This window comes from Acidiluteibacter ferrifornacis (assembly GCF_009909615.1).
Classification (GTDB): domain Bacteria; phylum Bacteroidota; class Bacteroidia; order Flavobacteriales_E; family Vicingaceae; genus Acidiluteibacter; species Acidiluteibacter ferrifornacis.
Map to the genome: position 1 here is coordinate 334 of NZ_WWNE01000005.1, position 115,343 is coordinate 115,676.

At 35.2% G+C, this 115,343-nt stretch carries 95 protein-coding genes, 2 tRNA genes and 2 pseudogenes (1 of these 99 running past the window's edge); 58 read left to right on the plus strand and 41 right to left on the minus strand.

Translation table 11 applies throughout. From position 1 onward, the window contains the following. The 4 genes from GQN54_RS04335 to GQN54_RS04350 form a co-directional block, all read right to left on the minus strand. A partial coding sequence (locus tag GQN54_RS04335; protein WP_207554821.1) for a ligand-binding sensor domain-containing protein occupies nt 1–1,677 on the minus strand: 1,677 nt, incomplete at its 3' end. 72 nt (nt 1,678–1,749) lie between these two features. Continuing rightward, entirely contained in the window at nt 1,750–2,091 is a 342-nt protein-coding gene (locus GQN54_RS04340) for a hypothetical protein (protein ID WP_160632294.1), read from the minus strand. A 209-nt stretch (nt 2,092–2,300) separates the two neighbouring features. Then, nucleotides 2,301–2,374: transfer RNA gene (locus tag GQN54_RS04345), tRNA-Arg, on the minus strand. Between the two features lie 96 nt (nt 2,375–2,470). Then, a complete protein-coding gene (locus GQN54_RS04350) occupies nt 2,471–4,438 on the minus strand; it encodes a tetratricopeptide repeat protein (RefSeq protein ID WP_160632295.1) in 1,968 nt (655 codons plus the stop codon). Nucleotides 4,439–4,597: 159 nt separating this feature from the next. On the opposite strand from GQN54_RS04350, the gene GQN54_RS04355 reads away from it, so the two are divergent. The 6 genes from GQN54_RS04355 to GQN54_RS04380 all read left to right on the plus strand — a co-directional run bounded on the left by GQN54_RS04355 (nt 4,598) and on the right by GQN54_RS04380 (nt 12,118). Further along, nucleotides 4,598–6,577, plus strand: a complete 1,980-nt coding sequence (locus tag GQN54_RS04355) for a tetratricopeptide repeat-containing sensor histidine kinase (protein WP_160632296.1) — start codon at nt 4,598–4,600, stop codon at nt 6,575–6,577. Further along, on the plus strand, nt 6,577–8,517 hold the full coding sequence (locus GQN54_RS04360) for a tetratricopeptide repeat-containing sensor histidine kinase (RefSeq protein ID WP_160632297.1): 1,941 nt from the start codon (nt 6,577–6,579) through the stop codon (nt 8,515–8,517). The genes GQN54_RS04355 and GQN54_RS04360 overlap by 1 nt, the downstream gene beginning before the upstream one ends. Nucleotides 8,518–8,641: 124 nt before the next feature. Next, nucleotides 8,642–8,863, plus strand: coding sequence for a response regulator transcription factor (locus GQN54_RS04365; protein ID WP_160632298.1), 222 nt, complete (start codon nt 8,642–8,644; stop codon nt 8,861–8,863). Between the two features lie 41 nt (nt 8,864–8,904). Beyond that, complete coding sequence (locus GQN54_RS04370) at nt 8,905–10,023, plus strand: WD40 repeat domain-containing protein (protein WP_160632299.1); 1,119 nt, start codon at nt 8,905–8,907, stop codon at nt 10,021–10,023. Nucleotides 10,024–10,040: 17 nt separating this feature from the next. Next, the gene (locus GQN54_RS04375; protein ID WP_160632300.1) at nt 10,041–10,409 is read left to right on the plus strand and encodes a hypothetical protein; all 369 of its coding nucleotides are present in this window, start codon (nt 10,041–10,043) and stop codon (nt 10,407–10,409) included. A gap of 32 nt (nt 10,410–10,441) precedes the next feature. Then, nucleotides 10,442–12,118, plus strand: coding sequence for an outer membrane protein assembly factor BamB family protein (locus GQN54_RS04380; protein WP_160632301.1), 1,677 nt, complete (start codon nt 10,442–10,444; stop codon nt 12,116–12,118). A gap of 45 nt (nt 12,119–12,163) precedes the next feature. On the opposite strand, the gene GQN54_RS04385 is transcribed toward GQN54_RS04380, so the two are convergent. Then, nucleotides 12,164–12,799, minus strand: coding sequence for a DUF1801 domain-containing protein (locus tag GQN54_RS04385; protein WP_160632302.1), 636 nt, complete (start codon nt 12,797–12,799; stop codon nt 12,164–12,166). A gap of 205 nt (nt 12,800–13,004) precedes the next feature. Then, entirely contained in the window at nt 13,005–13,523 is a 519-nt protein-coding gene (locus GQN54_RS04390) for a 3'-5' exonuclease (RefSeq protein WP_160632303.1), read from the minus strand. 67 nt (nt 13,524–13,590) lie between these two features. Here GQN54_RS04390 and GQN54_RS04395 point away from each other — a divergent pair, with 67 nt between their 5' ends. Beyond that, nucleotides 13,591–13,878, plus strand: a complete 288-nt coding sequence (locus GQN54_RS04395) for a hypothetical protein (protein WP_160632304.1) — start codon at nt 13,591–13,593, stop codon at nt 13,876–13,878. Between the two features lie 57 nt (nt 13,879–13,935). Here the strand turns inward: GQN54_RS04395 and GQN54_RS04400 are convergent, their stop codons facing one another. Then, complete coding sequence (locus GQN54_RS04400; protein ID WP_160632305.1) at nt 13,936–14,079, minus strand: hypothetical protein; 144 nt, start codon at nt 14,077–14,079, stop codon at nt 13,936–13,938. 227 nt (nt 14,080–14,306) lie between these two features. On the opposite strand from GQN54_RS04400, the gene GQN54_RS04405 reads away from it, so the two are divergent. The 4 genes from GQN54_RS04405 to GQN54_RS04420 all read left to right on the plus strand — a co-directional run bounded on the left by GQN54_RS04405 (nt 14,307) and on the right by GQN54_RS04420 (nt 17,329). Beyond that, nucleotides 14,307–14,816, plus strand: a complete 510-nt coding sequence (locus GQN54_RS04405) for a DinB family protein (RefSeq protein ID WP_160632306.1) — start codon at nt 14,307–14,309, stop codon at nt 14,814–14,816. Next, nucleotides 14,809–15,138, plus strand: a complete 330-nt coding sequence (locus GQN54_RS04410; protein ID WP_160632307.1) for a tRNA-binding protein — start codon at nt 14,809–14,811, stop codon at nt 15,136–15,138. Before GQN54_RS04405 ends, GQN54_RS04410 begins: the two co-directional genes overlap by 8 nt. Before the next feature lies 1 nt (nt 15,139). Then, the gene (locus GQN54_RS04415) at nt 15,140–15,973 is read left to right on the plus strand and encodes an MBL fold metallo-hydrolase (protein ID WP_160632308.1); all 834 of its coding nucleotides are present in this window, start codon (nt 15,140–15,142) and stop codon (nt 15,971–15,973) included. A gap of 309 nt (nt 15,974–16,282) precedes the next feature. Further along, on the plus strand, nt 16,283–17,329 hold the full coding sequence (locus GQN54_RS04420; protein WP_160632309.1) for a nucleoid-associated protein: 1,047 nt from the start codon (nt 16,283–16,285) through the stop codon (nt 17,327–17,329). A gap of 5 nt (nt 17,330–17,334) precedes the next feature. On the opposite strand, the gene GQN54_RS04425 is transcribed toward GQN54_RS04420, so the two are convergent. Further along, nucleotides 17,335–17,691 carry a DUF779 domain-containing protein gene (locus GQN54_RS04425; protein WP_160632310.1) on the minus strand — a complete coding sequence of 119 codons (357 nt, stop codon included), beginning with the start codon at nt 17,689–17,691 and terminating at the stop codon, nt 17,335–17,337. Between the two features lie 451 nt (nt 17,692–18,142). Continuing rightward, nucleotides 18,143–19,642: an aldehyde dehydrogenase family protein gene (locus GQN54_RS04430; RefSeq protein WP_160632311.1), complete on the minus strand. Its 1,500-nt coding sequence runs from the start codon at nt 19,640–19,642 to the stop codon at nt 18,143–18,145. A 163-nt stretch (nt 19,643–19,805) separates the two neighbouring features. Between GQN54_RS04430 and GQN54_RS04435 the strand changes: the two genes are divergently transcribed. Both GQN54_RS04435 and GQN54_RS04440 read left to right on the plus strand, forming a co-directional pair. Beyond that, nucleotides 19,806–20,726 carry an AraC family transcriptional regulator gene (locus GQN54_RS04435; protein WP_160632312.1) on the plus strand — a complete coding sequence of 307 codons (921 nt, stop codon included), beginning with the start codon at nt 19,806–19,808 and terminating at the stop codon, nt 20,724–20,726. A gap of 233 nt (nt 20,727–20,959) precedes the next feature. Beyond that, nucleotides 20,960–21,163: a hypothetical protein gene (locus tag GQN54_RS04440; RefSeq protein WP_160632313.1), complete on the plus strand. Its 204-nt coding sequence runs from the start codon at nt 20,960–20,962 to the stop codon at nt 21,161–21,163. An 89-nt stretch (nt 21,164–21,252) separates the two neighbouring features. On the opposite strand, the gene GQN54_RS04445 is transcribed toward GQN54_RS04440, so the two are convergent. The 16 genes from GQN54_RS04445 to GQN54_RS04520 all read right to left on the minus strand — a co-directional run bounded on the left by GQN54_RS04445 (nt 21,253) and on the right by GQN54_RS04520 (nt 38,940). Beyond that, nucleotides 21,253–22,107 carry a ChaN family lipoprotein gene (locus tag GQN54_RS04445; RefSeq protein ID WP_160632314.1) on the minus strand — a complete coding sequence of 285 codons (855 nt, stop codon included), beginning with the start codon at nt 22,105–22,107 and terminating at the stop codon, nt 21,253–21,255. Between the two features lie 7 nt (nt 22,108–22,114). Then, complete coding sequence (locus GQN54_RS04450; RefSeq protein ID WP_160632315.1) at nt 22,115–23,077, minus strand: HmuY family protein; 963 nt, start codon at nt 23,075–23,077, stop codon at nt 22,115–22,117. After that, the gene (locus GQN54_RS04455) at nt 23,074–25,353 is read right to left on the minus strand and encodes a TonB-dependent receptor (protein ID WP_160632316.1); all 2,280 of its coding nucleotides are present in this window, start codon (nt 25,351–25,353) and stop codon (nt 23,074–23,076) included. The genes GQN54_RS04450 and GQN54_RS04455 overlap by 4 nt, the downstream gene beginning before the upstream one ends. Before the next feature lies 1 nt (nt 25,354). Then, nucleotides 25,355–26,416: a hemin-degrading factor gene (locus GQN54_RS04460; RefSeq protein WP_160632317.1), complete on the minus strand. Its 1,062-nt coding sequence runs from the start codon at nt 26,414–26,416 to the stop codon at nt 25,355–25,357. 21 nt (nt 26,417–26,437) lie between these two features. After that, nucleotides 26,438–27,280 (minus strand): heme ABC transporter ATP-binding protein, encoded by an 843-nt coding sequence (locus GQN54_RS04465; protein WP_160632318.1) that lies wholly within the window; start codon nt 27,278–27,280, stop codon nt 26,438–26,440. Continuing rightward, complete coding sequence (locus GQN54_RS04470; protein ID WP_207554822.1) at nt 27,280–28,320, minus strand: FecCD family ABC transporter permease; 1,041 nt, start codon at nt 28,318–28,320, stop codon at nt 27,280–27,282. Before GQN54_RS04470 ends, GQN54_RS04465 begins: the two co-directional genes overlap by 1 nt. Further along, nucleotides 28,313–29,209, minus strand: a complete 897-nt coding sequence (locus GQN54_RS04475; RefSeq protein ID WP_160632319.1) for a heme/hemin ABC transporter substrate-binding protein — start codon at nt 29,207–29,209, stop codon at nt 28,313–28,315. Before GQN54_RS04475 ends, GQN54_RS04470 begins: the two co-directional genes overlap by 8 nt. A 74-nt stretch (nt 29,210–29,283) precedes the next feature. After that, nucleotides 29,284–30,540, minus strand: a complete 1,257-nt coding sequence (locus GQN54_RS04480) for a T9SS type A sorting domain-containing protein (protein ID WP_160632320.1) — start codon at nt 30,538–30,540, stop codon at nt 29,284–29,286. Between the two features lie 162 nt (nt 30,541–30,702). Then, entirely contained in the window at nt 30,703–31,458 is a 756-nt protein-coding gene (locus GQN54_RS04485; RefSeq protein ID WP_160632321.1) for a tetratricopeptide repeat protein, read from the minus strand. Beyond that, nucleotides 31,455–33,254 (minus strand): BatD family protein, encoded by a 1,800-nt coding sequence (locus tag GQN54_RS04490; protein WP_160632322.1) that lies wholly within the window; start codon nt 33,252–33,254, stop codon nt 31,455–31,457. Before GQN54_RS04490 ends, GQN54_RS04485 begins: the two co-directional genes overlap by 4 nt. 4 nt (nt 33,255–33,258) lie before the next feature. Next, on the minus strand, nt 33,259–33,996 hold the full coding sequence (locus GQN54_RS04495) for a tetratricopeptide repeat protein (RefSeq protein WP_160632323.1): 738 nt from the start codon (nt 33,994–33,996) through the stop codon (nt 33,259–33,261). Continuing rightward, entirely contained in the window at nt 33,993–35,033 is a 1,041-nt protein-coding gene (locus tag GQN54_RS04500) for a VWA domain-containing protein (protein ID WP_160632324.1), read from the minus strand. Before GQN54_RS04500 ends, GQN54_RS04495 begins: the two co-directional genes overlap by 4 nt. Nucleotide 35,034: 1 nt before the next feature. Continuing rightward, nucleotides 35,035–36,030 (minus strand): vWA domain-containing protein, encoded by a 996-nt coding sequence (locus tag GQN54_RS04505; RefSeq protein ID WP_160632325.1) that lies wholly within the window; start codon nt 36,028–36,030, stop codon nt 35,035–35,037. A gap of 8 nt (nt 36,031–36,038) precedes the next feature. Then, entirely contained in the window at nt 36,039–36,998 is a 960-nt protein-coding gene (locus GQN54_RS04510; protein WP_160632326.1) for a BatD family protein, read from the minus strand. Next, the gene (locus GQN54_RS04515) at nt 36,998–37,876 is read right to left on the minus strand and encodes a DUF58 domain-containing protein (protein ID WP_160632327.1); all 879 of its coding nucleotides are present in this window, start codon (nt 37,874–37,876) and stop codon (nt 36,998–37,000) included. Before GQN54_RS04515 ends, GQN54_RS04510 begins: the two co-directional genes overlap by 1 nt. A 44-nt stretch (nt 37,877–37,920) precedes the next feature. Beyond that, nucleotides 37,921–38,940, minus strand: coding sequence for an AAA family ATPase (locus tag GQN54_RS04520; protein WP_207554836.1), 1,020 nt, complete (start codon nt 38,938–38,940; stop codon nt 37,921–37,923). A 124-nt stretch (nt 38,941–39,064) separates the two neighbouring features. Here GQN54_RS04520 and GQN54_RS04525 point away from each other — a divergent pair, with 124 nt between their 5' ends. The 4 genes from GQN54_RS04525 (at nt 39,065) to GQN54_RS04540 (ending at nt 42,445) form a co-directional block, all read left to right on the plus strand. Then, entirely contained in the window at nt 39,065–39,517 is a 453-nt protein-coding gene (locus GQN54_RS04525) for a GNAT family N-acetyltransferase (RefSeq protein ID WP_207554823.1), read from the plus strand. Nucleotides 39,518–39,598: 81 nt separating this feature from the next. Further along, the gene (gene rffA / locus GQN54_RS04530; protein ID WP_160632329.1) at nt 39,599–40,738 is read left to right on the plus strand and encodes a dTDP-4-amino-4,6-dideoxygalactose transaminase; all 1,140 of its coding nucleotides are present in this window, start codon (nt 39,599–39,601) and stop codon (nt 40,736–40,738) included. Continuing rightward, entirely contained in the window at nt 40,738–41,655 is a 918-nt protein-coding gene (locus tag GQN54_RS04535) for a glycosyltransferase family 2 protein (RefSeq protein WP_235932972.1), read from the plus strand. The genes rffA and GQN54_RS04535 overlap by 1 nt, the downstream gene beginning before the upstream one ends. Before the next feature lies 1 nt (nt 41,656). Continuing rightward, a complete protein-coding gene (locus GQN54_RS04540) occupies nt 41,657–42,445 on the plus strand; it encodes an acyltransferase (protein WP_160632331.1) in 789 nt (262 codons plus the stop codon). A gap of 85 nt (nt 42,446–42,530) precedes the next feature. On the opposite strand, the gene pckA is transcribed toward GQN54_RS04540, so the two are convergent. Further along, nucleotides 42,531–44,141 (minus strand): phosphoenolpyruvate carboxykinase (ATP), encoded by a 1,611-nt coding sequence (gene pckA / locus GQN54_RS04545; protein WP_160632332.1) that lies wholly within the window; start codon nt 44,139–44,141, stop codon nt 42,531–42,533. A 244-nt stretch (nt 44,142–44,385) separates the two neighbouring features. Here pckA and GQN54_RS04550 point away from each other — a divergent pair, with 244 nt between their 5' ends. The 26 genes from GQN54_RS04550 to GQN54_RS04675 all read left to right on the plus strand — a co-directional run bounded on the left by GQN54_RS04550 (nt 44,386) and on the right by GQN54_RS04675 (nt 74,293). Next, nucleotides 44,386–45,726, plus strand: coding sequence for a hypothetical protein (locus tag GQN54_RS04550; protein ID WP_160632333.1), 1,341 nt, complete (start codon nt 44,386–44,388; stop codon nt 45,724–45,726). Beyond that, nucleotides 45,719–46,834 carry an acyltransferase family protein gene (locus GQN54_RS04555; protein WP_160632334.1) on the plus strand — a complete coding sequence of 372 codons (1,116 nt, stop codon included), beginning with the start codon at nt 45,719–45,721 and terminating at the stop codon, nt 46,832–46,834. Before GQN54_RS04550 ends, GQN54_RS04555 begins: the two co-directional genes overlap by 8 nt. After that, nucleotides 46,831–47,955, plus strand: a complete 1,125-nt coding sequence (locus GQN54_RS04560) for an acyltransferase family protein (RefSeq protein WP_160632335.1) — start codon at nt 46,831–46,833, stop codon at nt 47,953–47,955. The genes GQN54_RS04555 and GQN54_RS04560 overlap by 4 nt, the downstream gene beginning before the upstream one ends. An 18-nt stretch (nt 47,956–47,973) precedes the next feature. Further along, a complete protein-coding gene (locus tag GQN54_RS04565; RefSeq protein WP_160632336.1) occupies nt 47,974–49,422 on the plus strand; it encodes an oligosaccharide flippase family protein in 1,449 nt (482 codons plus the stop codon). Further along, the gene (locus GQN54_RS04570; protein ID WP_160632337.1) at nt 49,422–49,928 is read left to right on the plus strand and encodes an acyltransferase; all 507 of its coding nucleotides are present in this window, start codon (nt 49,422–49,424) and stop codon (nt 49,926–49,928) included. The genes GQN54_RS04565 and GQN54_RS04570 overlap by 1 nt, the downstream gene beginning before the upstream one ends. Before the next feature lie 4 nt (nt 49,929–49,932). Further along, nucleotides 49,933–51,195 (plus strand): glycosyltransferase family protein, encoded by a 1,263-nt coding sequence (locus tag GQN54_RS04575; RefSeq protein ID WP_160632338.1) that lies wholly within the window; start codon nt 49,933–49,935, stop codon nt 51,193–51,195. A 4-nt stretch (nt 51,196–51,199) separates the two neighbouring features. Then, nucleotides 51,200–51,922 (plus strand): class I SAM-dependent methyltransferase, encoded by a 723-nt coding sequence (locus GQN54_RS04580; RefSeq protein WP_160632339.1) that lies wholly within the window; start codon nt 51,200–51,202, stop codon nt 51,920–51,922. An 8-nt stretch (nt 51,923–51,930) separates the two neighbouring features. Further along, the gene (locus tag GQN54_RS04585; protein WP_160632340.1) at nt 51,931–53,067 is read left to right on the plus strand and encodes a glycosyltransferase family 4 protein; all 1,137 of its coding nucleotides are present in this window, start codon (nt 51,931–51,933) and stop codon (nt 53,065–53,067) included. Further along, nucleotides 53,043–53,780 (plus strand): class I SAM-dependent methyltransferase, encoded by a 738-nt coding sequence (locus GQN54_RS04590; protein WP_160632341.1) that lies wholly within the window; start codon nt 53,043–53,045, stop codon nt 53,778–53,780. Before GQN54_RS04585 ends, GQN54_RS04590 begins: the two co-directional genes overlap by 25 nt. Beyond that, nucleotides 53,777–54,643 carry a glycosyltransferase family 2 protein gene (locus GQN54_RS04595; RefSeq protein ID WP_160632342.1) on the plus strand — a complete coding sequence of 289 codons (867 nt, stop codon included), beginning with the start codon at nt 53,777–53,779 and terminating at the stop codon, nt 54,641–54,643. The genes GQN54_RS04590 and GQN54_RS04595 overlap by 4 nt, the downstream gene beginning before the upstream one ends. A gap of 1 nt (nt 54,644) precedes the next feature. Further along, nucleotides 54,645–56,507: an asparagine synthase (glutamine-hydrolyzing) gene (gene asnB / locus GQN54_RS04600; RefSeq protein ID WP_160632343.1), complete on the plus strand. Its 1,863-nt coding sequence runs from the start codon at nt 54,645–54,647 to the stop codon at nt 56,505–56,507. Between the two features lie 201 nt (nt 56,508–56,708). Next, complete coding sequence (locus GQN54_RS04605) at nt 56,709–60,131, plus strand: PKD domain-containing protein (protein WP_160632344.1); 3,423 nt, start codon at nt 56,709–56,711, stop codon at nt 60,129–60,131. Between the two features lie 8 nt (nt 60,132–60,139). Beyond that, complete coding sequence (locus tag GQN54_RS04610) at nt 60,140–60,715, plus strand: non-canonical purine NTP diphosphatase (RefSeq protein ID WP_160632345.1); 576 nt, start codon at nt 60,140–60,142, stop codon at nt 60,713–60,715. A 36-nt stretch (nt 60,716–60,751) separates the two neighbouring features. After that, the gene (locus GQN54_RS04615) at nt 60,752–61,855 is read left to right on the plus strand and encodes a YncE family protein (RefSeq protein ID WP_160632346.1); all 1,104 of its coding nucleotides are present in this window, start codon (nt 60,752–60,754) and stop codon (nt 61,853–61,855) included. Between the two features lie 138 nt (nt 61,856–61,993). Continuing rightward, nucleotides 61,994–62,173 (plus strand): hypothetical protein, encoded by a 180-nt coding sequence (locus GQN54_RS04620; RefSeq protein WP_160632347.1) that lies wholly within the window; start codon nt 61,994–61,996, stop codon nt 62,171–62,173. Nucleotides 62,174–62,306: 133 nt separating this feature from the next. Next, entirely contained in the window at nt 62,307–65,852 is a 3,546-nt protein-coding gene (dnaE, locus tag GQN54_RS04625; RefSeq protein WP_160632348.1) for a DNA polymerase III subunit alpha, read from the plus strand. A 94-nt stretch (nt 65,853–65,946) separates the two neighbouring features. Next, the gene (trxA, locus tag GQN54_RS04630) at nt 65,947–66,264 is read left to right on the plus strand and encodes a thioredoxin (RefSeq protein ID WP_160632349.1); all 318 of its coding nucleotides are present in this window, start codon (nt 65,947–65,949) and stop codon (nt 66,262–66,264) included. 148 nt (nt 66,265–66,412) lie between these two features. Beyond that, entirely contained in the window at nt 66,413–67,339 is a 927-nt protein-coding gene (locus GQN54_RS04635) for a DUF58 domain-containing protein (RefSeq protein ID WP_160632350.1), read from the plus strand. Between the two features lie 91 nt (nt 67,340–67,430). Then, nucleotides 67,431–67,504: transfer RNA gene (locus tag GQN54_RS04640), tRNA-Asp, on the plus strand. A gap of 355 nt (nt 67,505–67,859) precedes the next feature. Beyond that, on the plus strand, nt 67,860–68,426 hold the full coding sequence (locus GQN54_RS04645; protein WP_160632351.1) for a DUF3332 domain-containing protein: 567 nt from the start codon (nt 67,860–67,862) through the stop codon (nt 68,424–68,426). 271 nt (nt 68,427–68,697) lie between these two features. Beyond that, on the plus strand, nt 68,698–69,150 hold the full coding sequence (locus tag GQN54_RS04650; protein WP_160632352.1) for a hypothetical protein: 453 nt from the start codon (nt 68,698–68,700) through the stop codon (nt 69,148–69,150). Between the two features lie 142 nt (nt 69,151–69,292). Next, nucleotides 69,293–70,093: a DUF2797 domain-containing protein gene (locus GQN54_RS04655; protein WP_160632353.1), complete on the plus strand. Its 801-nt coding sequence runs from the start codon at nt 69,293–69,295 to the stop codon at nt 70,091–70,093. Beyond that, the gene (gene mqnB / locus GQN54_RS04660) at nt 70,090–70,746 is read left to right on the plus strand and encodes a futalosine hydrolase (RefSeq protein WP_160632354.1); all 657 of its coding nucleotides are present in this window, start codon (nt 70,090–70,092) and stop codon (nt 70,744–70,746) included. The genes GQN54_RS04655 and mqnB overlap by 4 nt, the downstream gene beginning before the upstream one ends. After that, on the plus strand, nt 70,746–71,591 hold the full coding sequence (locus tag GQN54_RS04665; protein ID WP_160632355.1) for a menaquinone biosynthesis family protein: 846 nt from the start codon (nt 70,746–70,748) through the stop codon (nt 71,589–71,591). The genes mqnB and GQN54_RS04665 overlap by 1 nt, the downstream gene beginning before the upstream one ends. Nucleotide 71,592: 1 nt before the next feature. Next, nucleotides 71,593–72,558 carry an ADP-glyceromanno-heptose 6-epimerase gene (gene rfaD / locus GQN54_RS04670; RefSeq protein WP_160632356.1) on the plus strand — a complete coding sequence of 322 codons (966 nt, stop codon included), beginning with the start codon at nt 71,593–71,595 and terminating at the stop codon, nt 72,556–72,558. Nucleotide 72,559: 1 nt separating this feature from the next. Then, nucleotides 72,560–74,293: a hypothetical protein gene (locus tag GQN54_RS04675; RefSeq protein WP_160632357.1), complete on the plus strand. Its 1,734-nt coding sequence runs from the start codon at nt 72,560–72,562 to the stop codon at nt 74,291–74,293. A 48-nt stretch (nt 74,294–74,341) separates the two neighbouring features. Here the strand turns inward: GQN54_RS04675 and GQN54_RS04680 are convergent, their stop codons facing one another. Together GQN54_RS04680 and GQN54_RS04685 are read right to left on the minus strand one after the other, a co-directional pair. Beyond that, nucleotides 74,342–74,674 carry a MerR family transcriptional regulator gene (locus GQN54_RS04680; protein WP_160632358.1) on the minus strand — a complete coding sequence of 111 codons (333 nt, stop codon included), beginning with the start codon at nt 74,672–74,674 and terminating at the stop codon, nt 74,342–74,344. A gap of 12 nt (nt 74,675–74,686) precedes the next feature. Further along, nucleotides 74,687–75,658, minus strand: a complete 972-nt coding sequence (locus tag GQN54_RS04685) for a M23 family metallopeptidase (RefSeq protein ID WP_160632359.1) — start codon at nt 75,656–75,658, stop codon at nt 74,687–74,689. Between the two features lie 149 nt (nt 75,659–75,807). On the opposite strand from GQN54_RS04685, the gene alaS reads away from it, so the two are divergent. The 4 genes from alaS (at nt 75,808) to GQN54_RS04705 (ending at nt 83,444) form a co-directional block, all read left to right on the plus strand. Beyond that, the gene (gene alaS / locus GQN54_RS04690) at nt 75,808–78,417 is read left to right on the plus strand and encodes an alanine--tRNA ligase (protein ID WP_160632715.1); all 2,610 of its coding nucleotides are present in this window, start codon (nt 75,808–75,810) and stop codon (nt 78,415–78,417) included. Nucleotides 78,418–78,747: 330 nt separating this feature from the next. Next, complete coding sequence (locus tag GQN54_RS04695; RefSeq protein ID WP_160632360.1) at nt 78,748–81,564, plus strand: OmpA family protein; 2,817 nt, start codon at nt 78,748–78,750, stop codon at nt 81,562–81,564. Between the two features lie 598 nt (nt 81,565–82,162). Continuing rightward, nucleotides 82,163–82,612 (plus strand): hypothetical protein, encoded by a 450-nt coding sequence (locus GQN54_RS04700; RefSeq protein ID WP_160632361.1) that lies wholly within the window; start codon nt 82,163–82,165, stop codon nt 82,610–82,612. Between the two features lie 175 nt (nt 82,613–82,787). Next, nucleotides 82,788–83,444, plus strand: coding sequence for a carboxypeptidase regulatory-like domain-containing protein (locus GQN54_RS04705; RefSeq protein WP_160632362.1), 657 nt, complete (start codon nt 82,788–82,790; stop codon nt 83,442–83,444). Between the two features lie 30 nt (nt 83,445–83,474). Here the strand turns inward: GQN54_RS04705 and GQN54_RS04710 are convergent, their stop codons facing one another. Continuing rightward, entirely contained in the window at nt 83,475–83,762 is a 288-nt protein-coding gene (locus GQN54_RS04710) for a putative quinol monooxygenase (protein WP_160632363.1), read from the minus strand. Then, nucleotides 83,752–84,540, minus strand: coding sequence for an SAM hydrolase/SAM-dependent halogenase family protein (locus tag GQN54_RS04715; protein WP_160632364.1), 789 nt, complete (start codon nt 84,538–84,540; stop codon nt 83,752–83,754). The genes GQN54_RS04710 and GQN54_RS04715 overlap by 11 nt, the downstream gene beginning before the upstream one ends. 253 nt (nt 84,541–84,793) lie before the next feature. Here GQN54_RS04715 and GQN54_RS04720 point away from each other — a divergent pair, with 253 nt between their 5' ends. Both GQN54_RS04720 and GQN54_RS04725 read left to right on the plus strand, forming a co-directional pair. Continuing rightward, the gene (locus GQN54_RS04720; protein ID WP_160632365.1) at nt 84,794–85,795 is read left to right on the plus strand and encodes a PhoH family protein; all 1,002 of its coding nucleotides are present in this window, start codon (nt 84,794–84,796) and stop codon (nt 85,793–85,795) included. After that, complete coding sequence (locus tag GQN54_RS04725) at nt 85,792–86,736, plus strand: phosphoribosylaminoimidazolesuccinocarboxamide synthase (protein WP_160632366.1); 945 nt, start codon at nt 85,792–85,794, stop codon at nt 86,734–86,736. The genes GQN54_RS04720 and GQN54_RS04725 overlap by 4 nt, the downstream gene beginning before the upstream one ends. 349 nt (nt 86,737–87,085) lie before the next feature. Here GQN54_RS04725 and GQN54_RS04730 read toward each other — a convergent pair whose 3' ends face one another. Then, on the minus strand, nt 87,086–88,537 hold the full coding sequence (locus GQN54_RS04730; RefSeq protein WP_160632367.1) for a T9SS type A sorting domain-containing protein: 1,452 nt from the start codon (nt 88,535–88,537) through the stop codon (nt 87,086–87,088). A 143-nt stretch (nt 88,538–88,680) separates the two neighbouring features. Here GQN54_RS04730 and GQN54_RS04735 point away from each other — a divergent pair, with 143 nt between their 5' ends. The 9 genes and pseudogenes from GQN54_RS04735 to GQN54_RS15610 all read left to right on the plus strand — a co-directional run. Then, nucleotides 88,681–89,130, plus strand: coding sequence for a MarR family winged helix-turn-helix transcriptional regulator (locus GQN54_RS04735; RefSeq protein ID WP_160632368.1), 450 nt, complete (start codon nt 88,681–88,683; stop codon nt 89,128–89,130). Then, nucleotides 89,130–89,681: a nitroreductase family protein gene (locus GQN54_RS04740; RefSeq protein ID WP_160632369.1), complete on the plus strand. Its 552-nt coding sequence runs from the start codon at nt 89,130–89,132 to the stop codon at nt 89,679–89,681. Before GQN54_RS04735 ends, GQN54_RS04740 begins: the two co-directional genes overlap by 1 nt. A 96-nt stretch (nt 89,682–89,777) precedes the next feature. After that, nucleotides 89,778–90,836 (plus strand): branched-chain amino acid aminotransferase, encoded by a 1,059-nt coding sequence (locus GQN54_RS04745; RefSeq protein WP_160632370.1) that lies wholly within the window; start codon nt 89,778–89,780, stop codon nt 90,834–90,836. Nucleotides 90,837–90,969: 133 nt separating this feature from the next. Further along, the gene (locus GQN54_RS04750) at nt 90,970–92,823 is read left to right on the plus strand and encodes a DNA topoisomerase IV subunit B (RefSeq protein ID WP_160632371.1); all 1,854 of its coding nucleotides are present in this window, start codon (nt 90,970–90,972) and stop codon (nt 92,821–92,823) included. 18 nt (nt 92,824–92,841) lie between these two features. Beyond that, nucleotides 92,842–95,622 carry a DNA gyrase/topoisomerase IV subunit A gene (locus GQN54_RS04755; protein WP_160632372.1) on the plus strand — a complete coding sequence of 927 codons (2,781 nt, stop codon included), beginning with the start codon at nt 92,842–92,844 and terminating at the stop codon, nt 95,620–95,622. Next, complete coding sequence (locus GQN54_RS04760; protein ID WP_160632373.1) at nt 95,622–96,239, plus strand: rhomboid family intramembrane serine protease; 618 nt, start codon at nt 95,622–95,624, stop codon at nt 96,237–96,239. The genes GQN54_RS04755 and GQN54_RS04760 overlap by 1 nt, the downstream gene beginning before the upstream one ends. A 1-nt stretch (nt 96,240) precedes the next feature. Next, nucleotides 96,241–97,065, plus strand: coding sequence for an aminotransferase class IV (locus GQN54_RS04765; protein WP_160632374.1), 825 nt, complete (start codon nt 96,241–96,243; stop codon nt 97,063–97,065). Between the two features lie 219 nt (nt 97,066–97,284). Continuing rightward, complete coding sequence (locus tag GQN54_RS04770) at nt 97,285–107,676, plus strand: beta strand repeat-containing protein (RefSeq protein ID WP_160632375.1); 10,392 nt, start codon at nt 97,285–97,287, stop codon at nt 107,674–107,676. Between the two features lie 283 nt (nt 107,677–107,959). Beyond that, nucleotides 107,960–108,101: pseudogene (locus tag GQN54_RS15610) on the plus strand (IS110 family transposase); the annotation flags it as partial. Between the two features lie 114 nt (nt 108,102–108,215). Here the strand turns inward: GQN54_RS15610 and GQN54_RS04775 are convergent. The 10 genes and pseudogenes from GQN54_RS04775 to GQN54_RS04820 form a co-directional block, all read right to left on the minus strand. After that, a complete protein-coding gene (locus GQN54_RS04775) occupies nt 108,216–108,578 on the minus strand; it encodes a hypothetical protein (RefSeq protein WP_160632376.1) in 363 nt (120 codons plus the stop codon). Between the two features lie 534 nt (nt 108,579–109,112). Then, entirely contained in the window at nt 109,113–109,754 is a 642-nt protein-coding gene (locus tag GQN54_RS04780; protein WP_160632377.1) for a hypothetical protein, read from the minus strand. A 157-nt stretch (nt 109,755–109,911) separates the two neighbouring features. Then, nucleotides 109,912–110,454, minus strand: coding sequence for a hypothetical protein (locus GQN54_RS04785; RefSeq protein WP_160632378.1), 543 nt, complete (start codon nt 110,452–110,454; stop codon nt 109,912–109,914). 290 nt (nt 110,455–110,744) lie between these two features. After that, nucleotides 110,745–111,335, minus strand: coding sequence for an aspartyl/asparaginyl beta-hydroxylase domain-containing protein (locus GQN54_RS04790; RefSeq protein WP_160632379.1), 591 nt, complete (start codon nt 111,333–111,335; stop codon nt 110,745–110,747). 20 nt (nt 111,336–111,355) lie between these two features. Then, nucleotides 111,356–111,814 carry a hypothetical protein gene (locus tag GQN54_RS04795; protein ID WP_207554824.1) on the minus strand — a complete coding sequence of 153 codons (459 nt, stop codon included), beginning with the start codon at nt 111,812–111,814 and terminating at the stop codon, nt 111,356–111,358. A gap of 182 nt (nt 111,815–111,996) precedes the next feature. After that, nucleotides 111,997–112,674, minus strand: coding sequence for an MBL fold metallo-hydrolase (locus GQN54_RS04800; RefSeq protein WP_160632380.1), 678 nt, complete (start codon nt 112,672–112,674; stop codon nt 111,997–111,999). An 82-nt stretch (nt 112,675–112,756) separates the two neighbouring features. Next, complete coding sequence (locus GQN54_RS04805; protein WP_160632381.1) at nt 112,757–113,221, minus strand: YkgJ family cysteine cluster protein; 465 nt, start codon at nt 113,219–113,221, stop codon at nt 112,757–112,759. Nucleotides 113,222–113,490: 269 nt separating this feature from the next. Next, nucleotides 113,491–113,844 (minus strand): T9SS type A sorting domain-containing protein, encoded by a 354-nt coding sequence (locus GQN54_RS15570; RefSeq protein WP_317163951.1) that lies wholly within the window; start codon nt 113,842–113,844, stop codon nt 113,491–113,493. Further along, a pseudogene (locus GQN54_RS04815) lies at nt 113,766–114,926 on the minus strand (LamG domain-containing protein); the annotation flags it as partial. The gene GQN54_RS15570 and the pseudogene GQN54_RS04815, both read right to left, overlap by 79 nt. A 242-nt stretch (nt 114,927–115,168) precedes the next feature. Then, nucleotides 115,169–115,343, minus strand: the final stretch of a protein-coding gene (locus GQN54_RS04820) for a GNAT family N-acetyltransferase (RefSeq protein WP_160632383.1). It continues 317 nt past the right edge of the window; 175 of the gene's 492 nt are visible here — the last part of the coding sequence; its start codon lies beyond the right edge, outside the window; it ends in the stop codon at nt 115,169–115,171.

The following is a 115,343-nucleotide window of genomic DNA, read 5'->3' on the forward strand; positions in this document are numbered from 1 at the left end:
AGCAGTAACATTGGTTGCCGAGCTTGTCGCATTATTGATGGTCAAATTCAAAGTAATTACAGAATCACAACCTGCAGCATTTTGGATGGTATCGTTATACAATCCTGTAGCAGTATAAGTCATGCTGTTTTGCGCCCAAGTGTAAGTATCGCAAGCAACTTGTATATCAGTAGAATTTGAGCTTGAGCATTCGCTATATTTAGCAACAAAAGCGCTTATGCCAGTACTAGAATAGTAAGCAGTAGCTTTAGATGGATCAAAATCAGAGTTTATTCCATTAAAGTATCCTACAATGTTTATATTGTTTGATTTGTCCATTACTAGGGAATAGATATACTCATTACCCATACCACCCAAACTAAAAGCTTCTAAGTAGTTGCCATTTGGGCTATATTTAGATATGAATGCATCGTTATTACCGGCAGAGGTTATGATTGCAGAATTATTTGAAAAATCAAAATCCACTGTTCCATAGAAAGAACCAGCAATTGTAATATTGCCAGAACTGTCTAAAGCAATAGAGCTTGCAATGTCATTACTATAAGGATTACCAAAACTATTAGCCCAAAGTAGATTTCCATTATTATCATATTTGGACAAGAAAACATCCATATATCCTAAACTAGTTAGATTTTTAGTATTACTCGAAGGGTCAAAGTCAGCAATCCCCTTAAAATGACCTGTCATATAAGTATTTCCTTGGTTATCTATAACCAAGTCTCTACTTTCGTCGTCATCGATTCCACCCATACTTTTAGCCCAAATGATATTTCCATTTGAATCGTATTTGGCCAAGAAAATATCTTGACTAGGAAATCCATTTAATTTAATTGAGGATATTAAGTTTGTATTTGATCCGGATGGATCAAAATCTGCTATTCCATGAAAGTAACCAGTCAGATAAATATATCCGGCATTGTCAATTGATACTACTTTCCCTACATCACTATAATTTCCACCTAAACTAATAGCCCATTTATTTTGACCATTGGAATCATATTTTGCAAGAAAGGCATTACCACCTCCTGTATCATAAATATTTGAATGCGAGGATGAAGGGTCAAAATTAGCTAATCCGACAAATTCTCCGGTTATATATACATTACCAATTGCATCTAATGCTATAGAATGGCTATTGTCATATTTATCACCACCTAAATTATTGACCCAAACTAAATTTCCATTTGAATCGTATTTAGCTAGAAATGCATTGTAAAAAGCAGAAGTTCCCCCGGAACCAACTTGAGCGGTGAGAACATGGGAACTCGAAGAAGGGTCAAAATCAGCTGAAATTTGATAGAAACCTGTAATATATATATTTCCGAAAGCATCAACTGATAAGGCGTTAGCTTGGTCACTTCTATCTCCTCCCATATTAATCGCCCAAATATAATTTCCATTTTTATCGTATTTCGCTATAAAAATATCAGAGCTTGGTGTTCCTGTATAACTGGTTGTAGAGGTTAAGTTTGCAACAGATGTTGAAGGATCAAAATCAATTGTACCTGAAAAATAACCGGTTAAAATGGAGTTGCCTAAATGATCAATTGCGATGGAATATGATAGACTAGATGAATTCGTCCCTTGCAGTACATTTGCCCATTTAAATGCAACATTATTTTGTGCTATGGAGCATACATTTAATAGCATGGCTATTATGACTAATTTTTTATTCATTTTCTATTATTTTGATATGGAATTCAAAAGTATTGAAATTATAAAATAATTAACATACCGATAAATGCGTATTTATTCGGATAAATTTACCTTTTGTTTTATAAAACGCATTTTCGCTATTTCTTTTCCTTGATTGTAATGAAAAATAGAAGAATCTAAATTTGAAGCTTCCCACATAATTCCCAAACTTTTATTCAACTCCATTTTTAATGAGTCATTTTCAGTTTGAAGAAGGACTTTTTCAAAAGAGTCTATTTTCTCGTGGTTTTGACCAAGAATTAGATTAGCGTTTATTAATAGAAAGAGGACTAAAAACACTCTGATTAGAATGTTTTTAAAGTAAATGTGCCCTCTTCTTGCTTTTAAAAAGAAAATGAATTGGACAATAGGTGAAAAGCGAAGATTGAGAAACATTGAGGGTAAAAGTAGCTATTTTCTGAAAAAGATTAACCCAGCCATTTGAAGGGGGGAGATAGTCAATTAAAGGGTTAACCAAAAAAGAGCAAGAAACCCTTATTCCACTATTGAAGTAGTTATTAATCTCTTTGTCTTGAGTGGGAGTCGTCAATATTAAGGGACATAAAAAAATCCCAAATCGTAAACAATTTGGGATTTTAAAAGAGTGACCTCGGAAGGATTCAAACCTTCAACCTCCACAGCCGTAATGTGGTGCACTATTCAGTTATGCTACGAGGCCATTTTCGAAGCGCAAAACTACAAAAAATATTAAATGCATGCCAATTGTTTTTATTAAATTGAAAAGATAAATGAATACAATCCTAATGAAAAGGTATTATACGGGAAATTGGCTGCGGTTTAAATTAGGGTTTAGTTGAACTGCAGTATCAAAGCTGCTTTTGGATTTGTCTATTTCTCCTATCTCATAATAATTTAACCCTAAATTTAAGTAATACTGAGAATTATTCGGAGAAGATTGAATTGCATTTTCAAGAATATCAATGCTTTTGGAGAACTGCTTATTCAATGATAAAGCAGTAGTTAGGTTAATAATGATATCTGCATCATTTGGCTTCAAATTGTTAGCTTGATCTAAATATTTTATGGCCTTTGGAAGGTTGCTGAGCTGTTGTCCATAAATATTTCCAATTAAAAAATAGATGGCTGCGGGCTCAATTGAATGCATAACATACTCTTCATATAGCTTAACTTTTGTGGAAGGATCTTCCACCTTGCCGATTACAAATTGAATGTTTTGATGAGCATTACTATGAGAAGGATTGATTGTGAGAATGTCGTAATAATACTTTAGTGCTTTGTGAGGAGATTTAGATAATTCATATTGGGCATTCCCCATTAATAATTTAGGGTCTATGTATTCAGGGTAAATATCAATAGCTTTCTGCAAGTGAGCTATTGATTGCATTAATAATTGTTGTTTTTCAACTGGGTTGTGGGTTGATTGTGCTTGCTCTAGCAATAAACCTCCTGCCATTGTTTGGCTTTTAGCACCATTAACACTTGTTTTTGCGTCTATTGTCGCCAAAACTAAATTACTCTTCCAAACTTGATTTCTACTTATGGTTTTCCCTGAGTATGCTAAGAGTATACCGAATAGAATACCTATCGCTATGTTTTTATTTTTGAGTAGTTTATGACTGTCTAATAACAGAAAATGGGCTAAAATAATACAAAATCCTAAAGAGGAGACATATATAAATCGTTCATTCATGAACACTCCAATTGAAAAGAAAAGATTGGAAGAAATACTTAAGCTCAATCCGTATAGAATTATTCCAAAGGCGTAAATGTTTTTCTTTATCAACCCCTTGATTGAAAAAAGTATCAAGCTGACATAAACAATAACGCTCCATATTACTATTGGGTTGGTGAAACTAACGATAGGAATATGTTTCGGATAATAATCGTAGGTAAGTGGATGTGGGAAGAATAATAATGCGATATACTTCCACAAGGTAAAGATTATTGTAGCATATTTATCTGAAGTAGAGGCTTCTAAAAACGGGTCATTCATTAGGTTGTCAGCAACAGCATCTATAAACATACTACCAATTACCTGCCCTCTAATGAGGTACCAAATGGCGGCGATAGTGAATAAGCTTCCGAAACTAATGGACAATAGTTTCCAATTGTTAGTTCTAAAAAAATAAATCGTAACAGGAATTATCGCTAAAAATGTGATGGCTGTTTCTTTGCTTAGTAGTGCAAAAAAATAACAACCCATTGCGATAACTAGATAAACCCAATTTCGGTAATCAATGTATTTAAGAAGGAAATAAAGAGAGGCTAACACCCCTGTAAATGATAAAATCTCATCACTACCTTTTATATTGGCTACTACTTCTGTATGTATAGGATGGGCAATAAATAGTAAAGTAATTATTGCAGCTAGTAAATTCTGAGATTGTTTTGGAATACGCTCTTTAAATAGTTGTAAAAGTACCTTAAACAATAGGAGGACGTTCGTTAAATAAAAAAGTACAGTGAATAAATGAAATACTTTGGCATTCATTCCGAAAACTTGATGAATCAATGCGAAAACGGCAATAGATAGCGGTCTGTATCGTCCACCTGAAACTAAGCTTTTTTGTTGTCCATAGAAGCCGACCATTGATTCTGTTGAAAAAATCGAAGGAATGCCGGAAAGACCTTGCTTCACGAAACTATTCTCTGTGATTACAATGGAATCGTCTAACACAAAGTCATGGTTTAGAGTATTCCCATAAAGTAAGAATGTAAATACAATAAAAACACCTAGGTATAATGATGTTGAAACGTTCATGAATTTCATTCAGTCAAAGAAACAAAAAAACAATTGTATCGGGAATAGTATTTGATAAAATCATTGAAGAGACGTATTTGACTACGTTGATTACCGTATTTTTTCTTAAATAGGAGCTTTCTGTTTTTCGAAAGGGATTGATTTTTATATTTTCGGAGGATGAAACGCATTATATACTTTATTCTATCATTATATCCTTTGCTCGCAGTAGCCGGAAATGAACAAGTAAGAGATAGTATAAAACAGTTGATAAGAACGTCAATGACAGAAGCTCACCGTATCAATCAATATGTGGCTCTTTCTAAAGCTTTCATTGATGTAAATATTGACTCTTCAGAATATTATATAAAAATTGCCTATCAAAATGCAATTGATATTGACTATGAAAAAGGAATTATTGCCACTCTTAACATTAAAGGTAACATTTTACAACGAAGGGGAAAACTAGATGAATCCATGCAAATGTATGAAGTCGCTAAGAAGATGGCATTGAAGAATAACGATGATTCTAGTCTGGCTAAGATTTTAAATAACATCGGAATAATTCATAATAACAAAGGAGAATTTAATAAGGCTTTAGAGGCCTATTTTCAAGCATTGGATTATGAAAAGAAAATTAATCATAAAAGAGGTATAGCAGAGGCATATAACAACATCGGAGTAGTTCATTACTACCTGTCCGATATGGAGAATACCTTGTTATACCTTAAAAAGTCTTCTGAGATTTCTAAGGAAATCGGCGATTTAGAAATATTGAAGAAGGGATTGATTAATATAGGTGCCATTCACAGATATAGAGGAGAGTATGATGAAGCGTTATCCAATTATTATGAGGCGTTAGAAATTTGTGAAGTTTTAGGAAATCATGCTGACATGAATACGAGTTGGCACAATATTGCAGAGGTTTACTCTTTGCAGCACCGATATAAAGAATCAGAAGAGTATTATAGAAAGGCACTCGTATTCAATCAGAAGTTTGATAACAAAAACGGTTTAGCATTGGAGTATAACAATATTGGAAGTCTTTATTTAAAACAAAATCGATATAAAGAAGCCAAAGAATATTTTGAAAAAGCATTGACAATTAGCCGAGAGGCCGGATATAGAAAACTAAAGGAGGATATATACGATGGTCTAGCCAATCTGTATGCCAAGCAAAATAATTTCGCTAAGGCATTTGAATATTCGCAAATGTATATCAAGTTAAAAGACAGTATTCTTAATGAGGAGAACTCCAAAAATATAGCGGAGTTACGCACTAAATATGAAACGGCTGAAAAAGAAAAGCTGTTGGCAGAAGAAAAGGGAATGACTGCTATATTAAGGTCTGAAAAAGCTGAAGCCGAGCTTGAAACTGTAAATAGGAACAAGTGGATTATCTTTTTAGCATTAATCATGATAGCCGCGAGCATGGTGTTTTTAGCAATAGTTCAGAACAATAAGCGAAAAGCACAAGCAGAAATTGATGCCGCAATAATCGAAGAAAGGGATCAAGGAGTGAATGCTGTTATTCAAGCACAAGAAGAAGAAAGGAAACGAATTTCAAAAGAACTTCATGATGGAATTGGACAACAACTGAGTGGTTTAAAAATGGCGTTTCAACGATTAGAGGATCGATTAAATCAAGAGATACCTCACCGAAAGGATGAAATTAAGAGATTGGTATCGATTATTAGTGATTCAGCAGATGAAGTAAGGACAATTTCTCATCAAATGATGCCAAGGGCATTAACGGAGGAAGGGTTATTGCCGGCAATAGGCGATTTGTTGACTAAAAGTTTAGAGCCTTTAGATATCAAACATGATTACGAACATTATGGTATTTCAGGGCGATTGGAAGAAAGAATTGAATTGAGCCTATACCGTGTTCTACAAGAATTAATTAACAATATTATAAAGCATGCAGAAGCTACGGAAGTGAATGTGCAACTTTTTAAGAACGGTGATCGTATTATTTTAATGGTTGAAGATAATGGAAAGGGTTTTGTTTCTGATTCAAAATCAGATGGACATGGGTTGCTTAATATAAAAAGTCGGATAAACTCATTGGGAGGTGATGTTAATTATACTCCAAGTCCAAATCATGGAACTGTGGTAACTATTAGAATACCTCTTTCTAAAGTACAAAATTACGCTTGATGAAAAGATACTTTCTTCTTCTGTTTTGTTGGTATATGGTCGGATACGGTCAAACTCATGTCGCAAATTTAGATAGTGTTTTATCAACGATGAAAGGATTGTCTGATAGTGCGAAAGTAGATAGTATGATTCAGGTTTCAAGATTCATAGTAAGAAATCATTCAAATGGAGAAGGGTTAGCTTATGCTTTGTGGGCACACCAAATGGGAGTAAAAAAGGGATTTACTGATTTAATACCGAAGGCTCGATTTTATATAGCTAATAATTATGAAAATAAGGGAGTTATAGATAGCACTATTAAACATTATAACCTAGCGCTCTTAGAATCTAAAAGCACGAAGCATCAAAATTGGTATGGCTACATATTTAACAATATCATTGTAGCATTACAAAAGAGAGGGCGATACGATGAAGCCCTTGCTGTAGCCTTTGAAGGATTAGAAATGGCAAGAACTCTGCAGGATACCTATTACATTGCTCGTTTTTATTCAGATATTGGATACATTCACGATCGATTAAATAATTTTTCAGAATCTATAAAATGGCAAAAAAAGGGCATCGGACTTTTTGATTTAATTGGAGAAGACGTTAAAAAACATTTTGCGATATCCAGAATTGGAATCGCCTATGACGAATTAGGAGATTATGATTCAGCTCACTACTACAATCAAATCGCTTTACAATTTTTTACAGCAGAGAACTCTATCAAAGATATTGGAATGATAAAGTCTAATATTGGAAATACCTATCTCAAAGAAAATAATTGGAAAATGGCATTGGATTACTTAAAAGATGCTTACGAAATCAATTACATTACAGGGGATAATTTGGCGCTAAGTATTACGGCGATTAACCTTGGTAGGGCCAATAAAGAAATAGGTAATATTTCTAGAGCTAAGAGTCTATTTTCTGAAGGTATTCGTTTGTCAAAAGCTTTGGACGATTTAAAATTTCAATCAGAGGGGTATTATTCTTATTATGATTTGTTTGAATCACTGCAGCAATACGATTCAGCTTTGTTTTATTTTAAATGGTACAAAGTGTTAGAAGATAGCCTCTATACTTTAAAGAAGTCTGAACAAATTGCAGAGCTAATCACTAAGTATGAAACCAAAGAAAAGGAACAGCAAATTGAACTTCAAGAATTAACCTTAAAAAAACAAGAAGCTCAGATTGTTTCCAATCGATGGTTGAACTTTTTATTGATAGCATTGTGTGTTCTTGTGATTGTAGTATCAATTGGGCTTTATCTTAGATATATAGGAAAAAAAGATGCCGAAATACAACGAATGCTGATTGAAGAGCAAGAAAAAGGGTTAAATGCGGTCATCACAGCCCAAGAAGAAGAACGAAAGCGCATTTCCAAAGATTTGCATGATGGAATCGGTCAACAATTAAGTGGGTTAAAAATGGCATTTCAAAAAATGCTAAGAAACTGGAGTTTCAATAATCCTGAAGAGCGAGAAGAATTAAATCGACTCACTGAAATATTAAGTGAATCAGCCGATGAAGTTCGATCTATTTCTCATCAGATGATGCCCAAATCTCTTACTGAGCTTGGGATCGTTTCTGCATTAGAAGACTTGCTTTCAAAGAGCTTGGGAATGGTAGGGATTGAATATGAATTCGAGCACCATAAGGTAACAGATCGTGTGGAGGAGCAAATTGAAGTTACAATTTATCGCATAGTTCAAGAATTAATCAATAATATTATCAAGCACTCCAATGCTCAAATGGTGCACATTCAGTTATTCAAAAATGCAGGAAAAATTATTCTCATAGTAGAGGACAATGGAAATGGTTTCGCTGAAAATTCTACTGAAAAAGGGCATGGTTTGTTGAACATTAAAAGTAGGTTGAATACAATTCATGGGGAGGTAAATTATGCACCAAGCCCTGCTAGTGGAACCATTGCAACCATTCGGATTCCTATCAATTGAATCAATATTTTCATTTCTAAACATTAGCCTAATACGGTAAAAGTCGTAGGTAAAATCGGTTGATTCCTCTATTTAAATCAACTTAGAATCTATGGTACTTCGTGTAGAATAAATTTTTAATCTCATGAAGAAAGAAGTAAAGCAAGAAATGGAGGTTCTAACTGCTAGGGAAACAGAAGTTTTAAAGCATATTGCTAATGGTTATTCAAATACTGAAATTGGAAAAAAACTTCAGATTAGTCATCGAACAGTAGATTCTCATCGAACAAATATTCGAAATAAATTAGGAGTGCACAACCTAGCACAAATGATTAAATACGCTTTAAAAGAAGGTATTGTAGATTAATGAAGTCTGAACAGATTCACTTACAAAATAGCTTTAATACAATGAAAATTCAGCTAGTTTATAGTTTGTTGCTTTTGTTTCCTGTCTTTTCGATTGGTCAAAATATTAATGAACAGTACGATAAATGGGCAGTTACAGAAGATGTCATAAACATCACAGGGATTGATCTTTCCCCAAATGGAAAAGAAGTGGCTTTAGTCGGGGGGAAGATGGATGCGATATACTTATACGATCATGTTAACCGAAAGCTGTTGCGAAAAATTCCAATGGATAAGGATTATAGCGGTTATAGAGTAGAGTATTCATCTAATGGCAATTATTTATTACTGCAAGAAAGAGTTACAGAATATTATTCCACCAAAAATTCTCGGGCCGGAGGTTATGCTGTAATAGATTTGAAGTCAGATAAAATAATTCATCAGTACAAAATGATTAATGATTTGAAGATCTCATTCGATGAGAAATACCTTATTGTACTGGATAATGGAACGTTAGAAATAAAAGAACTCTCAAGTGGGAAAACGATTCAAAAATTTAAACCTGAGGGGGCGACAAATGCTGTCGCTATTAGTCCAAACGGAGAAGATCTAGCAGTAGTACAGAAACCTAACAAAGCTGATATAAAAATGTTAGTCGACCGTAAAATGAACAAAAAGTCGATTAAGGCGGCTGCTAAATATAAGTTCTTGATTGCTATCTACGACTTCAAAACTCAAGAATTAAAAAGTGTAGTGCCTGAGTTTTATGACAATATAAGCATGCTTAAATACACTCCTGATGGGGAAAAACTTTTGAGCTTTAATATTGCTCAAAATTCTTACGTCAATGTAGCACTGCCTCAGTCAAATTATGAACCAACTAGAGAATCCTATTTAGGAAGAAGTACCACTCAACCTGATTTTCAATACGATTTTAGTGGTAATTATTTCGGGATAGCTACTGTAGAGAAGTTTCCTGCAATTAATATTTATCATGTTGGTAGTGGCTCAATCACTGATCAGTACGATACTCAAAATAAAATATGGAAAAGTGCAAAGCTTAATTTTTTTGCGGGAACTAACGCAAGTTTCATATTTACTCCTGATGGAGAATACGCCATAATAGCTTATGGTAATTCATTGATAAAATGGAGATATAACCAATACAATCCCAATAATTAATGCCTAAATCGACAATCATGAAAACCATATTGAGATTCTTATTTAGCATACTACTTCTGCTTTCACTTAATATCACATATGCACAAAAGAAACCTTATTACACGGAGCAAGAACAAGTAGTAGAAGCCGCTCGAAACGCATTAAATAATGCTGTGGAGTCTGGAGATTTTAAAGAGTGGGCAATAAAAAATAACATGAAAGGTAGTTTCACTTTTAACCTCACCATAGGAGGTACGAAAGGAGAAGTATATACTATCAATGCGCTAGAAAGAACGGGAGAGGTAAAACAGCAGAATACATTAAAGGATTATGTCAAGTCCATGAGATTCCCATTTAAGATGCCTAAGAATCGTAGCTATCAATTTGAATATGAATTTAATTTTTAATCAAATCAACTATAATTAATAAACCAATTGTTATGAAAAAGCAACTATTAATCATTTCAGGATTAGTCTCAATGAGCATAGGTGTATATGCTCAAGAAGATATGAAAGAAGCATGGACCCAAAAATACGATCACAAAACCGAAAGAGTTGGTACAGGCTTAGAAGGTGAAGGAGAAGTAAGTTACATCGCTACAGATAAGGAGATTACTGTGTTTAAAACGAGTAACGGGGATGTTGTATGGACCAACAAGTTTAAAGAGATAACTCCTAACCTTAGAAAAATTGACGAGCTGATACCATTTTGGGCCTCAGATGCCATGTTCTTATTTGACAAGAAGGTTGGTAAAGATAAATTAGCAGTGATAAGCCTCACTTCAGGTAAGGTTTTATGGGAAAGTGAAAAATATCAAGGTCTTACAGATGGTGCGATTAGTTATCTACCTGAGAAAAAGGGATTTTTATTATCCTTATCTGATGGGTTAGTATTTGTCGATGCTGTGACTGGAGAGGAGAAATGGGAAACCAAACAATTTGTAGGGGCTATTGGACAGTATATTTATGAAAATGGAGATATCGTCGTAATTAATGTTGCGCCTTCACATTTAATGTCTTTATTTAAAGCATTCAGAAATCAAATTGCGCGAATAGACCTAGACAATGGAAATATTAAATGGACAGCCAAATATAACGGGATAGCTGAAAAGAAAGTTATTACTAAAGAACGTGTTTATGATTTGACTAGAAAGGGAGATAAGTTATTTTTAGAGTTAAATGGAATTCAAGTTTTTGATTTTAATACAGGAGCTACTTTATGGACCGCGACTTATGATGCAACACCAGACGTAAAGAAACCTAAAACCGTTCGATATGGAGGTAGTGTATCTGGATATGTTAAAATTGGAGTGTATGAAACTACCGCCAAACCCGTAAGAGTAGGTAATGATGTTTACATTGTAGAAACTACTCAAAAAAGAGATCAAAAAATCAAGAAGTATGATGCAAATACAGGAAAGTTAATCTGGCAGAGTCCTGAAATTAAAGGAGCGAAATGTATTCCAAACTTGTTTGTGAAAGACGATAAAGTGATTATTCAAATAGGAGGAGTGGTAGAATATCAAGGTCGATACATGAGCGTGTCTAAAGATGCGAACACAGGAACCACTACTTGGACCTATACCGATAAAGTTTATTATGAAAATGTAAAACCAAATGGTTTACAAGCATTTAATACGAGCGATGGAACTTTAGCTTGGGATACAGAGCGATTTAAAAAAGGTATTACCAACTCATTTTCAGAAGGAGAAAATATCTATGTGAGTAGCGGTAAGGCCTTGTATTCAATAAAAAGTGCAGACGGAACTGTGAATTATGAAGTTGATGTAAAGAATGGTGGGGTTGGAAATGCAACTCAAATTCGTAAACATAAGGATAAGATTATTGTTATAGGAGAGAAAGGGGTTTCTGCTTTTAATCAAGTAGATGGCTCATATCAATATGGAAATAAATACAAAAGGTCTGAACCTGTAAAACAAATTGATAACATCTTATTGATGGTAACAGAAAACAATGATTTCGCAGCTTTTAACTTGGACGACTGTTCGTATGTTAAATACAATGCGAAAAAGGACTCTCAGCAAGAATTAAGTGAGGATGGAAACTTTGTTTGGGCGTATGAGAAAAAGGATGTAACAAAGTTAAAAACGCGCTAGTGTTTATGTCCTTAGGACGAGGTGTTGGGGCGCCTCGTCCCTTTTTTATAGATATTTATGTGATCCATCACAACTGGGCATTCGTTTAGATTGACCACAAATACAATCATGAATACCGATACCGTCTAAAATACGTTGTCGGTATTTTTCTATTCGATCTATTCTAGTTTTAGATTGTTTCGCACTGGAGAAGTACAAATGGTAGCCTCTCTGCCTTCCTGGAGTCAATGCTTCAAACGCTTCTTTAAATGCCTGGTTCTCATTCATCTTGTCTTTTAGTTCATCAATTAGATCCAGGTGACTACTTTTCTTTTTGTTGACTTTTATGCCGGCTTTTTCTACTTCAATAGATTCAAAAATATAAGTCTTTATGGTGTCTAACTGATTTGTAATTTCTTGAACCGAAGTAAATTTTAAATACCTTACAGATTGTGAGTTTTCACCAGGAGCTACTAAAAGTTTTTCAGTGTCTTGGAGTAACACTCCTTTTAAAAAACTTAATGCGATGAAACCTTTAAAACCAGCAATCATCATCATATTTGACTTTTTATATGTATAACACGGATTGCCCCACTTTAACTCTTCAGTGAGTCCGCACTCTAGTAATATCTTTTGAAGTAAAAGATATTCATCTTGCCATTGATTTGCACGCTGAATAAAATCGTCAACTTTTGGATGCATCGCTTTTGGTTTTAGCTATAAAACTATAAATTTTATCCAACTTGATAAGCTTATTATCTTAATCATTAACACCCTAATAATTCTCCTATTCCAAAGAAAACTGCTAGCCATATTAACCCTTTGATCAAGAAAAATAAAAAACCAGCGACTCCTATTCGCTTTAACCAAGATTTTTTAGGGGATGTAGAAGGTTCAGTTTTCATTTTTAAATTAATTGAGCAATTTCAGTAGGGTTTTCTTTTAGTATCATCTCGAATAACTGAACCGTTGCAGCAGCATCACCCTTGGCCCTGTGTCTTCCTTTAAGTTCAATTCCAAGATCTTTACACAGCTTTCCTAAACTATAAGATGGTCTATATGGTATGTATTTTCTGCTGAGGACAACAGTGCACAAATGCTTACGTTCGTATTTATAACCTAAACTTTTAAATTCTTCTTTGATATAGGAATAATCAAATTTAGAATTATGAGCGATAATGGTGGCTCCTTGAGTGATTTGAACAATTTCTTTAGCCACTTCATAAAACTTGGGGGCATCTTCTACCATATCATCAGTTATCCCGGTTAATTTCTGAATGAATGGAGGAATTGGTATTTGAGGATTAATTAAGGTAGAAAATTCTCTAATTACTTTCAAACCATCATGTATAAAGATGGCTATCTCAGTTATTTTTCCTTGTCTAGCATTCCCGCCTGTAGTTTCTATGTCAATTATGGCAAACAATCCGTATTTTTGTGCAAATTTATCATTTAAGAATGAATTGATTGATTAAACATTTAAAACTTTAGATATGTCGAGTAAAAGAGAATTAAAAGAATCCATTAAATACAGAACCAACTTATTGATGGAGGATGCTTTTTCATACACATTGAACCACCCCGGAGACAATGATAAGAAAGCAGATGAATTAATAGATACTATAGCAGATAAGTGGTTTGAATTGGTAGCGAAAGTAAATCATTACCCACGAAATGGAAAGCGAGCTGAAGTGAAAAAATACTTTGCAGGAATTAAGTCAGAACTAGATGAGTCTGCTGAAAAATTCAATAAAGAAATAGATAAATTGTATAAGAGCTAATTGCCAAAATACAAGTATAAAAAAAGTCTCAATATCAATTATTGAGACTTTTTGTTTTTACATTGGTACTATTTTTAAATCTGGATACCTTGGGAGCCATATTTCCAAGGCCTTTTCATCTTTTACGTATATGATGGTATTTCGATCTAATTTTACTTTAATTTTTGGCTGTAATACTTTTTCTTTTTTACCTTTCGCCATGTCTATATATTTGTTTGTCGTAATATAATTATAATTTTTAAATATACCATAAAAAATATGCACGCATAATAATTAGTTGTTAAAGTTCCTTAATGCTGTTTTCAAGAATTAAGAATATGGCAATCATAGTATAGCGAGTAGCATTAAAATTTGGTAAAGAATTTCTCTTTTGACTAGTCGAATAAATGGAATGGTCTTAACTTTCGGAATCAAAATATAAGAGAATTATGAATAAACCCAACTTAGATCAAGTTGCCGATTACTATCATAAATACATAAAATTGGTTCCTGATGGTGATTTTTATAATCTAATGAATAATAATGTTTTATTGCTTAAAAAAGCGTTAGCAAAAAACAAGAAAGGAGCAGATTATGCATATGCAGAAGGGAAGTGGACCATCAAAGAGATAGTGAGTCACCTTATTGATGTGGAAAGGGTGATGATGAATAGGGTGCACGCTTTTGTTAGAGGAGAAAAAAATCCAATCGCAGGTTATGATCATGATGCTTATGTGGCTGATGCGGATCTTTCTAATAAATCATTGGAAGGCCTTATCAATGAGTTTGAATTGATACGTAAAGCGAATTTGGCGATGTTTCAAAATTTTTCTGAATTAGAATGGGAAAGAGGCGGAATAGCTAATAATGTTCAGTTTACAGTTAGGGCAATAGCATATATAATGATTGGGCATGTAATTCATCATGTCAATGTGTTAGAGGAGAGGTATTATGATTGATTGGAATGATTTTGAAAAAGTAGATATTCGAACAGGTACAATTGTATCTGCAACAGTTTTTGAAAAAGCGAGAAAGCCAGCTTATATTCTACATATCGATTTTGGTGAATTAGGAATAAAGAAATCCTCTGCACAAATTACTTCTCACTATTCTACTGATGATTTAATAGGGAAACAAGTTATAGCTGTTGTAAACTTCCCAGCAAAGCAAATAGCCAATATTCAATCGGAATGTTTGGTACTAGGAGCAGTTGAGGAGGATGGTAAAGTGGTGATTCTACAAACAGAACGACCAGTAAAAAACGGAATAAAAATTAGTTAGCATGAAAATATATCCAATAGAGACAGGAAATTTTAAATTAGACGGTGGAGCCATGTTTGGTGTTGTTCCCAAAAGTTTGTGGTCGAGAACGAATCCCGCCGATGAAAATAATTTATGTACTTGGGCCATGCGATGCATGCTCATTGAAGATGGCGAGCGATTGATATTAATCGATAATGGAATTGGTGAGAAACAGTCGGAGAAGTTTTTCAGTCACTATTATTTGCATGGAAGTGCTACTCTGGAGGACTCCATTACCAAATTGGGCTTCGGTTTGGATGAAATTACTGATGTGTTTTTAACCCACTTGCATTTTGATCATTGTGGTGGTGGAATTAAATGGAACCGTGATAAAACAAAATTTGAAGCGACATTTAAAAATGCCAATTATTGGACGAATCGCAAACACTGGAAGTGGGCAACTGAACCCAATGCTCGTGAAAAAGCTTCTTTCTTGAAAGAGAATTTGATGCCGATGCAAGAGTTAGGGCAGTTGAAGTTTGTAGAAGATGGATTCGATGCTTTTGAGATTTTTTATGCCAATGGACATACAGATGCCCAAATGATTCCATTAATTGATTACCAAGGCAAAAAGTTGGCTTTTATGGCTGATCTATTGCCTTCTGCAGGTCATGTGCCTTTACCTTATGTGATGGGTTACGATACTCGTCCTTTGTTGACTTTGGATGAGAAGAAGTTGTTTTTAGGGCGTTGTGCTGATGAAGAGATTTTTATGTTCATGGAGCATGATGCTACCAACGAAATCATAACTGTTCAGAACACAGAGAAAGGTGTGCGGTTTAAAGAGTCGTTTCAATTTAATGAGGTGTTTTAAAGAAGTATTGATCGTTTTATTTTAACCACAAAGGGCGCAGAGGTTTTCGAAAAGTTCGCAAAGTGATGGACATTGAGAATTTGGGACTGTGCCATTCAATACCATTCAAAAGATTGTTGACATTTTCTATTTAATCAAAGGGAAAAAGGAATCGAAAAGTAAATTCATTGATTTAAGTCTTGCTTTTAACACCTAGCTTCTTGCCTCTTTTTTTAACCACAAATTGCACAAAGAGATGTACAAAGTTCACAAATCCCCCTTCCAAACCTTACTTTTGAATTCGGAAAAAATTTCAAGCGCTATTCAACTATGATCAATCACATCAATTCAGAAATAAAAGAGCTTTCTGTACACCAAGTCGGTAATAAAGCCAATGAAGAACCATTAAATTTTTCTTTTGAGTCGATAGACGTAGAAGATGAAACACTACAAGGGTTATTGCAACAATATTTCCTAAAGCCTTTTACAACGGAGGAGTTTTACAACTTTACTTTTTCTAATGGAGAGTTTGAATTGAATCCATTATACAGTTATGCGACATCTATTTTTGAAGAAGAACGGTCATTTCATGATAACACCAAGAAAATAGCACAGTACTTATACGATGTGTCGAATCATCCGAATATAAAACCAGGAGATTTGTTTGTTGCCAAATTGGATGGCATTCGTTTAAATGATCAGGAAGTAGATGTAATTGGAATTTTTAAATCGGAGAACAAGCACTCGTTTATTCAGATTAATGATACTGAAGATAGCTTAACCATCAATTATGAAAGTGGGATAAACATTGATAAACTGGACAAAGGATGTTTGATTTTTAACAGAGACAAAGATCAAGGATATCGAGTGTGTATTATCGATAAAGCGAATAGAGGAGAAGAGGCACATTATTGGAAGGATTTGTTTTTAAACATTAAAACCTGCAACGATGATTACCACAATACCAAGGAGTTTTTGAACATAGCTAAGAGTTATGTGACCGATAAAATGTCGGATGAATTCGCGGTGGATAAAACTGATCAGATTGATATTTTGAATCGTTCTGTAGAGTATTTCAAAACCAAAGAATCCTTCAACAAAGAAGAATTTGAAGAAACCGTTTTTCAAGATGAGAATGTCATCAATTCATTCCGATCGTTTGATAATAATTACCGGACGGAGCACGAGATGGAAATTAAAGACGAATTTGACATTTCGGGGCAAGCGGTAAAAAAGCAGCAGCGCCTGTTTAAAAGTATCTTAAAACTGGATAAAAACTTTCATGTTTACATCCATGGAGATAAAGATTTAATTGAAAAAGGAGTAGAATCCGACGGACGTAAGTTTTATAAAATCTATTACGAGAAAGAGGATTAATTCATTCAATAGTTTCCTAAGGCTTTATTTTCTTCATCGGTTAATAAACGAGATTGGATTATAAAGCGCAAACCTAGCGGGATTTCTAAAGAAAAACTAGCTCCTCTTCCTGTGGTAACATCTACAGTAAGGTGAGTGTGTTTCCAATATTCAAATTGGTCTTTGTTCATGTAGAAGTTTACGCCTCCAACTTCTCCCAATAGAATATCGCTTTCATCGAGGTACATGTCCTCTTTTTCAAAAATCATAGGAGCGGATCCATCGCAGCAACCGCCACTTTGGTGGAAAATGAGCTCACCGTGTTTTTCTTTCAATTGTTGAACTACTTTAAGAGCTACTTCTGTAATTTCGATTCGTTTCATAATGAATAGCCTTTTAAAATAAAGGCTGAATAACAATCTATTCAGCCTTCATTTATAAATTGGATATTGAATGATTAGTGTCCGATAAAATATAAAAAACAAACTAGATATCAAGATGTATCTTAATCAATACATAAGTCTTTTAAAATTATAATACAATTTAATTGGTGTTAAATAAGACTTACTTTTTTTGATTTAGATTTTTCATTTTTTTGTCCGCCAAAAAACGAAACAAAAAAAGCTCGACCTTTGAATTTTTATTTCCTCCAAATTTTATAAATCCTAAGTTCAGCCGGGTGATCTCCAATCACAGATTGGAGCTTCCCGGTTTCTCTAAGAATTTATTTCATTTTCCAAAAACAAAAATTCAAGGGACAACATTAAAATTAGCATTCGTTTTTTATTCAAAATTTTTAATCGGACAACAATGAAATAGGATATTGAATAAAAATTAAAAGAACCCTAATTTATTTTTATCGTAAGAGATCAACATGTTCTTGGTCTGACGATAGTGATCCATCATCATCAAATGGTTTTCTCTACCGAAACCCGATTTCTTGTATCCACCGAAAGGAGCATGCGCAGGATAAGAATGGTAACAGTTTACCCAAACTCTACCAGCTTTTATGGCTCTTGGAATTTGATACAATTGATGGGCATCTCTAGTCCAAACGCCAGCTCCTAAACCGTATAACGTATCGTTTGCAATTTCTAACGCTTCCGCTTCGTCCTTAAATTTAGTTACACAAGCTACAGGTCCAAAAATCTCTTCTTGAAACACACGCATTTTGTTGTGTCCTTCTAATAACGTAGGTTGAATGTAAAAGCCATTGGCTAAATTGCCGCTTAACTTACTCGCAGCACCACCTGCCAATACTTTTGCACCTTCTTCCACTCCGATTTTCAAGTAAGATTGAATCTTCTCGTATTGGTCGTTTGAAGCCTGAGCACCTACTTGTGTATTTACATCGTAGGGGTTGTCCTGAATAATGGCTTTGGTTCGTGCAATTACACGCTCCATAAATTTATCGTAAATGTCTTCCTGAACCAATATACGAGAAGGACACGTGCACACTTCTCCTTGGTTGAATGCGAACAATACCGCTCCTTCAATGGCTTTGTCTAAGAAGGCATCGTCTTCGTCCATTACTGAGTTAAAGAAAATGTTTGGTGATTTGCCACCTAATTCCATGGTAACTGGATTTAGATTTTTAGAGGCATACTGCATAATCAATTGTCCAGTGGTGGTTTCTCCTGTAAATGCTACTTTATCCACTCTTGAACTTGATGCCAATGGTTTTCCTGCCTCAGGGCCAAAACCGTGAACAATGTTTAATACTCCCGGAGGGAATACTTCTGCAATTTTTTCCATTAATAAAGTCGCTGAAGAAGGAGTTTGCTCTGCTGGTTTCAAGACCACACAGTTTCCTGTAGCCAATGCTGGAGGAAGTTTCCAAGACAACATTAATAATGGGAAATTCCATGGAATAATTTGACCAATCACACCAAGTGGTTCTTTAATATTCATTGAAAGGGTATTTGAGTCGAGTTCACTCGCTCCGCCTTCTTCTGCACGAATACACGATGCAAAGTAGCGCCAATGATCAATTGAAAGAGGTACATCCGCATTCAATGTTTCACGAATGGGTTTTCCATTGTCGCAAGTTTCTACTAATGCAAACTCTTCTAGATTCGCCTCTATAATATCGGCCACTTTATTTAACAAAGCGGAACGCTCAGTTACGGATGTATTTCCCCACGCTTCTTTGGCTGCATTGGCTGCATCTAACGCCAATTCTACATCTTCTTTCTGTGAACGAGGATACTTTGCAATGAATGAATTGTCAATTGGCGATGTATTCTCAAAATATTGACCACCGATTGGAGCAACGAACTTTCCGTTGATGAAGTTGTGGTAGGTGTCTTTAAATTGGGGTTTTGAATAACTCATAATATGGTATTTTTAATAGTTAGTATTGTTGCTTTATTCTCTTCAATGATTCAAGAAATAAGCTGCCAATAAAAATAGTCCAACCATTTTTTGATTAATTGAACGTATTTATTATTAAATTGAACAGTTCTATCATATTTCGATCAAAATTATTTAAACACTTATGAGTCAGTTGTTAAGTTTGCATCATCACCAAAGGAAGTTGAATCAGTTGGTAGAGAACAGAACAGTTTATAGTGCTGAATTTGCAGAACTGAACATCTTTGAGACTTATGAAGTAGCCGATAAAGTGGCTCTGACATTCGATTTTCCGGTGATAGCAAGTATGCTAACTGGCAAAAAAATAATGCACATTGATGGATTGGAAAGCTTTGATTTTTATCCGGGTCAATCGGTAGTGATGCCTACCCGAAAAGAAATGGTAATCGATTTTCCTATTGCCACTAAATCTGATCCAACACAGTGCTTGGCCTTAGGGATTGATACTAGTAAAATCAATGACATTGTACTCCATTTTAATCAACATACAGCGATAGAAGAAGAAAATGGAAATTGGCAGTTGGATAATTTTGCTTCTCACTTAACCAATAACACTGCAGTAAACCATTTGGTAGAACGATTGGTGTATACATTTACCAACAATAATAAGTCAAAAGATGTATTGTTGGATTTGATGATTCAAGAGTTGGTGGTGCGATTACTACAAACAAAAGCGAAATCCATTATTTTGAATGATCGGGAGAATATGTTGACCGACACTAGAATGGGGATGGTGATTAAATACATACGTGAAAATTTAACCAAGAAGGACCTATCAGTGGAGCAATTGGCTGAAAAGGCATGCATGAGTGCTTCCCATTTTCATAAGAAGTTCAAGAACACTTTAGGTTTCTCTCCAATCGATTACATCAACTCAGAGAAGATCAAGTTTGCAAAAAGCATGATCAAACGAAACAAGAAACTGCAAATAGCTGAGGTGGCTTTTAAATCAGGATTTAATAATGTAAGCTACTTTAACCGACAGTTCAAAAAGATGGAGTTGATGACGCCACAGCAGTTTAAGAAGTCGGTGATGGCTGATTAAGGGTTAATTCTTTCTAAAAGGCATTCCATTTCACCGAATATCTCCAAAAAGCGCTATTTTCTGACGAAAATGGACATTTTTTGTTTTCAGAATTTCAATTTATTCTAATTTCTTCGAAACATCCTTTCAATAAAACTGGAGGTTGTAGAGTGGAAAGTAAACAATAATTATACTTCTTATTATTAATTAGTTACTTCTTTATTTTTGTATTCAAAATTTATTAAATTAATATTATGAAACTAATTAAAGTAATGCTCCACTTTGAGCCACAAGAAAATTATTCTAGCAACCACGAATTTTTTTTGAATCCAAATCAAATTAAATTTATAGATCCTGAAGACGGAAATATCTTTTTAGTCGATAATGAAATCCAGGGAAGAACTATTATCCAATGCAATGTTGTTGAATATTCTGATTATTTATCATTAACTGAATAGACTCAAAATAATTATTTTCTGATTTGTGTCAACTTTTAATGGAAAGAGCACATAATTCTAAACTAAAAAATAAATTAGAATTATGTGTTCTAATACGTCTCCGTCACATCCTCATCGACCACAATAATAAAGTCGGCTTTTTGTTTGGCTTTGGCTGATAACTCGTAAACATTAGCTTGTGTTACAGTAGTTATCGTCAAGTAGTTTAATTCCGGTTTTTGCAATTTCAAATACCACAAAATACCTTGGTAATCATCAGAATGATAAGCGCCGTTGTAATGAATGAACGTGCTGTTTGAGTTATAGTTGGCTAAGATAAAATGGGCCATGGTGGCATCTTTTAGCGCCTGTGCTCTAGGAAGATTATCTCCGCCGTGTCCGCCCATCATTTTTAACATTTCTACGTATCCACTCAACGAAGAATCATAAGCAATTGGCAAAGGAGCAATCCATGTTTTTTCTAAATCAGAAATAGAATCCAAACTGCCAAAACCACCTTTGTACACTTTAGAAGCATAACGGCGGGGCACATTTGTCGCTATAAATGGAAACTGCTTGCTTTTGGCAAAGTCCACTAACGGTTGGTAATCTGTTCTGAAATTGTTCCACAAACGTGCAGTAGTATCTAATCCTTTGGCATCAATAGAATCGGAGAGGTAAAGATTCAGTGGTTCTTGATTGTCGGCTTCAAACATTTCTGCTCCTACAGTTACTGCTTTTGTTTCAGCAATACTTTTCAATACTTCCAACTCTAACCAATGCGAAATGGCATTATTGTGCAATTCTCCAAATAAGATGATGTCGCTTTTATCGGCTGCTTTTACCAACTTTTTATAAGTGGTCTTTTTCCCTTTGGCGGTATAAATTTGATAAGCATCCATTTTCTGTGCAACAGATGCATGAACAAGAAGGATCGTGAAAATACTGGTAAGAATCGCTTTCATATTTTTCTTAAAGTCGTTTGAATTCAAAGGTAGGAGTTCCTTTTATTCCATTGTCGTCATAAAAGTCTAAAAAGTGCAATTTGTAGGTATATCCTTCATTGTCATTCAAAATAAAAACATGTTCTGGATAAATGGTAAAGGTATTGTCATTCAAATCAAAGTATTTCCATTCGTAGCCAATGGCATCTTGATCGGTAGAAAAGGTATACGCTGAGGTTGATGCTAAATCAATTGTTTTAAAGGCAGTAGTTCTGTCTTCGGCTACTTTGGTTCGGTAAGGATTCAACAATACTCCAGTTACTAAATAGGGATTGATTGGATCGTAAAAAATGTGGGTGTATTGTGTGAAACAGATGTCGTATGCTGTTTTTAAGGGTTCAATTTGAATTGGTGTGTGATTGGTAAACGAATAAGCGATTCGGTTATAGAGGTCATTCTTTGCAACAGTTGCTTCATGAAAATCCGAACCATCGAGTTTCGCATATTTAAACGAATAGATTCCATCTTTGATGGTGAGGAATTGGATTTTAATCAATCCCATAGATTTGCCTTTTGGCGTATATCCTCTATCAATCACAATTACTTTATTGTGGTTTTCCCAATTGCCAATCGCCAAGCTATCTTTTATTCCAGTTTGATGATCACTTTTAAAGGTAAGTCCCGAGGTAGAGGTGAGGCTATTGAAATCAGAAGTAGGACTAATGGCAGCTTTTGCAGCCAATCCACTGTTTAAATAAATGAAATTACTGCTATCGCTCGCATCAAAAGATATGTCCCAATCGGTCTTCAAGTTTCGACTAACTTCTGTGTTTGTGCCCAAGTCAAACCATACTTGGTCTGCATAGGTTTCCGTCATATTCACTGAATTTATGATGACTTCACCTTCAGTAACTGGCGCAGCCAAAGGCAATTCTTCTTGCTCGCAGGCAATCAATACGAGCGCAATTATCGGGAATATGATTCGTCTCAATTTTTAGAAATTTGAAGGTTTAACTTAAGAAATAGCGTTCTTCCTGTTCCCACAGAAATGGATGATCCTGAACCGCCGTGTGCATTGTTGCTCGATAAGGTGGAGTTCACTTGCTGCACATCAAATATATTTTTTACGCCTAGGCCCACTTGAAAACGTTTCTTGAAAAATTGTTTAGAAACAGTGGCATCAAGCAATTGGTAGCTTTCAATGGTTTGTTTTACAATTGCTCCATCGGTGTTGTATCCAAAGCTTGGCAACTCTCCTTGGTGCTTGAAGTAGGCAGAAAGGGTGAGTTGAGGTTTTTTAAAGACGTAAGAGGCATTGGCCATAAATTCTGCAGAATAGCTGAATTCATCCACTGAAATGTCGTCTGAAAGGTCATTGTATCGACCAATGTAAGAAGCGCCTAGGTTGACTTTTAGCGCATTTCTGATGAAAGAAACATTTGCAGTTGCTCCTTGCGTTTTGTTTTTACCAATGTTCACATAAATGGCGGTGTCGCCACTGGTAGAAACTTGAGCGAAGTCGATTAAGTTGGTGATGTCGTTGTAAAACAAATTGATCGAGCTTTTTATCAATACTTTTTGAACTAACTTTTTATGAGAAATACTCAAGGAATAGTTATCTGACTGTTCTGCTTTTAAATCTGAATTCCCAAATAAACTGTGATTCACATCGTCAAAGTTGAAATACAATTCTTTCAACGTTGGAGCTCTGAAACCTTGAGCGTAGGAACCTCGGAAGGTAAAAGGTCCTTTTACATATTTCAGATTTAAGGAAGGGGTCACTGGCATATCGTATTTGGTATTGTATCCGTATCGAACGCCCGGTTTTATCACAAAATCTTTAAATGGGGAAAGTTCTGCTGTTGCAAAAAATGCATAATCGCCTAATTGCTGTTCATTGTCTTCGATTCGTTTACCGGTGGCCAATTCAAAGTTGAGGTCGTAGCCCAATTCATAATTGATCCATTTATCGGCATGAGTGGTGGTAATGCTACCTCTCGACATCAACAACTGATAATCGGTGGTGTCTTGTAAATCATTGGTAGCGGTTTCTTCAATCAATTGTTGTTCGAGCGTAGTTAAATCCTTCAAGTAGGCTTCTTTTACTCGGCGATAATCGTTGAACGCAGCGATTACATTTATCCGTCTATTTTGACCCACTTTCCCATTCAACGACAAGGAATTGTCCCAACGTTTAGTGTGGTAATAATCGTCAAAAGCAACGATGGTTGTGGCTTTTGTTCTTGGTATTCCAAGATTGGTGATTTCTTCATTAAAGTATTCGGATTTGAATCCGAGTTGCATTTTTTTGAATTGATAGAGGTATTGGATTCGACCAAAGTACTGCTCTTTGGCATTCCATTGATCCACTCGATTGCTATCCGCTAACTCTTGATCAAACGAAGGGAAAAATTCATCGGATGGCTTCCATCCGTCAAAGTAATTTCTTCCACCAGAGATGCGCAGGTGTTGGTTGGGTTTAATTTTAAAGGCAGTATTTACATTGAAGTTGTAGGTTCCTATATTTTCGGTGTAGGTAGTAATTCCTACTGTCATTTTTTGAGCTGATTCTTTTTTGGTGATGATATTGATTGTTCCGGCAAGGGCATTACTTCCGTAGTTTACACTCAAAGGCCCTTCCACAATCTCGATGCGTTCCACATCATTTAAATTGATCTGACTTAAGTCGATTTCTCCATCCAAGCGACCAATCACAGGTACGCCATCGATTAATATTTTTACATTTTGTCCGCTCAAGCCCTGAAGACTCATGCCTGAACCTAAAATGTTGTCATTAGATATTCTGATGTTTAATTCATTGGTCAGCACATCTTTCAAGGTAACGGCCGCCATGCCTTCTATTTTTTCTCTACCAATAACATGTACTTTGTGTACCGAATGGTCTTGGCTTCCAGGAGCATATTGGGCCGTGACAATCACTTCATTAATGGAGTAGTTGGCTGGTTGTAATTGATAGGTATAGTCTTTTCCTGATTCGATGGTATCGGATACTGTTTGATAGCCAATAAAAGAGACATGAATCATCAAATTCGAATTTCCATTGAGCACGGAATTGGGGATGGTGAAAAGTCCGTTATTATCGGTAGAAAAGGCAAGAGGAGTCGCCTCCTCTTGCTCAATTTGAATGGTGGCTCCAACCAATGGCGACTTATTCTCGGAATCTATAATGGAAATGTTTTGCGCATTAACGAATTGCAAGTTGATCAATATAGCCAACGAAAAGACGATCCATTGAAATCCATTCATATTAGTTATTCAATTTTAATTTGTTTTCAACTTCTTGAACGATTGCTCTCCATTCTTCCAATTCTGGAATGCCTGGTTTTCTTTTTCCAAAAAGTTGAGCGATTTGATTTCCTTTTTTGTCGAAACATTCTAAGGCGGTTACAGTGCCATCTTCAGAAGGTTTTCTAACAATCCATGAGTCAGCAATAGAAGACTCTTTAACATGTAGATTAAAATCAGGATCCAATACATTGAACCAATCTCCATGATCCATTAATTTCTTCACAGGTCCTGTATGGATTTGAATCATACCTGGATTTCCAACAAATACCATGATTGGAGTTTCTCTTTCAGCTGCCGTTGTTACCACCTCTCTCAAAGCGTTATTCGAAACTTTAACCGCATAATTTCCTTCTGGAGCTAATCGCAACGCTTGCGTTCTAGTTAATCCATTCTTTCTCAATAAACCGAAAAAATGATGGGTGTCAGTTAGGTTTCTCCAACCTTCCTGGAAAGAAGCGACGTCAATTTCGCTATCTGCTTTTTCTGCTGGTAAAGCTGCTTTTGGCTCTGTAATTATAATGGAAGACTGATCATCTGATTTATATTTTTCAACGATTTGATCAAAAACTGCATCATTACTCAACGGTGTCAGGTAAATTTTATGGATGGCTTCACCGTCTTTGGCAAAAAACTGTAAACTTTTTCTTGGTTTCTCTTCTGCATTTTCAACTACTGCGAATGCTGAACCCCAACTAGCAAAGAAGATTCTCAAATCAATGTCTTCGCCAACGAACAGGCCAACATGGGGATTCTCCAATGAGGGATTCAAGTAAACGCCTTTTCGTTCATGAACTACATCGTCATTTCTCGTCAATGCCATTACTTTGCCTAGAGCTTCTACTTCAGCTAGAATTGCCGTAAACTCTGGTTTTAATCGAGTTACATTTTCGCCACAGTTCAAAGCCAATAACTCAACTTCTGTAACATTTAATTCGTCAGCTGCATTTCTAATTCTTAATTGTGGTTTAAGTTGTTTTAAAACTTCCCATTTTTCTTTTAGTGAAGATGTTTGTGTTTCCATGGATTTTATATTTAGTGTGTATTATATTGTTAAAGAGACTTCATGTCCTTGCACTGTTGGATTAAATTTTTGATACATTTTGCCATAACATCCAAAGTATACCACTGGGCAGTTGTGGTAAGGATGCTGATCTATTTTTACTCTCAATTCATAGCAAGAGCTGATTAATTCTTCGTTTAAAACTTCTTTTGCTGTTCCGAAGGCCAATTGATTTCCGTTTTTCAACAACAGAATTTTATCGGCATATTGTGCAGCCATATTCAAATCATGCAATACCAATAAGGTGACGTTTCGGTCTTCCGAGAATTGCTTGATTCGCTGTAGCATCAAGTGCTGATGATGAATGTCTAAGTTGTTTAGAGGTTCATCTAAAAGCAGTAGCTTATTGGTGTTTTCAGTGTTATTGAGTTGAATTTGAGCAAATACTCTAGCGGTTTGAACCCGTTGCTTCTCTCCACCTGAAAGGGTTTCGTATGATCGATCTGCAAATTTTTGCATATCCGTAAACTCCAATGCCTTTTCAACTGCTTCAAAATCTTGCCGACTAGGTTGATTGTTAAAGTGAGGATATCGGCCCATCAATACTACTTCCCGCACGGGGAAATCATAACTCATCTGAATTTGTTGCGTAAGCACTGCTCTTTCCAAAGCCATCTCATCAGACGGAAAATCGGTGATCAATTGATCTTTCCAAAATACTGAAGACGAAGGGAGGGTTCCACTGATGGCTTTTATTAACGTAGATTTTCCTGCACCGTTAGGTCCAAGAATGGCAATCAATTCTCCCGGCTTTACTTCAAAACCAATTTTGCTTAATAGTTGCTTTTGGCCAACTGCTATCGATAAGTCTTTAATTGCTAACATCAGAACGTAGATTTTTTTTGTTTCAACAAGAGGTAAAGAAAGATAGGAGCACCGGCTAATGCAGTGATAATGCCGATTGGAATCTCTGCAGGCGCTACTATTGTTCTAGAGAAATTATCTGCCCAACACAACAATAATGCACCTGCTAGGGCAGAGGTAGGCAATAAGAATCGATGGTCAGATCCGCCAACTAATCGTAGAATATGAGGAACCACTAAACCTACAAAGCCAATCATTCCGCAAAAGGCAACCGCAGTTCCTACGGACAAAGCCGTAAATATGACAACTCTTCGTTTTAGTTTTTCAGTGTTGATTCCAATGTATGCTGCTTCTTGTTCTCCAAGAGCCAATGCATTGAATTGCTTGTGCAATGGAAGTATGAAAATTAGTGTCAAAATAGTACAAGCTCCAACAATCAAGACATTGTACCAAGTAGATCCGCCTAAACTTCCCATGGTCCAAAAGGTCAATGTTCGCAACTGCACATCATTTGCTAAGTAAGTCAATAATCCTGTTCCAGCTGCAGCCACTGCATTTATGGCAATTCCCGAAAGGAGCATGGTCATTACATTGATTTTCTTTCCTTCTTTGGCTATTCTAAAAATGAATACGATCACGACAATGGCACCAACGAAAGTAGCCACAGAAAGCAAGGACAAGCCTGCAAAAGAATAGCTCGAAAATAAAGTGTCTCCGGCTAAAACAATTACAATGGCTGCTGCCAACATGGCTCCGGAAGAAATTCCAATAATGGTTGGGTCAGCTAAGGGGTTTCTGAATAAACCTTGAAGCGCTGCTCCGCATAATGCGAGAGAGCTGCCAATGAATAAACTCATTAAAACTCTAGGTAGGCGAATTCCCCAAAGAATGGCATTTTGCTGAAACAGTTCAGTGGGGTTTTCTTGACCGGTGAATTTATTGGTCAGCAATGAAATAAATTGATCAAAAGAAATAGAAACTGATCCGATGTTGATCGATACGAAAAACGATACAATCAGAGCAGCAACTAATCCTAAAGATGTGATACGCTTTTTATTCAACGGTAATTGATTTGAATTTTTGATTCAGCTCTAGTGCTGCTTTTCCTACTCTTGGGCCGAAACCTGCTAAGTACTGACCTTCTAAAGCGAAGAATTGATTCTTTTTAGCTGCTGTTGTTACTGCAATAGATGGAATTTGTTGGATTCCGTCCGCACCTTGTAAGCTGTTCATTCCAGATTCAAAAAGGATGATTAAGTCTGGGTTAGCCGCTACCATTGATTCTGCAGTTAATGGCTTGTATTCTTCAAAATCATTGGTTCCATTGATTCCTCCAGCCAATTGAATCAGTTGAGCTACTGAAGTGTTGCTTCCACCAACCATCATGTTTCCAACGCCTCTTGCGTAAATAAACACAGCTGTTGGTTGAGATGTAAGTGGCTCTAATTTAGAAATGTCTTCATCAATAGTGGCATTGATTTGAATAGCAGTTTCCAATTGGTTCAATTCTTTTGCAATGGTTTCAATCAGCTTTTTGGTTCCGTTAATAGAATATTCTTGCTCTACTAATAAGGTTTTGACTCCTGCTGCTTCCAGTTGCTGAACGAGTTCTGCTTTTATTTCGTCTTTTTTTGCAATCACTAAATCTGGCTGCATGGAGATAATACCTTCCGCTTGAACACTCGTGATGTGACCTAACTTCGGCAAACCTTGAATAGCTTCCGGATAAGTACTGGTGATGTCCGTTCCTACTATTTTATCGCCTAATCCTAGCTCAGCAACTATTTCACTTACTACGCCACTTAACGTGACTATTCGTTGGTATTCTTTTGTTTCAACTTGCACTATTTCTTCCTTATTTCCTTCTGTTGAAGTAGTTGGTGAGTCACAAGAGGCGAATCCAAGTATTAAAAGGATTACTGCTAAAAGAAAGGGTGTTTTATAGGTCATTTTTTTAAATTTTAAAAAGTCAGGCGGAAAGTATATTCCCACCTGACTGATACACACTAATTATTAATCTATTTTTATTGAACAATTAATTTTTCAGTCACAGCACCTTTTGAGTGCGTTAACCGAATAAAGTAGACACCTGTTTGCAGACGAGGTATTGAAATTTGATGTTGATCAAAAGAAGAATTGATTTGTATATTCTCTTCCGAAACCAATTGTCCATTCATAGAGATGACACTTAGTTGTGCATTTGAAATTCCTGAAGGCATATCAGCAACTATAGAAATAGATCCTTCTGCTTTTGCGGGGTTTGGATAGATGTAAAACTGTCCGTTTTGAGCTGTATTCTCTTGGATAGAAGTGGTGGTTAGTTTCTGCTTCGAGAAATAGAAGTTCCCATTTCCACTTCCACCAAATCCTGTCATTACCACTTTCCAAACTGCGCTATCTTGTGTCTTTACAAAATATACAGTACTGTCATCGATTAAGTAAGAAAACGTTGCAAAATCAAATGATTTCCAATCGTATCCGATTGTCGCGAAGTCCGTATTGAAAGTATGGTTGCTGTAATTTTGATAGGTGGAAACATCGTTAACTGGATAAACCTTTACTGCTTCAACTCCTATATTTTGAACAATTCCTGAAACTCCATAAGGCGTTGGAATGAATGTGGTGTATTTAGTAAATACTAAATCCCAACTGTTGCTCATCGGCTCAATGTCGATAATGCTATCGTTTGCAATAGAGTAGTAGCCGAAATTCTTTCCTGTGAAGTGGGCTTTGGTCAATACTTTATTGACCATGTTTGATCCATTTAAATCAGCCACTTTAAAGTAGTATTTTCCACCGGCTAGTTGCTCTATCCAAATTTTCTTGATTTGTCCATTTGCCATTTTGGCGATATATAGACTATCACCAGTTACATAATGTGTCACTTGGTTGTACTTTCCCCAACCTAAATCAAATGGATCACTTGAAAGTGTGCCGTTGAAAGCTCCTCGATTCCATGATTTGTCATCATTATAGGTTGCTGTCCAAGACGACATTCCCGTTGTATCCATGGTTGCCCAGGCAGAGGTGTCACCATTGGGATAGATATAAAGTTCTGCCCCATTAGCGGTGTTGAACAAGATCGGAGCAGAGAATCCATTGATTTGGAAACCCATGTCCCAATCTGCGGAAGCATTTGTCGAAACAGTTCCATTTTCCAAACTGTACCATGCTTGGTTGGTATATCCTGCACCAATTGATGCTGAATCATCTGCTAATTGTGCTTTTGAAGTGTTTGAGAATAGGAAGGCGAATGATCCTAGTAGTAAAATTTTTTTCATGTTGATTTTGTTTGCTGCTATTCTTATTTAAATTCATTCTAAATAAGGTGCTGCAAAGATAGCTTCAACAGAAAGTTGCTGTCAATCGCCTATTCGTGGTATTCGTGTACCCTTTGTGTGGTATTTTGATTCTACCCTCTATGGGGTATAGATGGTGGGAAATTAGATCTCTCTAATGTCATTCTCTTTGATCCATCCTTTATTCCCGTTTGGAAGCGCGACATTTCTCCATTCGTTGGTAGATTCCAATAAATGTACTTTTGTTCCTTTGTGTAATACAAATAAAACAGTTCCACTTTCACCTGGGGCACTTTTAATACTAACAGTAGGAGTGAAAATGATGGCTGCTTTGGCTTCATTGGAATAATTGTGTTGTTGATAGCCGAAGAAGTAGCAAATAATGGCCATTAACAAAACTGCTGAAGCACCAAAAAAGCCTATTCTTCTGATGATTGACTTATTTGCCAATAAATAGAAAAGTGCTAACATTAAACTAGTAAATAGTAAGAAAGTAGCAATAATTCCCCAAGAATCGGCAGAGTTTAAATTGATAATTTGCTTCCACCATCTATTAATCACTAATTCTCTAGCAGGTTCTATTTTATCTGTGGTTTTGGCGTATGCTAACTTTAAGTTTTGTTTCACGTCTTCATTTGACGGGTCAATTTTTAAAGCTTTCTCATAGTGAAGTATCGCTGAAGGAATCTCATCCAATTTATAATGAGCATTCCCAATATTGAATTGCAGGTTGAACCCATTAATACCGGCTTTCTCTAATTCATAATAGACTTTTAACGCTTCTTCATAGTTCGCTGATTCATAGAGTTCATTCGCCTTTTCAAATTGCGCTTCAAATTGATTTCCTGCAAATAAGCTCACGGAAACGAATAAGGTTAGTGTGAAGAGTATCTTTCTCATTTGATTTGGTTTTCAATTTTACTAATTAATTCAATCGAAAGCTGATACATTTCTTCTGCTTTCAGGTCAGAGCTTGGTGCATATCTGGCCATCTCTGCATCATCAATTAATTTTGCAACTGATTGGATGTCCTCTTTGGCAACATTGGTTCCATTCAATTGGTCAAGTATTTTTTCTTTAGATAAGTCTGCTTTTGGGATACTCAATTTGTCGGAGAAGTAATTGAGCACAGCTACTCCAATTTCTTGATAAAAAGAAGTTAAGTCATTGTTGGATAGGTGTTTTTTAGCGCTAGCCAAACGTTTAGTTGCCATTTTATTGGCCTTATTTTTTTTCAATAATACTTTATTGCTATTGAGCGCATCAAACTTTGATTTATACCAAATCCCACCACCTAATAATAAGAAAGGGAGAATCATTAAGAAATAGAATAAGCTAGATCCAAAGAAATGCTCGTTTTCATCTGTTAAACCATCAGCGGAACGTTTGATATGAATAATGTCATTGTCTAAGAGTGCAATTTCTTCTTTATTAGAAGGAGTGTAAGCAACCACTTCTTTCCCATCTCCCTTCAATACTTTCAGTTGTATGGGATTGGTTGATGCTTGTTTGTATGACTTACTAGCTAAATCAAAATAGCTAAAAGTAAATGCTGGTATTGTAAAATCACCTTCATGTCTAGGGATAATTAAATACTCAAACTCTCTGCTACCTGATATTCCGCTTAGATTCGTGGCAAATTTATCGTTTACTTTTGGGTCATACACTTCAATGTCAGGCTGAGTAGGAAGTTCAGGAGAGGGGAGAAGATGTAGATTTCCTTTACCTCCAATGGTGATTTTTAGGTTAATTGCTTCATTGGCCTTCACTTCTGTTTTATTGACTGTCATTTCAGCGGTAAATGAACCTACAGCACCATTAAAGTCAGCAGGTTGGCTTCCTGAAAGTGGTTTAACATTTATTTTTATTGGTTTACTTTTCAGTAAAACTTCTTTATTTTCAATTGCTCCACCAAACATTTGTTCAAATACACTTCTCGCTTGCCCGGTTCTAACTTGATAGATAGCATTTATCTCAATTGGATCAATTTGTAGTTCTCCTGAGCGCTGAGGATAAAGTATGGAACTTTTTAGTTCTAAGGTGGTATACTGCTTTCCGTTGAATGTTGCAACATCTTGTTTTAATTGGCTATCATATAGAGATTTGATGTCTTTGCTCCAAAATCCATTTAGATCAGGGGTTTTATTAACAGCTAAATTTGCCAATGTTTGACGGGTGTATAAAACATATCGAACGGTGATTTTCTCACCCACAAAAGCAGAAGTTTTGTCGGCATCTACCAGAATAAACATGGACTCAGAAAGTGCATTGGCTTCTTTACGCTGTTGCGCTTCACGTTCCTTACGCTCTTGTTCTGCATTTTTTTGAGAAACATTTATTTGTATAGGCTCCGTTGTCAATACTTCATCTCCAATATCACCTTTGGCAACACCTATTTCTAGATCTCCTTCCTCAATGGCTTGAATAACGTATGATATAGAGCTAACATTACTAATTCTACCATTAACATTTTGTTGTCGATAGGATTGCATGGGGCCTTGTAGTACTTGAAAACCCCTAAAGTCAGGAGGTGTGAAGCTTCTTAGGTTAGCATTGGTTGTAAAAGTTACTTGAATACGTTCACCTAATGAGATAGCTGTTTTACTCACCGTAGCTTTGAAGCTGACAGAGCTTGCCGTGGCGTCAAAAGCGACTCCAACAAGGAGAATAAATAGATAAATAACACTCTTTTTCATCTTCTTACCAGTCCTTTTCAATGTTTATTTTTACCGCTTTCTTTTTCTTCTTTTGCAATTCTTGCTGTACTTCTTGTTCTCTATTGTTTAAGTTCTCCAGCATTCGTTCAGCATCTTGCTTAGACATTTCATTTTCCTTCTGCTGCTGTTCTTGCTGCTCTTGTTCTTGCTGTTCTTGTTGTTGTTCCTGCTCCTGCTCCTGTTGTTCCTGCTCTTGATCTTTTTGTTCTTGCTCCTGATCTTGTTTTTCCTCTTCCTTTTTTTCCTCTTCCTTCTTTTCTTCGTCTTTTTGTTCTTCTTGCTGCTGTTGTTGTTCTTGCAACATTTGTTTTGCGTATGCGTAATTGTAACGCGTTTCTTCGTCCTTAGGTTGATTAATTAAAGCTCTTTTGAATGCTTCAACGCTTTCCTTATACTTTTCAGTTTTCATGAAAGTGTTTCCTAAGTTATGATATGCACGAGCTTTATCCTTTTTATCTTTTGCTGCTTGTGCCGATCGGTCAAAATATTGAGCTGCTTCTTCAAACTTTCCTTCACGGTATAATGCATCTCCTAAATTATACATGGCCTTATCAGCCGATGGATTTATTTCTAGCGCTTTTTTATATTGCTCAGCAGCTTCAGTGTATTTGTTTTGTTTGAATAATTCATCTCCTTTACGCATAGCAGAGTATTCGCTTTGTGCAAATAAGCCACTGCTTGAAATTATTCCAACAAATAGTATGTAGAGGTGCTTTTTCATGATTCTTTTTCCTCAAATAATTTCACTTTTTCTATCCATTTTGGTTTGCGTTCTGATAAAATAACATCTATGAATAATAAGAAAAACGCAATCCCAAAGAAAATTTGATATCGGTCTTCAAAATCGGTAAATATTTTACTATCGTATTCCTTTTTTTCTAAGCTACTTAGCTCTTGCATAATTTGTGGAATACCCGCACCGGAATTGGTTGCTCTGAAATATTGCCCATCACCAGCCATTGCTATTTCTTGAAGCATTTCTTCATTCAAACTACTAACCACCGTATTTCCTTCATTATCTTGCCTAAAGCCATTTTGTCGTCCATTTTTAAACACAGGAATAGGTGCACCTGATGGACTACCCATTCCTACAGTAAATACCCTGATTCCAGATTTTCTAGCTTCTTCTGCTGCTGCAATGGCATCATCTTCATGGTTTTCGCCATCAGTCAAAATAATTAAAGCTCTATTTTTGGCTTCTTCTTTCGGGAAGGAGTTGATGGCTAAATCAATTGCTGCCCCAATAGCAGTACCTTGTGTTGGAACAATATTATTATCAATAGTTTGTAAAAATAATTTTGCTGCTGAATAATCGGAAGTCAAGGGTAATTGAATATATGCTTCACCTGCAAAAACGATCATCCCAATTCTGTCACTTTTCAATCGTTCTATCAAACGTTCCATCGCTAATTTAGCTGCAGTTAATCGATCCGGAGATAGGTCTTGTGCCATCATAGAATTGGAAACATCAATGGCCACCATTAGTTCTAATCCTTCTGCCTTAACGTTTTCTTGTTTTGTTCCAATTTGTGGGTTTGCTAAACCAATGACTATGAATATAAAAGCCATTAGAGATAAGTAGAATTTGGCATTTGCCTTTACTTGCGAACGATTAGGAATTAATTGTTGCATTCTTAGGTTTTCTCCAAATCGTTGTCTAGCATTTTTTTGCCAGCGTCGATATAGAATGAATAACAACAGTATCAATGGCACTAGAGCCAATCCCCAAAGGAAATAAGTATGTTCAAATCTAAACATGTTAAGTAATGGATTTAAATACAGTTGTTTTGAGCACTATTGCTAATAAAAGACTGATGGATGCAATTAACGCAAACGGAAGAAACTCTTCCTTTTTTCTTCGGTATTCAGTAACTTCTATTTTGGATTTTTCCAATTGGTCTATTTCTTCATAAATGGCTGCCAATTTTCTATTATTTGTAGCTCTGAAATACTTTCCACCTGTAGTTTTTGCGATATCTGTTAACGTTTTTTCATCGATTTTTACATCTACCATTTCATATCTGCTTCTTCCAAATGCATCTGTTACAGGAAATGGCGCTTTTCCATTTGTTCCCACTCCAATTGTATAAACCCTAACCCCAAATTCTCTTGCAATTTCGGCAGCGGTTAAAGGAGGAATGCTGCCTGCAGTATTGCTACCATCTGTCAATAGTATAATTACCCGACTTTTAGCATCACTTTCTCTCAGTCGATTGACAGCAGTTGCTAATCCTAAACCTATAGCAGTTCCATCCTCAATCATTCCATTTTTAACGTCTTTAAATAGGTTAATAACCACAGAATGATCCGTGGTCAAAGGACATTGTGTAAAACTTTCGCCACTATATACTACCAAACCAATTCGATCTTGAGGTCTCTCTTTGATAAAATCAATTGCTACCTCTTTGGAGGCTTCAATTCTATTGGGTTTTAAATCTTCTGCCAACATAGAGCCTGAAATGTCAAAAGCAATCATGATATCAATACCTTCTGTGACTACATTTTGATAGCTTAAGGATGATTGTGGACGTGCTAAAGTAAAGATGATGGCTGATAAACAAATGATTTCTAGAATAAATGGAGTGTGCCTCATTAACACTTTTATGGATTTATTATGAGGGTTTATCCAATTTAAGCTAGAGAATTTTAAGTCTGCATTCTTTTTCTTTAAACGTAAAAAATACCATAGCAACGCAATAGGCAACAAAGCAAACAATAAGAAAAAACTTGGGTTTGCAAATTGAATATTGTTCATCCACTCTATCATGACTTCGCCTCCTCCTCTTTGTTTGATTCAGGTTCAATCAGTTTTGTATTTTCAATAATTGCATTGGCCTCTTTGATTACCATTTCATTTTCAGATGCCAATGGTTTTTCTTTGGCGAATTTTACCATGTCTGCAATCATTAAAATTTTGATCAGTCGTCGTTTTTCAGCCTCATTAATATCTGTAAATCTCAATGCAGTGATAATTTCATCTGAAGTTTGCTCTAAGGCATGAATCTCAAACCGTTGTTCCAAATACTCCCTCAAAATATGTGTCAGTTCTGAGTAGTACTCTTTTGTTTTGTCTTGCTGCCATAGCTTTTTACTTTCTAATTGTTTTAAAGCCTCTAATGCTGATATGTGGGGAGGAATACTCGGCTTGATAATTTCTTTGATTTTTTCAACTTTGGGTTTATTCTTGAAATAGTATATTAAAATTAAAATCAATCCAATAAGCAGTAATCCACCCAAAAAATATGGCCAATAAATTTTGAAAAATTCTTTAAATGAAAATGGTGTTTCATTAATGTTTTTGATGTCTTTAATATCAGCTTCTGCTTCAATGGTTACATTAGAAACTTCTAGCATTAAAGCTTTAGTTTTAAAATGCTCTCCATTAATGACAAACTCAAAAGGAGGAATAGGGTAGTAGCCACTGTCCCAAGCTGTAATAGTCAATCTTTGAGATAGCTTTTTATATTTAACATCTGCTTCGTATGCCGTATCTATCTCCTTAATTTCAACAATTTCAATTCCTCCGTATAAAGTATCTTTAAGAGTGGGGAATACAATATCTGAGCCCGCTAAAAAAGTAGCTTCTAGATAAATGTCAGTTTGTTCTCCTACTTTTATTTTGCTGGTATCGATAGTAGCTAAGACGTCGTTAACACTTGATTGAGCAAAACCAATTATGCTCAACATCATAAAGGAAAAGAATATAAAAACTTGCTTTCTCATTATCTTCTGAATTCTCTTCTTTTAAATAAATTCATTAAAGGACCAACGTATGATTCGTGAGCAGGTATGTTGGCAACATCAACTCCACTTTTTCTAAAAATTTGCTCCAGCATTTTTTTACGCCTTAGAACTTCTTTTTTAAAATCCAATCGTACTTCTTTGTCACTGCTATTGATCCACTTTTGTATACCTGTCTCTGCATCTCTCAATTGAATTAAACCTACATCGGGTAATTCTTCTTCGCGGATATCGTAGATGTTTAAGGCTACTAAGTCGTGTTTATTATTCGCCATCTTTAGGCTGTCTTCAAATTGATTATCGATAAAGTCAGAAATGAGAAATGCAGTACATTTTCGTTTAATCACTTTATTAAAATAGCTTAATGCTTCTTTGATACTTGTTCCTGAGCTTACTGGTTTGAATTCAAGTAGTTCTCTAATAATCATTAGAATGTGGCTTTTTCCTTTCTTAGGAGGAATAAATTTTTCAATCTGATCACTAAAGAAAATAACGCCTACTTTATCGTTGTTTTGAATAGCAGAAAATGCTAAAACAGCACAGATTTCAATAATTTGTTCTTGCTTGGTTTTAGATTGAGTACCAAATTCTCCTGATCCACTGACATCGACAATCAGCATTACAGTCATTTCACGTTCTTCTTCGAATACTTTGATATAGGGCTTATTGAATCTAGCAGTTACATTCCAGTCGATGGTTCTAATTTCATCGCCTGGCTGATACTCTCTTACCTCGCTAAACGCCATACCTCGCCCTTTGAAGGCCGAATGATATTCGCCAGAAAATATCTGATTAGAAAGACCTTTCGTTTTTATTTCAATCTTTCTAACTCGCTTTAATAGAGTTTTTGTATCGGTCATTAATGCTGTAAATTGATGAATTAATAATTAGAGAGGACTAACTACTAGGGAACTTCTACGGCATTTAATATTTCGTTAACAATATCTTCGCGGCTAATTTCTTCTGCTTCTGCTTCGTAGGTTAATCCAATTCTATGGCACAAGACATCTTTGCAAATGGCACGAACATCTTCAGGGATGACATAGCCTCTTCTTTTAATAAAAGCATAAGCTTTTGCAGCCAATGCTAGACTAATACTAGCTCTAGGGGAACCTCCAAAACTTATTAAGTCTTTATAGCGCTCTAAACCATAATCTTGTGGATATCTGGTGGCAAATACAATGTCGATGATATATTGTTCGATTTTTTCGTCCATGTAGACTTCTCTAACGGCCTCTCTGGCTCTAATGATGTCATTAGGACTAATAACTTTACTTGCTTTTGGCATTCCAGCTTGCGCCAAATTGCTTCTAACAATCATTTTTTCTTCTTCCCTTTTTGGATAATCCAATACCACTTTTAGCATAAATCGATCAACTTGGGCTTCTGGTAAAGGGTATGTACCTTCTTGCTCGACTGGGTTTTGAGTGGCTAAAACAAGAAATGGTTTAGGTAGCTTAAAAGTTTCTTCTCCAATAGTGATTTGTTTCTCTTGCATAGCTTCCAATAGTGCACTTTGTACTTTGGCAGGTGCTCGGTTTATCTCATCAGCCAAAACAAAGTTGGCAAAGATGGGACCTTTTTTAATGGAGAATTCTTCTTTTTTCTGACTATAAATCATTGTACCTATAAGGTCGGCAGGCAATAAATCAGGGGTGAATTGAATTCTACTAAATTGTGCATCAACGCATGTAGCCAAAGTATTAATAGCTAAAGTTTTTGCAAGCCCTGGAACACCTTCCAATAATATATGTCCATCAGCAAGTAATCCAACTAAAAGGCGCTCCACCATGTATTTTTGGCCAACAATGACCTTATTCATTTCAAGGGATAATAAATCTACAAATGCGCTCTCCTTTTGGATTTTCTCATTAATTGATTTAATGTCTGCAACTTGGTTTGCAGGCGTAGCGGTAGTTTCCATACTATTTGATTCTTCCATATTATCAACTTATTTTTGATGTGGACTAAATTATATATAGAGCCCGCAAACCACTGAATATAGGCTGTTAAATATTGTTAACACCTCTCTTGACTTAACATTAATTATGGTTAAACCAGAAATGAGTGAAAGAATGCAAATTTTAAGGTTGATGGATAGCGATTTTCAAGAATTGAAAACTGCTTTTTCAATTAGAAAGAAAGTTTTTGTTGAAGAACAGCGGGTATCTGAGGCCGACGAATTTGATGAATTTGAAAAGGAATCCCAACACTATTTATTAAAAATAGATGGTAAACCAATTGCTACTGCTCGTTGGAGATTTATAGGTGACAAAATAAAGTGTGAGCGATTTGCAATGCTTTCAGAGTATAGAAACAAAGGTTTTGGGAGTGAATTATTGAGTGAATTGATTAAGGATGTGAAGGGTAAATCTGATAGGGTTTACTTGCATGCACAGCTAAAAGCAATACCTTTTTATAAACGATTGGGTTTCATCAAAGTTGGGGATCAGTTTACTGAATGTGAGATTGAGCATTATATGATGATACTTTCGAAATGAGGAAAAAAGATGAAAACAATTGTCTTTTATTTGAATATCTTTAACCCAATATAGTAAGTCAATAAGGAATTATTACAACAGATGCCTGACCGAATACCATTCAATAAACCCTATTTCACAGGGAAAGAAACGGAGTATATTGAAACTGCAGTAAAGTCAGGGCATATTTCAGGTAATGGAGAATATACCCAAAAGTGTCATCAGTTCTTCGAAAGTAAGTGGGGGATTAAGAAGGCTCTATTAACCACTTCATGTACTGATGCGTTAGAAATGGCTGCGATTTTGCTAAACTTACAAGCAGGAGACGAAGTAATAATGCCTTCATTTACTTTTGTTTCAACAGCAAACGCTTTTGTTCTGAGAGGGGCTAAAATTGTGTTTTGTGATAGTCGAGAGGATCATCCTGGTATGGATGAAAATACCATCGAAGCATTAATTACAGAGAAAACCGTTGCAATTGTTCCGGTTCACTATGCTGGTGTAGCATGCGACATGGAAAAAATCATGGGTTTAGCAAAAAAGCATGGATTGTTTGTCGTAGAAGATGCCGCACAGGCAATTGACAGTTATTATACTTTTTCAGATGGAACAACTAAAGCATTGGGAAGCATAGGCCATTTAGCAGCTTTCTCGTTTCATGAGACCAAGAATATTATTTCAGGAGAAGGAGGGATGCTTGCTATTAATGATGAGCAATTTATCAAAAGGGCTGAAATCATTTGGGAAAAAGGCACCAATCGTTCAGCTTTTTTTAGAGGAGAAGTCAATAAGTATGGATGGGTAGATATTGGGTCTTCTTTTCTACCTTCAGAGGTTATTGCAGCTTTTTTATGGGCACAATTAGAGAATTTAGAATCCATTCAAAATCGAAGGAAAATTATATGGGAGAGGTATCATTCATTATTGCACAATTATTTTAATTTGATAACAATTCCGAAGTATGCCACTAATAATTTTCATATATTTTACATCAATTGTAATTCAAATATTGAGCGATCAAAGTTGATTAAAAAATTTCGTGAATATAATGTAATTTCAGTTTTTCATTATTTGTCATTACACAGTAGTCGTTATTATAAGAGTAAGCACGATGGTCGAGAATTGGTCAATTGTGACAGATATTCCGATTGTTTATTAAGGTTGCCTTTATTTTTTGAACTCACCGAAATGGAGCAGAATAAGGTTGTTGAGATTATTAAAAACTTTATAAAAGAGAATTGATGAAGTTTTCAATTGTCATACCCTGTTATAAAAGTAGCAACACATTGATCGAATTGAAAAATAGATTAATAGATGTCATTACTCCTTTATCAGCAGATTTTGAGATTATTTTAGTGAATGATGGAAGTCCTGATGATGATTGGGAGATCATTAGTAATATGGCTAAAAATGACAGTCGTATTAAGGGCATAAACTTTAGTAGAAACTTTGGTCAACACTATGCGATCTCTGCTGGACTAGAAATTGCAAAAGGGGAGTGGATCGTGGTTATGGATGGAGATTTACAAGATAGACCAGAGGAAATTGCTAATTTGTATAAAAAGAGTCAAGAAGGATATGACCTAGTTACCGCTAAAAGAGTTTTACGAAAGGATGCATACATTAAAAAAATGTTTTCGAAATTATTTTATTGGCTGTTTGGATATCTTACTAATACCAAGTACGATAATACTGTAGCTAATTTTGGAATTTATCATCAAAAGGTCATTCATGCTTTAATACAGATGAAAGACAAAATTAGGGTGTTCCCAATTCTCATTCAATGGGTAGGTTTTAAAGGAACCAGTATAGAAGTAGTTCATAACAAAAGACAAAATGGGGTATCTGCATATACTTATAAAACCTTATTTACTTTAGCATTCGATATAATAGTTTCATTTTCGAATAAACCTCTTATGTTGATGGTTAGATTAGGAATAGTGATTTCTATTTTATCATTTTTCGTTGGAATTTATTACATATATTCTTATTTGGAAGGGGAGATTTTAATCTTGGGTTTTGCAAGTATTATCATATCTATTTGGCTTTTATCTGGATTAATTATCTTATTCCTAGGTGTATTAGGTATATACTTAGGGAAAGTGTTTGACGCATCAAAAGATAGACCAACCTATATTATTAAAGAAAAGCTAAATTAATATGTCTTCTCCTAAAATTCTTGCAGATTACCTAGAAATAGGAATAAATACAATTATAGAGCCATCCGCTGTTATAAGAGGCATAAATGGAAATGCAAAAAGAATTATCATCGGAGATAATGTATATATAGGGGAAAGTGTTCAAATTATTTGTGATGACTTTGAAATGGGTGATTACGGTAAGATACATCACCATACTAATATTCACGGATATAAACCTTGTAAAATAGGGCATAATATATGGGTCGGTCAATATTGTATATTGGATACTATTGGTGGATTGACTATTGGAAATAACTGTGCTGTAGGTGCACAAACCCAGCTCTGGTCACATATTAAGTTTGGTGATACATTGGAGGGATGTCGTTTTTTGAGTGATAAACCATTGTCAATAGGAGATGATGTCTACTTTAGTGGTAAATGCGTAGTATCACCAGTTAATATTCAGGATAAAGCCATGGCCTTAGCAGGATCGGTGATTACTAAAGATATGGAGTTTAATACGATTTATGCAGGCGTTCCTGCAATGTCGGTTACTGACAAATTAGGGTATCAATTTGATACAATTTCGGTTGATGATAAGTATAAAAAAATGATAGAATATCTGTCTCATTCTGGGGTGAATACATCAAAGATTAAAATAGTGAGAGAAAGGAGTGAGGCAATTTTAGAGGATAATATTTCTTATTTTATAGTAGCTACTCGTGAGTACACTAAAAAGCTATCCGATGAAGAAATTTTTTTTATGAAGTTTTTGTTGCCTGAAAAGGCAAAGTTTACGCCTTTATAATAATTATGATACAGTGGTTGTTGAATCAAAAAAGGGTAATCCTATTTAATAGAATTACCCTTTTTATTGGAATGAAATTTATTTCTTAACTAACAACAGATTTTGGAGAACCAGCCATAATTTCTTCATTAGCATATTCTTCATATTTAGTAAAGTTCTTAGCAAAAGAATCAGCTAAGGTGTTTGCTTTTTTATCATAAGCTTCCTTATCTGCCCAGGTGTTTCTTGGACTTAAGATTTCACTTGGAACATTTGGACATTCAGTAGGCATCGCTAAACCAAACACTTCATGAGTATTATAGTCTACGTTGTCAAGTTGGCCTTCTAAAGCTGCAGTAATCATCGCTCTGGTATACTTTAAACTCAAACGTTTTCCGGTACCATAAGCACCACCAGACCAACCAGTGTTGATTAGCCAAACTTTTACATTGTTTTCACGCATTTTATTACCCAACATCTCAGCATATTTTGTTGGATGCAATGGCATAAATGGTGCTCCAAAACAAGCAGAAAAAGCTGTTGTTGGCTCAGTAATTCCGGCTTCAGTTCCAGCTACTTTCGCTGTATATCCTGAAATAAAATGATACATCGCCTGACCTGGAGTTAATTTGGAGATTGGAGGTAACACTCCGTATGCATCACATGTTAAAAAGAAGATATTTTTTGGGGCAGGACCTGCCGACCCATCTTGAATATTGTCAATATGATGAATTGGGTATGAAACTCTTGTATTTTCAGTTTTTGAAGAGTCCAAAAAGTCAACTTCAGCTGTGCCATCAACGAAATTGATGTTTTCTAGAAGTGCTCCAAATTTGATTGCATCAAATATTTGTGGTTCATTTTCTCTTTTTAAGTCGATGCATTTTGCATAACATCCACCTTCAAAATTAAACACAGAATCATCGTCCCAACCATGCTCATCATCACCGATTAATCTTCTATTTGGATCAGATGATAAAGTCGTTTTTCCAGTTCCTGAAAGTCCAAAGAATACTGCAGTATCACCATCCTTACCAACGTTAGCAGAACAGTGCATTGAAAGTACATTCTTTTGGTGTGGTAAAATAAAGTTCAAGGCAGAGAATACTCCTTTTTTGATCTCACCGGTATATCCAGTTCCACCAATTAAAAGGATTTTTTTGCTGAAGTTCATCACCGCGAAATTGTGTTGTCTTGTTCCATCAATTTCTGGATCAGCCATAAATCCTGGAGCACAAATAATTGACCATTCTGGATCAAAATTCATAATTTCTTCATGGGAAGGTCTTAGGAACATGTTGCTAGCAAATAGGTTAGACCAAGGAAATTCAGTAACAACCCTTAGGTTCATTCTATATTTTTCACTTGCACAAGCGTATGCGTCTCTAACATAAACTTCACGGTTCGCTAAATAAGCTGTTACTCTATTGTAAAGATTATCGAACTTATCGGCATCAAACTTAATATTGATATCTCCCCACCAAACTGCATCCTTTGTAATTTCATCCATAACAATGAATCGATCCTTAGGAGAACGTCCCGTGAACTCACCGGTGTCAACGGCTAGAGCACCTGTCGAGGCTAAAGCACCTTCTCCTCGGATAATAGTGTCTTCAATCAATTGAGCAGGTTCTAGGTTCCAAAATGCAGCTGATACATTTGTCAATCCCAAAGAAGCAATGGAAGCATTTTTGGCTTTTAATCCAAATTCTGTCATAAAATTTATGTTTTGATTTCTAAGAATAACAGAAACGTATTTCTAAGTTTATATTTCTGTTAATTGTTTTACTTTAAAAATAAAAGATATTTAACACTACAAAAGTAATCCAAGTTTTTAGAAATAAGAAGGTTTTTTTCTACTTTTTGGGTACTAGATATTAACTGGGAGATGGTGATAAACTAGAAGTTTATACCATTATTCATTATTATTTTTGCACATTTGCCAATCTTAAAGAAACGATATGTTAACCCTTTTTGATGGAATTATTGGATTGTTTTATGCTCTTATAATATTAGGAGCAGGGTGGATTTATAAAAATAATCAGCTGCTAAAAGGATACACTAATTATCGGTTTTATTTCCCCTCATTATTTGTGCACGTTTTTGGAGCTATTGGGTTTTGTCTTGTTTATGGTCTCTATTATGGGGGAGGAGATTCTTATTACTATTTCCGTGGTGGGGAAAGTTTGGTTAATATGTTTTTTATGTTTCCCTTAGATACGCTAAGTGTATATCCATATAATATTAGTGATTTACCTGATAATTTAAAGTATATCACTACTTGGTTAGGAGGAGAGAATGGAGAGGATGCATTCTTGACCATGAAGCTTGCTTCAATATTTTGTTTATTGGGTTTAAATAGTTTTATTGGAGCAAGTATTATTCTTTCATTCGTAAGTTTTTTAGCTAATTGGAAATTATTTAAAGTAATAAACTCTTCATTGTTAGCTTCTAATATTATTGTTCCAAAATTATATTATCTATTGTTTATTCCATCATTACTCTTTTGGGGTACAGGAATATTGAAAGATACATTCGTTTTTATTTTTCTGGTATTTATTTTTAATACAATAGTAAACTATTTTAATCCAACCTATAAAGTTGGAAAACTTAAAGGAATTTTAATACTCATCGTATGTATAATAGTCGGAATATTTATGCTAAAATTAAAGGCTTATGTGTTTTATAGTTTTATAGTTTCTCTAGCTATCTCTTATTATAATCGAATAATTGGAGTTTCAGCGTTAAGTGCATCTAATAAGGTGTTTGGGTACTTCATAAATTTCTGCTTTATAGGACTTATTGTTGGTTTAACTACTTTAGGTTTTCAATCTTTCCAAAGTGAAATACTTAGGGCACAAGAAGAAGCCTTATCAATAATTCAAGGATTTCATTCATGGCATACAGTTTTAGGAGGCTCTAGCTACAGTTTAGGAATTACTGAATATACTTTTTTTGGTATTCTTAGTAAAACTCCTTTAGCTTTTTTAGTGACTTACTTTGGACCATTTCCATGGCAAGTTAAATCTCCAATAATGTTGTTTACCGCTCTCGAAAGTTATATTTTCTTTATTCTATTTATTAGAGTTGTTTGGAAGGACAGATTTGGGTTTATATCAAAATACAAAAGGAACAATATATTTCTATTTTCTATCATATTTTCACTAATTTTTGGGTCTATGATCGGAGTTACTTCATATAATTATGGAGCACTAGCTAGATTTAAAATACAATCTTTGCCATTTTTTCTATTATGGTTGCTTAGCTTTTATAAACCTGAAAAAAATCGGAGAATTGGCTAAGAACGTAATCTATTTTAAGGGATTAAATGGAATTCGTGCGATTGCAGCAGTTAGTGTGCTTTTATCACATATAACTTTAGCATTGTCAAACTTTGGCCTTAAATCAAATTTGTTAGGATACACGGATACAGGAGAGACAAAAACGCTCGATTTAGCAGGCTACGGAGTTACAATCTTTTTTGTTTTGAGTGGTTTTTTAATTACATATTTACTTCTTGTAGAGAAAGAGCAAACTTCGACCGTCAGTATTAAAAAATTTTATTGGAGAAGATTGTTGAGGATATGGCCATTGTATTTTAGTTATCTATTCTTATCGTTATGTATTGCTATCTATTTTGATATCTCGGTAAATAGTAGTTCGGTATTTTATTACATAATTTTTTCAGCCAATGTACCCTTCATTTTGGGAACTTCATTACCGTTTTTGTCTCATTACTGGTCATTAGCTGTCGAAGAACAATTCTATATATTTTGGCCATTTTTTTCACTTTTTCGTGTTAAAGTTATGCTAATGCTTTCAGTTATTATTATAATTATCCTCATATGGACAAAAGGTTTTTTACACATTTATCACCCCAATTCTTTACTAGAAACAATTATTCATGTCAGTAGATTCCATTGTATCTTGATAGGAGCAGTTGCAGCAATGTTATACTTTTTAAAGCATAAACTTTTTATATTGCTTACTACAAGTAAACTTAGTCAACTCTTAACATGGATGTGGTTAATATTTATTGCATTAAATAAATTCCATATTGCATCTTTTCTAGACAATGAATTGGTTTCTATATTTGCTGTGTTATTAATAATGAGCCAAATTTGTGAAGCCCCGCTATTGTCCATGGAAAATAGATTGTTTAATTTTTTGGGAACTATCTCTTTTGGACTTTATGTGTATCATCCATTATTAATTTATTTGCTTTCTAAGGTGTTGATTGTGAGTAATTCTGAGAGCGTGTTATGGACTATTATTGTATATCTACTTTGCACGTTATTGACAATTATTGTTGCTCAGATATCATTCAAATATCTAGAGCAGCCTTTTTTGAAGTACAAGAAAAAGAAATATACAATTGTTGGGAGTGCTAGAAATGCAGATCGATTATGAACTCAACACCAAAGATTTATTTTAGCGGACTTGATACAATAAGATTCGTGGCAGCACTTATGGTCTTTTTGGGGCATACAATTTCAAACTCCTTTACTAAACTAGGGATAGAAGTAGAATCATTTAGCTATAAAATTTTGTCTATATTTTCAAGTGGAGGTACAGGAGTATCAATATTTTTTGTGCTCAGTGGGTTTCTGATTACTTATTTAATAATCTCGGAAATCGAACATGGGAAATTTAGTTTGAAGAACTTTTATATTAGGCGAACATTGAGGATTTGGCCACTCTATTATGCTGTGGTAATATTTTCTTTTTTTCTTTATCCTGGATTAAAGATTTTGATTAATCAAAATCAACCTCTAGCGAGTCAAGTTTTATATCATCTGACGTTTCTCAGTAATTTCGATGTAATAAATGTTTACCAAAACTCATTAGGATTAGAGGCAATGTCTCAAAACATTACATGGTCGGTTTCAATCGAAGAGCAATTTTATTTATTTTTTCCATTAATCTTTTTTTTACCCATAAAAGGGTGGGGGTGGTGTATTATAGTACTAATGACAATATCGTTAGTGTTTAGATATGTTAATCAATCAAACTCGATTATATTGTATTATCATACACTATCGGTACTGCCAGATTTATTGACAGGAAGCTTATTTGCTTATTTGATAAGTATAAATAAAAAGATTTATACGTTCTTTGAAAGTACTAAAGTTATGTTTCATATAACCGTACTCTTAATATTCTTTGCAATAATGGTGTTGGATAGTTACATCGAGAATTGTGAAACATTTTTCCGGTTTATAAAGGGGGTAATTGTTGGGTTAATTGTTGTGACACAGGCGTTATCTTTAAATAAGTCCTGGTTTAATTTTGCTAAATGGAAGTTTGCAGACCGATGGGGAAAGCGCTCTTATGGGATCTATATGCTCCATCCTATTTGTATTACATTGATTGATGTGTTCTATAGATTGATTGGATACAATTATACCTCAACTTTTTCAAAACATCTATTCGTTGTGCTCTTAACTTTAATTTTTACACTTGCGTTAAGTGAGATTAGTTACAGAAATTTAGAAATGAAGTTTTTATCGTACAAAAATAAATTTAGATAGTTTCACTCCTCAAAGAAAATGCAAAAACTTACTAAAGTATTCACCTTAGCTTTCGGACAAGGGCTTAACATAATTGTTAACTTACTTTTCTTACCATACATGGCTAGGGTACTAGATTATCAAGAGTATGGAACTTACGGTCAGGTTTTGCTTATTGTCTCTTTTATAGCTGCATTATTATCATTCGGATTGCCTCAAATTATCTATGTTTATTTAGCTAATGCTGATGACTCTAAACGCATATCTGTCTTTAATTCTTGCTTGTATGGTTCGGCTTTAATTGGTCTTGTTGGAGGTATTTTACTTATCTCATGTAGTTCTCTTTTTTCTTTATGGTTTAATAATGAAGGGTTAACTATTTTATTGCAGTTGTATTCATTATCCCTTTTATTTATTCTTCCTTTTAATTGTATTAACTCTTATTTTATTTTTTTGAATAAAGTTAAGATTAGTGCGATAATTGCAGTAGTCACTAATATCTTAAAAGTAGGATTTGTCATAACTGCTATTCATGTTTTCCATTCAGTCTATATTGCAATTTTTGGTGTGCTATTAAGTGAAATAATTCAACTCACAATAGGGGTAATCATTTCTCGAAAAAGCATCAAATTTAAATTTGATTTTATTTTAATTAAAGAACTATTAAAGAAAGGATTTCCACTTGGCCTTACAGGTGTGTTAGGAGCAGGGATTTTATACGTGGATAGTGCAATGATAAGCAGCATTGAAGGAATTAAGCCTTATGCAATATATAGAAATGGAGCGATTGAAGTGCCATTTATATCAACATTATATGCATCTATATCAGCAATAGTTTTACCTGAAGTTGCTAAATTATTTCAAGAAGCCAATTTTGATAGGATTCTTGATTTAAAGAAAAAGGTAGTCATGAATTCAATGATGTTGACCTATCCGGTACTGATTTTTTTATTATTCAATTCACATAATATTATTGTTACCTATTTAGGAGAAATGTATAAAGAGAGTGCAATTGTATTTGCGGTATTTAATTTAACTCTTCTAATAAGGATAACTAATTATTCAGATATTTTAATTTCTGCTAATAAATCAAAGGTCATTTTGAAAATATACCTTCTGACCTTTTGTATTAATATTATGCTCAATTACCTTTTAATTGTTTCTTTTGGAATTGTTGGAGCGGCCATCAGTACAGTGATAAGTTTGTTTGTTTTAGCTGCTTTACAACTAGTAATTTCACTGCAATTAATTAAGAAGCGGCTTACTGATTTATTCGATTTTAAGATGCTTTTATTAATGATATCTTTATGTGTTGTACTAGCATTAGTTTTAAAGTGGATTTTTAGCAGTAGTGGTAAGTATACATTTTTATTTTTCGGTGGGATTTATTTTCCAATTATCTATTTAATCTTGCTTAGATTTGACTTTTTTTCAATGGATATTATTAAACAGTTAATTCCGAAGTTTTTGTTCAGGAAAAAAGGATAATGGGATTAAAAATATTTTTTTTCAAATGGTTTGGACAACCATACTATAAAGACTTGCCATTCGGGCTTTTAGTCGCAAACTGGTTTTTTCAACGCATTCTTCTAATTAATTCTGAAGTGCCATTCCTAGTGAATTTTACAAGCAGAATAAAAGGGTATAAGAATATGCAAATTAGTAAAGATGTTTTTGCAAGTTTTACAAATTCTGGTGGCCTATACGTAGTTGCTTTTGATGGAGGAGTTATAAAAATCAATGAGCGTACAATTATTGCTCCTAACGTTGTAATAAATAATGCCAATCACGATCTTGAAAACAGAGATAAACATCATGTTAAGAATATTATTATAGGTTCTAATTGTTGGATAGGAGCAAATAGTGTTATTTTAGGAGGTACTGTATTGGGAAATAATGTAACAGTTGCAGCAGGTAGTGTTGTGAATAAGGAATATCCAGATAATGTTGTGATTGGAGGGGTTCCTGCCAAAGTCATAAAAACTTTAAAATAGCTAATTGAAAATACTTATCATTTCATATTACTATCCACCTTGTAATAGTATTGCAAGCTTAAGGCCTGTTTCATGGGCGAAAGAATGGACTAGTATGGGGCATGAAGTCACTGTGGTTACGCGGAATTGGGAAGAGACTGACAATAAATGGCCCCGATTTATTGCATCTTCTAAAGAAAAAATAATAAAGGTTTCATTAGATAACGGATTTAAAGTGTTGAGTTTACCATATGAGTCATATAGTTATCTTAAAAGCAAACTCTTACGGAAGATAAACTCAGTGCTAAAATTATTAAATGGAGATTTTAATTATGAAATTGAATTAAAGGAATTTTATAAAGGAATTAGAGATGAAATTAAGGTGGAAACTCCTGATTTAATTGTGGTTACGTCTCCACCTTTGGGCCTGGTCAAGCTAGGGTATAGAATTGCTAAAGAGTTTGATTTGAAATATATAGTAGATTTTAGAGATTATGAGAATCATTTTGTCTTAAATCAACAACCCAAATTATCAATTCCTGACAGAATTAACCTCCATATAAAAAAGTGGTATTTAAAGAAATGGTTAAAATCGGCCAGTCTAGTTTCTGTTGCATCCAAAGAGTTCGCAACTTACTTTTCTAAAAACGGAATAACAACAAAAGCCTTGGAATTTACCAATGGTTTTGAGCCAGATTTATTCAATTCGATTCAATATGAACAATCTGATAAATTTACCATTTCTATAATCGGTTCTATTCTTAATAATCAAGAAGTGAATATTTTTTTAGATGGATTCAATAAGTTTATTACGAAATGTGATTCAGCTAATGTTCAAATTAATTTTATTGGAGGGAAAAATATTCCCGAAATGGCGGAAAAATGGGAGAATCGAATTCCATCAACACTTTTGCATTTAACTGAACGAATTGACCGTAAGAAAGCTTTAGAGATTGGTAAGAACTCAACTCTATTATTCTATCCTGGCTGGAAAAATTACAAGGGGATGTATTCAGGAAAAATCTTTGACTATCTTGCATTAAAGAGGCCAATTTTAATAGCGCCTTCTGATAATGATGTAATTGAGAGATTGATATTAGATACTAAATCTGGTGAAATTGCCAATACAGCAGAAGAAGTTAGTCGCTATTTACTAACACTATATTCCGAATGGAAAAGTAATGGAAGTGTAGCCTATCATGGCAATTCAGAAAAAATTAAAGAATATTCTAGAAGCACAATCGCAAATAAAATGGCGATTAAAATTAAAGAAGCAATAAATTTGTAAAACAATGGGATTAAAGTTTACAAGAAAAAAGGAGCATTTTTTCTTACTTTCATTGCTCTATCGATTAGCAAAATTAAACCCACTTTCTCAAAAGAGGAGATTGAAATTATACTTGGAGCTGACGTGGATTTTTGATCGATTTGCCCATTCGGAGGCTATGGCATTTTATGAAATCTCGAAGAATCCCGTAAGGATAAATACTCTAAACTTTTTAAGTTCTGAGCTAAAACCAGATTATAAGGTTTTAGATATAGGGTGTAATAGAGGGGACTTAACTAATTTGATCGCTGAACATGTATACAGAATAACTGGAGTAGACCACGATACAAATGCTATAAAGAGTGCAAAGTTAAATTATGGTAATACAAATATTCAATTCATTAATGGGGACGCATTAGAGCATGTTAAGAATGTTTCAGAAAAATATGATCTTATTATTCTTTCCCATATTCTAGAACATATTGACAACCCTATCTCATTTTTAAGAGCTTATATCCCGTATTCTAAATATATATATATAGAAGTCCCTGACTATGAGAAGTCCTATCATAATGTTTTTAGAAAAGATGTAGGAGCCGTACTTCAATTTACAGATAATGATCATATTTCGGAATTCGATAGAGAAGAAATAGAGCAAATTTTTGAAGAACTGTACTTGGTGATTTTAAGAAAAGAGTTTAGGCATGGAGTAATGCGTTATTTCTTGAAATCAAGTGAAGTAATTTAAATTACTAGATGATGGTATTGCAAATTATCTCCGACACTAATAAGTCACTAGCTTTTGAAATTATTGCCGACGGATTTAAGCGTAATCATATTAAATGCCACTACATCCTTATACAAGAAAAGGATTCTGAATTTTCAAGGTATTTATCAAGTATTGGAGTTGAGTATACAATAATTGGGCTTAAGAATAAAGCGGGTATACTTAAAACATTTATTAAAATAGTGAAAGTTTTAAGTAAGAATAAACCAAAAATAGTACATACACACCTACGAACAGCAAGTATATTAGGACTCTTAGCTGCAAAATTAACACGCATTCCTATTCGACTACATACTAGACACCACTCAACCTTAAACTTTAACTATTATCCAAGTGGGGTGAAGTATGATAAATTGATAAACCTACTCTCGACACACATAATTTCAATTTCTGATGTAGTTACCAATGTACTAGTAGAAAAAGAAAAGGTAAATGAGAAGAAAATAACTGTCATACCACATGGAATACATTTGGAACGGTTTAAAAATGTTCCTCAAAAAAGAATTGACCTACTTCAAGAAAAGTACCATTTGAAAACCCATAAAGGTCCTTTTATAGGTGTAATTTCTAGGTATATTGAATTGAAAGGAATTCAATATATAATTCCTGCATTTAAGAAATATAAGGCTATTTACCCAGATGCGCATCTAGTTCTAGCAAATGCTATTGGAGATTATAGTGATGAAGTTAGGTATTTGTTGAGAACTCAATTAAAAATAGGTGATTATACAGAGGTAGTCTTTGAGAGTGATTTGTATGCTTTCTACCAATTATTTGATATTTTTATACATGTACCTGTAGATGAAAATGTAGAAGCTTTTGGGCAAACATATATTGAAGCCTTGGCAGCTGGTATACCTTCCATTTTTACTTTATCTGGAATAGCTAATCAAATTATAACGGACAATTATAATTCAATTGTAGTTTCTTTTTGTTCTTCAAATGCTATTTTTGAGGCATTAATTGAATTGTCCGAGGATAAAGATAAAAGGGATAATTTAATAGTAAATGGATTAAAAACAGTTCAGGACTTTTCCGCAGAAAAATATGTTCAGAATCATATAAAACTATATCAAGAACTATGTCATCAGAACGTCAAGAATTAAATGTGATAAGTCCGTGGTGGGGCGAACATATACACAGGTACAACGAAGTGATCAATCAATTGAATGGAAATGAAAAAATTTTGGATATTGCTTGTGGTACTGGATTTGGCTCTAATTTGTTAGCATCTAAAGTTAAAGGAAGTGTAATAGGAGGAGACTTGTCATCAGAAACCATTGAACTCTGCCAGAATTCTTGGAACGCAAAGAATCTGTCATTCCAAGAAATGGATGGAACTCAATTGAAGTTTGAAGACAATACTTTTGATGTAGTGGTGTCTTTCGAAACAATCGAACATACAACAGCTTTTAATGAAATGATTTCTGAGTTTAAGCGCGTAACAAAGAAAGGAGGTAAAATCTATATTTCTACACCCAACAAATTAATAAATAGTCCAACAGGTATAGTTACCAACCCATTTCATACTCAAGAGTGGTATTATGATGAATTCAAAGAATTAATTCAACATCACTTTGATAACTATCAGCTGTATGGTCAAAAATATGTGAGGTATAAGAATGGAGGTATTGCTCAAAAGGTTGAGAATATCTTATACAAACGCGGGGTGAGAAAAATTCCTATTAAGATTCAGGACAAAATCATGAATGTTTTTGGACAGCCCTCTATGTATCCAACAGAGTTGGATTATGAAATGGTGAGCAATTCAAATGAAATTAGTGAATGCAAAACCTTTTTTCTAATAGTGGAAGTATGAATAAACCGCTGATTAGTATAATTATACCTTGTTTTAATGCTGAGTTGTATATAAAAGAGACACTTGAGTCGATTTTAATCCAGACAGAACAAGACTTTGAGATAATAGTGATTAACGATGGTTCTTCTGATAATACTGTTTCGATAATTGAAGAGATAAAGGATGATAGAATAAAATTAATTAATCAATCTAATTCAGGTGTTTCTATTGCAAGAAATAATGGACTAGAACAGTCAAGCGCTAATTACATAGTATTTTTTGACGCAGATGATTTAATGACCCCAAAATTCCTGAGCGATAGAGTAGAGGTACTTCAAAAAAATAATGAAGTAAGCTTCGTATACTCTGATGTAATTTCATTTAAAGGATTCAATCGTAATGATAAACTCAGTCAGGTTCGAGGTGCTGGAAACAATCTCGAAGAAGAAATTTTGTTCTACGATTCTTCTGTAAGCACTTGTCCATCTAATTATATGTTAAGGAAGTCAGACTTATCTAAATACTCTATTTCATTTAATCCCAATTTATCAAGTCATGCTGACCGCTATTTTTTATTGGAACTGAATAAATGTAAATTGAGGAGTAAATATATAAATACCAGCGATAATTGCTTATTGTATAGGGTTCTGGACAATAGTATGTCGCATCAATTATCAATTGGATTAGCAAATGATGCTGAATTATATTACAAAGAGTTGGAGCAGAATAGTATAGTATCCAATTCTTTACTGAAGAAGGCTCTATCTAAGGGATATTACATTATTGGTGCAACCTATTTTAAACTAGGAATGAAGGTGAAGGCTATTCAATATTTGATCAAGGGATTCACTTTAGCTCCTCGTTACTTTATGAAACTTTTTTGATATGTGTGGAATAGCAGGATTCATAAATAAAAGTTGGAGCGAGAAGGAATTGCGTAGAATGAATAACGCTATCGCACATAGAGGGCCTGATGCAGAAGGGATTTATTATGATAAATCAGTTGGCATAGGGTTAGCTCACAGGCGTTTGAGTATCCTTGATGTAACAGCTAGCGCTAATCAACCTTTCTATAGCAGGTGTGGTCGGTTTATAATGGTTTATAACGGAGAAGTTTACAACTTTAAAGAGTTAGAATTAGAATTGGAAGAGGGGGCCGGTTTTAAAGCGACCACCAACTCAGACACAGAAATTATTCTAGAGGCTTTTACCTTGTGGGGGACGCAATTTGTGGAAAAGTTAAATGGGATGTTCGCTATTGCGATTTGGGATACAATCGACAGAAAATTAAATATTTATCGTGACCGTATAGGAATCAAACCAATATACTACTACATAAAAGATGGTGTTTTTGCATTTTGCTCAGAAATGAAAGGAATTTTTTCCATACTGAATTCTGAGGAGTTAACCATCAATTATGCTTCAATAACCGATGTATTGCACTACGGTTACACACCTTCAAATGCAACAATATATAATGAAATTAAAAAGGTTCCTGCAGGATGTGTTCTTAATATAGATCTTAGTGGTAAAATAGAATTGTTGAGTTTTTGGGATATAAATAATGCTATCGAACCTTCAACGAAGTTAAATGAATTGATTGTTAAGAAGGAGTTGAAAGAGCTTTTAATTCAGTCAGTAAAATCTCAATTGGTATCAGATGTGCCATTGGGTTGCTTTCTGAGTGGTGGCATTGATTCTAGTTTAGTAACTTCAATTGCTCAAAGTGTTGCAGACCAGCCAGTCAAAACATTTACTATTGGTTTTAAAGAGTCCGCGTCTGATGAAAGTAAGTATGCAAAACAGATATCAGAATATCTAGGAACTAATCATACTGAATTTATTTTGTCAGAAAAGGACGCAATTGATCAAGTTGAGAAGTTACTTTCGATTTATGATGAACCATTTGGTGACTCATCTGCTATTCCTACTTTATTAGTTTCTCAAATTGCAAAGAAGGAAGTTACAGTTGTGCTATCAGGGGATGGTGGAGATGAACAATTTCTAGGCTACGGAATGCATTTGTGGTCAAAACGACTGGATTCACCCATATTTAAGAAGCTAAGAAAGCCGATAATTTCAGCAATTCAATTATTCGGTAATGATCGTTTGAAACGTGGTAGCATGGTGATGGATTATCCCAATGAACAAACAAAACGAAGTCATATCTTTTCTCAAGAACAGTACTTATTTTCTCAAAAGGAGATTCAAGAGTTGCTTGTTGTGCCAAATAAAGGTAGTCAACTACAAGAAAATTGGGAATTGGCAAGAAAACTAAAGCCAATGGAAGCTCAAGCTTTTTTTGACTTCAAATATTACCTTAAGGAGGATTTATTGGTTAAAGTTGATAGGGCATCTATGCATCATTCTTTAGAAGTAAGAGTGCCATTACTTGATCATAACTTGTTAGAATATACCGTAAATATTGACGAGTCTTTAAAATATAGAAATGGAGAGAGTAAGTATATTCTAAAAGAGGTCTTGTACGATTATCTACCAAAAGAATTGTTTAATCGACCTAAAAAGGGCTTTTCTATTCCATTAGCTAAATGGTTGAAATCTGATTTAAGTTATCTAATTGATAACTATTTGAAAGAAGAAATAGTTGTGAAATCAAATATTGTGAAATGGAATGAGGTAAGTGAATTAGTTAAGCGATTCAGAAATGGAGAAAACCATTTATACAATAGAATATGGATTTTAATACAGTTGCATCACTTCCTGAGTCAGGAAAGACAAATTTCATAGAATCCCATAATTTTATTTCGATAATTAGTAGTTAGTTTAGTTTTTCTAAATTTAGTCGTGGACTCATTTCGTTTTTGAAAGGGTCATTAGTAATTTATTAAATCGGTTAAAGTTTTTGACTATTAAACGTCTTTAATTCATTTTAAACAAGTTTCTTTCACAAATTTAATATTCTTATTTTTGATTTATATCCATTCAAATATGAGAAGAGTCAAGCTAAATGAGGTTTTATTAATTATAATTATTTTCTTTTTCTTTTCATCTCATGCCCAAAATAGATTAACTTCAATCTCTCCAACTCAGAGCTCAGTTGTTTTTTCCGATAAAGTAAGTTTAAGTTGGAATAATTTTTATGGAGATGCTAATCAGCTTTTAATTTCAAGCGACTCATTATTCTCAAATATAGTATACGCCTCTACTATTAACAATAAAACTAAAGATACAATTACCATATTGAATACAGGGAAGTATTTTTGGAAAATTGTAACTTATAGTTTAGGTCAAAAAATAGATAGTTCTATAGTAAATAATTTCACTTACAGTGATATTTATAAATTATCCGGACTAAATCTATTCTTTATCTCTGACTCAGGAATATCCGTAGATGTTAATGACCAGGTTTTTCAATGGAAAAACTTAGTGGATACTACTAATCATGCAAATCAAACAAACGCTTCATTGTCACCACTTTTTATAGATTCAATTACAGCCCTAAATAATAAACCTGTAATTAGGTTAGATGGTGTTAATGATGTATTGTTTATAGACTCCTCATTTGTTATTACCGAAATCTATTCAGTTTTCAATTGGGGAAACAATACTGTAACCTTTAATAAAAGTTATGCTGGGTTATATACTGCTCAAAACTATTCTAGTTACATGATTGGAACTGGACCTAGTGCAACGAATGCATTAGTTTCAGATTTTTTTACTTTTAGAATTAATGGGAAAGCAGGTCCGGGGTTTTTACCATTGAATAATTACAAGTTAGTACATGGTTTCAGATCTAATCCTATTAGTGCGCCTAGTTTGCAAATAGGTAAAAATAGAACTGTTCCTACTCATTGGAAGGGAGATGTAGCTTCACTTATCGGATTTTCCTCACCCCTAAACGATTCCCTTCGAAATATCGTGAATAAATACCTCTGCCAAAAATATTCCAATACGCTCTCACTTGGCGCTGATATCTTTGTTCCTTATGGTTTCTGTGATACATTAGTTCAAGTAGATACTAACTTTATTTCTTACCGATGGAGCAATGGAGATACGACAAGTGCTTCCCGATTGACCCCAGGTAATACTTATCGATTAACGGTCATTAATAAGTTTGGTTGCAGTTATACCGATGAGATTTATGTGACTACTCCGGTAAAACCTAAGAATGGTGCAACTTTGTGCTTAGGTGAAACTTATATTTGGAATACAGCGCTTTCCAAGACGGACTACAGTTTTTTATGGAGTAACTTTTCTACAGATTCTGTGCTGCTGATTAATCAACCTGGCGATTACTTTGTTCGTATTACAGATACAAACAATTGTTATTACGATTCAGATACAATTACAATTAATTATGATTCTACGCTTGCAAATGCATCACTAGGACCTGATACTGCTATCTGTCTAGGGTATGAAATCGGCTTGCAGAATCCACCTGTTGGTATTACTTCTTATTTGTGGAATACCAACCAAACAATTCCTAGAATAGTTCCACAGTCCACAGGATTATATTGGTTGGAAGTTACTGCAAATGGTTGTACCAAGAGAGATAGTATTTTTATTACCATTCGTGGTGACGCGCCAACAGCCGATTTTATTGCCAATGATGTTTGTTTTGGAGATAGTATTGATTTCTTAGATGTTTCAATTAATCCATCTTTAGGAATTATCAATCAATGGCGATGGAGTTTTGGAAATACACAAGGTAGTCAGCTTCAAAACCCCACAGTGTTATACGACTCTGTAAAAACCTATACCGTTTCATTGTATGTAGAAACAGACGCTCAGTGTTCGGATTCTATTTCAAAAACAGTAACCATTAACCCAAATCCTAAAGCAGGCTTTTATAATAGTTTAGCCTGTAAAGGAGATTCTGTATTTTTTACAGATTCATCTTCCATTACTTCAGGAAGCATTCAGTATTGGAGGTGGAAGTACAATGATTTGAATCAAAGTCCGGATACTAGTAGATTACAAAATCCTGCAACAGTTTTTAGTAACGCCCAAAATTTTCCAATTCAACTAATTGTCACCTCAGATTTAGGCTGTAAGGATACGCTAATCCAGAATTTAAAAGTAAATGATTTACCAAGACCCGACTATGTCTTTACCGGAAACTGTTTAGGAGATTCTACTACTTTTACGAACTATTCATCCTATCCTCAAGGTACAACCTTAAAGTCCATCAGTTGGAATTTTGGAAATAATTCTACTTCAACTAGAATTAATCCAACTATATTTTATTCCACACCTAAGATTTATTTGGTGAAACTTGAGACTGAGCTCAACACAGGATGCAAGGCAACAATTCAGCGGCAATTCGAAATGAATGATAAGCCTGTAGCCAATTTTAATACATCAGAGTTTTGTTTGAAAAATTTCGGGCAAGTGAATGATTTAAGTACCGTAACAAGAACCACTTTGAGTTCATGGAAATACCATTTAAATCAAGTGGGTGGCTACAAAGATTCCGCTTTCATCCAAAACCCTAGTTTTAAGTTGACAACTTTGAATAAATTTGAATTGATTCAACAGGTAACATCACTCAAAGGATGTAAGGATACAGCTTCAAAAGTAATACAGGTAAGGAACAATCCTAAGGCATTATTTAACCTTCAGACCAATACAGGTGGGGCTCCATTTGAATTAAAGTTTGATACAATTACACCTTCTCATAACTACGAATGGTCATTTGGAAATGGAGACTCGGCTTTTGTTTATCGACCGACTTATGTCTACCAAGATACCGGGATATATTCAATTAAACTGTTTTTAAGGAATGAGTTTGGATGTATTGATTCAATGAAAAGGTCAGTGAACGTAAAAATCCCTAACCTGAATCTGTTGTTAGATACTATTGTAGTAGATCAAACCAATAACCTAGTGAGGATTGGGGTGGTATTGATTAATACAGGCAACAATGAGATCAACTCAGTTCGAATGAGTGCCAATTTAAATTCTAGTTATCGAATAGAAGAAACTTGGAAGGGGCAGTTGTTCCCCAATGATTTTGTTTATACAGAATTTACTTCGTCAGTCTCATTAGGGGCTTCAGGAATAAATGATTTTACATGTGTTGAAATCTTAGCTGTTAATGACATGAACGACTTAGATCTTTTAAAAGATGAGGTTTGTGTTAAAGGGACTGGACCTCGGTTATTTTTAAAAGGATATCCAAACCCCACAGAGAATAATATGACAGTAGAAATGGTAATCCCTAATGAAGGAACCGTTACTGCAAAGGTATATGACAATAAAGGCAGAGAGCAATTTCGTTTATTTGATGAAGAGCGATCAGAAGGGTTTTATCGATTTGAAATACAAAGTGCAGTCTTAAATGCAGGAATATACTATCTAATTGTCGAATACAAGGGGGCTACATATAAATTGCCTTTTATAAAAAAATAGGTTTAGAAATGGAGTTGATTTTTGCTACTCATAATGCGAATAAGGTTAAAGAAATTAAGAATCAATTGGGTGAAGGATTTAATGTCAAAAGCCTCAATGAGATCAACTTTTTAGAAGATATTCCTGAAACTGAAAATACGCTTGAAGGGAATGCATTGCTCAAAGTTCGTGCAATTCATAAGCAAACGGGGTTGAATTGCTTTGCTGATGATACAGGACTTGAAGTAGAAGCGCTGGATGGTGCACCAGGAGTTTATTCCGCTCGATATGCTGGAGAGTCTTGTGATGCTAACGACAATATGGATCTAGTATTGGAAAACCTTAGAGGAGAGGTCAATCGTTCAGCCCGTTTTAGAACCGTAGTTGCACTGATAATAGACAATCAAGAATATATTTTTGAAGGAGTTTGTGAAGGTGAAATTCTTCACACAAAAACTGGAAGAGATGGCTTTGGCTATGATCCTATTTTTAAGCCAAAGGGATATGAGAGAAGTTTTGCGGAAATGTCCATTATTGAAAAGAACTTAATTAGTCATAGAGGATTAGCTGTAAAAAAGTTGATTGGTTTTTTGAATCGGCTTTAATTTTTTATGTATTATTACAGTTATAAAATTATTATTATGAGATTATTACTACTGTTAATTTTTGCTACAATTTTTAGTTCAACTCATGCACAAGAGTTTCTGTTTTTTGGATCACAACAAACTGGAAGTATTTACAAGGTAGATCTTTCAAATAATAATATAAAGGCGATTGATTCAGGAGTAGTTCACATTAGAAGATTTAGTGTAGATACTTTGAATAAAAAAATTTATTGGGCTGCAGGAAGTCAAAACAAGATTGTAAGATCAGACTATTCAGGAGCCAATAAACAAGACGTTCTGCTAAATGCCTCCGACATAAATAATCTGAAGGTAGATCCAATAAATGGAAAAATTTATTATTCCATTATAGGGAATTCTAGTATTAGAGTTTGTTCATTAAATGGATTAAATAGTCAAATATTAATTAGTCCTGTTAATAATGTTCAAGGAATTGCTGTGGATGCTAGTCGTAATGCTATTTATTGGACAGAATACAATAATGGAGATATTAAAAAGGCAAGATTAGATGGATCAAATGTAACTACGATATTTAATTCCAATGACATAATTTTTGATTTAGATATAAATCCTTTAAATGGGTTATTGTATTTTACTAATAGAACAGGAGATTTAATTCAATCAATAGACACTACAGGAGGTAACTTACAAACTATCATTTCTGCAGGTGCAAGATTAGGTACAGTAAAGGTTAGCGCTCAATCAAATCAGCTGTTTTGGGTTACAAATGGAACTAATAGAAGCCAAGTCTCAATGTCAGACTTGACAGGTAATAATATCCAGACTATAATTGATACAACAACCTTTGTTATCAGTGGTATGGATATCAGTGAGGCACCAACCTTAGTAGGTGTTTCAAACGTTAATTACGCATATGAAACGAGTCTTTTCCCTGTTCCATTTTCTGAAGAGTTGTTTGTAACTTTTAAAGATCCTATTGATAAAAATGTAATAGTCTCCCTTTTTGATATTAGTGGAAGAGAGGTGTTTTCTCAGAAAAAAAATATTCATAACCAAACTCAATTAGAAAGAGGTGATTTGATGTCTGGTATTTATTTAATAAGAATTATTGATGAAGAAACTAAAGAAGTTATAATGGCTAAAAAAGTAATGGTCAAATAAATCTAATGTTTCTTTAATTTGAATTTTACTTTTAATTTCTATTCAAAATAGTTGATTTTTAGATAAAAAGATAAAAGACAGTATTTTAAATGCAACAGAAAGTCTTAAAATTTCGTCAGTAGCATAGAAATAATCGCTATGCTTAAAAAATCCTCTATTCTTTCCTTTGCCTTTTTAGAAGGCTTCTGTGTCATTCTAATTGAATTGGCGAGTGGCCGAATTGTAGGTACTTTAGGTATTAAAATTTTAAAAGCTACTAGAGATAAATTTTCTAAGGACATATATAACTACAGTTTCATTAAAAATAGGATACAGTAGACCATCTATTCGCGAAAACATTTGATTCAATAATAGGGCATTTAGTTTTCCATAATTATTAACATCACTACCTTTTCTGGATAAGGAGGTGTAATTTTGAGATAATAGTAATACCTCAAAATCCAACTCAATTATGTGTCAATTCTCTCACCTTCATTGCCATTCTCAATTTTCATTGCTTGATGGAGCTGCCTCCATTCCCGGAATGATGGCAAAAGCGAAGGCGGATGGAATGCCAGGAATTGCGCTAACTGATCATGGAAATATGTTTGGCGCCTTTCAGTTTGTAGCAGAAGCAGCTAAAGTTGGTATTAAACCAATAGTTGGGTGCGAATTTTATTTAGTAGATGATCGATTTAAACGAGAGTTTACCAAAGGAGATAAGGATAAGCGTTATCACCAATTACTATTAGCTAAAGATCAGGCAGGATATCAAAACTTATCAAAACTCTGTTCTTTGGGTTTTCTTGAAGGTCTATATGGTAAATACCCACGTATCGATAAAAAACTTTTGAGCCAATATAAAGAAGGGTTAATCGCAACTACTTGTTGTATTGCATCTGAAGTTCAGCAAACTATTTTAAATGAAGGAGAAGAGAGAGGAGAGGAAGTTTTTAAAGAATGGTTTGAGATTTTTGGAGAGGATTATTACATAGAAATTCAGCGGCATGACTTAGGTGAAATTGACAACACAGGAATGACGCAGGAAGATGTCAATCAAATATTAATCAAATGGTCTAAAAAGTATGGAGTTCCGTTAATTGCAACCAACGACTCTCACTACATAGAAGAAGAAGATTGGTTAGCGCACGATATTTTATTGTGTGTGAATACTGGTGATAAGATTAGTACTCCTAGAGGTTATGGAAAAGGGTTTCGTTTCGGTTTCCCCAATCACGAATTCTATTTCAAGACAACTGCCGAAATGAAGGAATTGTTTAAAGACATTCCCGAGGCCATTGATAACACTAACCGAATTGTAGACTCCATCACTCCTCCTGAGTTAAAAAGGGATATTTTATTACCTAACTATACCCTTCCTGAAGGTTTCTTAACTCAAGACGATTATTTAAAACACCTGACCTATATCGGAGCTAAGAAACGATATGGGACGATTTCTGCAGAAGTTCAAGAACGATTAGACTTTGAGTTGAAGATTATTAAGGAAATGGGCTTCCCAGGTTATTTCCTAATTGTTCAAGATTTTACCACTATTGCTCGAGACCTTGGAGTTTCAGTTGGCCCTGGTCGAGGCTCTGCGGCAGGTTCTGCAGTTGCATATTGTGTGGGTATTACAAACATTGACCCGATTAAGTACAAATTACTTTTTGAGCGATTCTTGAATCCTGAAAGGGTGTCGATGCCCGATATCGATATTGACTTTGATGATGATGGTCGATCAAAGATTATCGACTATGTTGTGAAAAAGTATGGGCGAAACCAAGTCGCTCAGATTATTACTTATGGTTCAATGGCAGCCAAATCTTCCATAAAGGATGTGGGTAGAGTGCTTGATATTCCGCTGCCAGATGTGGAGAAACTGACTAAAATGGTTCCCGATATTTCTTTGGCAAAAGTGTTTAATTCAGATGAAGCGATGCTAAAAAAGATGCTCAATGCCGAACAGCAAGAGCAAGCGAATCAAATGCGGACTATCATCGCTGGAAATGACATTTTTGCAGAAACCCTTCAGCATGCAAAAAAACTAGAGGGTTCAGTTCGAAATACTGGTATTCATGCTTGTGGGGTTATTATTTCTCCTGATGATATCACCAACTACATTCCTGTATGTACTTCTAAAGATGCGGAATTGCTGGTGACACAGTTCGATAACAAAGTAGTGGAAGATGCTGGCTTGTTAAAGATGGACTTCTTAGGATTGAAAACATTGACCATTATTCGTGATGCTATTGCGTTAATTAAAGAGAATTATGGGATAGAAATCGATCCTGATGAAATTCCTTTGGATGATGAGAAAACTTATGAATTGTATCAAAGGGGAGAAACGAATGGTACTTTTCAGTTTGAGTCAGGAGGAATGCAGAAGCACCTAAAAGACTTGAAGCCTACTAATATAGAGGATTTAATTGCTATGAACGCATTGTATCGTCCTGGTCCAATGCAGTTTATTGAATTGTTTATTCAGCGAAAGCGTGGCGATGTAGAGGTAGAATATCCGCATGAGTTATTGACAGACATTTTGAAGGACACCAATGGAATCATGGTGTACCAAGAACAAATTATGCAAGCTGCACAGATTATGGCAGGCTATTCACTTGGAGAAGCAGATTTGCTACGTAGAGCAATGGGTAAGAAGAAGATGGATGTCATGCAGCAACAAAAAGAGAAATTTGTTGAAGGAGCATATAGAATCCATCAAGTAGATAAGAAAAAATCATCGGATGTTTTTGACATCATGATGAAGTTTGCCGAATATGGTTTTAATCGATCACACTCTGCAGCATATTCCGTTGTAGCTTTTCAAACCGGTTACCTTAAGGCCAATTATCCTGCTGAATATATGGCAGCGGTGATGACCAACAATATGAATGATATAAAGAAGATTACCTTCTTTATGGAAGAATGCAGACGCATGGGCACTCCTGTTTTAGGTCCCGATGTGAATGAAAGTACTTTTAAATTCACTGTTAATAAGAACCATGAAATCCGCTTTGGATTAGGTGCAGTAAAGGGAGTAGGAGAGGGAGCTGTTGAAGCGATTGTAAATGAAAGAAAGGAAAATGGCCCATTTACATCCATTTTTGATGTGACGAAACGTGTGGACTTAAGAGCGGCAAATAAACGAACATTTGAAAATATGGCTCTTGCGGGTGCCTTCGATTCATTTGAAGGAATACATCGTGCCGTTTATTTTTCCGATACTGGTGATGGTATGACGTTTTTGGAAAAGGCATTGAAATTTGGAGCAAGTCATCAGGAGGGTATGAATTCCTCTCAGGTTTCTTTATTTGGTGAGGCTTCTGAAGTTGACATGCCGGAACCCGAGATTCCGAAAGCAACCGAATGGGGAACGATGGAAAAGCTTTCAAAAGAAAAGGATGTTGTCGGGATATATTTGTCTGGACACCCATTGGACGATTTTAAATTTGAGATTTCTCAATTTTGTAATGCTACCGTTAAAGAGTTGCACAACTTTGAAGCATTAAAAGGGCGCAAAGAAATAAAGATAGCGGGAATCGTTACAGAAGTTGCACATCGGATGACAAAAACAGGAAAACCCTTTGGTATACTTACAATAGAAGACTACCAGGATGCTTTTAAATTTTTTATGTTTGGTGATGAGTATGTTAAGTTTAAAGGTTATTTAAATATGGGCTGGTTCTTATATCTAGTCGGAAGTATTGAACCGGGGAAATGGGATAAAACTAAATTAGAATTTAAGTTTACACGAGTGGAATTATTGGCAGAGATCAAAGATAAAATGACCAAATCGATTACTTTGGATGTCAATATTGATGAGGTCAGCGATGATTTCATTAATCAAATAGAGTCAATTGTCAATTCGAGTAATGGGAACTGTAAATTTTCTCTTAATTTAATCGACCGAAAAGAGAAGAATGCAGTAGTTTTGACTTCAAGAAGTAAAAAAATAGCATTGACAGATGAAGTATTGAATACTTTTGACAAAATGCAAGGAGTGGAGTATTCGGTTGGCTAAATATGCCAATTTGTCGGGAATATGATTTTGGTTAGGACTTTGTAAACTTACATTTGAAAGAAAATAAATTATACATTAAAATAAACAAAAAGAGATGGCAGTAGAATTAACAGACGCAAATTTCGAAGAATTAGTAGAGAAATCAGATAAGCCAGTATTGGTAGACTTTTGGGCTGAATGGTGTGGACCATGTAGAATGGTTGGACCTGTAGTTGATGAATTACATACTGAATACGATGGCAAAGCAATTGTGGGTAAAGTAAACGTAGACGATAACCCTGCAATTTCAGCGAAGTTTGGAATTAGAAATATTCCAACCGTATTGTTTTTTAAGAACGGTGAAGTAGTTGATAAGCAGGTGGGAGCAGCCGCAAAATCTGCTTATGCTGATAAATTAAATGCATTGGTTTAATACCAGTAAAGAAAATAGTGAAGCCTTATTCTTGAAAGAGAATAAGGCTTTTTTTGTTTAAGCAATCTTATTAAAAGGAAATAATATGGGTAGTATAATAAAAGAATACCCCTAAAAAATTACTTACTTTTAATTTCAAAATATCAAGATGGCCTTAGAAACAATAAATCGAGCACTCCTTCAGCAATATACTCACTTAGAACTTTTAGCAAAGCAAGTAGTAGAAGGCTTTATAACTGGTTTGCATAAGAGTCCATTTCATGGTTTTTCAGTAGAATTTGCCGAACATCGGCTCTATAATAGTGGAGAATCTACCAAGCATATAGATTGGAAACTTTTTGGAAAAACAGATAAATTGTTTGTGAAGCGATATGAGGAGGAGACTAATCTACGCTGTCAAATGGTGATTGATACGAGTTCATCTATGTACTTCCCAGAAAAAGTTGACGAGAATTCATTTAATAAAATCAAGTTTTCAATCTATGCAGCGGCAGCGCTCATGGAGTTGTTAAAAAAACAACGAGATGCATTTGGTCTTAGTACATTCAACGAAGAATTAGATTTTCACACAGCAAATAGATCCAATATTCGACACCAGCGATTGATTATTTCAGAATTGCAAAGACTATTAAATGAGCCTACTAAAAATGTAAAAACAGCTACTGTAAATGCTTTACACCAAATTGCTGAGATGGTTCATAAACGTTCACTAATCATTATTTTTAGTGACATGATAGATGATACAGATCAAGAGGAGCAATTGTTTAACTCTTTACAGCATTTAAAACACAATAAACATGAAGTCATATTATTTCATGTAGTGGATCGCAATAAAGAACTTGAATTCGATTTTGATAACCGTCCTTATCGTTTTGTTGATTTAGAAAGTGGGGAAGAAGTAAAGCTTAATTCCACGGAAGTGAAAGAAAAGTATATTTTGGAAGTTCAAAAACGAGAAAAGGCACTTAAACTAAAATGTGCGCAATATGGGATTTCTTATGTTGATGCGGATATTAATCAGGGCTTCAATCAGATACTATTTCCTTATCTGGTAAAAAGAAGTAAAATGAAATAAATTTTATTTTTTTTTCAAAAAAGTGTTTTCAAAATGAAAAGTATTACTACTTTTGTCGTCCCAACGCAAAAGAAATATACCAAAGATAAACGGTCTGGTAGTTCAGTTGGTTAGAATACCTGCCTGTCACGCAGGGGGTCGCGAGTTCGAGTCTCGTCCAGACCGCGAAAAGCTCTTCAGAAATGAAGGGCTTTTTTCGTTTGTAGAGTTATCTAAATAGAGAAGTAAAAGTTGCAATGATTTAAAATATTCTGGTATTTCATTTTATAGAATATCTATTTGAGTTTTTTGTATGGTTATCTCGTTAAGAATATTTTAGTTTACCTTCTATGATACTAATCTCTTCAAATACTGTTACAATTATTTACGCACTTTAGTCTAGATGTTTAAACCTATATGGTTAATTGTCAGAGTGAAATCGAAAGAATTAAATTGAAATTATTTCTAGTTTTCATTTTATATATTCAATAATTCTACTATTTTTAGGTCACTAAAGTGTTCTAACTAAAATTAATTTAATATGAAAAAGATTGTATTTTCTGCTATGGCAGCAATGATTATGATTACTCAAACTGGATGTTTCGGTTCGTTTGAACTAGTTAAAAAAGTGTATGATTTTAATGACAACATTACGAGCAGTAAGTTTGTAAATACATTAGTTTTTTATGTCTTTACAATTCTTCCAGTTTATAGTATAGCCTCATTTATTGATGTAGTAATCTTGAATTTGGTAGAATTCTGGACAGGTTCCAACCCACTTGCTATGACAGAAGGTCAAATAGAAGAGCAATTGGTTACGTACAAAGGAGAAGTCTACAAGATGACTGCTACTAAAAACAAGTTTCATGTAGAAAAATTAAATGGTACCGAATCCATTGAGGTGGGAAATCTTGTTTTTGCAGATGAAGCAAGAACTTGGAGTTTTGAAAAGAACGGAGAATCAACTCCAATAGCTACTTTAAATGCGGATAACAGTGTGACTTATCACGTTGAAAATGGTACAGCAACTGTTTACAATAACGACATGGAAACTTTAGTATTTGAGAGAAATACTGCAGATCACTTAATTGAAATGGCAAGTAAATAAGGTAAATCTATTTTAATCTAAAGCCTTCTTTTTATCAATAAAGAAGGCTTTTTTTATCATTGCGTTTTAGGAATATTACTCTATGTTTGTGTTCGTATAGATATAAGAATAAGATAGTTTTGGTTAAATTATCCTTATTTATTGTTTTGTATTTTCAAATTATCTTCTATTTTCGCAGTCACAGTTCGGTTGAATTGATAAACACCTTTTATTATTCAATTGAATGTATGAAATGGACTCCATATGTATAACTAATTAAACTTAAATAAAAATGAAAAGAATGAAACACACCGCATTAATTGCATTTGCTTTTGCAGCTGTATTTTCAAGTTGTACTTCAACCAATCACAGCATGAGAGAGCCGAACGCTAGAGTAGAGTTTGTAAAATCTGATTTCGAACTTTCTTCTCAAGTTTCAGCTGAAGCTACTTCAACCAAAATTATTGGTATCGATTGGGAACGTTTATTTAAAAGTGAAACCGGTACGGTAGAAGGAGGAACAATTGAATTAATTAGTGTTGCTAATATTCCAGTAATTGGAAATGTTTTAACTGATAAAACAGCAAACTATGCACTATATAATTTGATGGAGAAAAATCCAAACTACGATGTGGTTTTCTATCCTCAATATGAAACAACTGTGAAAAAGCCTATTCTCGGTCTTGGATTTTTAACGAAAGTAACAACTGTTAAAACTACAGCTAGACTTGGTAAATTAAAATAATTTAGAGATTCACTAATCTTTTAGTTACAGCTCTCCTCATTAATTTGAAGAGGGCTTTTTTTTTACAATTGATTTTAAATCTCAAAGCCAAAAGTGCTTCCCTTTTGTAGAATTCTTACCTTCGTAATTTCAAAATTAGGACATGACGGCAGAAGGAAATATCAGTAAAATGCAAGTTGAGATGGGAAATCCAGTTCACTATTCGTTAAAGTTTTCAGAAGAGGAGGTAGTGGATATGAACGCCCTTATTGGTAAACAAATAACGTTGACTTTTAATGGTGTAATTAACTGTGTTAACTGTGGCAAACTGACTAAAAAATCTTTTGGACAAGGGTTTTGCTATCCATGTTTTATTAATGCCCCTCAAAATGCAGAGTGTATAATTCGTCCAGAACTATGTCGAGCGCACCTTGGCGAAGGTAGAGACCCTGAATGGGAAGAAAGAAATCACAACCAGCCCCACATTGTTTATATGGCAGTTGGTGCAGGTATAAAAGTTGGGGTTACTCGTGAAACACAAATTCCGACTCGATGGATTGATCAAGGTGCTTGGAAAGCAGTGCGATTAGCTAGAACCCCAAATAGATACCAAGCGGGTGTAATAGAAATGGACATGAAACAACATGTTTCTGATAAAACGCATTGGATGAAAATGCTCAAAAATGAGCTAGCAGAGGATTTGGATATTTTGAAAACCAAAGAAGAGCTCCTTAGAATAATGAATGACAAGTTCAATGAATTTCATTGTGAGGACAATCAAATTATAGAAATTAACTATCCAGTTCTTGAATTTCCCACAAAAGTGAAAAGCCACAATTTAGATAAGGAGCCAGTGCTTTCAGGTGAACTAATGGGTATAAAGGGGCAATACCTCATTTTTAAAGGTGGTGTTGTCATCAATCTAAGAAAGTATTCGGGCTACCACATTGAAATATCGGCATGAGGATATTAATAGTAGCTGCCACTATTCAGGAAATACAACCTTTTCTAAATCATTTTGGACATAAAGATAGGGATGCACTTCTTATTTTCGAACTAAATACTGGAAATGAAGTAGAAGTGCTTTTGACAGGAGTTGGAATGGTAGCAACTGCATATCAAATGGGTAAAAAGTTGTCAACTTATTCCTACGATTTGGTTATTAATGCGGGGATCGCCGGGTCCTTTAATACTTTGTATCCTATAGGTGCTACCGTTCAAGTAATTGAAGAATTTTTCGCTGAGCTAGGTGCTGAAAGTCCTTCAGGGTTTATAGCGATTGATGATCTTGGGTTAGGGGAAACTAACAAAGTAGCAGCAACTAACAATATACCAATTAATCATTTATACACATTACCTAAAGTGATAGGTGTAACCGTCAATAAAGTGCATGGGAATACTGACTCAATTGTAGAATTAGAAACGATGATAGATGCCGATGTGGAAAGTATGGAAGGAGGAGCGGCTATGTATGTGTGTGTTAAAGAAAACATCAATTTTATTGAAATAAGAACTATATCTAATAAAGTAGAACCCCGGAACAAAGCGAATTGGAATATACCATTGGCTATAAAAAACTTAAATCAAACATTGATTGCAATTGTAAACGAATTCTAATGGAGAAAATAAGTTTAGGATATTCACCCTGCCCCAATGATACCTTTATTTTTGATGCGATGGTTCATCAAAAAATAGATACAGAAGGTTTGGAATTCGAAGTTACTTTGGCAGATGTGGAAGAGTTGAATCACAAAGCGTTCAAAAAAGAATTGGACGTGACCAAATTAAGCTACCATGCTTATGGTTTTTTGATAGAAGATTATGCTCTACTTAATTCAGGAAGCGCATTAGGTAGTGGAGTAGGGCCATTGCTGATTTCTAAGAACCAATACAGCCCAGAGGAAGTGAGCCAACTAAAAATTGCCATTCCTGGTCAATTTACTACGGCTAATTTCTTATTGTCGATTGCATTTCCTTTAGCTAAGAATAAAGTAGAAATGCTTTTTTCTGACATAGAAAAGGCGGTAATTGAAGGGGAGGTAGATGCAGGATTAATCATTCATGAAAATAGGTTTACCTATCACCAGAGAGGATTGCATAAAATTATGGACATGGGCGAATATTGGGAACAAGAAACCCAAGCTTTGATACCATTAGGGGGGATAGTAGTCAACCGAAAATTTGATCAAGAGCTACAGGAGAAAATTGACAGAGTGTTGCGCAGAAGCATTCAATTTGCTTTTGATAACCCAGAGTCATGTATGGATTATGTAAGAGCACATGCACAGGAAATGGAAGAATCAGTAATGCGACAGCACATCGGCTTATATGTCAATGAATATTCTCTAAATTTGGGAGCAAAAGGCCGGTATGCTGTAGAAAGCTTGTTTAACTTAGCTGTTCAAAAAGAAATTATTCCACCCATAGAAACAACGATATTTATCAATAACACAATAGACTAACATGATAGTAGTAACAGGAGCAGCAGGATTTATAGGTAGTTGCTTGGTTTCCAAACTGAATCAAGATGGGAAAACGAACCTTATTTTAGTAGATGATTTTACGAAATTGGATAAAAGCAGAAATTGGGAGAATTCTCATTATGCAAAAAAAATAGAACGTTCGATTTTTATCGATTGGTTTAAAAATAATGCCGACCAAGTAGAAGGAGTATATCACATAGGTGCGAGGACTGATACAACTGAGTTTGATGAAACCATATTTGATGAGCTGAATGTGAAATACACCAAAGATATTTGGAACATTTGTTCCGATGCATCGATTCCATTAATTTATGCTTCTTCAGGAGCAACCTATGGGTTAGGAGAATATGGATATGTAGATGATCACAATATTGTTGAGAAGTTAAAACCACTAAACCCTTACGGAGAGTCAAAAAATAATTTTGATATCTGGGCATTGAAGCAAGAGAAACAGCCTCCATTTTGGGCAGGATTAAAGTTTTTCAATGTGTACGGACCAAATGAATACCATAAAGGAAGAATGGCATCGGTAATATTTCATGCCTACAACCAAATAAAGGCGACTGAGAAAATGAAATTGTTTCAGTCTCACAATCCAGATTATAAAGATGGGGAGCAGATCAGAGATTTTGTTTATGTAAAAGATGTTGTGAATGTTTGCCTATGGTTGATGGAAAATCAACCGGAATCAGCATTGTACAATTTAGGAACTGGAACCGCTCGCACTTTCTTGGATTTAGCTAAGAATACGTTTAAAGCGATGGGTAAGCCTGCTGATATCTCCTTTGTGCCAACACCTGAGGATATTAGAGATAAATACCAATACTTTACGGAAGCAGATATGACCAAATTAAAGAAGGCGGGATATACTCAATCCTTCATGACTTTAGAAGAAGGGGTAGCAGACTATGTAACCAATTATTTGATTCCAAATAAAATATATTAGCATGAAGTCCGCCAAGATACAAGCAGTTTTATTGCATGCATTTTGGTTGGTGCTATTGGCATTTAGCGTTATTTATTACCGCGAACGGACATATGCTGATACGTCTTATTTCTTGTTTAAAGTCATTAATAATGGCTTTTTTCAGGTGCAGCACGATAGGCTAGTATTAGCCATTTCCCAAATTGGAGCTGTCGTTGGGACCATGTTGGGTTTCAATATCAAGCAACTTTTATTGGTTAATTCGGTTTATAATGCCTTGTTCTTCTATGGAGTAGTCGCTTGGATCTTCCATGTAATCAAACATAAGTCGGCGGCTTGGTTGTTGAGTTTGTTCTTGGTGATGCACCATTGGGCGTACTTTTCACCTTATTTGGAGGTGTTTTATTCAGCAGCATTTGTCATTACTTTCTTTGCCGCTTTTTCTAATCAAGTACACTTTAAGCGGTGGATTGTTTTGTATTACTTTCTGCTATGGGTAGGGCTTATGGGGCATCCAATTTTCTTTGCGGTTGTCGCTTTTCAAATCGTTTACCTTTTCATTAAAGACAGAAAGTTTTCTGCAGAATATAAGTCCTTATTACTATTCTTCGGAATTGCTATTTGTATCCGAATATTTACTTTTTCAGTATACGAAACCAGTCGATTAGGGAAAGGTAAATCCCATGAAATAGATTGGTATTCAGTAATCCAAAAGTTAGGTAGTACTTTTGTGTCGGAATATTGGCAGACTATATTGTTGTTGGTGTTGGCAGTTTTTATTCTGATTAAATCCAGAAAATTGCTGTTGGCTGCTTTCGTCTTTTCAGGCTATATTTTCTTGCTGTCTTTTGTGGTGTATAACATAAAAAATGGTAGTTATGAATGGTATTATGAAGTCATGATGACACCCATATTATTAGCGATTTTACTGCCATTGATGGATGAGTTTAATCGATCAATTACCATTAAAACGGAATCAATTCTTGCTTTTGGATTAGCAACGTTGTTTGCAGTGAATATCTATCAGATTTCTAGCATGGGAACCATGTTGAATCAACGGTATATGCAAATGCAACGGTTGGCTTCTGAAGCTAAAGATTTGTACCCTGAGTCCAGTAAGTTTAGATTTGATGATCAAAATTTTGAACGAGAGTTTACACATATGGGAATGCAATTTCCATTTGAAATGATGATGGCCTCCTCCGAATTTGGACCTCAAAACACAGCTGTTTTTGCTGCCAATCAAATGATGAAATACGATAGCTCGTTGTATTTATTAGAACCTGACAATTTCTTGGTTTGGGGTTTTGCACCTTATCCAATGTCTGAAGTAGATACTACTCGATTTGGATTACATAAAGGAGAGTATAAATACGTTAATTCTGAAGAGGCTAGATTGTCAACTAACGAAATGATTGAAAAGACTAGTCTTCAAATTGTAGAACCCACCCCAAAAGTATCAGCGGGAGAGGTGGTATACCCTTTGGTAAAGATTATAGCGGATGGGTTTATTTTTCCTTCCCATTTATCCAATAACTTCTTCTTATCTTATCATATTTTAAATGAAGACGGTAGTGTATTGAATTGGGATGGTGAACGTACTCCAATTGAAACAGATATCAAGAATAATTTTGAACAACGCGTTTCAATAACTGCTCCTGCTCAGAAAGGAGATTATACTATTGTTATTGATATTCTAAAAGAAGGAGAAGCTTGGTTTGAAAAGTCGGTTTCCTACGCCCTGGAGGTGAATTAGAGTTTAGCGAATTCTAAGCAACATCTTGGAGAAACTCAAAAAATCAAATTAAAGCTCATCTTTCAAAGCAACTAAAAAAGATCTTACTTTTTTCAGTGAGGCAATCATCTCCATTTCATTGAGCGTGTCCTCTTTATTTTCCTTTAATTTCTTCTTGGCTCCATCTAACTTATAACCTCTTTCTTTTACCAAGTGATAGATAATGTGCAAATTATCAACATCCTTTTTTGTGAAAAGACGATTGCCTTTCTTATTCTTTTTAGGCTGTAGTATATCAAATTCTTTTTCCCAGAATCTAATCAATGAGGCATTTACATCAAAAATTTTACTGACTTCGCCAATGGTATAATACAATTTTGAGCTGCTTTCAGTTGCTTCCATAATTGAAATAGATTAATCGAATGACTGTGTTGGAGTAGCAGCAAATTCTATCATTCGCTCGTATTCTTCAGGAGTTAAGTCGTTGAAGTAGAAGTTTACAGGATTTACCTTTTCACCGTTCTTTATTACTTCATAATGCAAGTGTGGTGCTACTGAAGTTCCTGTGTTACCAACGTAACCAATAACTTGACCACGCTTTACCTTCTCACCTTTGCGCACAATATATTGAGACATATGCCCATAGAGTGTTTGGTATCCATAACCATGGTTAATGATTACATGATTGCCATATCCACGTCTACTGCTTTCTACATCAGCTACTTGTCCGTCTCCTGTAGCATAGATTTCTGTACCTTTTTCTGCAGAAAAGTCCATTCCTGTATGCATCTTTCTTCGCTTGTATATTGGGTGCATACGCATTCCGTAACCCGATGCCATTCTTTTCAAATCTTTATTCGCCACTGGTTGAATAGCAGGAATTGATGCCAACATCTTTTCTTTATTGGTTGCCATTTTATAGACTTCATCGTATGACTTGGTCTGAATGTATAGTTGCTTTGAAATCTTATCTAGTTTTTTGGCAGACTCAATAATCAATTCTGAATTTTTGAATCCTTCCAATTGTTTGTATCGGTTCACCCCACCAAAACCAGCTTTTCTGATGTTGTCTGCGATGGGTTCTGCTTCAAATACAATACGATATATCTCGTCGTCTCTTCTTTGAATATCTTCCAATACTTCATTCACTTGGTCCATTCTTCGATCCAATAATTCGTATTGAGCAATCAGCTGATTACGTTCTCGCTTTAACATCTTTTCCTTTGGTGAGTCGATGTAATTGTTCACCAAAAAGAAGAATAAAACTCCGAATATAGCACTTACCAATAAAAAGGAAAGTATCCTAAGAACCTTGGCTTTAGCAGAGAGCTGTACACGCTCATAGCTAAGGGTTCTGGTATTGAAACGATACTTTATTTTTGACATTTATGAGAATTGTTTTTGTGGTTTAAATAGCTAAATTTGCACCCAATTTACGGCGCAAATTTAACCATATATTCTTTTGTATTTTACATTACAAAGGAGTTAAAAATTGTTAGGATATGAGCCATAATCGTTTAAAGTTTTCAACAAAAATGACTTCAAAAGAAATCCGTCAGCAGTTTTTAGAATTTTTTAAAAGTAAAGAACATCAGGTAGTTGAGTCTGCTCCCATGGTGATAAAAGATGATCCTACATTGATGTTTACCAACGCTGGTATGAATCAGTTTAAAGATTTATTCCTAGGCAATGCTGCTGTAAAATACCCTCGAATTGTAGATACTCAGAAATGTTTAAGAGTTTCTGGTAAACATAATGACCTAGAGGAGGTTGGTGTAGATACCTATCACCACACGATGTTCGAAATGTTGGGTAACTGGTCATTTGGAAACTATTTTAAGAAGGAAGCCATTGAATGGGCGTGGGAATTATTGACAGAGGTTTATCAAATGGACAAGGATAGTCTTTATGTGACTGTTTTTGGAGGCGATGAAGGCGATCAATTAGGAGAGGATACAGAAGCGTATGATATCTGGAAGTCAATCATTGAAGAAGATCGAATTATAAAGGCGTCTAAAAAGGATAATTTCTGGGAAATGGGAGACGTTGGCCCTTGTGGTCCTTGTTCTGAAATTCACGTTGACATTCGTTCTAAAGAAGAAAAAGCTAAAGTTGCAGGGAAAACATTGGTCAATGAAGATCATCCGCAAGTAGTAGAAATATGGAACCTGGTGTTCATGGAATTCAATCGAATGGCAGATGGAAGCTTGGTGAAATTGCCAAATCAGCATGTTGACACTGGAATGGGGTTTGAGCGTTTGTGCATGGCTTTGCAAGGCAAACAGTCCAATTACGATACCGATGTTTTCATGCCGTTGATTACTAAAATAGCTTCGATTAGTGGAGTGGAGTATACAGCTACCCAAGAAAAGAAAGATATTGCCATTCGCGTAATAGCCGACCATATTCGTGCGATTTCTTTTGCGATTGCTGACGGTCAACTACCATCGAATACTGGAGCAGGATATGTGATTCGTCGTATTTTGAGAAGAGCGGTTCGTTATGGATATAGTTTCCTAAACCTGAAGGAGCCTTTCTTAAACCAGTTAGTGGAAGTTTTGGTGAATCAGATGGGCGAGCAGTTTGCAGAGTTGAAATCTCAGCAGAAACTAATTACACAAGTGATTTTTGAAGAAGAAAATACCTTTTTAAGAACATTAGAGAAAGGAATTCAGCGATTTGAAGAATACACTTCCACTTTGAATGGAAAAATCATTGATGGGAAATTCGCTTTTGAATTGTACGATACCTTTGGTTTTCCAATTGACTTGACTCATTTAATGGGATCTGAAGCTGGATTGGAAGTAGACATGAATGAATTTCAAGCAGCTCTAGAAAAGCAGAAAACACGTTCTAGAAAAGCAACCAAGATAGATGCTGGCGATTGGGAAATTGTAACAGAAGACGAAGTAGAAGAATTTATCGGATATGATTATACTGAAGCAGAAGTTTCAATCACTAGATATAGAAAGTTGACTGCCAAAGGGAAAGAGTTGTATCAGTTGGTGTTTAACATGACTCCATTTTATCCAGAGGGTGGTGGACAAGTAGGAGACACCGGTAAAATTTCGGCAAACGGAAAAGATTATTTCATCACCAACACCAAGAAAGAGAATAACTTAATCGTTCATTATACCGACCAATTACCTGAGAATGTTAACTTGAAATTTCAGGCAGTAGTTAACCAAAAGAAACGAATCTTAGCTGAAAATAATCACTCAGCCACTCACTTGATGCACCATGCATTGCGCACTGTTTTGGGTGAGCATGTGGAGCAAAAAGGTTCGTTGGTAAATGCAGATTATTTGCGATTTGACTTCTCTCATTTCCATAAAGTTACGGACGAAGAAATCAAGCAAATTGAAACCATCGTGAATCAGAATATCCGTGAGAACATTCAATTGGATGAGCGAAGAGCGATACCGATTAATGAAGCCAAAGAAATGGGTGCTATGGCATTGTTTGGTGAGAAATACGGCGATGTAGTGCGTTTGATTAAGTTTGGTGATTCCATTGAATTGTGTGGAGGGACTCATGTGTCTTCTACGGCTAGAATTGGACAATTTAAGATTGTAAGCGAATCAGCAGTAGCGGCAGGAGTAAGACGAATAGAAGCTATCACTGCGGAAAAGGCAGACCAATACTTGGATAATAAATTAGCATTGTTGGATGCAGTAAACGAAGCATTGAAACACCCCAAAGATGTTCTACAATCGATTACCGCATTGCAAAGACAAAATTCTGAACTACAGAAGCAAGTTGAAGAGTTTAAGCGAGCAGCAGCAGGAAACGTAAAAGGAGAATTGAAAGGCAAGGTTCAAAACATCGGCGGAATCAATGCGATCGTCGAAGAAGTAGATTTGGATGCAGGCTCCATCAAAGATTTGGCGTTTCAGTTGAAAGCAGAAATCGAAAACTTGTTCATGGTATTGGCCTCTAATGTAGACGGTAAAGTAACCTTAACGATATTGGTGGCTGAAGAATTGGTAAAATCTCACGATTTGCACGCAGGGAATATGGTGAGAGATTTAGCCAAAGAAATTGGCGGTGGTGGTGGTGGCCAACCGTTTTTTGCCACAGCAGGAGGGAAGAACCCGAACGGAATTACTTCAGCGTTAGAAAAGGCAAAAGCCTATTTGAAATAGAATATTCAACAGATAGTTAGAATCCTCTTGGCGGTGCCAAGGGGATTTTTTTGCTTATGGTGTCCTGATTCATAGAATAACTTGGCTCTGCCGCCAAAAAACTTCGAGGTTTATTAAGGTGACAAGGACTCAACCCAAGTAATATAATCCGTTTAGAACCTTTGTTAAGCTGAGTGCCAGGTCGAGCTCCATTAAGCTTAAGTCGAGGCAATCAAAGGAAAAGTTATTAGAAATAATAATGAATTGAATATAAATCCGTTTGATAGTGTTCTTATATTTAAAACCTAAAACACATTTACCCTCGAAGCTCATTAAAGTTTACCTAACTCCATGATTAGAATCTTTCTATTACTCAGTTTTATTTTTAGTGTTTCAATTGTTAAAAGCCAGGAAATCCCTTTTACTGTTAGTGAAAATGGAAAGTATTATGGGCACTGTGTAAAGATTGCTCCAAATGAAGCTAACTCTAATTTAGTTCAAGAAAATAGCAATTATAAAAAGTTCTATGAATTCAGGTATTACAGAGTAGATACTCAACTACCAATTTTAAAGTATCAATTTAAAGCAGATAAATTATCTGACATCAGTATAAAAATAAGTCCTGATGGAAAAACGATTGCTATAAGTAATGGGTATAATGCTAGTGTGTTAAATGCCCAATCTAAGGCTGTCGTGTATGAAACTTATGGGATCAATAACATTATATTTCCATATTTAGACAATAGTTTTTTAATATCTGGATCCAAAAACCTAATCCTTTATGATACTTATAGTGCAATTGTTTTAAGGTCCTATTTACAAGCGAACCATTCAAACGGATATGGAAAAACTTGGTTTAGCAAGGATGATCAATTTATTGTTCAACAGAAATCAAAATCTAGGTATAATTTATGGCGAACCAATCAAAGTAAAAGAATAAGTTCACAATCAGCGGATGACTTTGCATTCGATTACCAAAGCAACCGTATTACGTTTATTCGTGGCTTAAGAATTAAAGCGTTTTCATTAGACACTATGCGTTTGGAGTATTCTCAAGATTTAAGAAGTGCTTTAAGAAGTTTTGTCAATGAAAAGAAACTTGCAGATAAAAGAACAGTAATAAAATATGGAGAACCAATTCTTAGCAAAAGTGGAAATTTTACAATTATCCCTTTTACTCAAGACAGTAGAAATTCTCTCTTACTGTATTCGGTTCAAAAAGGTGATTTTAAAGAAGTCCATCTGTTAGATGAACCTATTCGTGATTTGGAGTGGCATAACGATTCTATTCTCTCTATACAGCACGAGAACAATACAACTACATTCTTGAATTTATTCGATTTAACGAATCCCCAAAATATAGATTTTGGAATCTCTGATAAGAAGTATCAGATTGATAAAGGTGTAGAGGTTTCAGATGATTTGAGCTATTTTATAACTCCTAAAAATAACTTTTTTAATAAAGGTTTTTCATTGAATAATATAGAAGACAATGAGAAAATATACACCAATAAGTATGAATTTGTAGCTATTGCAGATTCATCCAAATATTTAATCGTTAAAAACAGAAAGACAAAAGGAATAGGGGTGATTAAATCTTTTGATTTACTCAATAATAAAGGCACTTTATTTTTACCATTTAGTGATACGTTGACAGAAGTGTTTGAACCCGTTAATGAAGATGTTGAACCGCCTGTTGATTTTGAACCGTATCGTATCACTCAGTTTAAACACATTAGTGAATTGAAAGATACCGCTGCATTAATCAATCTCGTTCTAAAAAATATAGTGTATTCCGATTCGACGATTTCAATCAATACACACCTAATAGATGATGATGGAGTTTACTATTATGGTGCAGGCACTGAAGAGTGGAAACACATTTGGTGTAATGTTTTATTGAAGAAGGGGAACCAACCGATAATTCAAGTAACAGATTTCGATGTAATAGAACACCGTGCTGATGTTACTATTCCGAATGCCGTAGCGGTAGTTATGGATCATAGTGGATCTATGGGAGAGTTTCGAGCGAATAAAGTTCAAAACGAGGTAAAAGGATTTGTAGATAAAAAAGCTTCAGAAGATGGAATTTCTATTATAAAATTTGATACTAGAGTAGGGGTAGAATCTTACATTTCAAATAGTAAGTTTGAGTTGAACCGGAAATTGAAGCTTAATGGATTGGAAGGGTATGGAGGAGGTACTTCTCTTTTGGACGGCACCAATTCAGCAATCTCAGTGCTCAAAAACTCAAATGGCTACCAAGAAAGTTCAATCATTGTTCTAACTGATGGATATGAGAATGGTTCATATATAAGTAAATATGAACTAATTCGAAGAGCAAAAAAGCATGACATTCAAGTTTATGTTGTTGGATTTGGGCAGTCTGTAGATAAAGATTATTTGCGTTCAATAGCATTCCCTACAAATGGAACCTACTACGAAATCTATAATACCACTGATTTTGAATGGATCTTTACGGATATCAATCATAAGATTAAAAACTATTACGAGATAAAGTTTAAGACAGATACTATTGATCAGCACCAATCTATTTTGAAAGTATGTATTACTGATAAACAGAAAGATACTTTAGCCTTGTCTTTCTCAAATCAACCCTTTAAATACCAATCTAAAACGAAAGGTAAGGAAGGAAACTTATTTGAGGAGATTACCTCAAAGGAGAAAGTTGATGAGTTGATTTCAAAAGAAGATATTATAGATTTTAGTTCAATTAATGCCTATTCAGCTTATAAAAGGAAAGTGACTAATCAAACAAACGAAACAGACACTTTGTCTCAAAACATAGAAGAGGAGTTAGAAGAAATTAATCTGTCGGATATTCAATTTCTAAATAATAGCACGGTCATGGTGGATTCTACATTAAATGGAATTACTAAAGTGAAACACTTTTTACAAAAGTATGGACATGTTGAAATTGAAATAGTGGGACACACAGATTCTGATGGAGATGATGATTTTAATATGGATTTGTCTGTAAAGCGAGCAGATAAAATAAAGGAGTTATTAATAGCTGAAGGTGTTGATTCTAATCGACTTTCAGTAAAAGGGTACGGAGAATTATTTCCATTGTTAGAAAATTCTAGTGAGGAAAACAAACTAAAGAATAGGCGAGTAGAGTTTCGGGTAGTTTACAATGATGAGTAGACTTACTTGGTTCTAACCGTGTTCTGCTTTGCTGTTGCAAAAAACTTCAAGGCTTACTAAGGAGACAAGGACTCAATCTTGAAGGTTTACGGGAGTTATTTATTGTTATCAACATAACTCACTAATTTTTAACCATAACCCTTTTTAATTTCAATATTTCACTTATCTTCGGAATCCTAATCATTTCTATTGAAGGGAGATAATAATTAATGACAAATATGGTGAATAAATGTATTTTTCGCTTTCTTTGGATGTTTTAGGTAGTTATTAATACTATATATTTTTAGGGCTGTGTCCTTTAGTGTTGTACACTATAAAGTTGGTCATAAAGTGAAACTATCCGCCAACGTAAAAATAATAAGGATGGAAGTCTATTGAGCTGTGCTCTTAACCCTTTAAACTCGAGACCATGATTATTATTATGACTCCGTTAAAGCTTAAAGTGAATTCAGTTGAGATAGAAGTATCCATCGTTGAGCTTGCAATAGCTTGTTGGATATTATTTTAACAGTGACAGGGTGGTGGAATCAAAACCATCCTGTTTTTTGTAAACCATACTTATTAGTTATTTTTATTGTGAGTAATTAAATTTTGAAAAATGACACCATTGACACCATCTCAAAGATATAATTTAGATAATATGTACAGTTTGTATTATAAATCTAAAGATAGATTTAATCTTTTCATTAGATCTATTTCTACAATATCTATAACATTACTTGGGCTTTTAATCTCATTAAAAGATAAGACTGAAATTGACTTAGTTGCAAATCGTTTTTTTTTGGTATCAATAATATTACTTGCGTTGACCGTTTTCTTCACTTTAATCGTTCAATTTTTAGAAGGTGATAAGTTAAACAAGGCTTTCCAAGAGCAGAAAGAGGGGTTACAGAGCAGTGAATCAAATAAGGACTTAAATTCAATTCAAGTAACGCTTGTAGACAAAAGTAAATCCTCGAAATTTTTTGAGATAGGGACATATATATTTTTAATATTATCGATTACATCATTAATATTTTATTCATACCATGCATATCCAGTAATTTAGAGTAAAAGCTATCTACAACACCCATTATATACTATAGTGGGTATGTCTTAATAGTTTTCTTTTCCTGATTATCAGCAAAAGTGTTATTTGTTTTAATAATTTGATAATTAGTTAGTTTGTGTTTTTATCCATTCCACGACTTCACTTAAAGTAACTTTAAAGCAACCCCAAGAAAATGAAATCAACTTTATTATCCATATTCATTCTGTTAATGAATTTTGGTTTCTGTCAAGTTTCTGAAGATTTACAATTCATTTTGAAAGGTAAAGTGGTTGACCAAGAAATATCTATTCCTATTCAGAATGCTAGAGTAGAGGTGATTGGTACAGACTCATCAACCATAGTAATTGAAACTAACGAAAATGGGGTATTCGAAACTCCTCTTAAAGGAAATACTTCTTATAGCGTTTCAGTTTCTAAATCGTCTTATCTGAATGCTCATGGGAAAGAAACGACAATTGATGAAACAGAATCAAATGTGTTCTTTCATTTATATGAATTAGAACCAATGATAACCATTCATGAAGGATTTACTACAATTGATTTCAATTCAACATTCTCTTTCAAATCAATTGATTTTAATACTGATTCAATCACCCTGTATAAAAAATACGATGGTCTTTCTGATGAGGAAGTAAAATATAAATTGCTTAGTGAATCCAATAATGACTATCAGATTATCAGTCAACAAGATGTAACAATTGAAAGAATAAGAATGGAATTGATAGACACTAGTGTTGTAAAAATTTCAACAGATAAGTTTAATTCTAATTATTGGTTGATTGGATATTCTACAAAAAATAGATTTTGGTTTGATTTAATTAAGTGGTAGAAATCTTGAAATTAACCCTTAACCATTAACTCAAAACAACTTAAAATTACTCCAAGCCTCTGCTTTTTCAGAAAATAAAGGTTTCGTTTTCGCCCAAGTGGTTTTAAATAATTCCGAATGGCGGTAGTTTTCTAAAGCTTCTTCGCTTTTCCAATGGCTGTGCGTAAAAAAGATGGTTCCATCAGTACTGCATCGCAACAATTCTAGGTGAGAAACACCTTCAAAATTCCGGATCAGGTCTTTGCTCTCGTTGAAGATGGTAATGAAATCGTTCACTTTATCTTCTTGAAATGTCAATTTTACTATTCTAACTATCATGGAGTTCGATTCTAATTAAGTCATTATCCCTCAAGCCAAGTAGTTTGTCCGCTCGACCTTTGTTAATGGCAATTTCTAAATGGTTAGTGGTATTAAATAGCGCTAATTTTTCACCTTCTGCTACATCGCTATAGGTATATGAAATTCGGTTGATGTCGTAATCAGAGTTTCTAAAAACCACACTAAAGCCATAGTTTTTAACGAAATTATTAAACAGAATTTCACTAATGTTGGTAATGGCATTTCCAAAGCTATCAATGTGCATCACCATGCCTTTCAATTGGTTATTATCGATGTAAGGTTGGTAAGCGATTTTCTTCAATACGCCGTCAATCTTTCTACCCAACACCGAAATGGTGCCTCCTTTTTGAATGTGTGCCGCCACTTTTACAAAGATGTCCTTCGTCGGAAACGACAACCGATTGGAATCGGCAGAAACATTCAGTTCGATGACTTCTTCAGGTTCTAAGTCGCCAAAGATGAGGGAAAAAATACCAGTGTCCGATCCTACGAAATAGTGGTTGTCGTATTTCACTACCAAGTGTGCAAATTCCACAGTTGCTTCAGAACTAACGCCAATAATGTGAACCGTTCCTTCCGGAAAATGAGAATAGGAATTTTTAACGATGTAAGCCGCCTTGGAAATGTTGTAGGCAGGAATGTCGTGAGTGATGTCAACAATTTTAGCTTCAGGACATAGCGTATAGAGCGCACCCTTGACGATGCCAATATAATAGTCTGATTTCTGAAAATCTGTAGTTAACGTAATTACACCCATTTAACTTTTGCTGCTTATATTTGGTCAAAGTCGAACAATAGTCTCCAAAATTAGTAATATTTTTGAAGCCTGAAAGAATAGAAAAGACGCCTTAAACCAATAAAGTTTTTAATTTTTTCATTAAAATAAATGGATACATTTAAAAAGTAATTATTGGTAAATGCCGATCAGTTGGATAAGGAGAATATGAAGCATGAGTAGTCGATATAAGATAACTAAATCGGTATAAAACCTAAAAATACCCAAAAACTGAGTGGAGAAAATCATAGATATTAGTGCGGTAAGTCCGGTAGAATTATACGGGGTAAACGACAAGAAATTAGAGATCATCAGGAAGAAGTTTCCAAAAGTAAAACTGATAGCTCGTGGCGATGAGTTAAAAGCCATAGGTGGAGAAACAGCGATAGAGGAGTTTGAATTGAAATTGGGAATGCTCATTCAGCACATTATTAAATTCAAGCAGTTAACCGAATCGAATATCGATCATTTGTTGGATGGAGATTTGGAAGTGGCACAGCGCACTTTGAAAGATTCAAGCGACATATTAGTGTTCGGGAATCATGGGTTGATGGTGCGTCCTCGCACACCCAATCAGCGCAAGCTAGTAAAAGCCATCGACGAGAACGATATGGTTTTTGCCATTGGGCCTGCAGGAACTGGTAAAACCTACACCGCCGTAGCATTGGCCGTTAGAGCTTTAAAAAACAAAGAGGTGAAGCGAATTATTTTGACTCGTCCAGCAGTAGAAGCAGGGGAGAATTTGGGTTTCCTTCCGGGAGATTTGAAAGAGAAATTAGACCCATTTTTACAACCTTTGTATGATGCTTTGTACGATATGCTCCCAGGTGAAAAGTTACGCGATTATCTCGAGAACAATGTGATACAAATTGCACCATTGGCCTTTATGCGTGGACGAACGTTGGACCATGCTTTTGTGATTTTGGATGAAGCACAAAACACCACCAGAGCGCAGTTTAAGATGTTTTTGACGCGGATGGGAAAGTCGGCTAAATTCATGATTACAGGTGATGCCTCTCAAGTGGATTTACCAAGAAATCAGCCATCAGGATTAATTCAAGCATTGGATATTTTGAAGAAAGTGAAAGGAGTAGGCTTTATTACTTTTGATGGTAAAGATGTGATTCGTCATGAATTGGTAAAGAAAATTATCTCGGCATATGACAAAGAAGATGAAAAAATAGAAGAGTTAAAAAAGCAACAAAAAGAAGCGAAACAAAAAGAAGCTAGAAAATGAGCACAAAGTCAGTAGCACCATTCCAATTTCCAGGTCAAAAAAGCTTTTACAGCGGAAAAGTAAGAGACGTTTACAATATCAATAATAAACACTTAGTAATGGTCGCTTCAGATCGAATTTCTGCATTTGATCACATTTTGCCGAAGCCGATTCCTTTTAAAGGTCAAGTGTTGAACCAGATTGCCGCTAAGTTTTTAGCAGCTACGTCCGATATTGTTCCAAATTGGATAGAGTCTGTGCCAGACCCTTCTGTGGCCATTGGTAAGTTATGCGAAACGTATAAAGTAGAAATGGTGATTCGTGGCTATTTAAGCGGACATGCGTGGAGAGAATATAAAGCAGGAAAAAGAATCATTTGCGGTGTAGCGATGCCAGATGGAATGAAGGAGAACGATCGTTTTCCAACTCCTATTATCACTCCGGCCACTAAAGCAGAAGAAGGACATGACGAGGACATTTCTAGAGAAGAAATTATCAAACAAGGAATCGTTCCGGAGAGTGAGTACATTCAATTGGAAAACTACACCAGAGCTTTGTTTCAAAGAGGAACCGAAATGGCTGCCGATAAAGGATTGATATTGGTGGATACCAAATATGAGTTTGGAAAAATTGGAGATACCATATACTTGATAGATGAAATTCATACACCAGATTCTTCGCGTTATTTTTACGCTGATGGATATCAAGAGCGTCAGGATAGGGGAGAGAAGCAGAAACAATTGTCGAAAGAGTTTGTCCGCGAATGGTTAATAGAAAACGGTTTTCAAGGATTAGATGGACAAACCATGCCCGAAATGCCGGATTCGTTTGTAACGGAAGTTTCTGAGCGATACATCGAGTTGTACGAGCATATCACTGGTGATCAGTTTGTGAAAGCTGATATTTCGAATGTTTCGAAACGTATTGAAGAAAATGTATTGGCTGCTTTAGCTAAATTGTAATACAGAAAATATAAATGTTTTTAACCCCAATTTGAGTAATCAAATTGGGGTTTGTTTTTTTTAAGTATTCTCGAATTATCAAATGTTCAATTAGTAATTGTCCTTGAGAATTCTTCAAGAACTTCAAATTGAAGTCTTAGAAAGTTCGTTTAGCTCCGAAGAATAGAGGAGATCCAACGAACGTCTTAGGCTTTGAGAAGAAATTCGCAGAAGGAGACTCAAAGACTTGAACTTTTGGTTCATTTTGGTTCAAGCCAAAAGAACATAAAAACAATACCAAATAAAATAAACATCAAAAAAGCCCAATTTGAATGAACAAATTGGGCCTTTTATTTTGTAGAAATTGTTCTTACTGAACAATCACTTTCTTACTCGTTGCTTTATCACCATCCATGTAATTGATGAAATAAATACCTTTTGAAAGGTTAGAAACATCCATCGTTTTTGATTCGTTTGATTTCAAATCAAATGACAAAATTTGCTCACCTAACATATTGTACAAACTAACTTTTGATAAATTACTAGCAGTTGTATTCTTGATTGTCAAGTTACTAGTTGCAGGGTTTGGATAAGCAGTCAAAATATTTGCTTGAGCTACTGTTTCTTTCACTGATGTAATCACATTTAATGGAGATGAAAGTACCACTCCCAAAGATGGATCATCGTTCTTGTCAACAATTGTGCTATCGCTTCCAATTTGTGTCAATCTTCCCCAGTCGTTGTTTTGAGCATAAATAGAATCTGGGGTATTGTTGTAAAGATTATATTCAATTCCGTTGTTAAAGTTGTCTTTTATTACATTCAGTCCTGGGCTATTTTTGGAAGGTCTCAAATCTCCCAAATTCGGAGACGCAGTATTTTGAATGGTTACACCCCAAAGGTTTCCTGTAATTAAGTTGTCTGTAACAATTGCAGTGTTGGTGCTTGCTCCTGCAAAATTAATCCCACTACCACCTAGGTTCTCGTTTCCTTGAATCATGTTGTTGGTGATGGTGTTGCCTTTAATTAAACTAGTAATACCACCTGTCAACATTCCAATACCATATCTGTTGCTATCTATAAAGTTGTTTTCTATAACGACTTGAGCAGCGCCAATTGGTAAAAATGCAATACCACCTGCGTTCGTGTATTTACCAACGATGGTATTTCCAACTATAAAGATGGTGTCAGAACCTGTTGTTCCAAAGTTGATTTGAGATTTGTTACCGTTGTAAGTAACATTTCTTCTGATGTCATTATTCAAAATTCTTGGTGCTGAAGCAATGTTTGCTCCTGAGCTAATAGCAGAACTTCTATTGTCATGAATTTTAGAATTCTGGATGATTGCATTACTTCTGAATAAGTTAATTGCTCCTCTAGTACCATCAGCATTGTTTCTAATAATACAGCTGTCAATCAATGGAGAGGCATCATAGATAGCGATTCCACCACCAAACTCTATGATTGTTTTTCTGATAATACTATTAGAAGAATCAATACGAATAGCCTCGTAGGTTAAGCCTTGAGTATTGGTAATTTTAATTGAATCAGATGGATTAAAAAAAGCAAAACCAGTGAGGTTAAGTTCTACTGCTCCACCCATTACAATGGTTTCATTTGTCAAAATTTCAAGCGTATCCGTTTTGGAGATTTTGACATCCTGATTGAATGTATAAACCGAAGCTGACTTGGTTACAGCACCACCGCTATTTGCAACTAAACTATCCAAATTGTATTTTTGACCAGTGTTAGGAGTTGAATACTGAGCTTTTAGCCCTAATGCAGCTGCCAAAAGCAACGAAATTGTAGTGATTTTCTTCATAATTCTATGTTTTTTTTGGAGGGCAAAACTACCTTTCCTTTCTAAGTTTTACTCTATTTTTTTACATTTTTAACGATTCAATGCAATTTGATGTATGTACATTAAATGTATATACATATATTTGTAAAAAATAATTCAACAAGATGAAAATAGAAGACGAAATAAAACAGTCCAAGTTTGAAAGTGAGTTCCATAAGCTCACGATCAATGTGTTGTTTTCTGGCAAGTGGATTAATGATGTGATGAATCAATTTCATAAGCAATTTGATATTAGTTCTCAGCAGTATAATGTCTTAAGGATTCTGAGAGGACAATATCCCAAGGCAGCAACTGTCAATCTGATTTCAGAACGAATGATTGATCGGATGTCCAATGTTTCTCGATTAATAGATAAGTTAGAAACAAAAGGGTTGGTAGAACGAAGTTCGTGTAAGAATGATAGGCGTCAAGTAGATATCAAAATTACCAATGATGGGCTGCAATTGTTGAAGCAAATAGATGTCCAACAGGCTCAGATTATGGAAAAATTTAATCACTTAACCACAGAAGAAGCGATTCAGTTAAATAACTTATTAGATAAATTTAGAGGATAATGAATAACTTGATAGAGAAAAGATGGAGTCCACGTGCTTTCGAAGATAAAGCCATAGAAAAGGAGAAGTTAGACGAAATTTTTACTGCTGCAGGAACTGCGCCAAGTGCATTTAATGCACAACCTTGGAGGTTTATTGTTGGTAATAAATTCCAAAATAAGTCGGTATACGAACAAATATTTTCCACACTAGCTCCCGCCAACAAGGTTTGGGCGGAGAATGCTCCCGTTTTAGTGCTAACCGTTTCAGAAATAGTTTCTTCTTATAATGGTAAGCTGAATTCAACTGCTGAATACGACTTAGGAGCCTCTACTGCATATTTGAGTCTTCAAGCACTAGAGTTGGATGTTTATGTTCATCAAATGTCTGGATTTGATACCGCAATGGCGAGAGATATATTTAATATTCCAGAAGAGATGAAACCATTAAGCGTAATTGCATTGGGCTATTTAGGAGATAAAAATATATTACCAGAAGCATTGGCTGAAAAGGAATCCTCCAAAAGAGTTAGAAAGTCTTTGAATGAAGTTGTTATGATAGATGGTTTTTAACAATGGGTTAAAGTAATTCCAATTTCTTTTCAAATAAAGACTTTTTCTTATCTGTTTTTATAGGTAATTTCGCAGTTGAAAAAATGAGGCAGCCATATGGAGATTAAAGTAACAAAGGTAGAGCAGAGTAAGTTAGGAAGCGTAGATTTTGATAATCTTCAATTTGGTAGAACTTTTTCAGACCATATGTTTGTTGCCGAATTTGAAAATGGTGAATGGAAGAATTTTCAAATTAAACCATATTCGAATTTTTCAATAAGTCCTGCAAGTGCCGCTTTGCATTATGGACAGACTATTTTTGAAGGGTTGAAGGCTTATAGAAATAAAGCAGAAGAAGTGGTACTTTTTCGCCCTGAGTACAATTGCCAGAGACTCAACGATTCTGCAGCAAGAATGTGTATGGCTTCTATTCCTGAGGAAATCTTTATGGAAGGGTTACGTCAGTTACTTAAAATAGATCAAGAATGGGTTCCACGTAAACCTGGTTCGTCTTTATATATCCGACCATTCATGTTTGCTGATGAAGAATTTTTGGGTGTAAAGCCTTCTTCCAAATACAAATTCGTAATCATTACCTCACCTGCCTCCACTTATTATGCAGGTGCTGTGAAAGTGAAGGTAGAAAAGAAGTATGTAAGAGCAGCTGAAGGTGGTGTCGGAATGGCAAAAAATGGAGGGAATTATGCAGCTTCATTGTATCCTGCAAAATTAGCTCAAGATCAAGGGTTTCACCAATTAGTTTGGACGGATTCTAAAACCCACGAGTACATCGAAGAAGCCGGAACTATGAATATTATGGCGGTGATCAATAATGTTATTATTACGCCTTCTATCGAAAAGTTAACGGTATTAAAAGGTAAGACGAGAGATACTGTTTTGACTTTGGCTCGAGCATGGGGGCTTTCAGTGGAGGAGCGTCCAATAAGAGTTGAGGAGTTGAAGAATGCTCATGAAAATGGAACTTTAGAAGAAGTTTTTGGGGTTGGCACAGCAGCAACAGTAGCTCCAATTAGCTTAATTTCCATCGACGATGTTTCCTATGATGTTCCACATCTTCAGGAAGGATTGTTCTCTCAAAAAGTTGCCCAGTATTTAACTGATTTAAGACTGGGGTTGGTTGAAGATGAGAATAATTGGATGCAGAAAGCCTTTTAAGATCCTCCTATTTTTTTCAGATTCTTTTTTTCAAAATGGAGTTGTTAATAAATGACTCTACCAAGCCTCCGTTGATGGAAGATATTTAGGTATTTTTATCGTCAGTCCTATCTAATTTTCAGTAACAGAATTTATGGCAGAAGAAGTAGAATACACGGAAGATAATATACGATCGCTCGATTGGAAAGAACACATCCGAATGCGACCTGGTATGTATATCGGGAAGTTAGGTGATGGTTCTGCTTACGATGATGGTATTTATGTTTTGCTAAAAGAAGTGCTAGATAACTGTATCGATGAATTCGTTATGGGGAACGGTCGCACCATTGAAGTTTCTATAAAAGATAAAACGGTAAAAGTTAGAGATTACGGTAGGGGAGTTCCTTTGGGAAAAGTGGTCGATGTAGTTTCAAAAATCAATACAGGAGGGAAATACGACTCTAAGGCTTTTAAGAAATCTGTTGGATTGAACGGGGTTGGAACAAAAGCGGTGAACGCTTTATCTTCTTATTTTAGAATAGAGTCAAATCGGGACGATAAGACCAAAGCGGCAGAGTTTTCTAAAGGAGAACTGCTAATGGATGGGAAGATTGAGCCATCTACACGTAGAAAAGGGACAAAAGTTATCTTTACCCCTGACGAAGAGATATTCGCAGGATATAAGTTTAGAACCCAGTATATCGAAAGAATGCTTTGGAACTATGTCTATCTTAACAGAGGACTAACTATTCTGTTTAATGGAGAGAAATTCCATTCAGAACGTGGGTTGTATGACTTGTTGGAAAAGAATATGTCTGATGAGCCATTATATCCAATTATTCATTTGATGGAGGAAGACATAGAGGTAGCTATTACACATACTAGCTCATATGGAGAAGAGTATTATTCATTTGTCAACGGACAACATACCACACAAGGAGGAACGCACCAGCAAGCGTTTCGTGAAGCCTATGTCAAAACGATCCGTGAATTCTTTCAAAAGGATTACGATGCGGTAGACATTCGCTCCTCAATCGTAGCAGCAGTAGCTGTAAAAGTAATGGAGCCAGTCTTCGAATCACAGACGAAAACAAAATTGGGTTCCAATGATGTAGGTCCCGATGGTCCAACAATGCGAACTTTTGTCAATGATTTTCTGAAAAAGTATTTAGATAACTTTTTGCACAGAAACCCCGAAGTAGCAGAAGCACTTCAGCGAAAAATATTACAGTCAGAAAGAGAGCGAAAGGATCTTGCTGGCATTAAAAAATTGGCAAAGAAACGTGCCAAAGAGGTGAGTTTGCACAACAAGAAATTGAGAGATTGTAGAGTTCATTTCAACAAAGATAAAGATCGATCAGAAGAAACCACCCTATTTATCACGGAGGGAGACTCTGCTTCAGGATCCATTACGAAGGTAAGAGACGTAAATGTTCAAGCTGTTTTTAGTTTGAAAGGTAAACCGCTAAACTCTTATGGGCTGACGAAGAAAATCGTTTATGAGAATGAAGAGTTTAACCTTCTTCAGGCGGCACTTAACATAGAGGATGGGTTGGAAAACTTGAGGTATAATAAGGTGGTGTTAGCAACTGATGCTGATGTAGATGGGATGCACATTCGATTATTGTTGATTACGTTTTTCTTACAGTTCTTTCCGGATTTAGTAAAAAATGGACACCTTTCTGTTCTTGCAACTCCTTTATTTAGAGTTCGTGATAAGAATAAAACTTTTTATTGTTACAGTGAAGAAGAAAAGCAATCTGCAATAGAACAATTAAAGGGTAAGGCGGAGATTACTCGATTTAAGGGGTTGGGGGAAATCTCTCCTGATGAGTTTAAAAATTTCATTGGAGAAGATATGCGATTGGAGCCAGTAGTGATTGGTAAAGGGAAGAGTGTAAATGAATTATTAGAATTCTACATGGGTAAAAATACGCCTCAAAGACAGGAATTTATAATAGAAAACTTAAAAGTGGAGCAAGACCTACTGAAGGATCTTGTAAACTAATTTTTTGATAGAAGAAGAATGGCCGAAGACATAGACGATCCAATAGAGGAGAATAACGAAAACGAGGAAGAACAATTGGAGGCAACAGATAGCTCCGACTTAGGAAACGTAATCAACGTTTCTGGGATGTATAATGAATGGTTTCTCGACTATGCTTCCTATGTTATTCTAGAAAGGGCTGTACCTCATATCAATGACGGGTTAAAACCAGTTCAGAGGAGAATTTTACATTCTTTAAAGGAATTAGATGATGGACGTTACCACAAAGTGGCGAATGTTATCGGAAATACCATGAAATTTCACCCCCATGGTGATGCATCAATTGGTGATGCAATGGTGCAAATCGGGCAAAAAGATTTGTTGTTGGATTGTCAAGGGAACTGGGGGAATATTTTAACTGGAGACCGAGCAGCTGCTCCTAGATATATTGAGGTTAGATTATCCAAATTCGCATTGGATGTAGTTTTTAATGCTAAAACAACAGAATGGGCTGCATCCTACGACAGTAGAGGCAAGGAGCCGGTCACCCTTCCTGTTAAATTTCCTTTGTTATTGGCTCAAGGAGTTGAGGGAATTGCGGTAGGATTGGCTTGTAAAATGTTGCCGCATAATTTTAATGAATTGATAGATTCTTCTATCGCCATTCTCAAAAACAAACCTTTTACTTTATTGCCTGATTTTCAAACTGGAGGTGCAGCAGACTTCAGTAATTACAACGATGGAATTAGAGGCGGAAAAGTTAGAGTGAGAGCAAAAATTAGCCAAACTGAGAAAAAGAGTTTGGTGATTAGTGAAATACCTTTCGGTACCAATACCTCTAGCTTAATTGATTCTATCATTAAGGCAAATGACAAGGGAAAAATAAAAATCAAAAATATTGAAGATAATACTTCAGAAAATGTAGAGATTAACATCTATCTTCCTTCAGGTGTGTCGCCAGACAAAACCATTGATGCTCTTTATGCTTTTACCGATTGTGAGGTATCTATATCGCCGAATAGCGGTGTGATAGAAAATAATAAACCAAAGTTCTTGGGAGTAACTGAGATTCTGAAAATTTCTACTAACCAGACGAAGAATTTACTTCAGATGGAGTTGGAAATTAGAAAGGGTGAATTACAAGAACAATGGCATTTCTCTTCTTTAGAAAAGATTTTTATTGAAAATAGAATCTACCGAGACATTGAAGAGCAAGAAACAATGGAGGGTATTATTAAAGCTGTTTACGACGGATTAGCTCCATTTACAAAACACCTGCTAAGAGCTGTGACAGATGATGATGTAAACCGTTTGTTAGAAATCCGAATTAAAAGGATTTCAAAATTTGACAGTTTTAAAGCCGATGAACTGATTAAAAGAATTGAGGATGAAATAGAGGAGATTAATCATCATCTAGATAATTTAGTAGATTATACCATCGCCTATTTCAAGAGAATTAAGGAAAAATACGGAAAAGGGAGAGAGCGAAAAACGGAAATAAAATCATTTGAAACGATTGATGCTACAAAAGTAGCAGTAGCCAATACCAAACTGTATGTTCAGCGGGCGGAAGGGTTTGTAGGTCATGGATTAAAGAAAAGTGATGCAGAGTTTGTAGCGGATTGCTCTGATATCGATGATATTATTGTTTTTCGCGAGGATGGTAAGATGATGGTGACAAAGATTAGTTCTAAAACATTTGTAGGTAAGAATATTCTACACGTTGCTGTTTGGAAAAAGGGAGATAAAAGAACCATCTATAACCTAGTATATCAAGATGGAAGTACAGGTCCAGCAATGATGAAGCGTTTTGCTGTTACGTCAATTACCCGAGATAAAGAATACGATTTGACAGCGGGTTCGCCTAAATCAAAAATTTTATATTTTTCTGCAAATCCGAATGGTGAAGCAGAAGTGGTTAACGTACAATTGCGACCAAGACCGAAATTGAAGAAGTTGAAATTTGATTTAGATTTCTCAGAACTAGCGATAAAAGGTCGATCAGCGAAAGGAAATACAGTTACAAAAAATATAGTCAGCAAAATCAAATTGAAAGAAGAAGGAGTTTCTACCTTAGGAGCCCGTAAAATTTGGTTTGATGATACCGTGCAGCGATTAAATACCGAAGGTAGAGGAGAATTGCTTGGCGCATTTAAGGCAGAAGATAAGATTTTAACTGTTATGCAGTCAGGTACGCTTCGTTTAGTTGGTTTTAATGTCTCGAATCACTTTGAAGACGATCTTATTCTGATTGAAAAATGGAATCCTGAAAAGCCTCTAGCAGCCGTTTATTATGATGGAGAAAAGAAAGATTATTTTGTAAAACGTTTCTTAGTAGAAGATACCGACAAAAAACAAACCTTTATAACAGAGCATTCTGATAGTCGATTGGAAATAGTTTCATCTGAAACACTTCCTGTCGTTTCAGTTTCTTTTAGAAAGGAAAAAGGGAAGGACGAGCGAGCGACTGAAATTATCAACTTAAATGAATTTATTGCTGTAAAAGGCTTTAAAGCTTTAGGAAATAAATTAACACCGCATTCAGTAAAGGCGATAGATATTGTTCCTGTGGAGGAAGCAAAAGCTATATTAGGTATAGAAGATGAACCTGAAGAGGAAGTAGTTGAAGAAGAAGTAGAAGGTGGTGAATCAAATGCGGCCAATCCTGAGGAAGGTTCTAAAGAATCAACGGAAGAAACGATGTCTACAAATAAACTCACTGAACAAACTGAATCTCAAAAAGAGAAAAGTAGGCCACCTAAAAAGGGGAAAATTATTGACCCCAATGAGGATACTGATAACCAAATAAGTTTGTTTTGATGAGTATTACGTTAATCATCATATTAGCCACGGGAATAGTTTCTGCCATTGCTTTCAAGAATCGAGAGTTGTTCCAGAAGCTAGAGTTTACCCCATACGTGGTGTTCCATCAAAAGGAGTACTTCCGATTTTTTACTCATGCTCTTTTGCATGCAGATTGGATGCATTTGCTGATTAATATGTTGGTGTTATGGTTTTTTGGAGAAACTACAGAATACTATTTTCAAGCTTATTTAGGGGCAAAGGGAATATTTTATTTCATTCTACTTTATGTTGGTTCTGTCATATTTGCCTCTTTACCTACATTTAATAAACACAAAGAGAATTATACTTATCGAAGTGTTGGTGCTTCCGGAGCTGTGAGTGCTATAGTAATGAGTAGTGTTATTTTTAACCCATTAAACTCTATTTGTTTATATGGATTGATTTGTTTTCCAGGGATTATTTGGGCTATAATTTATTTAGTGTATTCCTTTCAAATGGCTAAAAAATCGTCTGACAATATCAACCACGATGCCCACTTTTGGGGTGCAGTATTTGGAATAGTTTTTACCATCGTCGCTATTCCATCAACGTTGATGAATTTTATCAATCAGCTTTTATCTGTTTTTAGTTGAGATGTACATACTCTTAAATAACAAAGTGTTTGCCGATAATCAGACTAAATATTTAAATAATCGTGGATTTAAGTATGGTGATGGAGGGTTTGAGACTATAAGGGTAATAAATGGAGAGCCGATGCATACCGACCTGCATTACAAAAGACTCATTAATACGATGTCTATTTTAGATCTCCATCCCTCCAATGAATTTTCACCAGTTGTCTTTGAAGAAAGTCTAAAGAAGTGTATTGCTGTAAACGCTATAAAGGGAGGAGCTCGTATTCGTTATACCTACTTTAGGGCGGGAGGTGGAAAGTATGCACCTGAATCCAACGAGGTTGAAACTTATATAGAGATTGAACCTATTGAGAGTAACCTATACGAATTGAATAAAAGGGGCCTTACTTGCGAAGTTTGTCCAACAGTGAGGTTAAATCATCATCAATTTTCTGAATACAAGACTTTAAATGCTTTACCTTATGTAATGGCTTCTAAATATATGAAGCAAAAAGAATTAGATAATGTTTTATTGTTGAATGATAAAGACTGTATAGTGGAATTTGCCAATTCCAATATTTTTTTAGTGAAAGGAAATTCCATCTTTACTCCCCCAGTTACCGAAGGATGCATTAACGGAGTGATGCGCAGAGTCATTATCGATTTTTTTAAAAAACACCACTTTAAATTACATGAAGATCCTATTCATGTAAACGCTCTGCAACAAGCTGAAGAAGTATTTGCAAGCAATTCAATAAAAGGAATACAATGGGTAGGTGCTATTGGTGGAAAACGATTTCTTCATTCTAAAATTAAGGAGCTGTTTAGTCGTATCTATAATTGACATTGAAAAGTTTATTTCAGAATGTTTGTTTAGATACATTTTAAGTTAATATTTCTTAATATTCTCAATGCTAAAAATTGCTATTTTTGCTACTTATTGTAGTAAAAATTAAACTTATCGTGCCAATATTACAACTTATCGAAAAGGATAGTAAAAGTTGGTGCAATAGCTATTAATTTGCTCACTATTGACTATTTGACCACAACTAACTATATGTTTATGAAAATCAATTTATTGGCTAGCTTTCGATTTAGCATTCTTTTTCATTTATTAGTGATTTTATTTACTTTAAATGTTAATGCTGAAGGAACCAAGTCTGTTTGGAAAAACTTCACAGGACTAGGTACTGGAAATGAGAGTGGTGGATTGTTAGTAAATTTTATCACCGATCCCGTAAACGGAGCCTATCCAGCTTATACGTTTAATTCCACCTCAGACGAAAGATTGTATATTCATATCAATGATTTTACAACTGAATCCATCAAGTTTGGATTTAATGTTCGTCGTTTATGGTTTTCTGATTGTAACAATGTGCCTACTGTCAATGGCGACTATACGAACTCAAATACTGGCGGAAGAAGGGTACATTGGAGATTAAAAGACCCAGATGGTAATGTGGTAGCAACATCGGGAGCTTCAGGTATTCCATATTGGAATGGAGGAACTACAACAAGTACAACAGCAGGTTTTATTGGTTCCTATAATGAGGCAGTTAATGGTCCTGATGGATATAACGGTGTTGGAACGAGTGGATATACTCCTTTGACACATAACCCTACAAAGAATGGGGATTATTACTTTGAATTTAACTACAATAGTAATACCACTATGTTTAACAATAGTGGTTGTACTTGGGCTACAATTGCTTTCAATTATTTTGATATTTCAGTTGCAAAAGGCACGGCTACAATAAATGGTAGATTGTGGTCTCGTCAATGGTCGTTAGCCACAGTAAATAGAGCACCCAATGCAGGTACACTTTCAGAAAATTCCTCAAAATTCCATGTTTATACTTCAGATAGTATTATTACGAAGATTGAATTAGATAAAGTGGTGCCTGGCTATTTCAACGTCATTGCTAATGAGAATGGGGTAGGAACTACAGGAAACTTTGCTAATGATTCCAAATCGACAACAAGTCCAGCAACGAAGTTGAATCGAAAGAATAGAATTTTCTTAAATACACCTGATACTACAATTTATCCAGCAAGGGCACTTACAAAATCTGTATCTCCAGCTTTTATCCAACGTTGTAGTCGTGATGATCAATGTATTGTAGTAGAGTTAAATAGGGCTAGTAGTGCGAATTTATATTTGGAGATAAACGGCGTTCCTGGATACCAGTCAAGTTCTTCAGATCGACTAATCTCGGCTACAACCTTATTTAAAGGTGCCAATTGTATTGCCTGGGATGGACGAGATGGAAATGGGAATTATGTGCCCGATGGAGATACGATATACATTCAGGTACTTTTTGAGTCCAATGTTACTCAGGTTCCATTGCAAGATATAGAGTCCAATCCGAACGGGTTGAAAATATCTTTAGAGTTGCCTATCAGCGGTTCAACTGCTGTTTATTGGGATGATTCCAACGTTGGAGGAACAACGAATTTAACTGGTTGTGTTGGCTCTTCAAGTGTAGGATGTCACTCATGGACTGGAGATTTTAGCAGTGGAATAGGAAACGGAAACGTAATTAACTCCTATTGGTATTCGACACTCGATACCTTAATAGCGATTCCAATTAAAGATTCCACTTTTGCGATTAATATTGTAAATTCAAGTTCAGATGTTTCTTGTGTACCTACATCAAATGTTGATCCAGGGCCGATTTCACTAGTTAATTTTGCAGGTGATCGTACTAAAAGTTTTAGATGGTCATCGACAGGTACCGGTACGTTTACTCCCCATGATTCTACTTTATATGCAGATTATATACCCTCTGCTCAAGATATAGAGTTTGGTGGAATTATTACTTTTTACATTAGTCCAAGAACCGGTTGTCCTGAAGCAACGGATTCTATTAAAATAGATTTCGGAAATAGGCCTGGGGGAGTGACAACTGGGTTATTAAGGTGGTATAAAGCCAATGATGGTCCAAGAAACGCTAGTGCCACAGCTGCATCCAATGGTCAAGTAGTGAAGACTTGGAGAAATAAAGCTTCTTTAGGTAATGATGCTACTTCTGTTTCAGTTGGCCCAATCTTTACCACGAATGTGTTTAATAATAACCCCGGACTGGTATTTTCTGACAATGATAATCAACGAATGACTTTCCCCGTCAATTTTGGTTCTTTACAAGCAGGAAATGGGACCTATGATGGAGCGAATTCTACAGGTATAAATAATGGTACAAACGCTAATGGAGCACCTGATTCACAATTTGCTCAAATTTATGACGAAACAGATCGACTAGTTATTGATTTGGGTACAACCTTATCGGCAGGGTCTACTTATACCATAGTTTGGAGAAGAAAGAATGCTTATACGAACACAGCGGTTGCTGATATGGTTGTAGAGGAATCGGCTTCTTCAGGATCTGGATATTCTACCAACCCATTGGTTCCACAAACTTCAGATCGTGTAAACTATACTTCAACTAATTTAGTAACTCAAGTTCCTACAAGATATTTAAGAATTAGGCCGCAAACTGGCTCTAATGATGATATAGATTTTGATGCAGTTACGTTTTCAATCGATACTCGAAAAAATGAAACGGTCTTCTTAGTCGCTAAGAAAACGAATAATACCGCCAATACTTATTTGAGTGAAGGGTCAACCAATAACTTCAGAACATTTTATGGGGAAACAGCTAATAATCCAAGATTCAGATTTCAAGGAACAGGAACCACAGTTAGCGCATCTCCTTTAGTTTCCAATAATGAGGCATTCGTTTCTGCTTATCAAGTGAACTGGGCCGGAAATGAACAAGTACTTTATAATGGAACTGTTGCCTACAATACCGACTTTGGAGCAATTAATCCGGCTACTTCTTTTATTCTAGGAAATAACTCAAATAATTCTGGAGAGTTAGCAGGAGCACTAGGTGAGGTTATTGTATACAACCAGGCACTTACAGCTCTTGAAATTCAAAAAATTGAGAGTTACCTTGCCGTCAAATATGGTATAACATTAAATAGAAATTATATAGATAGTGATGGAAATGTAATCTTTACAGCAGATGGTTCTGGTGCTGAGGTCTATGATAATGACATTGCAGGGATAGGGTTCGAAGAATGTGCTATCGAATTGAATCAGCAAAAAAGTATGAGCCAAAGCACTGATGCTGTGGTTCAAATGTCTAATTCTAGCAGTTTAAATGAGCAAGATTATTTAATTTGGGGAAATGACAATGGTTCTTTAGTATCCAAGAATACAGCAGATGTTAACCCTATTTATTTTACAGAACGTGTAACTAGGGTATGGAAGGCTCAATCTACCGGGAATACAGGTACCGTTAAGGTTGCATTTTATTTAGGGAATATAACAGCTTCTCCTACAGATATTAAAAAGTATGGTTTGATCATGGGAAATACACCAACCATGGCAAATGGAACATTGTCTGCCTATAACAAGTATATTTCAAATGATACCCTTTATTTTGAAGGGGTTACTTTTTCAGGAACGAAGTACTTTACAATCGCAACTGATATCGTAGATAAGGATAATGATGGTATTGCGGATGAGAATGATTTAGATTCAGATAACGACGGAATTTTAAATGCGGATGAATTAAGTGGCTGTACCGGTGCTTTAACTTATGAGTTTTACTCCACGCAGGTGGCAGGTTCTACAGTGAATAACATACCGACCTCCGGTGCTGCAAGTATTGGTACTATAGGTAACTTAAATGTGAATGCATTGGCTACTTCCATCAAAGGGACTGCAGATCAATACAGTATTCGATATAAAGGGTTTATTACTATTGCAACTTCAGGTGATTACACATTCTACACTTCATCCGATGATGGTTCCAAGTTGTTTATTGGTGGAGCTACAGTAGTTGATAACGATGGAGCTCACGCTGATACAGAAAGATCAGGAAACATTTACCTCAATAAGGGGACATATCCATTGACACTTCTTTTCTTTGAAGATTTTGGAGGAGATGTTTTAACGCTAAGTTATGCAGGGCCTTCTATTTCAAAGCGAGCAGTTCCGTTTAGTATTTTAAGTTCTGTTTGTGATACAGATGGTGATGGAGTGCCGAATTACCTGGATTTAGATTCTGACAACGATGGAGTTTTAGATATTTATGAATCAGGAATACCTGTAGCAACTATCAATACCCTTGATGCAAATCATGACGGAATAATAGATCCATCATTTAATTTCGGCTCGAATGGATTTGTAAATAATCTAGAAACGGTTGCTGACAATGGTATTAAAACCTATACAATTGCGGATAGAGACGGTGATGGCATTAGAGACCAATTTGATTTAGATTCAGATAATGATGGTATTACAGATTTAGCAGAAAATGGGAATGGTACAGATGCCAATAATGATGGTATAGTAGATGGAAGTTCAGATGCAGATGGTGACGGAATTTTAAGCTCTGCTGATTCTAATAGTGGAGTTGCAGGCTCACCCAATACTACTCCAAGAGATACTGATGGAGATGGTGTTTTCAATTATTTGGATTTAGATTCAGATAATGATGGTGTAACGGATTTAGCAGAAAACGGAAAAGGAACGGACACTAATAATGATGGAATAGTAGACGGAACAACTGATGCGGACAAAGACGGTATCATCGACTCCGCAGATAACAATACCTCGGTGAGAGGATCATTAAATAGCATTCCGCGAGATACAGATGGTGATGGAAAACCAAACTATTTGGACTTAGATTCAGATAATGATGGAATTATGGATTTAGCTGAAAATGGAAATGGAACCGATACTAATAATGATGGAATAGTTGATGGAACTACTGATGCAGATGGGGATGGTATTATTGATTCAGCAGATAGTAATACCTCAGTTTTAGGTTCTCCAAACAGACCTGCCAGAGATACAGATGGAGATGGGAAGCCCAACTTTATAGATTTAGATTCGGACAATGATGGGATTACCGATTTAGCTGAAAATCCATCGGGCACAGGGATTGACTCTGATAATAATGGAGTGCTAGACGGTTCTGCCGATGCTGATGGAGATGGAATATTAGATTCGGCAGATAGCAATGATGCTTTAAGAGGTTCGCCAAACACTATTCCTACTAATAGCGATGCAGATGCTGTACCTAACTTCTTAGATTTAGATTCTGACAACGATGGTATTTTTGATGTTCAAGAAAATGGAAAAGGGACTGATTCTGATAACAATGGAGTGGTAGATGGAAGTTCAGATACAGACGGTGACGGAATTTTAAACAGTGCAGATAATAATAATTCAGTTTTTGGTTCACCAAACTCAGCACCAAGAAATTCTGATGCAGATGGTGTTCCTAATTATTTGGATCTTGATTCAGATAACGACGGAATAACTGATTTTGCTGAAAATCCTAATTCAACTGGAACTGATTCTAATAACGATGGAATCATTGATGGATCATCTGACGCTGATGGTGATGGAATTTTAGATTCTGCTGATTCTAATGATGGTTTATTCGGTTCGCCAAACTCTCCAGTATCTAACGTAGATGGGGATGCTTTGCCAAACTTCATAGACTTAGATTCAGATAACGATGGAATAACCGACTTAAAGGAAAATCCTGCTGGAACAGGAACTGACGCCAATAATGATGGTATAGTAGATGGAACGGCAGATACTGATGGTGATGGAATCTTAAATTCAGCGGATAGCAATGATGGGGTTAAAGGTTCACCGAATACAGTACCTACTAATACCGATGGAAATGGATATGCTAACTTCCTAGATTTAGATTCTGATAATGATGGAATAACTGATTTAGCTGAAAATAGAGGAACAGGAACAGATGCTAACAATGATGGTGTTGTTGATGGTACAACTGATGCTGATGGCGATGGAATAATTGATTCTGCAGACAGTAATACCGGAGTGAAAGGTTCGCCAAATAATACACCTAGAGATTCTGATGGGGATGGAAAACCTAACTACATCGATTTAGATTCAGATAATGATGGTATTACTGATTTAGCTGAAAGTGGAAGAGGGACCGATTCAAATACCGATGGTGTGGTTGATGGTGCTACTGATATTGATAAAGATGGAATAATTGATAGTGCAGATTTGAATACTGCTGTTTTTGGTTCGCCTAACAGTATTCCGACGAATTCAGATGCAGATACACTTCCAAATTTCTTGGATTTAGATTCAGATAATGATGGGATTACTGATTTAAAGGAAAATCCAACAGGAACCGGAACAGATTCCAATAACGATGGTATTGTGGATGGTTCTGCTGATACCGATGGAGATGGTATACTAAATAGCGCAGATAAAAATAACAGTGCAATAGGGTCTCCTGGTTCTGCTCCTACGAATACCGATGGAGATGGAAAAGCCAATTTTATTGATTTAGATTCTGATAACGATGGAATCACTGATTTGAAAGAAAATCTTGGTGGCACAGGAACAGATTCTAACAATGACGGAGTAGTTGATGGAACTGCTGATGCAGATGCTGACGGTATTTTAGATAGTGCGGACAGTAATGATGGAGTTGCAGGCTCGCCGAATGCCATTCCAACGGATACCGATGGCGATGGAACTCCAAACTACATCGACTTGGATTCTGATAATGATGGGATTACGGATTTAGCTGAGAATAGAGGTACAGGAACAGATTCTAATAATGATGGAGTCGTAGATGGTTCTTCAGATACGGATGGTGATGGAATTTTAAATTCAGCAGATAGCAATAACGGTGCAATCGGATCACCAAATAATGCTCCAAGAGATACAGATGGAGATGGAAAAGCCAATTTTATTGATTTAGATTCTGATAATGATGGAATTACTGATTTGAAGGAAAATCCTACAGGCTCAGGAACAGATTCCAATAATGATGGAATTGTTGATGGTTCTGCGGATGCTGATAAGGACGGTATTTTGGATTCTGCCGATAGTAACGATGCTACTTTTGGCTCACCAAACTCAGCTCCAACTAATTCAGATTTAGATGCAGTTCCAAACTTTATTGATTTAGATTCTGATAATGATGGAATTACTGATTTGTTTGAAAATCAAGTGAACAGAGCGAATGACGCCGACAGTAACGGAGTAATAGATGGCGCTGCGGATGCAGATGGAGACGGTATTCTTGATGCACCAGATAGCAATGATGGCTTGAGAGGTTCACCTAATACCGTTCCTTTAGATACAGATGAAGATGGGAAACCAAACTTTATGGATATTGATTCTGATAATGATGGAATCACAGACTTGAAAGAGAATCCAATAGGAACAGGAGTAGATGCTAACAATAACGGAGTAGTTGATGGTACGGCCGATGCGGATGGTGATGGAGTATTAGATTCAGCAGATAGTAATGATGCCACTTTCGGAACTCCGAATACTACACCTCAAGATTTTGATAGTGATGGATTAGCAAACTTCATTGATATTGATGCTGACAATGATGGTATTATTGATAATATCGAAGCACAAGCCTCAACAGGAAGTCCAATTAGAGCATTAGGAACAGATACTGATGGCGATGGATTAGATAATGCATTTGAAAGCACCAATGGTTTAGTACCTGTAAATACAGATGGTACCGATAATCCTGATTATTTAGATTTAGACGCTGACAATGATTTAATTTCAGACCTAATAGAAGGATGGGATACTGATGGAGATTTAACAGCAAATACTTCACCTTCAGGTGTAGATTCGGATAATGATGGATTGGATAACAATTTTGATCGAGTGAATGGTCGAAACAACACCACCAACCCATCAAACCTTTCTCAGAATTCAAACTTCTTCCCGAATGTTACAACTTCGGGAACTGCTGAAAGAGATTGGAGGGAAGAAAAAGACTCAGATGGTGATGGTATCGCAGATGGAGTAGATATTGATAAAGATAACGATGGAATATTAGACATTAATGAATGTGGTTCAACTAATTCTTATTCTATCGTTGGAGGAAATGGAGGAAGCACTACCAGCTTTAATCAAGCTGGTGTAACTCTGGCATATTTTGAGTTAGTATCGGTTGATAATTCTATGTCGATCACCATTAATGGTTCTGGATTAAATCCTAAAAACTTATTACAGTTTGATGCAGCAACATTTAGTGCTGCCACTGAAGTATTGATGGTTTTTGCATCTGATAATGCTTCAATGACAACTGCTTGGGTAAGTAATAGTAATGGTTTGCCTCGAATCCGAATTTTTATTGATGCGAACGGAAAAGTTTCTGTTTTTGGTACAAGAACAACGACTTCAAATGCACTTGAATTAATGAAGCCTGCAGATGGTTCAGTATTTAATCAAGTTAATTTCGTAGGAGGTTTTAATACATTCACGATCGTAAATATTGACGGTTCTGGTCCGGATAATATTAACGGTACGGCATACCTTATTAGTGGCTGTGACAATGATGGAGATGGAATACCAAATTATTTAGATTTGGATTCAGACAACGACGGTATTTCGGATATTATAGAAGCAGGTGGTGTTGACAACAACAATGATGGAGTCGTAGACAATGCGACTGATACAGACGGAAATGGCTGGGCCAATACGTTTGATCCAAATAATGGAGGTACACCTTTAGCTGATTTGGATTTAGATGGTGACGGAATTAAGAATCGCTTAGATTTAGATGCCGATAACGATGGTATTGCAGATGTAGTAGAAGCGGGAGGAGAAGACGCCAATAATGATGGAAAAATTGATGATTCAAACGATACCAACGAAAATGGATGGTTAGATGCTGTGGATCCAACCATTGGAGGAACAGCATTGCCATTAACTAATTCAGATAGTGATGAATATCCTGACTATATCGATAGAGATAGTGATAATGATGGTTTATCCGACACCTTTGAAGCGGGAGGCCCTGACGCTACTAATGATGGAGTTGTTGATGGATTTACTGATGCAAATTCAAATGGTTGGGATGATGCCGAGGAGACGGTAAGGTTTGATATGCCAAATAAGGATGGAGATTCTCAACCGAACTATTTGGATAGGGACAGTGATGGAGACGGGATTCCTGATGCAATTGAAGCAGGTGGAATTGATAACAATGGTGATGGAGAGTTAGATGCACAATCAGATTCGGATAGAGATGGATTGTTTAATATCAATGATGGAATAGTGCCTACCATGCCTAATAAAGATCGTGACGCTTATCCTGATTATTTAGATTTAGATTCAGATAATGATGGAATAGCCGACGTTGTAGAGGCCGGTGGTGAAGATTCGAATAACGATGGAAAGCAAGACGGAGTTGATGCAGATTTTGACGGTTTGAGTGATTTTGTGGATACTGAAAATGGAGGTAGTCGATTACCTTTAACAGATTCAGATGGAGATGGATTACCAAACTATTTGGATATTGACTCAGACAACGATGGATTAATCGATAACGTTGAAGGACAATCAACAGCAGGTTTTAGAGCACCAACTGGGTCGGATACGGATGGTGATGGTTGGGATAATCGTTATGATTCCAACAATGGAGGAACCGCGATTACTTTAAATAACCAAGAAAATTCAGGTGCTCCTGATTATTTGGATTTCGATACAGATGGTGATGGACAGCCCGACTGGATTGAAGGATTCGATGATGATGAAGAAGGAGATGCTTTGAAAGATTTAAAAATCAGATCAACTGCATTTGTCAGTGCAGGAGGAAATGCAAACTATTATAATAATAGTTTAGATGGTGATGGAGATCAAATACCGAACTGGTTAGAGGATTCTGACTTAGATGGTCAGCCTAATTTCTTAGATCCGGACAGCCCTTTTTATCATGATTCAGATAACGATGGTTTGATAGATTTATATGACACCGATAATTTTGGTGCAGCTTCTATCTATCCGAATATGGATGCAGATTCAGAACCAGATTGGCGAGATACGGATAATGCAACCACTTTACCCATTACTCTGATTAGTTTTGAAGCAGAAAAGAAGCTCAACAGTGTTTTATTGACGTGGGTAACTTTAGCTGAAATCAACAATGATTTCTTTACAATAGAGAAAACCAAGGATGGAGTAAATTTTGAATTGGTTGGAAATGTAAAAGGAGCTGGTAACTCCATCGAAAAATTGAGTTATGAATTGATCGATGCAAGTCCTTATGATGGAGTTTCTTATTATCGATTAAAGCAAACAGATTTTAATGGGGAATATACATACTCTGAATTAAGAGCAGTAGAGTTTGGAGGTGCTGACTTGGTGAGCAACTCTAAATTATACCCGAACCCAACCAATGGTGATGAGTTGTACTTTAATTTAGTTTCGGACAAGAGTGGAAAGTTAAATTTAGAGATTAGAACCATTGAAGGTGAGTTAGTAAAATCTCGTTTGGTTCTTTTGGATGGATTAGATACTATTTATGAGTTTGAATTATTAAAGGGAACTCAACTAGCCGTAGGAACGTATATGTTAACTTATCGATTAGACGACAAAGTAATCGGAACCAAACGATTCATAGTAAAATAGAGATTAAAGGGATGAATTGAAAGGGGGAATTGGGACACAATTCCCCCTTTTTTTGTTTAACTATGTAATTGTTCACTTTTGAAAGACTTAATGATTAAAGTTATCTATATAATTTCTTCTCATTATGATGTTCAATTGAACTTTAAGTCACATTTTCTTTAGTATTTAATCAAAAGTTAAAACCATTTAGTAAATACGTACGTATTTGTTGTATTTTTGAGTATATATATTCTAAGAATACTCAAATATTGGGGTATCCAAAAATTATTGCATGAAGCAAATGTATGACAGAATAGTAGCAAAAGGAAAGAGTAAAAAAGTTAGCATTGATTGCTATATGTAATAAGTTATTAAAACAAGCATTTGCAATAGCAAAGTCAGGTATACCATTTGATCAATCATATAGAAGTAAATTAGGAATATAGCTCTTGAGCAGTTATTCTGATATTTTTTGCCCTTAAAGCATAAAAAATATTGGAAATAACTGGGTTTTTAGCACAGTTCTTTGTTGGCGTGTCGTTTTTTATTTTTTCTGTCCATTAAAATTGAACTTTTTTGTTATATCTAATTGCGTCAATAATTTCACTTTCCAATTTTTCAGTCTGTCCTATCCAAATGGTTTTTTTATGTGTCGTATAATCCCATGTAAAGACATGAACAATAGAGTTAGTCAGTATATCCTTTTTGTTTAATATTCCACCATTAAATTCGTTCAGGTTGTCATTGACGTCCATTTTGTATTGTTTATCAGGATCAGTCTGAAAGTAGATTTTGTGAGCATAGTCGTAATTCTCTCCAATCAGTTCGTCAATTTTCTCGACTGGTTTATGCCAAAAGTCGAAATACCATGAGGTAGTTAGACCGACAACAATAATTGGCAATATGACTGCGAGTTTTTTCATTGTCTGATTAGTTAACAATAAAATAGATTTCCATTCCAAGGTTGTTCAACTCCTCTCCAAATAGTCAAACTTAGAGTGAAGTATATTATCGAAAGAGAAACAATAATTCCGTTAAAAATTATCAAGCCTTTTATCCAATTAGATTTCCGCTTTGCTATGAAGTAAGTCGCTATTACAATCAAATTTACTAATGTCAACATCAGTATCATTCCCAAGTCTCCAAGTCCATGCCCGAATGACAAGCAGCTATTAAATACTCCTATTGTCACCAAGAGTAAATACAAAAGTGAGACAATTAATATGGTCAGGTTTAATTTCATTTTTTAATGCACGCCAACGTTTACTGTATGGTGCGTTGTGGTTTTGATAAAGATACAATTTCAGTTTAGCACTTAGCAAAAACCGCTTTGCGGTTTTGTAAATTGTTTGCCAAAACAAAATCCGCAAGCGGATTTTGTGAGATTTCAAATATCTATTCAACTTTCCAAACTGCTTTAACCACAATGTGCTATACAGATTGTTAGCAAACCGTTTTTATTTAGTTGTAACGGCTACTCGCTCTCCAAAATAATATATTTTACCTTTTTTAAAGGTTCCATCACGCCGATAAAATTCAGTCTTTCCATGTCTTTTGGAATTTGCATTCCTCACTATTCTTTTAATATTTCCATTTTTGAAGAAATATGATATAGTCCCATTTATCGCTGGAACTTGTCCGTAGCCATTCCATGGTTTATAAAAATATTTCAACTTTTCATTATCAATGAGATGAAAATTGGTGTCTTTCGCCTTGTCCCATTTATAAACTGCGAAGAGTTTATTGGTCAAAAAGTGGAAGGTTGAATCAACCTCTTTTATTAGCGTGTCATCTTCAATTATTTGTATGAAAGCCTTTCTGCCTTTTAAACTGTAAATAATCGTGCTGTCCTCAAATTCGTTATTTCTAACATTACGATATTCAACTAGTCGTCCATTCTTTTTGAATGCTCTAATTGGTGCATCAATTATACTGTCTTTAATTGTGTAACCGTAAATTAAACTTGATCCATTAAATTTTGCAGTGTGATTCCCGTTTTCATACTTGGCAAGCTCCAAAAATGCGTTTATCAAACTGTTTTGAGAATAGAGTTGGCTATTAACTGAAATGATTAACAGTAATAAATATTTTAATCTCATTAGTGATTGGGTAATGTTTGCTAACGGCCACGGCTAAGAAACGTAGGGCTTTCGAAGTGATTCACTGTCCACCGAAACAGAAGTTTGCTAAATGGACGAACCCTTCTGAAAGCCTTTACTGCCCTATGTTTTCTTATCCATTGTTAGCAACTGTGTTTTATTTTATTATTTTGATTTCTTGTGTTACGTCCTTGTAAAATTCGTTCAATTCGTTTTTAGTCGAATCCACTAATTCTTTATCTGTTATTTCTTTTTTTTCTGAGTCGAATAGTCGATTATTAGGCTCCGAGTAAGTCAAGTACATTGTCACGCTGTCAACTTTAAATCCTTCTTCGTAATATGGTTTGTCATATTCATAGTTGACTTTTTTCACAAACTTGAATTGGAAGTCATTGTCAGTCCAATAGGTGTAATTCAGTTTTCCTGTTTCTCCGTATAGCCAAAAGTCCATAACAACATAATTGAATTCATTGTCGTGATACACTATTAATTCTCCGCCATCTGTTGAATGGTCAAGAATTTCTAGCGTGTCCGAATTAAACTTTGTCTTATTTGATTCAAAGTCCTTAAGAAGGTCAAAGTCCGAGATTTCGGAGCTTGTTTCAATTTCTGGTTCAGGTTGGGTATTTGAGTCCGTTTCCTTATTCTTTACACAGGAAAAAAGTCCAATCGTCAAAAGAAGAATTAGTATTTGTCTCATTGTCTTTTTACATAGTTGCTAACAAGTGAATATGACGCACTTTGTGCGTCATATCCATATTTTAAAATGTTAATTATTTATTTCAATAAAACTACTAATTGCTTTAAAATCAATAACAAAAACGTTTATTAGTCGTTTGTTGTCGTTTAAAAACGGATCAATGGTAGTTTTCATTTAGCAATAGTTTTTTTTCTTCATTCGAAGATAAGTGAAATAACTTATTTTATACACACTGTTGAAAAATAAAGTGTTAATGGTGTAGGTTTGAACATTTATAGTTTACGGTTATTTTACGCTTCTTTCACTTTTACTTCACTTTTTGCAATTATATTTTTGATCCACTCATTCGGACGCATATCTATCGTTAGGTTAATGCGCTCTATAGGGCTATTGTTCTCTATTTTATGGGGGTCAGTAAGTCTTAGATACCAGCATTCTCCTGGTTGCATAGGTACAATGCGATTGTTTAAATAAAAATCTACCTTTTCATGCTTGATAATGGGAATAGTCAGCCGAATCACCGATTTTTCAATTTCTAAACCTAGTGTCGGATCGGTGTGTTCTTTAACCACAGCCCCCGCAGAAAGACGTAATAACCGCACAAGTGTTACATCTATTTTTTCCTTAAAACCATTAACGATACTCAATATGTAAGGGCTTTTTAGCAGTTCTGGCGTATCCAACCAATCGGTCCATGTGCCATCTGCAAAGTCATCAGCTGGAGGTGGAAAGGGCAGAGAAGAGTCTACTAAATGGGCAGGGGAGCGCAAAGGAATTACATTGTAATATTCAAATTGGTTCAATTCGAGTGCTTTACATTCTGCCACCATTTGGTCGACATCATAAGTAAACGGAAGTAGAATTCGATCTCTTGTTTTCATAAGTAGTTGGGTATAGTTATTTAATGTTTTAATTCTATTTCAAGCTGTCGACCTTCACTTTGTGCCTCTTTGTCCCATTTAGTGCCAACACCTATTCCAATCGCCATACCTATAGGAAGGCCTATTGCAAAGTATGCCATATTGCCTATACTCATGCCTAAACTTATTCCGATTGGAATTCCAATAGCAGCCATTCCAATCCCTAACCACTTATTGCGATAGTGGTTTATTGGCACTATTTTTAGTTCTTGTTCCAGAATGTTGATTAATTGAAATTGTTTTTTTCGGAGCTTATTTTTAAGGTCTTTTGTTGGGGTTTGATTGAGGTCTGCAATAATTTCATTGATTCGTTCGATAACTGGTAAAGGAATATTTCTTTGTCTGATAATCGAAAGGAGTTTTTCAAATTGGAAGTAGGCTTTCTCTACTTTACTAGATTGTTCGATATCTGAACGAGTTGTTAGTTCGTTGATTTTCATGAGTAACTTATTTTTTTCAAGTATAGCGTTTATTCTGGTCTTAAAGATAATCTAAATAATAGAAAGTAAAAGCTAATACATTGAATACTTGCTACTCTGATTGTATTAGACATCCTTTTTATAGCTATATCGAAAAATTCAATTACAAATATTACTTATATAACTGCTTAAATGAAAGTCATTTAATATGGAATGAAAATTTCCTCTCCTTGCTGCTTGAACATTTTGTACTGTGGGCCAACAATGGAAACATCATCTCTAGGACCAATGTGATAAATACCAATCATCTGAGCATCTATTTTTACTTTGTTTTCCCAGGCCTCCATAAATAACCAAGCAGGTATAAAGGCCCAGTCTATTTCTTGAACGGTACCAATGGTTGTCGCTGATTCTGTGTCTCCTGACAAATATATCCTTTTGCCATGCCATGTAATTAAATAGGAGTAATGTGCAAAGGAGAATAGGTGTTTGGTTTTGAATTGTTGAATTTGGAAATCTGGTATTTCACGATTTAATTCCGTCAAATGAGAAATATTCCATTTACCATATTTCTTTCCATTTTTAGCTTTCATAACACCATTCATCTTCCACCTCAAATAGTGATCACTGTGTTTATGCGTAAATAGATAGTATGCATTTTGCTGAAGGTTGTCAATTTCAGTTGGATCATATTCCATGTAATGATGTGCGCCAGATTTATAGGGGAAGTCAGTGTAGATGTGTGTGTTACCGTCAGTGAGGTGTAATCCACAGTTTCCAATAAATCGGATTTTTATTTCATTCGTTTGACCATTTCCGGTAGCGGAGAATAATAGAAGTACTATCGAAAAGGTAATCGGTATATTTAGTTTTAGCAACATCAATTGGCATTGTTCGTGAATCCTTGAGTTTTTTACCTTTAAGGAATCTGTAATATAAAAAAATGTTGAATATAAAGCTATACTATTTGTTCTGCCATTTTAATTCCACTTTCAATTGTTCAACAACATTGAAAACGATGGGGCAGATTTCATAGTTTTGAATGATCTCACCGGTTCTATTCACAAAGTTGTCGCGATGCAGATATGGATATTGTCTGCATTCTTCAGGTCTTTCGTCGTAAACTGAACAAAGGTTACACGCTAAATTTTTACATGTAAATTCCTTAAGGTATTTGTAGGTAGCTATATTTTCAGGCAACACGAAGGGAAGCAGGGCTTCATCGGTCGCAATGGGTCTTAAATTCCGGCAACAATTTCCGCAGTCAACACAGCTTATCGAATTGGAGATAGTTTTGTTCAATCGATGTACAATCTGATCAATTTGTTGTAGGTTTTGCTGTTTTAGGTATTTTCCAAATGAATGGTTTTCTGCTTGATTTTGCTCTGCAAGATGAGCTATTTTTATCAAATTTAGTTCTAGACTCATAAGCTAGCCTGTTAGTGAAGTGAATTAAATGAGGATTAGGTAAGCGTATGCGTTAAACTGTTCGGTCAATAGACGCCTGTAAGCTAAGCAATAGAATTGATATTAGCGAATGAATTAAAGACCTCTTTTAGTACGTCGATTTTTGTGGAGTTAATAACGTTATGAGGTAGAATAAAGAGGAGAGAGGAGAGCAAAAAAAAAACATGAAATGAATTGATGTGTTCAATTCATTTCATGTTTAATCATGTTACAAATAGGAGGTCTTGGCTTTATTGTTTCACTATTTTAAAATGAGCCATTGAACCTTCTTGGTCTTGAATGTTTAGAATGTATACGCCTGTAGGTAGCTCAGATAAATCAAATTGAATAGCTGATGCGGTAGACTTTTGAGGCACCTCCATCACTTTCCCATTTAAGCTCATTAAAGAGGTCGCTACAGTGATGTTGTTGTTATTGTACAAATTAAATACATTTTTTGTGGGATTATTGCTAATGTAGAAGTTCGATTTGAATCCATCTTCGTGTAATCCTACACCAGTAACTGTTACGCAGGCTGTTGTGTCAATACATCCATTTTTGATGATTTGAACGGCAAATGATCCACTAAAAGGAGGTCCAGGAATCGATTGGTATCGTTTTGTAGGATGGTATAACCATTAGTACAATTTAACCATTGGTATTTTCCACCTGCTTCAGCAGCAGTAAGTCTATTGTTACCTGATGTATTTACAGCTTTGCTGATAATGGTTACGGTCAAATTAATGGCTATAATACTATCACAACCTTGAGCGTTTGGAATAGTATCCAAATAACTACCAGAAATGGTTAAAGTTCTTTTACCACTAGGCACAGTATAACTTGCACAAGTGTCAATAGTCAAGTTTGCAAAGGTTGGATTATTAACTAACGTTAGGTTAATGCTTAGAATGCTATCACAACCAACCGAATTTGGAATAGTGTCAGAATAAGTTCCTGAAGTGGTATAATTATATTTTCCACTAGGAGATAGGTATGATATACAGTCGGTCACAGTTAAGGTGTCAAAAGTATTACCTCCGGTTACAGGAGCTCCAGGAACCCAATTAGAAGTGGTACCAGTTAAAGCAAATCCTGAAAGTGTAGCAAAAGATGATGAGATTTTATCTTCAGTGGTGGTTACTGATGTATTAGTTCCATTAGCAACTCCTTCATTAAGTGGAAAATATGCTGCAAGACCTGTCGGGTAATTACAAAGTGTTTGGTTCATATTGGCTCTTATTTGAAGGGTGTCTAGTGCAATATTCCAAATCCTCACTTCATCAATTTCTCCCATAAATGGAATCGATCCACCTGATACTCGCTCTCCGATAGTCAAATTGGCTCCTGTTGTTGACGTGTTAACACTAGAAAGGTTACCTGTCACCACTTCAACACCGTTAACATACATAAATCCCGTACCGTTATTCAATACAAATGCTACGTGTGTCCATTGACCTGGAGTAATTACTTCAACTGCAGAATTGATGTTGGCATTTGTACCACCTGAAACAAATCGTAAACCTCTGTTTCCATCTACTAAGAATGTATTTCTTGCTCCCGCTTGATTAATGCCATAATCAGTGATGGCTAGGTTAGAGGCAGGAGCAGAGGTGCTTACATTGATCCATGCTTCAAAAGTTCTGTCTGAAGCTCCAGTAATACCCGGAAAACTAGTTTGTACAACATCATCATTTCCATCAAAGTTTAAAGCGCTTTGTGCATTGAATTGGAGGAAAAAAGTAAAATAGCTAAGCTAAAAATTATGTAACTTTTTTTCATATTGATTGTGTTTTAGTTGATTGTAAAAGTATTAAAAAAGTTAAATTTTAAAGTATACATAGTCTTTAAGAAGCTAAGTAATATGTGAATAACTATTTTTATAAATAATAGGGAGAGTAAAAAGTGCTTTAGAGAGAACTCAGTGGAGGTTTATTTTTCCTTTAAATCATAAATCATTCGAATAGTGCAGGCAAAATGACCAGTACTCCCCATAGCATGTTCGATGTATTTAAATCCAGTTTTTTCATACAACTGAATGGCTTCTTTCAATGCTGAAAATGTTTCTAGGTAACACCATTCATAATGCTTTGATTTGGCGAATTCT

Coding starts and splice junctions, on each gene's coding strand:
- GQN54_RS04435 (WP_160632312.1), top strand. CDS start 19,806: ATGAGTCAGTTGTTAAGTTTGCATCATCACCAAAGGAAGTTGAATCAG.
- GQN54_RS04705 (WP_160632362.1), top strand. CDS start 82,788: ATGAAATCAACTTTATTATCCATATTCATTCTGTTAATGAATTTTGGT.
- GQN54_RS04360 (WP_160632297.1), top strand. CDS start 6,577: ATGAAAAGATACTTTCTTCTTCTGTTTTGTTGGTATATGGTCGGATAC.
- GQN54_RS04525 (WP_207554823.1), top strand. CDS start 39,065: ATGGTTAAACCAGAAATGAGTGAAAGAATGCAAATTTTAAGGTTGATG.
- GQN54_RS04645 (WP_160632351.1), top strand. CDS start 67,860: ATGAAAAAGATTGTATTTTCTGCTATGGCAGCAATGATTATGATTACT.
- rffA (WP_160632329.1), top strand. CDS start 39,599: ATGCCTGACCGAATACCATTCAATAAACCCTATTTCACAGGGAAAGAA.
- GQN54_RS04650 (WP_160632352.1), top strand. CDS start 68,698: ATGAAAAGAATGAAACACACCGCATTAATTGCATTTGCTTTTGCAGCT.
- GQN54_RS04375 (WP_160632300.1), top strand. CDS start 10,041: ATGAAAACCATATTGAGATTCTTATTTAGCATACTACTTCTGCTTTCA.
- GQN54_RS04415 (WP_160632308.1), top strand. CDS start 15,140: ATGAAAATATATCCAATAGAGACAGGAAATTTTAAATTAGACGGTGGA.
- GQN54_RS04380 (WP_160632301.1), top strand. CDS start 10,442: ATGAAAAAGCAACTATTAATCATTTCAGGATTAGTCTCAATGAGCATA.
- GQN54_RS04495 (WP_160632323.1), bottom strand. CDS start 33,996: ATGAAAAAGCACCTCTACATACTATTTGTTGGAATAATTTCAAGCAGT.
- GQN54_RS04710 (WP_160632363.1), bottom strand. CDS start 83,762: ATGATAGTTAGAATAGTAAAATTGACATTTCAAGAAGATAAAGTGAAC.
- GQN54_RS04445 (WP_160632314.1), bottom strand. CDS start 22,107: ATGAAAGCGATTCTTACCAGTATTTTCACGATCCTTCTTGTTCATGCA.
- asnB (WP_160632343.1), top strand. CDS start 54,645: ATGTGTGGAATAGCAGGATTCATAAATAAAAGTTGGAGCGAGAAGGAA.
- dnaE (WP_160632348.1), top strand. CDS start 62,307: ATGTGTCAATTCTCTCACCTTCATTGCCATTCTCAATTTTCATTGCTT.
- GQN54_RS04740 (WP_160632369.1), top strand. CDS start 89,130: ATGAATAACTTGATAGAGAAAAGATGGAGTCCACGTGCTTTCGAAGAT.
- GQN54_RS04565 (WP_160632336.1), top strand. CDS start 47,974: ATGCAAAAACTTACTAAAGTATTCACCTTAGCTTTCGGACAAGGGCTT.
- GQN54_RS04780 (WP_160632377.1), bottom strand. CDS start 109,754: ATGAGATTAAAATATTTATTACTGTTAATCATTTCAGTTAATAGCCAA.
- GQN54_RS04745 (WP_160632370.1), top strand. CDS start 89,778: ATGGAGATTAAAGTAACAAAGGTAGAGCAGAGTAAGTTAGGAAGCGTA.
- GQN54_RS04520 (WP_207554836.1), bottom strand. CDS start 38,940: ATGGAAACTACCGCTACGCCTGCAAACCAAGTTGCAGACATTAAATCA.
- GQN54_RS04460 (WP_160632317.1), bottom strand. CDS start 26,416: ATGGAAACACAAACATCTTCACTAAAAGAAAAATGGGAAGTTTTAAAA.
- GQN54_RS04355 (WP_160632296.1), top strand. CDS start 4,598: ATGAAACGCATTATATACTTTATTCTATCATTATATCCTTTGCTCGCA.
- rfaD (WP_160632356.1), top strand. CDS start 71,593: ATGATAGTAGTAACAGGAGCAGCAGGATTTATAGGTAGTTGCTTGGTT.
- GQN54_RS04455 (WP_160632316.1), bottom strand. CDS start 25,353: ATGAATGGATTTCAATGGATCGTCTTTTCGTTGGCTATATTGATCAAC.
- GQN54_RS04400 (WP_160632305.1), bottom strand. CDS start 14,079: ATGGCGAAAGGTAAAAAAGAAAAAGTATTACAGCCAAAAATTAAAGTA.
- GQN54_RS04550 (WP_160632333.1), top strand. CDS start 44,386: ATGTTAACCCTTTTTGATGGAATTATTGGATTGTTTTATGCTCTTATA.
- GQN54_RS04635 (WP_160632350.1), top strand. CDS start 66,413: ATGGCCTTAGAAACAATAAATCGAGCACTCCTTCAGCAATATACTCAC.
- GQN54_RS04615 (WP_160632346.1), top strand. CDS start 60,752: ATGAGATTATTACTACTGTTAATTTTTGCTACAATTTTTAGTTCAACT.
- GQN54_RS04790 (WP_160632379.1), bottom strand. CDS start 111,335: ATGAAAACAAGAGATCGAATTCTACTTCCGTTTACTTATGATGTCGAC.
- GQN54_RS04475 (WP_160632319.1), bottom strand. CDS start 29,209: ATGACCTATAAAACACCCTTTCTTTTAGCAGTAATCCTTTTAATACTT.
- GQN54_RS04695 (WP_160632360.1), top strand. CDS start 78,748: ATGATTAGAATCTTTCTATTACTCAGTTTTATTTTTAGTGTTTCAATT.
- GQN54_RS04420 (WP_160632309.1), top strand. CDS start 16,283: ATGATCAATCACATCAATTCAGAAATAAAAGAGCTTTCTGTACACCAA.
- GQN54_RS04370 (WP_160632299.1), top strand. CDS start 8,905: ATGAAAATTCAGCTAGTTTATAGTTTGTTGCTTTTGTTTCCTGTCTTT.
- GQN54_RS04350 (WP_160632295.1), bottom strand. CDS start 4,438: ATGAACGTTTCAACATCATTATACCTAGGTGTTTTTATTGTATTTACA.
- GQN54_RS04515 (WP_160632327.1), bottom strand. CDS start 37,876: ATGACCGATACAAAAACTCTATTAAAGCGAGTTAGAAAGATTGAAATA.
- GQN54_RS04500 (WP_160632324.1), bottom strand. CDS start 35,033: ATGTTTAGATTTGAACATACTTATTTCCTTTGGGGATTGGCTCTAGTG.
- GQN54_RS04770 (WP_160632375.1), top strand. CDS start 97,285: ATGAAAATCAATTTATTGGCTAGCTTTCGATTTAGCATTCTTTTTCAT.
- GQN54_RS04590 (WP_160632341.1), top strand. CDS start 53,043: ATGTCATCAGAACGTCAAGAATTAAATGTGATAAGTCCGTGGTGGGGC.
- GQN54_RS04365 (WP_160632298.1), top strand. CDS start 8,642: ATGAAGAAAGAAGTAAAGCAAGAAATGGAGGTTCTAACTGCTAGGGAA.
- GQN54_RS04605 (WP_160632344.1), top strand. CDS start 56,709: ATGAGAAGAGTCAAGCTAAATGAGGTTTTATTAATTATAATTATTTTC.
- GQN54_RS04655 (WP_160632353.1), top strand. CDS start 69,293: ATGACGGCAGAAGGAAATATCAGTAAAATGCAAGTTGAGATGGGAAAT.
- GQN54_RS04340 (WP_160632294.1), bottom strand. CDS start 2,091: ATGTTTCTCAATCTTCGCTTTTCACCTATTGTCCAATTCATTTTCTTT.
- GQN54_RS04405 (WP_160632306.1), top strand. CDS start 14,307: ATGAATAAACCCAACTTAGATCAAGTTGCCGATTACTATCATAAATAC.
- GQN54_RS04735 (WP_160632368.1), top strand. CDS start 88,681: ATGAAAATAGAAGACGAAATAAAACAGTCCAAGTTTGAAAGTGAGTTC.
- GQN54_RS04700 (WP_160632361.1), top strand. CDS start 82,163: ATGACACCATTGACACCATCTCAAAGATATAATTTAGATAATATGTAC.
- GQN54_RS04775 (WP_160632376.1), bottom strand. CDS start 108,578: ATGAAAAAACTCGCAGTCATATTGCCAATTATTGTTGTCGGTCTAACT.
- GQN54_RS04560 (WP_160632335.1), top strand. CDS start 46,831: ATGAACTCAACACCAAAGATTTATTTTAGCGGACTTGATACAATAAGA.
- pckA (WP_160632332.1), bottom strand. CDS start 44,141: ATGACAGAATTTGGATTAAAAGCCAAAAATGCTTCCATTGCTTCTTTG.
- GQN54_RS04785 (WP_160632378.1), bottom strand. CDS start 110,454: ATGAGACAAATACTAATTCTTCTTTTGACGATTGGACTTTTTTCCTGT.
- GQN54_RS04715 (WP_160632364.1), bottom strand. CDS start 84,540: ATGGGTGTAATTACGTTAACTACAGATTTTCAGAAATCAGACTATTAT.
- GQN54_RS04620 (WP_160632347.1), top strand. CDS start 61,994: ATGCTTAAAAAATCCTCTATTCTTTCCTTTGCCTTTTTAGAAGGCTTC.
- GQN54_RS04480 (WP_160632320.1), bottom strand. CDS start 30,540: ATGAAAAAAATTTTACTACTAGGATCATTCGCCTTCCTATTCTCAAAC.
- GQN54_RS04595 (WP_160632342.1), top strand. CDS start 53,777: ATGAATAAACCGCTGATTAGTATAATTATACCTTGTTTTAATGCTGAG.
- GQN54_RS04395 (WP_160632304.1), top strand. CDS start 13,591: ATGTCGAGTAAAAGAGAATTAAAAGAATCCATTAAATACAGAACCAAC.
- GQN54_RS04610 (WP_160632345.1), top strand. CDS start 60,140: ATGGAGTTGATTTTTGCTACTCATAATGCGAATAAGGTTAAAGAAATT.
- GQN54_RS04540 (WP_160632331.1), top strand. CDS start 41,657: ATGTCTTCTCCTAAAATTCTTGCAGATTACCTAGAAATAGGAATAAAT.
- GQN54_RS04800 (WP_160632380.1), bottom strand. CDS start 112,674: ATGTTGCTAAAACTAAATATACCGATTACCTTTTCGATAGTACTTCTA.
- GQN54_RS04505 (WP_160632325.1), bottom strand. CDS start 36,030: ATGAACAATATTCAATTTGCAAACCCAAGTTTTTTCTTATTGTTTGCT.
- GQN54_RS04465 (WP_160632318.1), bottom strand. CDS start 27,280: ATGTTAGCAATTAAAGACTTATCGATAGCAGTTGGCCAAAAGCAACTA.
- GQN54_RS04490 (WP_160632322.1), bottom strand. CDS start 33,254: ATGAAAAAGAGTGTTATTTATCTATTTATTCTCCTTGTTGGAGTCGCT.
- GQN54_RS04680 (WP_160632358.1), bottom strand. CDS start 74,674: ATGGAAGCAACTGAAAGCAGCTCAAAATTGTATTATACCATTGGCGAA.
- GQN54_RS04440 (WP_160632313.1), top strand. CDS start 20,960: ATGAAACTAATTAAAGTAATGCTCCACTTTGAGCCACAAGAAAATTAT.
- GQN54_RS04570 (WP_160632337.1), top strand. CDS start 49,422: ATGGGATTAAAAATATTTTTTTTCAAATGGTTTGGACAACCATACTAT.
- GQN54_RS04675 (WP_160632357.1), top strand. CDS start 72,560: ATGAAGTCCGCCAAGATACAAGCAGTTTTATTGCATGCATTTTGGTTG.
- GQN54_RS04750 (WP_160632371.1), top strand. CDS start 90,970: ATGGCAGAAGAAGTAGAATACACGGAAGATAATATACGATCGCTCGAT.
- GQN54_RS04580 (WP_160632339.1), top strand. CDS start 51,200: ATGGGATTAAAGTTTACAAGAAAAAAGGAGCATTTTTTCTTACTTTCA.
- GQN54_RS04425 (WP_160632310.1), bottom strand. CDS start 17,691: ATGAAACGAATCGAAATTACAGAAGTAGCTCTTAAAGTAGTTCAACAA.
- GQN54_RS04665 (WP_160632355.1), top strand. CDS start 70,746: ATGGAGAAAATAAGTTTAGGATATTCACCCTGCCCCAATGATACCTTT.
- mqnB (WP_160632354.1), top strand. CDS start 70,090: ATGAGGATATTAATAGTAGCTGCCACTATTCAGGAAATACAACCTTTT.
- GQN54_RS04765 (WP_160632374.1), top strand. CDS start 96,241: ATGTACATACTCTTAAATAACAAAGTGTTTGCCGATAATCAGACTAAA.
- GQN54_RS04485 (WP_160632321.1), bottom strand. CDS start 31,458: ATGAGAAAGATACTCTTCACACTAACCTTATTCGTTTCCGTGAGCTTA.
- GQN54_RS04535 (WP_235932972.1), top strand. CDS start 40,738: ATGAAGTTTTCAATTGTCATACCCTGTTATAAAAGTAGCAACACATTG.
- GQN54_RS04585 (WP_160632340.1), top strand. CDS start 51,931: ATGATGGTATTGCAAATTATCTCCGACACTAATAAGTCACTAGCTTTT.
- GQN54_RS04755 (WP_160632372.1), top strand. CDS start 92,842: ATGGCCGAAGACATAGACGATCCAATAGAGGAGAATAACGAAAACGAG.
- GQN54_RS04685 (WP_160632359.1), bottom strand. CDS start 75,658: ATGTCAAAAATAAAGTATCGTTTCAATACCAGAACCCTTAGCTATGAG.
- GQN54_RS04760 (WP_160632373.1), top strand. CDS start 95,622: ATGAGTATTACGTTAATCATCATATTAGCCACGGGAATAGTTTCTGCC.
- GQN54_RS04725 (WP_160632366.1), top strand. CDS start 85,792: ATGAGCACAAAGTCAGTAGCACCATTCCAATTTCCAGGTCAAAAAAGC.
- trxA (WP_160632349.1), top strand. CDS start 65,947: ATGGCAGTAGAATTAACAGACGCAAATTTCGAAGAATTAGTAGAGAAA.
- GQN54_RS04430 (WP_160632311.1), bottom strand. CDS start 19,642: ATGAGTTATTCAAAACCCCAATTTAAAGACACCTACCACAACTTCATC.
- GQN54_RS04510 (WP_160632326.1), bottom strand. CDS start 36,998: ATGAGAAAGCAAGTTTTTATATTCTTTTCCTTTATGATGTTGAGCATA.
- GQN54_RS04805 (WP_160632381.1), bottom strand. CDS start 113,221: ATGAGTCTAGAACTAAATTTGATAAAAATAGCTCATCTTGCAGAGCAA.
- GQN54_RS04410 (WP_160632307.1), top strand. CDS start 14,809: ATGATTGATTGGAATGATTTTGAAAAAGTAGATATTCGAACAGGTACA.
- GQN54_RS04385 (WP_160632302.1), bottom strand. CDS start 12,799: ATGCATCCAAAAGTTGACGATTTTATTCAGCGTGCAAATCAATGGCAA.
- alaS (WP_160632715.1), top strand. CDS start 75,808: ATGACTTCAAAAGAAATCCGTCAGCAGTTTTTAGAATTTTTTAAAAGT.
- GQN54_RS04730 (WP_160632367.1), bottom strand. CDS start 88,537: ATGAAGAAAATCACTACAATTTCGTTGCTTTTGGCAGCTGCATTAGGG.
- GQN54_RS04795 (WP_207554824.1), bottom strand. CDS start 111,814: ATGAAAATCAACGAACTAACAACTCGTTCAGATATCGAACAATCTAGT.